Origin of the sequence: Cyanobium sp. Cruz CV13-4-11, assembly GCF_024346055.1 — a bacterium.
Lineage (GTDB): Bacteria > Cyanobacteriota > Cyanobacteriia > PCC-6307 > Cyanobiaceae > Cyanobium.
On record NZ_JAGQCH010000012.1, the window covers coordinates 1 to 100,628 of the forward strand.

Genomic DNA, 100,628 nt, shown 5'->3' on the forward strand with positions numbered 1-100,628 from the left:
CTGCGGCTCGATGGGTTCTGGTCGATCACCGAAGGCCTGGCCGCACTGGCCCATGACATCAGGGGTCTACTGGCATTGCTGGATTGGCGAGAACTTGCTCAGCCACAGGCTTCTGGGTAACTTCTAACCTGATTAGGTAGCAAGCTCCGTCCGCAGGCCTTTCCCACCTAAGCTGGTACGCCTGTACCAGAGGTGCCCGCCATGGCCATGAATCGAATCCAGTTTCAGGCAGGCCTGTCGCTTCCCGAATTCATCCAGCTCTACGGCACCGAGGAGAATTGCGAGGCCGCCCTTGAGCAGGCGCGCTGGCCTGAAAGTTTCCGTTGTCCCCGCTGTGAGTGCAAGGAATACGGGTTGATCCATGGCAGGCGCCACAAGCGCTATCAATGCCGGAGCTGCCGTCATCAGGCCACCCTCACGGCCGGCACCATCCTGGAGGCGACCAAGTTGCCGCTGACCACCTGGTTCCTCGCGTTCTACCTGGTGGGCCAGGCCCTAGCCGCAAGGCTTCCGCGCAGCGGTGGACGGGCATCTCCTCACTCGCTCTGCGGCGCCATCTGGGCGTGAACTACCGCACGGCATGGCTGGTTCACAACAAGATCATGCAGGCGATGAAGGAGCGGGATGGGGCCTATGTCCTGCGGGGAAAGGTCCAGGTGGATGATGCCTACCTTGGCGGAGAACGCTGTGGTGGAAAGCCTGGTCGTGGATCAGAGAACAAGGTACCGATCGTGGCGGCCATCTCTCTCGATGATGCGGGCCACCCTCGTTACGTGAAGCTTGCCACCGTGGCCACGTTCTCCTTTGCCGCCATCGCTGACTGGGCACAGGATTCACTGGCCATAGGATGTGAAGTGATCTCAGATGGGCTGGCCTGCTTTCGCGCCGTGACAGAAGTCGGTTGCCTGCATCAAGCTGTGGTCGTGAAAGGACGCCATCCCAATGAACTCCCGGTATTCCGCTGGATCAACACGGTGCTGGGCAACTTGAAAACGAGCTTCAGCGGCACCTTCCATGCCCTGAAATTCGATAAGTACGCTGATCGCTACCTGGGTGCCTTCAATTACCGCTTCAACCGGCGCTACAACTTGGCAACAATGACTGAGCGAGTGGTTCATGCCATCTGCAGCTGCGACGCTCGGCCGGAACGCATCTTGAGGCGTGCGGAGCTAGCTACCTAATCAGGACTTCTAATGAGCCCTGGGTTGCCCACGTCTCCCCCGAGCACCTGCCTGTAGAGAAAGAGCAGGGCGGATAACGCCTGGTTCTGCGTGGAGGCAGTCACCCTCCCCACCGTGGCCAGATGCGACAGGAAGGCATTGATCTCCCGCTCGCCCATTTCCCTGGGATGCCTCATCCCGTGAAAGCGCAGAAAGCGTCTCACCCACTGGGCATAGGTGCTGATGGTGCGGCGCGCGTAGTGCCGCACCATCAGTTCCTCCCGGTAACGATCCATCAGCCTCGGGCCGGGAGTCGGAGCCATGGGAACAAGGCGGAGCCTGCTTCAGAGTTCCCCGGCCAGTCCACCATCAGTCAGAGGGCCGGGAGGAGCGGCGACGACTCCCCCCTAGCCTGGCGTCGATGGCCCACACCCTGGTGCTGCTGGCGAGTGAGACGCGCCGCGAGGCGCTGATCGACTGGCTCGACCGACAGGCCCTGGCCGTCGCTGGTTTTCCGCTGCTCGCCACCGCCGAGCTGGCCGAGCGGCTCCGCAGCGACCCCCGCACCGCCCAGCTGCCGGTGATGGCGCTCGATGCACTCGCGGCAGGGGGAGACATCCAGGTGGCCGCCCGTCTGCTGGCCGGGGAGGTGGCGGCGGTGATCGCCTTCCTGGATCCAGAGGCAGCGGCGGGAGCGCCGCCCGACAGCCGGCTGCTGATCCGCGCCTGCGATCTGGCCGCCGTGCCCCTGGCCCTCAATGCCGCCACCGCCGAGCTGGCCCTGCGCGGCCTGGCCCATGGCCGCTCGTCCTACCTGCTGTTCAATCCCGTCGCCGGCCAGGGGGAGGCCAACGCCGATCTGGCCCTGATCCGCTCGATCCTCGAGCCCCAGCTCCTGGTGACGGTGCTGCTCACCAGTGCCGGGACCGATCCGGGCGACCAGTGCCGGGAACTGGTCGAGCTGCTGCAGGCCCGGCCGGCCGGTGAGGTGGGCAACGTGATGATCGTGGCCTGCGGCGGCGACGGCACCGTCTCGGCGGTGGCGGGGGCGGTGGCCGGCACGGGCATTCCCCTCGGCGTGATCCCCCGGGGCACCGCCAATGCCTTTGCCGCGGCGCTCGACATCCCCACCGACCTGGTGGCCGCCTGCGAGACGATCCTGGCTGGCCACACCCACGTGGTGGACGCCGCCCGCTGCAACGACGTGCCGATGACCCTGCTGGCCGGGGTCGGCTTTGAGGCCGGGATGGTGGATCGGGCCACCCGCGAACTGAAAACCATGCTCGGCCCGCTCGCCTACGTGCTCGCCGGCGCCCAGCAGCTGGCCTCCCAGCAGCCGTTCCGGGCCCGGGTCGAGATCGACGGCACCATCACAGAGGTGCAGGCCGCCGCCATCACCGTGGCCAACGTGGCCCCCGCCACCTCCGTGCTGGCCCAGGGCTTCGGGCGGGTGATTCCCGACGACGGCCTCCTCGAGGTCACGATCGCCTCACCCAGCACCCGCCTGCAGGGCCTCAATGCCCTCGCCTCCCTGCTCACCTCCGCCGTGGTGCAGTCGCCCGCCAACCACCCCGATCTGCTGTGTCTGCGGGCCAGCCACATCACCATCACCACCGACCCGCCCCAGCGGCTGGTGATCGACGGCGAAATGCTCGAGGCCGATCCGGTCACCTTCACCTGCCTGCCCGGCGCCCTCACCGTGTTCGCCCCCCTGCCGCCACCGTGAACTGGCCCCCATGAACCTCGCCTCCGAGGCGGGCGTCGCCACCAAGATCCGCCGCATGGCCGACCGGGTGCGCTGGGGCCATCCCGCCTTCGCCCGCCACGGCATCGATCCCTGCCGCCTGGCCATCGAGGGGGATCCGGAGTCGCCCGAGGCCTTCTCCTTCCTCGTGCTGGGGGACAGCGGCACCGGGCTGCATCGCCGCGACACCCCCCAGCGACGGGTGGCCGAGCAGCTGCTCGCCCATGGCACAGACGCCCGCTTCCTGCTCCACACCGGTGATGTCGTCTACCAGGTGGGCTCCAGTGAGCAGTACCCGGACAACTTCATCCGTCCCTACCGGGAGTGGCTCGTGGGCGGCGAGGACTGGCGCCGGCTGCGCTACGACCGCCTCGTCTTCCGGGTGCCGTTCCTGCCGGTGCTCGGCAACCACGACTACTACGACCTGCCGCTGCCGCTGGGGCTGCTGGCCGGCCTGACCGCGCCACCAAGGCGCCTGCTGCGGGCCTGGCTGGATCTGGATGTGGGCTGGCACGGCTCCTACGTGGGTCAGGCCTGGGCCCGCGCCTTCCTTGATGGGATTGGCGCCGTGCCGGAGGCCGACCTGGGCGAGCACCTTGAGAGCACCCGCACCGCCACGGTCGACGGGGCCCGCTGCCTGCTCTACCGACCCGGCCGCTTCACCCGCCTGCCCCACCGCCACTACACCTTCCGCTGGGCCGGCGTCGATGTGTTCGCCCTCGACTCCAACACCTTCAACCAACCCCTGCCAGCCGGCAGCGACGACAGGGAGTTGCGCGAGCGTCGTCAACGGCTCGACGCCGAGCGCGCCGCCATGCTCCTGTCCCTCGGCCCCCTCAGCGGCGACGAGGACGCCCGTGACGATCGGGCCACCAAGGCCGAGCAGCTCGACGAGCAGATCCGCGACATCGAAAAGCAGCTGAGCGGCGGGCCCATGGCCGTGGATGAGACCCAGCTCGACTGGTTCGCCGACGCCCTGATCGCCTCCTGGCACAACCCGGCCGTGCGGGGCCGGCTGCTGGTGCTGCATCATCCCCCCTACGTCACCGAGGTCAGCAAATGGGATCAGGGCCAGACCCTGGCGGTGCGCGCCCAGCTGCGCCGCGTGCTGGACCGGGTGGCGGCCGCCCTCGGCGATCTGCCGGCCGGCCGGCCCCTGCTCGATCTGGCCTTCAGCGGCCATGCCCACTGCCTGGAGCTGCTCGACACCGGTGACACCGGCCACGGCGACGCATGCATTCCCTGGGCGATCTGCGGCGGCAGCGGCTACAGCCTGCGCCGCCAGCGGCCGGAGGGGCCCGAGCTGCTGGAGGGTCCAGCCGGTGCCGAGCGGGTCGTGGCCCGCTCCCGCCTCTTCCTCGGCCGCAGCGGCCGGGGCTCCGCCCTGCGCCGCGCCTACTCCGCCCTGCGGGTGGAGGTGGCGGCCGGCACCCCCCTGAAACTCACGCTCGTACCGCTGGTGGCGGAGAAGGCCCAAGGGGAATGGCGGCCCTACCGCGGGGCCGGCATCACGCTTTAGAACGGCTGGCGCCTGCCCGACCCCCATGGACCCCAGCGCGGATCTCTCTGGCCACCTCCTGCAGCTCGCCTGCGGCAACTGGGTGACCCAGATGCTCAACGTGGCCGCCGAACTGGCGATCGCCGACCATCTGGCCGCCGCCGGCCCCGAAGGCCTGACGGCCGAGGAACTGGCCGGCCGCTGCGGCGCCGACGGCGAGTCCCTGTTCCGGCTGCTGCGGGGCCTGGCCAGCCTGGGCGTGTTCGCCGAGAGCGAGGGCCAGCCACGAGGCTTCGTGCTGACTCCCCTGGCCGAACTGCTGCGCAGCGACCACCCCGGCTCCCTGCGCCAGTTCGTGCGCATGCTCGGCGGCGAGCACTACGACGCCTGGGCCGACCTGCTCCACAGCGTCCGCAGCGGCCAGAGCGCCTTCCGCCACCACTACGGCGAACCCGTCTTTGACTGGTACGGCCACAACCCCGAGCGCGGCGCCATCTTCGACGGCGCCATGACCGACTTCTCACGCGTCGAGACCGAGGGCGGCCGGGAACGCACCCCCGCGGCCTACGCCGAACTGCTGGAGCGCACCGGCCTGCGGCTGGCGGGGATCCACCCGACTCCGTCACCGGTGGCGGTGGTGGAAGCGGTGGCGGCCTGAGCGGTCGTGGCGGGTGTAGAGCTGCAGCACCAGCACATGGCTGAGGCCGGTGCTGAGCAGGAAGCCCGCCAGGCCGAACAGCAGCCCCCGCCCCAGCCGTTTCCAGCGCATCTCCGGGCTCTCCGCTTGGCCTGCGTTCCTCGACAGGCCGTTTGCCTGAGGCGCTCCACGCCCTAGCGTCGGGGCCTGCCCAGCCCCAGGATCCGTGAGCCTTTCCATCGCCCTGCTCACGGTCTCCGACAGCCGCAGCCTCGCTGACGACGCCTCGGGCGACGCCCTGCAGCAGCGGCTGGAGGCGGCCGGCCACCGGCTGCTGGAACGCACCCTGGTGCCCGACGACCGCTACCGCATCCGCGCCGAGCTCAGCCGCTGGATCGCCGACCCCGCTGTGCAGGTGGTGATCAGCTGCGGCGGCACCGGCCTCACCGGCCGCGACGGCACCCCCGAGGCCGTCGCGCCCCTGTTCGACAAGACGATCGAGGGCTTCGGTGAGCTGTTCCGGGTGCTCTCCTTCGAGACGATCGGCACCAGCACGCTGCAGAGCCGCGCCCTGGCCGGGGTGGCCAACGGCACGGTGGTGTTCGTGCTGCCCGGCTCCCTCGATGCGGTGTCCACCGCCTGGGACCGGCTGATCCGCGCCCAGCTCGATGCCACCACCCGCCCCTGCAACCTGGTGCAGCTGCTGCCGCGGCTCACGGAAAGCTGATGCGGCCCTGTGTCCTGCGGCGGCGGACCCGCCCCTGGTGGCTGGGGGCCCTCGCCCTGCTGCTCACCATCGGCCTCTGGTGGCTGCCGCCGGCTGGGGCGATTGCCGCCACCACGGCCGATGGCAGCGGGGGCCGTGGGCCCGGGACCGGCCCGGCCGACCCCGGTGGCGTGGTGGCCGCCGGCAGTTTCGAGTTGGCCAAGGTGAGGATCCTCGGCGTCCCCGCCATCACCGTGGCCTCTCCGGTGGTGGGCCATCAGGACAATGCTCCCGACGCCCGGCGCCGCGCCGCGGTGATCGAAGGCAACCTGCGCCTGCTCTACGACCCCGAGCAGCTCTGCAGCGAGAGCGAACAGATCGCCGAGTGGGTCCTGATCCGGGTGCTGGGGGGGAGCGGGGGGGCCTGCGAGCCGTCGCCGCTGCAGGGGGTGAGCGGCAGCGCCCCCGGGCGACTGGTGGTGGAACGCCGGCAGCTGCCAGGTGGCGATGTGGTGCTGGAGGCGAAGGTGCCAGAACGCTCCGAACCCCTGCCCCTGCTCACGGTCACCCGGGCCGATGCCAGCCTCAACGGCGTCAGCGCGATGGCCCTGGGGGAACGCTGGCAGCAGCGGCTGCAGAGCCGTCTGCGCCATGCCCGCAAAGTGATGCAGCCGGCCGATCTGCGCCGCCGCTGGCAGTTCACCCTCACGGTGCAGCTGGCGCTGGCCCTGCTCACCGCCGCCACCCTCTGGCTGTGGCGCTGGAACCGGGTGCGCTGCGCCGGGCTCATCAGCCGCCGCAGCCCCACCCCGGATCGGGCCCTGGGGCAACGCCTGCAGCTCCACCAGGTCTTCGGGCTGGTGCTGCTGCTGCTGGTGCTGCTGCAGCTGATGGTCATCCTGGCCCTGGGGGTGATGGCCGTCCCGAGCAAGGTGCCCCTGGGGCTGCAGTTGCTGCTCCAGCCGGTTCATTCCCTGCTCAAGGTGCTGATGGTGGAGCTGGCCGCCCTGCTGGCGCGCTCCCTGGCCACCTTCCTGCTGCACCAGTGGGCCGACGGCGCCAGGGTGCCGGTGGAGGAGCAGGCCCGCCGGGAGCAGCGGCACCGCAGCCTGCTGCGGGTGAGCCACCGGCTGATCGACCTGGCCTGCATCCTGGTGGCGGCCGGCTGGATCCTGATCGACATTCCCGGCATCCGGGCCGCCTCCTCCTCCCTGCTGCTGGCCGGCGGCGCCCTGCTGGGCGGCCTGGCCCTGGTGTTCCAGGGGCTGCTGCGGGACTTCGTCGCCGGCCTCGCCGTGCTGATCGAAGACCGCTACGCCATCGGCGACTGGGTGGAAATCGATGGCCTCGAAGGGGACGTGGTGGATGTCGGTGTGCTGAGCACCCAGCTGCACTGCCTCGACCACCGGGTGGCGGTGGTCCAGAACAGCGCCTTCGACCGGGTGGTCAACCACACCAAGCTGCGCTCCGGCGAGGAGGTGAAACTGCTGATCTCCCACCGCTGCGCCGCCATCGGCCAGGCCCTGGCGGTGGTGGCCGAGGAGCTGGCCCTGTTCCACGCCGACCCCACCTGGGGCCCCCGCCTGCTCGCGCCACCCCTGTTGCGGGGCGTCAGCGCCACCGGCCCGCTGGGCATCACCGTCAGCGTCCTGCTCACCACGGTGACCGGCGAGCAGTGGGCCTGCGCCCGGGAGCTGCAGGGGCGCCTGGTGGCCCGCTTCCAGCGGGAGGGGATCCCCCTGGCCGATGGCCTGGAGCTGGTCGGGCGGGGCTGATCAGGGTGGGCCCGATCACCGCGGATCGCGCCACAGCAGCAGGCCCTCCTGGCGCAGCTCATGGAAATCGCCCACCCGGCCGTCCCCGCGGCCGGTGAGTCCCCCTCCGGGGCACCGATCACGGTGCCCCCGGCATCGAAGAGCGTGCTCATCTGGTCGCAGCACTGGGGCGGCAGGTCGTACACCACCTGGCCCCGGTAGCGATCACGCCACACCGTCAGGGGTGAGTTGCCCGGCGGCTGGGCCCGCAGCTGGCCGATCAGGCGCTGCAGCCAGGGCGGGGCGGGAAGCGTCGACGGCGGCGGGGCTGCGGGGGGTGATCTCGTAAGGGAGGCTGCCACGGCCGGCGCGGGTACGGTGGATCGTGCGCAGGGAGGTTCATGGCTGCAGCGACGCCGGACCACGAAACCTTCATCCGCCAGGCCATCGACCTGTCCCGGAAAGCGGCCCTGGAGTACGGCACCGGCGGGGCCTTCGGGGCCGTGATCGTCAGGGATGGCGTGGTCATCTCCCAGGGGATGAACCGTGTCGTGGCCAGCCACGATCCCACCTGGCACGGCGAGATGGAGGCGATCCGGCTGGCCTGCATCACCCTGCAGAGCTTCAAGCTGCCCGGCTGCATCCTCTACACCTCCGCCGAGCCCTGCCCGATGTGCATGGCCACCTGCTACTGGGCGGGCATCGAGGCGGTGTACTACGCCGCCACGGTGGAGGACGCCCTGGCCTACGGGGATTTCGATGACCGCCCGATCTACGAGCAGCTGGCCCTGCCCAAGGAGAAACGCTCGATCCGTCTGCACCAGATCCTGAGGGAGGAGGCGGTGGAGGTCTGGAAGGAGTACCAGGCCAAGCCCGACCGGGTTCGCTACTGAGGGGCGGCCCCGCCACGGGCCCTCAGGCCGCCCGCAACCAGCGGTGCCGGGCCCGGTCGCTGAGGTCCTCGCCGACCAGGGTGAGCAGGGCGTACACCGCCACCAACGCCAGCAGCTGGTCCCAGGCGAAGGAGCTGAGGCTCTCCAGCAGCTGGCTGCCCAGCCCGGTCGCCCCCACCAGACCCACCACCACCGATTCCCGCAGGATCACATCGGCCCGGTAGGCGCCGTAGGCCAGGTAGGGCCGGGCCAGGGCGCTGAAGCGGCCGTACAGCAGGGCCAGCCGAGGCCCACTGCCGCCGCAGGCCAGGGCCTCCTCGGCGGCCGGATCGGCGACGTCGGCACTCTCCAGCAGCAGCCGGCCCAGCACTCCCAGGTTGTGAAAGCCCAGGGCCAGGGCGGCGGTGATCACCCCCGGCTCCAGCACGAACAGCAGCAGCAGGGCCGTGAGGGGCGGCGGCCACAGCCGGCCCAGGGCCCACAGCAGCCGCAACCCCTGCCGGGCCCAGCCCACCGGCGCCACCACCACCAGCAGCAACGGCGCCAGCCCCACCGCCAGGCTGGCCGCCAGGGCGGTGAGCAGCAGGGTGCCGCCCACCAGCCGCGGCCAGGGCAGGGCCGCGGTGGCGGCCCAGTCGCCGCCGCCCAGGCCCGGCAGGGGCTGCCACTGGAGCAGGGCCGCTGGATCCACCCCCAGGCCGCGGCCCACCAGGACGCAGAGGGGCAGCAGGGCGGCCAGGGTCAGCAGCATCTCCCGGCTGCGCTCCCCCACCCCCCGCCGGGCCAGCACGAAACGACCGGGCACCAGCCAGCGCCGGCGCAGCAGGCTGATGCCCCCCTCCAGGGCCAGCATCACCGCCAGCAGCAGCCACAGGCCGCTCCAGAGTTCATGGAATTCCAGCGACTGGAGGCTGAGCTTGAGGTCGGTGCCCAGGCCCCCGAGGCCGAACACCCCCAGCAGGGTGGCGCTGCGCAGGGCGCACTCCAGCCGGTAGCCGCCGTAGCTGAGCACCCCCGGCAGCAGGGCCGGCCCCATGGCCGTGAGCAGGGCGGCCGGCGCCGGGGCTCCCGCCGCCCGCAGGGCCTCCAGTCCGGCGGTGGGCAGGGCATCGAGCAGATCGCTCAGCACCCGCGCCACCAGGGCGCCGAAGGGCAGGGCAATCGCCAGCACCGCCACCGCCGGCTGCAGCCCCACCAGCTGGAGCAGCAGCAGGCCCCAGATCAGCTCATGGATCGCCCGGGGGAGGGCCAGCAGCCGGCGGATCAGCTCCGCCGGCAGGGTGCTGCCGGTCAGGGTGCGCCACACGGTGCGGGAGCTGGCCGCCCCCAGCAGCAGGCCCAGCACCAGGCTGCCGGCCCAGCCCAGCAGGGCCATGCCGGCCGTCACCGCCACCCCCCGCAGCAGCGACGCGAGTACCACCGGATCCAGCGAGGGCGTCACCGCCGCCAGCGCGAAGCTGCCGATCAACTCCCAGCCGCCCCCGTGCACCAGCGGCGGCAGCAGGACGGCCAGGGGCACCAGCACCAGGGCCGGCAGCAGCAGCAGCAACGGCGCCGCCGGTTTCAAGGTGTCTCGCCTGGTGGGGTGCCCCCATAGAGGTCCGCCAGCAGGGCGGCGTTCACCTGCGCCACCGGCCCGTCGAACAGCACCCGTCCGTCCTTGAGGCCGACGGCCCGATCGAAGCCGTCCAGCAGGTCGGGGCGGTGCAGGCTCAGCAACAGCGCCCGGGGGGCCACCGCCTGGGCCAGCAGCAGGGCCAGCAGCTCGCCGGCCAGGCGCGGATCGAGGCTGGCCAGCGGTTCATCGGCCAGGAGCAGGGTGGGCTCCTGGCGCAGCAGCCGGGCCATGGCCACCCGCTGGCGCTGGCCGCCGGAGAGGGCCGTGACCGGTTGCTCCAGCAGGGCCGGATCCAGATCCATCGCCCGCAGGGCCGCCGCGCAGGCCTCGGTATCCAGCGGCAGCAGCAGGTTGAGCAGGGCCCGGGGCCAGCCCCAGCGGGCCAGGCGGGCGGCGTTGAGGTTCTGCTGCACGGTCAGCTCCTCAATCAGGCGCAGGTCCTGCCAGAGGGTGCCGATGCGGGCCTGCTGGCGCCGCCGGCCGCGGCGGGAGCGGGCGGGGGCCTGCCCCTCCCACAGCACCGTGCCCGCCACCGGCGCCAGCAGTCCATTGGCCACCGCCAGCAGGGTGCTCTTGCCGGCGCCGCTGGCCCCCAGCAACGCCACCCGCTCGCCGGGGGCCAGGCTCAGGTCGACGTCCTCCAGCCGCGGCCGGTCGCGGCCGCTGACGCGAATGCCCCGCAGCGCGAGCACGGCGGTGGGGGGACCGGCGGCCATCAAAGACAACAACAGCTCAGGCTCGATCCAGATTGCCAGTCGTCAGGCCACCGCCCCATGGCCCCTCAGCCCACGGGGAGTTCCAGCAGAATCACCCGATCCGCACCGGCGCGCTCCTGCTGCTGGTCAGCGAACGCTGCCCCAGCACGGGACGGACCGCGGCGCCGTGACCTGGCTGGGCGAGCATGGCGGGCGGCGTCCTCCCCCTGCCACCCGGTCGTCCCCCATGGCCTTCGCCTCCCCCCGCTCCTACATCCTTCTCTCGGTGGCGGCGGCGGTGGCCACCATCGTGCTCAAGACAGCGGCCTGGCGACTCACCGGCTCGGTGGGCCTGCTCTCGGATGCCATGGAATCCGGGGTGAACCTGGCGGCGGCCCTGGGGGCCTTCTGGGCCCTCAGCCTCGCTGCCAAGCCGGCCGACCGCACCCACCACTACGGCCACTTCAAGGCCGAGTACTTCTCCAGCGGTCTGGAGAGTGTGCTGATCGTGCTGGCCGCCCTGGCGATCATCTATTCGGCTGTGGGCCGCCTGCAGGCTCCCGAGCCCCTGGAACAACTGGGATTGGGCATGGCCCTGTCCCTGGTGGCCACGGCGCTCAACGGCCTGGTGGCCTGGGTGCTGCTGCGGGCCTCCCGCCACTTCCACTCCATCACCCTGCGGGCCGACGCCCACCACCTGTTCACCGACGTCTGGACCTCCTGCGGGGTGCTGGTGGGCATCGGCCTGGTGAAGCTCACCGGCCTGACGATCCTCGACCCGCTGATCGCCATCGCAGTGGCGCTCAACATCACCCTCACCGGCTGGAATCTGCTGCGGGAAACCGTCTCCGGCCTGCTCGACCGCTCCCTTCCCAGCGACGAGCAGGACCGGCTGGAGGCGCTGCTGGCCTCCCATGAAACCGAGGGCATCCGCTTCCACGCCCTGCGCACCCGGGTGGCCGGATCCCGCCGCTTCGTGGCCTTCCACGTGCTGGTGCCGGGGCAATGGACCGTGCAGGACGGCCATGACCTCTGCGAGCAGCTGGAGCAGGAGATCGCCATCGCCCTGCCCCGCAGCGATGTGCTGACCCACCTCGAGCCGATCGAGGATCCCAGGGCCTGGGATGACCAGGGATTCCGCTGGGAGGAGGGCTGAGCCCCATACGATCCAGCCAGCAGCAAGCGCGTCCCCGATGGCCACCGTTCTGATCACCGGCGCCAACCGCGGCATCGGCCTCGAATACTGCCGCCAGCTCCAGGCCAGGGGCGAGACGGTGGTGGCGGTCTGCCGCACGCCGTCACCGGAACTGGAAGCCCTTGGCGTGCGGATCGAGGCGGGGGTGGACATCACCTCCGATGCGGCCATTGCCGATCTGGTGGCACGGCTGGGTTCCCTGGCCATCGACGGCCTGATCCTCAACGCCGGCCTGCTCGAGCGCACCAGCCTGGACAACCTCGACCTCGAAAGCCTGCGGCGCCAGTTCGAGGTGAACGCCATTGCCCCCCTGCGGCTCACAAAGGCCCTGCTGGGCCATCTGCCATCCGGCGCCAAGGTGATCCTGATGACCAGCCGCATGGGCTCGATCGACGACAACGGCTCCGGCGGCGCCTACGGCTACCGGATGTCGAAGGTGGCGCTCAACATGGCCGGCAAGTCGCTGGCCATCGACCTGCGGCCCCGGGGCATCGCCGTGGCTCTGCTGCATCCGGGGATGGTGCGCACCCGCATGACGGGCTTCAGCGCGCAGGGCATCAGCACCGAGGAGTCCGTGCGCGGCCTGCTGGAGCGCATCGATGCCCTCAGCCTCGAGACCAGTGGCAGCTTCTGGCATGCCAATGGCCAGGAGCTGCCCTGGTAGGGCCTGGGGCGCGGAATCTCATTGGCCCGGCAGGGCCAGCTGCAGGGTCAGGGTGCGGCGGCCCCGCTGCACGGTCAGGCCGAGGGGCCGGCCCGCCGGGTGGGCGGCCACCCGCTCGATCACCTCGCGGGCGCTGCCGGCCGGCTGGCCGTCGATCACCGTGATCACATCGCCGACCCGCAGGCCGGAGCGCTCCGCCAGCGAACCGGGCGCCACCTGATGGATCTCCACCCGGCCGCCGTGGGTTTCCAGGTACACCCCCAGCTTGAGGCCCGCCGGCGGCGCTGACACCAGCCCGAAGACCGCCGTCGCCTGCCCCGGCTGGAGCATGGCGCAATCGAGCCCGTCCTCCCAGGGCAGCAGCCAGGCCGCCTCGCCCAGCCCAAGGGCCCGCAGCTGATGGGGCACGCCGTGGCCACCGGCCAGATGGCCGTTGCCGATCAGGGCCACCACCGGCGCCCCGGGGCGCCGACGGCGCTGGCCGGCGATGGCCTCGGCCATGGCCCGATCCCACAGCAGCTGGCTCTCCACAAAGCGGCCGAAGGAGGGATCCCCGAGGCCGGGCACCCCCTGGCCGCCGCTGGGCACGAAGGGATGGTGCTGCCAGAGCCGGTGCAGCTGGGCCCGGTAGGCCGCGCTGGCCGGCGCCGGTGGCCCCACCCCCTCCCGCTCACGGGCGGGCACCGCCGCGAACCCCTCGGCCCGCACCCGCCGCACCAACATCCGCTCCACGTTCAGGGCGAGCAGCGGCACGCGCCGGTCGCGGGCGAAACGAAGGATCGGCAGGTAGAGAGCGGCGTCGTAGCCCCAGATGGCCGGCCAGTCGAGGGCGTCCAGGAAGGCGCGCTCCTCAAGGGCCCCGGCCACCCAGCGGTCGAGCACCGGCTGCAGCCGGCGCGGCACCATCTCCAGGCCAAGGCTGAGGCCGGGGCTGCGCTCCTGCAGCGCCTGGAGCGTGGCCAGCTGCCAGAGGTGGTGGGCGGCGCTGTCGTGGCGCTCCCCCAGCAGCACCACCGGACGTTTGGCCAGGCGATCCAGCAGGTCGGCTGCCGCCACGGTCCGGAGGCCGGCGGCGCGGGGCTCCACCCAGGCGCCGGCGGGCACACAGGCGCTGGCGAGGCCCGGTCCCGGCGCCCCCAGCAGGGCGGCCAGGCCAAGGGCCAGCCCGGCGGAGCGGGTCCCGCGGCGGTGCCAGCGGCCGGGCGGGATCAGCGGATCTTGCCGATCTGGCGGCCCACCTGCTCGATCATGCTGTAGGCCCCGGGGCTGGCCTCAGTGAACCGCTGGGCCCCGAACAGGGCCAGGATCTGCTTCTGGGTGGGGTTGCTGGCGCGCCAGCTGAGGATCGCCTGCTGCACCTTCGTGGTGAAGCCCTTGCCGAAGCGCTTGTCCAGGTCCGGCTGGGCGATCCAGTGGTAGTCGGGGTAGCCCGTGGTCCTCCAGAGGACGAACACCTTGGCGGGGTTGGCCTTGCCGTCGCTGAGGTTGGCGTTCCACACCTGCTCGTTCACCGCGCCGGCGTCGTAGGCGCCGCTCTGCACCAGGGCGATGGTGGCATCGTGGCTGCCGCTGAAGCCGGGCGCACCGCCGGCGAAGTCGGACAGCTTCACCCCCGCCTTGCTGAGGAAGTACTGGGGCATGAGCCGGCCGGAGGTGGAGCTCTCGGAGCCGAAGGTGAAGCGCTTGCCCTTCAGTTCCGCCAGCCCCCTGGCGCTGGTGACGGGCTTGAGGCCGCTGCGGCTGTTGGCGATGAAGACGGTGCGGAAGGACACGTCGATGTCGCGCTGGGCGATCACCCGGGCGCCGGGCTTCTGCAGCCGGGCCTGCACGCCGGTGAGCCCGCCGAACCAGACCAGATCCAGGGCGCCGGTGCGGAAGGCGCTGACGGCGGCGGCGTAATCCACCACCGGCACGTAGACCACCTTCACCCCCAGCTGCCGACCCAGTTCATCGGCCACCAGCGGATAGAGGCGGTTGAGCTTCTCCGGCTTCTGGTCGGGGATGGCGCCGATGCGCAGCACCTTCTGGCTCTGCTGGGCCGCCGCCGGAGCCAGCAGGCCGCCCAGGGGCGTGGCGGGGGGCGCCACCAGCGGCAGGAGCGCCAGCGAGGCTCCCATCAGGGCGGCGGTGGCGGTGGCACGGATCCGGAACATGCTCATCGGGGCTGGGTAGCGCAGGTGGTCATTGATCCACTATGGCCATCAGGTGGGCGGCGGACGGCCCTCCCTTCCTTGGGTCAGCACCATGGCGGACAGCCTCCCCACCGATACCTTTCTGGGGAGCGGCGGCGCCCTGCTCGACGTGCGCACGCCGGCGGAATTCCGCCAGGGCCACATCCCCGGGGCCGCCAATCTGCCCCTGTTCAGTGATGGCGAGCGGGCCGAGGTGGGCACCCTCTACAAGCAGCAGGGCCGCCAGGCCGCCGTGCTGAAGGGTCTGGCCCTGCTGGGGCCGCGGATGGAAGCCCTGGCCGCCGAACTGGTGGCCTGGAGCGAACGCTCGGCCGGGGCGCCCCTGCGGCTGCACTGCTGGCGCGGCGGCATGCGTTCGGGCAGCGTCGCCTGGCTGGCCGAGCAGCTGGAGCTGCCGCTGCTGCTGCTGCAGGGGGGCTACAAGAGCTACCGGCGCTGGGTGCTGGAGCTGTTCGAGCGGCCCTGGCCCGTGCGGCTGCTGGGGGGCCGCACCGGCAGCGGCAAGACCGAGCTGCTGCTGGCCCTGCAGGGGCTGGGGGCGGCGGTAGTGGATCTGGAGGGGCTGGCCCACCACCGCGGCAGCAGCTTTGGGGGGCTGGGCCTGCCGGAGCAGCCGAGCAGCGAGCACTACGAGAACGAGCTGGCCGCCGCCCTGGCCCTCCTGGCTGGGGCGGAGCAGATCTGGCTGGAAGCCGAGAGCGCCATGGTGGGCCGCTGCCGCATTCCCGCCGGCCTGTGGCGCCAGATGAAGGCCGCGCCGGTGCTGGCGGTGGAGCGGCCCCTGGAGCAGCGGGTGGCCCACCTGGTGGCGATCTACGGCGCCCAGGATCCCCTGGCCCTGGCGGAGGCCACCCAACGCATCGCCAAGCGACTGGGGCCCCAGCGCACCGCCCTGGCCCTCGAGGCGATCGAGCAGGGCGACTGGGCCACCGCCTGCCGGCAGATGCTCGATTACTACGACCGCTGCTACGACCACGACCTCGACGGCCATGCCTGTTCGGCGGTGGATCTGGGCGATCTGGCGGCGCCGGAGGCCGCCCACCGGCTGCTGGCGGAGGGACTGGTGCAGCGGGCGGGGCCAGAACCGCAGGAATGGGCGTGAAGTGAACCGGCGTTCAGGCGAACCTTGGCCGGGAGAACCACCCAGTCACCCAGCCGAACAGGCCCCTGGCCACCTCCCCCGCTCCCCGGACCACGGAACGGGACGCCCGGACAGCCGTCGTGGCGATCTCAGCGCAGACAGCCATCACCTGACGGGAGCCCGCCGCCACGGTGGTGGCGACCCGTTTCACCACCCTGGTCGCGGCTTCCACCACGACATCGGCGACGCGCTCCACGATCCGGAACACCGTCGCCAGGAAGCGGCGGCAGGCCTCCTTCCAGCCCCCTTCCCGCCAACGGGGTGTACGGCCCCGGTTCTTCGAACAGTGCCATCGGCTCCCGGCCCATGACCCCGGCCGAGGTGGCCGAAGCTGATGCCTATACCCGCTTGGTGTCAGAAGAAGCCACCCCCGGTGTCACCGGAGACCTCGTCGAGGTGGTGGGAGACACCCTCGAGACCGGGGCCTACGGGGGCGCCATGGGCGGTGGGTTGGCCGTGGTGCATCGCATCGCCCAGGCCCAGGGGTACCGCGATGCGGGCCGCCACGATCTGGCCGCCGCTGCCGAGGAGATGCTGGCCGAGGATGCGGCCAAGGGGGCCATCAACGGCGTCGTGCGTGGCACTTCGGTCGCCGTGACCCAGGCCATTCTGAGCGCCAATCCCCTCACCGCCGGCATCGGCCTGGTGGCCCCGGATGTGGTGATGCTGCTCACCCAGCAGGACCAACTCAGCGAGGAGGCGTTCACCAACAAGGCCCTTGGTGTGGCCGGTAAAGGGGCGGTTGCCACGGCTCTGGCCTGCGCCGGCCCGATTGGCTGGATCGGTCTCGCGGGTTGGTCGATCGCCTGTGCCTACGGCAAGGCCAACGAGCAGGCCAGCTCCAGCCGGATGAGGGGGATCTGAGTGGGTGGGAGGCCTCAACGGCTCATGCCGCAGGACCCCTATCCAGATCGCAACCCTCCGCCTGTGCCGCCAGTTGTAAGAACCGGTCGAAGCTGGCCAATCGAGCTCCCTGGCGCAGGGCCAGTTCCAGATAACTGGCGTCGTAGGCACTGAGATTGTGCTGGCGCGCCAGCGCCAGCAAGCGGGGCTGGGAGAGATCGCCGGCGAAGGGATCCAGCGGGATGCGCAGGGCTGCCAACTTTCTCAGAAAGCTGTCGCTCTGCTCCGGCTGAATCACGGCGCGGCGTTCCGCCACCAGCAGGGCGTTGGCCACCTCAAGGGGCCAGAGCGTGGGCACGATCCACTGCTCCTGGTCCCGCCTCTGCAACACCCGATCCGCCAACTCCACCTGATCGGCCCGCTGACGTCGAAAAATCCAGGCCAGGCAGAACGAGGCATCAAGCACCAGGCTCACTCGCGACCCTCACCGATGAAGCGAGCGACGGCATCGTCAGCAACGCCCAGGACCTTGGGAAAGTGACGCATCTCCTCGACCGCCCTTTTGATGGCGTCGTTGGCAGAGGCCTCGCAGGGAACAAGGTCGGCCACCGGCCTGCCACGCACGGTGATGGTGAAGCGCTCGCCCCTTTCCACAGCCCTCAGAAGGCGCGACAACTGGGATTTGGCTTCGAAGGATCCGATCGGCTGGGCCATCGGCCTGTCACAAACTGGTTAGAAAACCAGTTTATTGACCCGCGGGGTCTGCGCACCCCCGCTCCCCCGTTCCTGCCGTCAGCCCACCACCCGCCCGATCACCGCCGCCGCCCCGAAGCCGGCGGCACGCAGGGCCGCCAGGGCGGCGGGTGCCTGCTCCGCCGGCAGCGCCGCCAGCAGCGGTCCGCAGGTCTGGGGATCGATCAGCAGCCCCGCCAGGGCGGCCGGTGCCGCGAGCCGCACCGGACCCTCCAGCAGCGCCAGGGCGGCGGCGTTGGCGGGGGCCAGGCTGCTGGCAAAGCCCCGCTCCAGCAGCTCCAGGGCGCCGGGATAGGCGGAAATGGCGGCGGCGTCGAGCTCCACGGCCAGCCCCGCGCCGCTGGCGGCCAGCATCTCGCCGAGGTGGCCCAGCAGGCCGAAGCCGGTGATGTCGGTGCAGGCGCGGCAGCCGTGGGCGGCGAGCAACGGCACCAGGGGCGCCTGGCTGCACTGCATCGCCTCCAGCAGCACCTCCATCCAGGCGGGGGCGGCGGCGCCGGCCATGGCGGCGGCGAACAGCACGCCGCTGCCCAGGGGGCGGGTCAGCAGCAGGGCCTCACCGGGCCGCAGCGGCCCCTTGCGCCAGTGGGCCGCCGGCGCCACCCGGCCATTCACCGTCAGGGCCAGGGCCAGTCCCGCCCCATCACGGCCCTCCAGGGTGTGGCCACCGACCAGGGCGGCCCCGAGGGGATCGAGCACCGAGCACACCCCGGCCAGGGTCTGCAGCAGCAGCTCCTCCTGCACGGACGCCGCCGCCTCCGGCACCGTCACCAGGGCCTGCACGCTGTTCAGGGCGGCGCCACTGGCCCAGAGGTCGCTGCAGGCATGCAGGGTGGTGAGTCGCCCGTTCAGCCAGGGGTCGTCCACCAGGGCCGGGAACCCATCGACGCTCTGCAGCAGCAGGCTGCCGTCGGCACAGGTGGCCACGAGGGCCGCGTCTTCCACTGGCCGCGGCGGTCCGCCGAGGTCGAGCCGGGCCAGGGCGGACGCCAGGGGGGCGGCCCCCAGCTTGGCGGCACAGCCGCGGCAGGCCATGGCGGCGGCGGCCATCGGCTGGAGCGCGGCGAAGCGGGCCATGAAAGCCCGATCAATGCGCTGCTTCCACTGCCAGATCCACACCGCTGGCCCCAGGGCCACAGGCCCAAGGAAGGCCAGGGCCCGGGGGCCATCGGCCTGCCAGCCGCCGTCGCCCAGCAGCTGCAGGGCCCGCGCCTGGGGCCGCCAGGGCCGCAGCGGTTCGGGGGGCTCGGCCAGGCTGCGGCGCAGGTTCTCCGCCAGTACCGGCGCCGCCCGCACCGCCCACACCCCCGAGGGGGGCCGGGGATCGGCGGCGATCAGGCCGCAGTCGCCGCTGGCGAACAGGGCCGGATGGCCGATCACCGCCAGGCTGGATTCGGTCAGCACCCGGCCGCTCGGCGGGTCCACCGGCAGGCCGGCGGACCCCAGCCAGGCGGGGGCGCGGCTGCCGGTGCAGGCCAGATCGGCCCGGGCTTCGGGCGGCGCCCGCCGCTGGATCGGGATGGCGGCCTGGGCCAGCAGCCGTTCACCGGCCCGGTTCGCCGCCGCCGAACCCAGGTGCAGGCACTCCCCCTGCAGCAGCAGCTCACAGGCCATGCCCCGGGCCCGGAAGGCCAGGGCCAGTTCCACGGCGGCGGCCCCGCCGCCGCGGATCACCAGGGGTTCGCCGTTGACACGCCGCTCCGCCCAGGCCAGGAAGGGCTCCAGCGGCTTGACGGCCATCGCCTGCCCCGCCGACCATCCCGAGGTGGCGGTCACGGCACCCAGATCGAGGCTGAGCCGGTCGAAGCGCAGGGGCGGACGGCCCGCCAACCGCAGCTCCCGGGCCGCCGGATCCAGCCCGGTGATCTCCGCCTGCACAAAGGTCACCCCCGCCAGGGTGCAGAGGCGGCGCAGGTCGATGGCGGCGGCCTCCATTGGTTCCAGCCCCGCCACCACGGCAGGCAGCAGGCCCGAATAGAGGGCGGTGCCGTGGCGACTCACCAGGGTGAGGCGGGTGCCCGGCGGCCGGGTGACAGGGCGCATCAGCCAGCGCCGCAGCACCAGCACGTGGCTGTGGCCGCCCCCCGCCAGGACCAGCAGATGGCGCTCGGGAGCGGCGTTCATGGGCCGGGCAGCGGCGCCCCGGTCGTCCGGGCCTGGAAGGCCGCGATCGCCGTGGGCAGGGTGGGGAAGAACAGGCGCGGCCCGATCCGCTCCACCAGACCGGCCCGCTCCAGCTGGGCGTAGAGGTCCTGCTTCACCCGCACCAGAGCGAAGGTGATGCCCCGGGCGGTCAGCTCCCGCTGCAGCTCCTCCAGCACATCGGCCGCGGTGATGTCGATCTCGACGATGGCCTCGGCATTGAGCACGAACCAGGCCACCGGCTGGGACTCGGCGGCGATCGTCTCCAGCACCCGCTGGCGGAAATGCTCCGCATTGGCGAAACAGAGGGGGGCATCGAAACGGAACAGCACCAGGCCCGGGATGGTGCGCGCCCCCTCCCAGTCGCGGACATCGTGCAGGCCCGCCAGCCGGGGCACGATCCCCATGACGGCGTCGTGGGGGCGCACCAGCCGGGCAAACAGATCGATCACCGACAGCCCCACCGCCAGCGCCACGCCAAGGAGCAGGTCGGTGGCCAGGACCCCCACCAGGGTGATCAGGGCCAGCCGGAATTCGCTGGGGCGGAAGCGGTGCAGCCGCAGGAACTCCCGGATGTCGATCAGCCGCAGGGCGGCATAGATGACGATCGCCCCCAGGGCCGCCGTGGGGAACAGGGCCAGCACCGGCCGCAGCCACAGCAGCACCGCCAGCACCACCGCCAGCGCCACCAGGGAGAACAGCTGGGAGCGGCTGCCGAGGGAATCGCCGATGGCGGTGCGGCTGCCGCTGCTGCTCACCGGAAAGCCCTGCATCAGCCCATTGCCCAGGTTCAGGGTGCCGAGGGCCAGCAGTTCCTGGTTGGCGTCGATGCGGTAGCCACCCCGGGCAGCGAAGGCCCGGGCCGTGAGCACGTTGTCGGAATAACCCACCAGGGCGATGCCCACCGCCGCCGTCAGCAGGTAGCGCAGCTGGTCCGGCGAGACCCCGGGCGGCAGCGACGGCCGGGGCAGGCCGGCCGGAATGGCGCCGATCACGGCCACACCGCGTTGATCGAGGTGTCCCACCGCCACCACCGCCATGGCCAGCAGCACCGCCAGCAGGGGGGCCGGCGCCCGGGGGAAGCGGCGCTGCACCAGCAGCAGGAACACGAGCACCCCCAAGGCCAGCAGCAGGGTGGGCCGGTGGATCTCCCCCAACCGGCCCAGCAGCTCCAGCAACTGGGCGGGGCTGGAGTCGGCCTGCAGCGTCAGGCCGCTGACCCGGCCCAGCTGGCCGCCGATCATGATCAGGGCCACACCGCCCAGGTAGCCCACCAGGATCGGCCGGGAAAGGAGATCGGCCAGGAACCCCAGCCGGGCCCAGGCGCCGGCGCAGCAGACCAGTCCCACCAGCAGGGCCAGCAGGCTGCAGAACCCGGCGTAGGCGAGCGGGTCCCCCGCCACCAGCGGCCCGACCGCCGCGGCCGTCATCACGGCGGTGGTGGACTCGGGCCCCACCGAGAGCTGGGGCGAAGAACCCAGCAGGGCATAGAGAAGAAGCGGCGGCAGAATCGCCCACAGGCCCGCCACCGGCGCCAGGCCGGCCACTTCGGCGTAGGCCATGCACTGGGGCACCAGGTAGGCGGCCACCGTGACACCCGCCAGCAGGTCCGGTCGCAGCCAGCTGCTCTGGTAGTCGAGCAACCGTGCGAGGCCCGGCAACACCCTGGCCAGGCGTTCGCGCGGCTCCATCAGCCTCCCCCTTGGCGGCTCATTGGCGGCGCAGTGGCAACACCTGGCTGGGGCAGAGGTCCTTGTCCTCCTCCATGCCCTTCATGCCGGCGAGCACCCCTTCCAGGTCGTCCTTGGTGGAGGGATCGCCGCTGATGATGTCCAGTTGGGCCTGGGCCAGCTTGGCGCGGGTGGCGGTGGAGATGAAGCCGTCCTTTTCCAGGTTGCAGAGGGCGCTCATGTACCCGGAGCCCACGCCCACCATCACCATGAACTCCTCTCTGGGGCTGAGTTCCCCACGTTGAGGTTGCGCCGCAGCCAGTCCCGGTGTGGCGTCCAGAAGCGCCAGGAGCAGCAGGGCGTAGGGGGTGGGCATGCCGAGGCCGGGGCGCTGAGATCAGGCTAGATGTGGACTGCGGCGAGGCCGGCTCAACGAGGAAACGAGGCTTCCAGAGCGTCCCCGGGGATGACCGTGGTGCTGAACAGGAAACCCTCGTTGGCCTTGTAGCGGGGGTCCTGCTTGACGAGGCGCATGAATTCACGATGGCCCTCCCGTGAGCGCCCCACCAGACAGCCTGCGCTGGCGCGGCCGATGTCGTTGCGGGGCAGGTCATAGCCCCAGTGCTGGTTGATGCCGAAGAGCCCGGTGTCTTCACTGTCGCCGGGCCGCTGGAAGTCCCGGTTGGCATCCCGGAAAACCGTCACCGGGGCCGCCTGCACCAGGGCCTCATGGGGATCATTCTCGCCATGCTGGCCGACCTGCCAGGCGCGGTACTGGCCGAACCTGATGCGGGCGGCGCCGCGCGCATTCATCGGAGTGTTCGTGTAGTGGCTCCCCGGCTCGGTGGTGGCCTCCCATTTGCCGATGATCTTCGGCCGGGCCTCGGCACAATCGATCACCAGCCGCAGGTCGTTGAACTGGTTGGGGGGGTCGTCGTTGAGGCTGCCATCGGGATTCATCCCCTCGACGTAGACGATGTTCCTCTCTCCTGGGCCCGCGAACACCTGGACCCCTTTCTGGCGCATGTATTGAATGATCCGCGCGGCCAGGTCGCCGCCGCTGAGGTCCAGAGTCGGCTGGGGCAACTCCTCGAGGGACGTTTCAATCAGCAGCTTCGCGGTGGCCGAGCCCAGCACATTCTCCTCACCGCTCTTCATCAAGGTCTGGAACCGCTTGAGGGCAGCGGTGGAAATCGGCCCGAAGACTCCGGTGGGGGGCTCCAGCAATTGGAGCGCGATCAGGCGTCGCTGAATCTGGTTAGCCAGGGCGGGATACCCTGGGATCTCCCCGTGGCCGATGACCAGATCCCGTTCCAGCAGGTCCTGAAGCTTCAGCTCGCTGGTGGAAGCAGACCCAGGGATGGACCTGGGCCTGGAGTCGGCCAGGGCCAAGGCCTGGGGACTGTTGCGCAGCGTCTGCTCCCAACGCCTGGCGTCCTCGGCGCTGTTGATCTCGCGCTCGGCCTGCCGGATGGCCTCCGCTGGGTCAGCGCCCATCCACACCAGACCCTCAGCACGCCGGCGCCGTCCCAGGCCGACAACGACCTGGTGGTTTCTGGGTTCGCGATACAGCATCAACGTGCCCGGAACCGCCGCCCAGTCACGCTCGCGCAGGTTGGCCGTGATCGTATCGAAGTCTTCACCTGCATAGAAGTCAGCACCGAGGTTGTAAGCGAAGCTGCAGAGAGCGGATCGCTGTCTGTCGTTCATCTCCTGCCAGAAGGGAATGCGCGCTTCCTGCTTCTTCCAGAACCGCTGATAGCAGATGAAGTCGTAGAGCTCATCGGCCTCCGCCTGGGAGAGGCGATCCCCCAGGCGGATCGGGGAACCATCCTTGTGAAAGGTGCTCCCCCAGCCGATCGTGATCGGTTCGGCCTTGGTCTTCGGATCGGGATAGGCCTCCAGCCGGCAGCCCTCGTAATGGTGCGTCAGTGCCGCCACCTCCGGTGGCAGCGGTCCCCTGGGTGGCCCGGAGGCGGAAGCGACGCTGCCCACAGAGCGCTCCGCCCCCCCCTGGCGTGGTTCCAAAGGCTGGGGCAGGGGCCGCTGCCAGGCTTCCGCGGGGATCTGAAACCGTGCCGGGTTCAGGTAGCGGACCGCCCCCTTCGCGAGGGGGGCGCTTGCACCCGGGCAGGTGTAGGGCCCGGCCAGGCACACCAGCGCCAGCGCGCCGTCATCACTGGGGCGAATCCAGTCGATGCCGAGCTGCTGGCCCACCGGAACATAGGAGTCAGCCGCGGCGGCGGTGGGGTCAGGGCTCAGGCCTGCATCTTCCAGGGCAGTGATGAACGGCATCAGAGAACTCCTGCGCGTTGGATCTTTAGCAATGGCGTCGGTTCTTCGCCCTCAAACAAGGCGGGCAGAAGGTCCCGCAGAAAGGCGACGAAATCCTCAGGCATTGACTTGAGGACGGCGTGCACGATCCCACGGCTCTTGTTGAGCCATTGCATCACGTCCGGCTGATTGATCTCGGCCTTGATCGGGTCGGTGTTGCCGAGCTTGAAGCGGGCGACCATGCGCTGCAGGCTGTAATGCCAGTACATCTGCCTGTCGGCGGCCCTGAGGTCGCGCAGATCGATCGCCTGCGTGAGGCTCTCTTCGGCCTCGCGCCAGTGCCGACTGGGATGGCCCCCCGGCCCACCCAGCCGTTCGCCGCCGGCGCCGAGTTGAAGGTGAACGAAGCCCCGGTGGGCAAGATAACGGTGCAGGAACGCATCGTCCCCAGCTCCAGTGCGCTTCTGCTCCTTGGCGGCGGCGATCAGGGCATCGAATCCTGCCAGCAGCCCCTGCTGCAGGGTCAGGCGGGTCTCGATTTCGGAACCACTCAGGCTGCCGGCATCACTGCCGGTGAGCAGATGGCTGTCATGGGCCTTCTGGAGCCGTTCGAACACCTTGTTGCGGATGTTCAGAGGCGCCTGCAGCACATGGGCATGGAGGGCTTCATTCTGGGAGTCACTGAGCGGTTGAAGGGAGGGATCAACCAGTGGGCTAAGCAGAAATTGAATGTCAGATTCCTGCTGGTCGTTCTTCTGCAGCTCCTGGATCTTGCCGTGATTGACGAGCACTTGCGTCTGGGTATCCTCCAACTGCCGACTGACGCGCTTGGCCGCTTCATCGAAGAGGCTGATGCCAGCGAATCCACCGATCAGCGACAGGGCAAGGATCTTCATGACCGTGCTCACCGCCGTCCCAAGGCTGACCGGCTGGTTCAGCAGGCTTTCGAACAGATCAGAGTCCCCACCCTGGGGAACCAGGTTGAAGATGATGATGCCACCACCGATTCCCACAACGATATCGGCAACCGTTCCGAGATCATATTTGGTGTAAGTTGATTTCTCAGAGGCCTTACTGCGTGGGGCTGGCCGCACCAATCCGTCGCCACTTTGAAGCTCCAGGTCTGCCTGGCCCTCCGCCTGCTGGGTCACCCAGTGGGGAATGATGAAGCCACGATGCCTGCTGACGCTATAGATGAACCCTCCCAGGGCACCACCGATCAGCACGGAGAGATAAATGACGTACCGCAAGATGTATTGGTCTCGCCCATCCAGAGTGATGGCCCTTGGAAGATCACCGGCAGGAACAGCCGCATCGACGGAGGCAACGCTCACCACCAAGGCCAAGGCGAAAACCAGCAGCAAGCCAGCCTTCAACCATCTCGAGCGGCGGGCAAGCATGTCCATGAATCGCCGACGGCTATCCGACAATCGATGGGTCATGCGATTTCAATTTCTATCTATTTGAACAGGGTAACCCTGGCTGAATGTGGCGCAGATTTACTGGATGTCATCTTAACATATCTTTTTTGGCCCACTGGATCTCTACATGCCGAGTCGGAATCGAGTCAGACGGGCGCCCATGTTGTGCACGATCTTGCTGGGGTTGCATGCTCGCAGCATCGGGGTGAACAGTGGAGCGGTCCCCCCATTCCGGATGGGGGCCAGCGTTCATCGCTGGGACCTCACCAGGAAAACAATCGGCAGCGGCTGACCGGCCCCCTGTTCCATTCCTACATTCGGCACAGACGCTGCCGCCGCAGATGGAAGGACTCTCCCCCGAGGCCGGTGCCAACTCCGGTGGCCAGTGCCCCTTCCTGCACGGCACCCTCCGGGGCAGCACGGCCGGGGCCCGCTCCAACCGCGACTGGTGGCCGCGGCAGCTGAACCTGGCGGTGCTGCATCAGCACGCGCCCCTGTCGGATCCGATGGGCGGCGGCTTCGACTACGCCGCGGCGTTCCGCACGATCGACCTGGAGGCCCTGCGCCAGGACCTGTTCACGCTGATGACCACCTCCCAGGACTGGTGGCCGGCCGACTACGGCCACTACGGGCCGTTCTTCGTGCGCATGGCCTGGCACAGCGCCGGCACGTACCGCATCCACGACGGCCGCGGCGGCGCCGGCTCCGGCACCCAGCGCTTCGCGCCCCTCAACAGCTGGCCCGACAACGGCAACCTGGACAAGGCCCGGCGCCTGCTCTGGCCGATCAAGCAGAAGTACGGCAGCGCCCTCTCGTGGGCCGACCTGATCATCTTCGCGGGCAACTGCGCCATCGAATCGATGGGCCTCCCCACCCTGGGCTTCGCCGGGGGCCGGCAGGACGTCTGGGAGCCGCCGATCGACATCGACTGGGGCCCGGAGACCGAATGGCTGGGGGACAAGCGCTACAGCGGCGACCGCGAGCTGGAGGACCCGCTCGGCGCCGTCCAGATGGGGCTGATCTACGTCAACCCCGAGGGACCCAACGGCCAGCCCGATCCCCTCGCCGCCGCCCGGGACATCCGCGAGACCTTCGCCCGCATGGCGATGGACGACGAGGAGACCGTCGCCCTGATCGCCGGGGGCCACACCTTCGGCAAGTGCCACGGCGCCGGCGATCCCGACCTGGTGGGGCCGGAGCCCGAGGCGGCCGGCCTGGAGGAGCAGGGCCTGGGCTGGCGCAACCGCTTCGGCAGCGGCAAAGGCGACGACACGACCACCAGCGGCCTGGAGGGCGCCTGGACCGCCAACCCCGTGCAGTGGGACAGCGGCTACTTCGACAACCTGTTCGGCTACGAGTGGGCGCTGGAGAAGAGTCCGGCCGGGGCCTGGCAGTGGCGACCCACCGATCCGGCGGCGGCGAGCACCGTGCCCGATGCCCACGATCCGTCGAAGCGGCACGCGCCGATGATGGCCACCACCGACCTCTCGCTTCGGGTCGATCCGGCCTACCTGGAGATCTCCCGGCGCTTCCATGCCCACCCCGAGCAGCTGGGGGAGGCCTTCCGCCGGGCCTGGTTCAAGCTCGTTCACCGCGACATGGGTCCCCGCTGCCGCTACCTGGGACCCCTGGTGCCGGCGGAGGTGATGCTCTGGCAAGACCCGATCCCGACCGTCGACCATCCGCTGGTCGACGCCCACGACATCGCCGCTCTCAAGGGCCGGATCCTGGAAGCGGGCCTACCCATCTCCCAGCTGGTGGCCACGGCCTGGGCGGCGGCCGCCAGCTTCCGCGGCTCCGACAAGCGCGGCGGTGCCAACGGTGGACGGCTGCGCCTCTCCCCCCAGAAGGACTGGGAGGTGAACCAGCCCGCCAAGCTGGCCCGGGCGCTGGAGGCCTTCGAGGCGATCCGCCAGGACTTCAACAGCTCCCAGCACGACGGCAAGCGGATCTCCCTGGCCGATCTGATCGTGCTGGGGGGAGCCGCCGCCGTGGAGGAGGCGGCCCGGCGGGGCGGCCATGCCCTGGCGGTGCCCTTCACCCCCGGGCGCATGGATGCCTCCCAGGAGCAGACGGATGGGGCCTCCTTCGCCGTGCTTGAGCCGAAGGCCGACGGCTTCCGCAACTACCTGCGGCCGGGCCTGCCGGCCTCCGCCGAGGAGCTGCTGGTGGATCGGGCCCAGCTGCTGACCCTCACCGCCCCCGAGATGACGGCGCTGGTGGGGGCCCTGCGGGTGCTGGAGGCCAACCACGGCAAGTCACGGCATGGGGTGTTCACCGATCGCCCCGAGACCCTCAGCAACGACTTCTTCGTCAACCTGCTCGACATGGGCACCACCTGGACGGCGACCAGCGAGGCCGAGGACAGCTTCGAGGGCCGCGACAGGGAAACGGGCGACCTCCGGTGGACCGCCACCCGCGTCGACCTGATCTTCGGCTCCAACGCCCAGCTGCGGGCGATCGCCGAGGTGTACGCCGCCGCCGACGGCGGGGCGCGTTTCGTGGCCGCCTTCGTGGCGGCCTGGAGCAAGGTGATGGACCTGGACCGGTTCGAGCTGGGGTGAACGACGCTCCGCCCGGTGGAACTCGACGTAAAACCGCAGCCCGGTGCAACTGGGTGGGCGCCACGATGCCGGGCCCATACACCGGCTTTGGTGCTGTGCTGCGCCCGCAGACCCGCCGGCACACTGTCGGCGTCGAAGGTGGGCGTGCGTTGGTGGGGCGTCAGGCCGCCGGGCAGATCAGCGTGCATGGGGTGGAATCTCTATCGGGCGAGAGGGCATGGGGGTCGTCAGAATCGAAGGCAACTGTCATCGCCCTCCCCTCCATGCCCAAGGTTGAGATCTACACCTGGCGCTTCTGCCCGTTCTGCATCCGGGCCAAGCAACTGCTCGACCGCAAGGGCGTAACCTACGAGGAATACGTCATCGATGGCGACGAGGACGCCCGCGACGCCATGGTGGCCCGGGGCAGCGATGGCCGCCGCTCGGTGCCCCAGGTCTTCATTGACGACGCCCATGTGGGGGGGTGCGACGACCTCCACACCCTGGAGCGCCAGGGACGGCTGGAGGCGCTGCTGGCCGGCGCCAGCTAGGAGGCGGCGCCGCCCTTCCATTCCGCCAGCTCCACGGTGATGCCCTCCGGACCGCGGAGAAACACCAGCTTGCGGTGATGAAAGTCCATGACCGCGTTGCGGAGCGCGCCACCCCCGGCCTGCAGCCGGGCAACTGTGGCCTCCAGGTCGTCAACGGCAAAGCAGATGTGGTTGAACCCCACCCGGGCCAGGTTCTCTATGGCCGGATCAGGGAGAGGTTCCGGGTGGCGGTAGTGCAGCAGCTGCACCTCCAGCCACGGACTGGCCACGGCCAGCACAAGCGTCAGGTGGTCCGCCACGTGGTCCCTCACCACGATTGTGACGTGGTCAGAAGCCGGATCATGGGCGCTGCTGGGATTCGATACAGAGAGAAGATCTATACAGCCACAGAAGCAGCCAAGATAGAGCAGAGTTTACTGGACTAAACTTGTCAAACTCAGAGGCATAGGCATGGGAGTGCGGAGACGCAGGATCTATTCATAAGTGAGACCAAAGACCGTATCCGCCATCCAGCGGCGGAACGACTCGTTGTCCATGAACTGCTTGAAGAGCTCCATGTCATCCTTGAGCACATCCGTCATCACGCGCATCAATGCCATGTCGTGTTCGATCCTTGCATTCTGTTTGTCGGAGTATTGGCGGGCATTCTGGTAGGCGGGGTCCGCGGAAACGCGCCTGGGGATGTCTTCGGTGATCAGGCGGTTGACTCGATCCTCGTCGGTCCACTCGATGTTGCCGAACTGATCATTGAACACCTTGAGGATGTTCGAGAGGCGATCCAACTCCGGCCCATGGTTACCGCCACCACCGCCAGGTGGCACTGGCTGAATTTCCGCGTCCTCATCGGCAAGCTGAATCCTGACGGCCGCCTGCTTCTCCACGCGGTAACTGTCCATATCGATCGCTTCCAGGATTCCTGCTGAGAGGTCTTCCTCAATCGGAGCCGGCAGCTTGGAGATGAGGAAGTTCAACAGGATCGAGAGCTTCTCCCAATCGGCGTTGGTGTAGGGGAGAATCGATGAGAGGAAGCCGTAGGTGCGAGTGAAGGCCTTGGCCTTGCCCTTGAAGGCCACCTGGCCATCTTCGTCAAGCTGCTCCCGGTAGACCGCCACGCAGGCATCGAGGATGGAATCGAGAGAATCGCGATCAGCGCCGCCCAGATACAGCTCCACCAGGTCGTCGACCTGCTGCAGATCGTAGACCTGATAACCATCGAGGGTGCCCTTAAGGTTGTGAAGCTTGTCGGGGTCAGTTTCGTCGGCGAGGATGGTGGTGCGATGGTAATCCGCGAAAGCCTGCTGAATGGTGTCGACGTCGTTCATGAAGTCGAGCACGAAGACGTCATGCTTTTTGGGGTGGGCGCGGTTCAGCCTTGACAGGGTTTGCACCGCCTTGATGCCCGACAGCACTTTGTCGACATACATCGTGTGCAGCAGGGGTTCGTCGTAGCCGGTCTGGAATTTGTCGGCACAGATCAGAAAGCGATAGGGATCTTCCTGGATCTTGTCGGCAATCTGGCTCGATGGAAACCCGTTGAGGGAGGCTTCGGTAACTTTGCTACCACCGTACTCGTGCTCCCCGGAGAAGGCGACGATGGGCAGGTATTGACTCTTGCGTTCGGACAGGTAGGAGCGGAAAGCATGGAAATACTGGATCGCCCGTTCGATGCCGCTGGTCACCAGCATGGATCGGGCCTCGCCGCCAATCTTTCTTAGGGAAAGCACCTGCTCGTGGAAGTGATCCACCATGATTTCCGCCTTGAGCTGGATCGCATGCTCATGGCTCTCCACGTAGCGGCGGAGCTTCTTCTTGGCGCGCTTGCTGTCGAACTCGGGATCACTCTCCACCTTTTTGATGAGCTTGTAGTAGCTCTCCACCGGTGTGTAGTGGCGCAGCACATCGAGGATGAAGCCCTCCTGAATGGCCTGCTTCATCGTGTAGCTGTGGAACGGAAGGTGCCGCACGGTTCCATCGGCCTGGGGGTCGGGAAGCCCGAAGATCTCCAGGGTCTTGTTCTTGGGTGTGGCCGTGAAGGCGAAGTAGCTGGCATTGGGCAGCAGCTGCTTGGCCTCCATCAGCCGGTTGATCTTGTCTTCCGTGGTTTCCTCCTCTTCTTCCACCCCTGTACTGGAGAGGGCCAGGGAGAGGGCCGCCGAAGTACGCCCGCCCTGGCTGGAATGGGCTTCGTCGATCACGATGGCAAAGCGGCGGCCGCGCTGCTCATTGCCGATTTCGTCAAGAATGAACGGAAACTTCTGAACCGTGGTGATGATGATTTTCTTGCCTTCGGCGATGAACTTGCGTAGGTCTTCTGAGCGTTCGGCATGGCCTACCGTGGCGCCCACCTGGGCGAACTGTTTGATGGTGCCCTTGATCTGCTGATCAAGGATGCGGCGGTCGGTGACCACCAGGATCGAATCGAACACGGCGGTGTTGTTGCGCTCAAGGCCGATCAGCTGGTGGGCCAACCAGGCGATCGAGTTGCTCTTGCCGCTACCGGCGGAGTGCTGGATCAGATAGCGGCGGCCGGCGCCGTTCTCAGCGGCATCAGCGAGCAGTCGACGCACCACCTCGAGCTGGTGGAAGCGGGGCCAGATCTGCACCGCCTTCTTCCTGCCGGTCTTCTCGTCGTTGGTCTCCACCACCTGGGCGTAGTTCTCAAGGATGTCGGTGAGCCCCTCGCGGGTGAGGATCTGCTTCCAGAGGTAGGCCGTCTTGAGGCCCTCCGGGTTCGGGGGGTTGCCGGCGCCGTCGTTCCAACCCTTGTTGAAGGGCAGGAACCAGGAGGCTTTGCCTTTGAGCTGGGTGCAGAAGCGCACCTCATGGTCGTCCACGGCGAAATGGGCCACGCAGCGGCCGAATTCGAACAGCTTCTCGCGCGGGTCGCGGTCGAGCTGATATTGCTTCACGGCGTCAGCAACCGTCTGCTTGGTGAGGCTGTTCTTGAGTTCAAAGGTGGCCACCGGTAAGCCATTGATGAACAGGCCCAGATCCAGAGCTCGCTGGGTTTCATCGCGGCTGTAGCGGAGCTGGCGGGACACGCTGAAGCGGTTGGCGGCGAAGCGCTCGATCGCTTTGGGGTTCCCTGGTGAAGGCGTGCCGCAGAAGAGATCGAGGTGATGGGGCCCGTGCTTGAGGCCGTGGCGGAGCACGTCGATGCTGCCGCGCCGGGAGATCTCCCCCTGCAGTCGCGCCAGGAACTTGCGGCGGGTGGGACCATCGACCTCCAGCGCCAGGGAATCGAGGGCATCGGGCTGGGTGGCCATCAGGAAGCCGCGCAGCTGAACGAGATCGATGCAGTAGTCGCGGTCGTAATGGGTGGGATCTCCCAGCAGCCAACCGGTGCCACCAGCCACCGGCACGCTGGTTTCGGTGGCCACGTGGGCGGGCACGAGCACATCGGTGCGTCCGGTCATCGCCCGCAGGATCAGGGCCTCCAGGCCCTTTTCGCTGGTGTCGGTGCTCATGAGGGCGCCTCGATCACGTACCCGTCACGTAGAGATGATGCGGCAAAAGGCTTGCAGCGCCGGGGATTCCGGACTGCGGAGGGGACCCGGGCACCTCTCCTGATCAAGTACCCATCAAGTGGCAGGGTCATGGCTGCCTGTTGGGGCAACACTCAGGCTTAACTGCCCATCAGGTGTAGCTGGCTCCTCCAGCGCTTGCACCCAGCCTGCCTGCGCCAGGACGCTGCTGGCGAGCTCAATCTGTCGTGGTGAAAACTGACGTTTGCGAGCATTCCAGGCATGGGTTTGATGCACGAGATCAGCCATCGTCTGAGGATTCTCACGGGTATGCAGCCAATGAACTGTGGCCAGAAGTTCTAGGCCAAAGGAGCTTTCGAAGCCCGCCACGAGATCAGCAACTCGTTGGAAGCGAGCCTGGGTGGCGGGATGATCCGCGAGGTAGTGCATCGCCTTCTCGCCAGCATCATCGAGGATGGTGAGAGGCTTCTCGGGAGTATCGCCCCCATCGCCATAGCCCTTGATGAAGTAGCCCTCGATGGCATTCAGGACATGCCGGAGGTTCTCGGCATAGGGGCCGTAAGGCGCTGCCTTGTAAATGAGCTTTAGTGGTTCTTCGGCTTCCTGGAGGAAATACATGAGCTTGTGCACTTCCAGCAAGGACACGAAAGGATCCAGCAGTCCGCAGAGATAACGGTGCATCAGGCCAACCAAAGCTGCACGGCCTGGCGTCATCTGAGGAGCCTTGTGGGCCTTCACGCTTGGCTGGCTGCTTGGTTCTGAAATCGGCTCGAAGAGATAGACCTTCACATGCCCTAGGCCCTGAAAAGCGTCCTGGATGCGAGCCTTGACCAACGACCAAGGGAGGCCGCCAAGACCACAGCCAAGCGGAGGAACGGCAATACTGGTGATCTTCAGATCCGCCACGACTCGAACCAGATCAACAAGGCCCGCATCGATGTCTTCCAACCGGCTTTTTCCTTTCCAGTGGCGTTTTGTTGGGAAGTTAATGATATATAGAGGGCCCTGAAGTTGATTAGTATTGGTGATGAACATTCTGCCAGGCCTGACTTCGTAGCGCTTGCAAGCCTTGGCATATTCCTTGTAGTTCTCCGGGTACCGATTCTTGAACTGCAGGGCAATGCCGCGGCCCATGACGCCGACGCAGTTCACCGTATTGACGAGGGCTTCAGCCGTCGACTCAAGAATGTCGCCACGGGCGGGCTGGATCATGGCTCGTGACCTCCCACTCAATAGTACCAAGAAGATTGTATTTCAACAGGGGGCCGATGTCCACTGGTGGAAAGGAAAGTCTCAACATGCTCTCGAGTGCGTTGATTCTGAACACCGATCCGTTCAACCAAGTGCCAGGCCACTTGCTCTTCCACAAGAAATTCAGATTGCTTGTGTTCTCTGATCGCAGGCTGGTTCCATTGCCTTGCCTGAATGGCTTGCCAATTCAACTCTCTCAGGTAATCCAGTGAACCAGAATCTTCGAAATAGCGCGAGCCGGCATTGCCGTTCGTGATGGCCCAACGCCTGTTCCGCCCATCTGCCCAGTTGGCGACCGTCTGCAGATCGAACTCGAGGTGAACGACGGGACCTTGCCCGCCGGCGTAAGAAAGATTGGGATGATTGCGCTTGTAAATCAGGAACAGCATGATGGAGCGCGAACAGTAATAGAAGGGAACACACTCTCCGACATGAAGACCTGGATGACTGGCGAGGGTGAGATCCTCTAGGCGCCGACGTTTGATATCGTCCATTCCGATCACCGTGCCGCCTGGATCGCGCCGGCTGATGATGGCATCCGAATACAGGAAGCCATCGATAATCACCGAGGGCAACCGATCCACGTGGAGGATGTGATAGATCTTGGGATCGGCTGGAGGGGGCATGGATGATCACACATCTGCATCATCGTTCAGATCGATCTCATCTTCTCCATTTTCCAGCTCTTCATTGGCATCATCAACTACAGGGTCTTCCACCATCACTTCCTCTGGTAACTGTGCTGCCGCCTCGCGGACATCAAGCTTGCCGGTAACCACATCGGCGATCAGGCGGGTTCGATATTCGCCCAGGAGGACGATTTCCCTATAGGTAACCTCTAGTGACATTGATACAGCATTGGTCTGCCGTGCAATGGCATCAATGATTGCCTGCTGTTCATTAAGTGGCGGCAGGAGAATCGGGAAGGTGCGCAACGTTGTGCTGTTTGTCGCCGCAAGGTTCGTAGTTTGCTTTGCAGTCAACTGGAAAAAAGTACGACCATGCTCTGATGCCATCAGGCCTTCGAGAAACTCAGGAAGCAGTAGAGACCTATTGCAGCGGACAGCAAACACATGGTTCTGGTGCAGGCAAACAGGAATCTCGGCGTGCCAAACGCAGCCTCGACCAAGTTTGTCGATATCCCCTCCCTCAGTCATAAGGACATCACCTGGACGAAGCATTGCCCCTGCGGCCTCGCGTTCCGGCACATCAATGTGCTTAACGTGCCTCAAGTCAACTCGTCCGACTTGGACGTTTGCGACTCGAAGGTAAGGATAGGAAATAGTTAGCGATCCAAGGTATACCTTGCCCAGGGTCAAGCCAGTCTGGACGCCGGCTACATCCTTAAGCTTCCTCACATCCCAATGCTCCGGCACATCCCCTAACCACTCAACGCCGGAGGGCTTTAGGCGCACGTTGGGATCAAGGCCGCGGGTGACGGTGCGATGAATGATGGCCTGCTTCTGCTCCTCCAGCAGATTGATCAGCTTCTGCTTGGCGCGTATGTAGCGGCGGATTTTGCGGTCGGCGTGGTCGAGGAACCGGACGATGGCGGCTTGTTCGGGGAGAGGGGGGCAGATGATTGGAATCCGAAGGAACTCGTCTGGTTACAATCGCAATCGGGAAGAGTTGATGCCTGTCGAGCGACACATGTACTCCGACTTGTAGACGTCAATTCGAAGAAGTCTGTCAAGATATTCGGGATTCAGCTCATCGGATCGTTGAGGCCGATAGATGCCGTAGGCAGGGCTGACGAGACCCACTTGTCGAGCTATGCCAAGAGCCCCCATGAATGCCCACATTGTATTGATGGCGATATCGCCTGGTCGGCAGATTTTGTAGCCAATGGTTGATTCCGCGAGGAACATCGTGACGTTCTGTTTGCGAGGCGTTACTCCAGTCTTGTGAGAGACAGAAAGCAGCTCCTCCTTGCCTGTTTCGGAACGATCATCCGCTTCACGATAGAAGTACTTGGCTCGCCTCTCAGTCCAATGCTCCGGCACCTCCCCCAAGCAAGGCACGCCAGTGTCCTTCATCGCGGGATAGGGCTTGAGACCGTCAATCACGGGCTCACCTCTACCGGTCCAAACTGCCAGCCACGGCGCAGGGCATGGTCCCGCAGCCGCTTGGCGATGGATTTACGCACCCCGTTGCTCTTGCCCGTGAAATCGATGGACACATGCTCAGGGTCTGGCACTCCATCAGGAATGACCCCGAGGCCTTCACCTTCACATTCACCGACCAGAACTCCAAGGACACCCACCGACTGCCGGACGCGTTCCACGGTGTAACGATGCCAGGCCAGTTCTGCGGCAATCCGGCTGCCATCATCGAAGGAAAGGAGGCCCTGATCCTTCGGCGTGGGTCGAAACGCTTGGCTACCTGGGTGGCCCCCCTCAACAAACGAGGGGTGGATCTGACGCCACAAGGGTGATTCTGGATTCACGGAGTCGGCTCTCCATCGCCATCCTCGGGTCTCGTACTTGTCTTGGAGATCACCCGCGCCATCATGCGCCCGAGAGCTTCGAGGGCCTCCGTGTCATCGAAATCGATGGTCTTCTCCTCAGTCTCCCCGGTATCCAGATCCATCGCGTGCCACTCGACATGCCCGGTGACTTCATCGAACTCGATTGACACATCAAGCCGCCCGATGAGCCATTCCGCTTCCACGCCACCCTCAGGTGTTGGATAAAGACGGGGAAGCTGTGCTTCGTCCTTCAGATGTTCGTTGAACCAGGTGCCTACCCGCGCGAGCAGATCCTGACTCAAAACAACCCCCTGACCATCAAGCCAGCCATCACGGAGTTTCTTAAAGTTCTCCAGCTGAACACTTGGGTCTAAGGGATCCAGCAGCTCAATGGCTGTGACCTCATCGACGCGCTGTAGTTGCTGAGAACGGTCGAAACTACCCACACCGCTTACGCGGAGCCAACTCACCCCGAACTCACCAACGCGCACTTCGCTCAGCTCTTCAAGCTGTTGATCCGTCACCGTTGCGGCAACCGACCGGCCGTCCACAAACTCGATCGTGATGCTGTGCTCCTTGGGGCGCACATCCCCGAGCTTCACAACAAGCTCTACTTCATCGGTAAGTATCTGAACACCCGGCCGAGTGAGCAACAGACGCCGCCGCAGCTCTTTTGTGAATTGGACGGTGGTGCCTTCGCGGCGAACGAGATCAATGGCTTCCCCATCGTGCAGACCACGACCAAACTTCTCAACGTATGGCCAGACTCCAGCCGGTAAAGGGGTCGATGATCCCTGAGAGGAATCCTGTGCATGGGCGATTGCATCGACGAATCGATCGCGTGCTGAACGAGCTGCTTGAGCACGAGAATTCAATCCAGGCAGAAGATCTTCCTCGATGACCATGCCGATCTGAGCAACGTAACTGCCCTCGCGCGAACCCAAAAGGTGCATTGTTAGGCCCTCGCTGAACCCGCGCGGTGTGCGCCTACGATTCGGATTGGACTGCCGAAACTCGTCCTTGGCAATCTCCAAGATGATTCCCTGAAGCGCCTCCAAGTCCTTCAACAGCGAGAGCGGCAGCGTGTTCGCACGGAAACGCTCCCCTGTGAAGCGAGGTTCGAGCAGGATCTCAGTGTTCATGCGGCCCCTCCGACAATCTCGCCCAGCAGCCCCTCCGTCTCCTTCTCCAGCGCCAGGATGTCTGCCCGTATCTCCTGCAGCGTCCTCAGCGGCTTGGGCTTGTAGAAGTAACGCGTGAAGCTCACCTCATAGCCTGTCTTCACGCTGCCAGGGTCATACCAGGCCTCGGGGGAATAGGGCAACACCTCGCGGGCAAGGAAGGCATCGATGCCGCCCTCCTCCAGCAGTGGCACCTGTTCGGTGTCCCGCAGTTCGGGGTCCGGCTCGTACTGCACCACCCGTTGGCCCTCCTCCAGCTCCACCGAGAAGAACCCCCTCTGGGGATCGGCCGCCTGCTTTCCCGGCTTGAACACCTTGGTGATCACAGGTGCCGCCGACTCCTCACGTTCCCCCAGATGGGACAGCAGCAGCTTGGCTTTCTTAGCCGTCCAGCGCAGACCCTGGCCTTTGGCCACCCGTTCCGTCAACTCCAGCCACTGGTTGGCATCCATGTGGGGGCCATCCCCCATCACCTCATCCACGGCCTCCACCACGTTCTCCAGACCACCCTCACCCGCTATCACGGCTTCCTCAGCCAGCGTCGCCAGATGCTCGGCATCGCTGTGGATGGCCAGCCGCAACGGCCGCTCCACCGTGACCTTCCAATAGCCGAAGGCTTGGTTTGGAAAGATCTTGCTCTCTTCCGTTTCCTCGAACGCCAGAAAGGTGTCAACGATGCGCTGGATGTCGGCTTCGGAGAGTTCGCAGTTCTTCTTGCCGAGATTTTTGCGCAGGGGCTTGAACCAGGCTGTGGCGTCAATCAACTGCACACGCCCCTGACGATGGGCGGGCTTACGGTTGCTGAGCACCCAGATGTAGGTGGCGATTCCTGTGTTGTAGAACATATTCAGCGGCAGGGCCACAATCGCCTCCAGCCAGTCGTTCTCGATGATCCAGCGACGGATGTTGCTCTCACCCTGCCCTGCATCCCCGGTGAACAGCGAGCTGCCGTTGTGAACCTCGGCGATGCGGCTGCCCAGAGCCGTGCCGCTCTTCATCTTGCTGATCAGGTTGGCGAGGAACAGCATCTGTCCGTCGCTGGAGCGCGTGATCAGCGAAAACTCCGGATCGCCGCCGTGCTCAATCAGAAAGCGGGCATCCTTGATGCCGCCCTTGCCGCCCATCCGCTCCAGATCCCCCTTCCAGCTCTTGCCGTAGGGCGGGTTGGAAAGCATGAAATCGAACTCCCGAGCTGGGAAGGCGTCGTTGGCGAGGGTCGAGTGCTCAGGCCCGCCCACGATGTTGTCGGCGCCGTCGCCCTCGCCCTTCAGCAGCAGATCGGCCTTGCAGATGGCGTAGGTTTCGGCGTTGATCTCCTGTCCGTAGAGGTGGCTGGCCACCTCCTTGCCCTGGTCGGCGGCCAGCTCCTTGAGTTCCTCTTCCGCCACGGTGAGCATGCCGCCGGTGCCGCAGGCGCCGTCGTAGAGCAGGTAGGTGCCGGATTCGATCTCAGAAGCGATCGGCACGAAGATCAGCTTGGCCATCAGCTTCACGGCATCACGCGGGGTCCAGTGCTCGCCGGCCTCCTCGTTGTTCTCCTCGTTGAAGCGGCGCACCAGCTCCTCAAACACCGTGCCCATGCCGTGGTTGTCGAGGCCGGTGGGGCTGAGGTTGATATCCGGCGAGAGGAACTTGCCGATCAGGGTGCCGAGGGCATCGGCCTTCGACAAGCGCGGGATCTGGTTGCGGAACTCGAAATTCTCCAGGATGTCCTGCACGTTGGGCGAGAAACCATCCAGATAGGCCTCAAAGTCGGCCTTGAGCTTCTGCTGGCCGGCGCGGGAAGTGAGATCGCGCAGGGTGAATTTGGAGGTGTTGTAGAAGGCCTGGCCGGCTGCCTGCCTCAGGGCCGGGTCCTGATGGACGATCTCGGCGGCATCGAGGGAAGCCTTCAGATCCAGCACCGCCTGCTTGGTGGGCTCCAGCACCGCATCCAACCGACGCAGCACCGTCATCGGCAGGATCACGTCGCGGTACTTGCCGCGCACGTACAGATCCCGGAGCACGTCGTCGGCAATGCCCCAGATGAAGTTGGCGATCCAGTTGAGCTGGCCCTGTTCCATGGCAGACCGTTGGAGCCAGTGGGCCGACGCGCTCGCCCAAGGATGCCTCAACGGCAGTGGGGTTAGGTGGCCTGGATGGCAAAAGTGCGCCCGAAGCCAGGGAAGCTGGCGCATTGGGTAAACCCCGCTACCTGCCCCCCACCCAGGGAGCCCAGCGGCCAGAGTGAGGGGCAACTCCGGCCGGCCCCATGAGCGACGACGCCAGCCCCGCCGATGCCGCCACACCCGGCCAGGGCGGCGGCTGGCCCCTGATCGACGGCTGGGCCAAGGCCACCCTCAGTCCCCGGGGCCCGAAGCTCTGGCAGACCCTCAACCACAAGAGCGCCTGCCTCTCCTGCGCCTGGGGCACCGGCGGCCAGCACGGCGGCTTCGTCGACGAGCTGGGGGAGCCGCTGCAGCGCTGCCTCAAGAGCGTCGAGGCGATCATGGCCGAGCTGCAGCCGGCGGTGAGCGAGGGGGTGTTCGGCACCCGCAGCCTGGCTGAACTCCAGCAGCTCTCCTCGATGGAGGCCGACCGCCTCGGCCGCCTCAGCCACCCCATGCTGCTGCGTGACGGCCGCAGCCACTACGAGCGCATCGGCTGGGACGACGTGTTCGCGATCGCCGAGGCCGCCTTCCGGCGCCCGCCGGAGCGGGTGGCCTCCTACAGCTCGGGCCGCTCCTCCAACGAGGCCGCCTACCTGCTGCAGCTGCTGCTGCGGGCCATGGGCTCCAACAACCTGGCCGACTGCTCCGACCTCTGCCATGCCCCCTCCACCGTGGGGCTCAATGCCGTCTTCGGCTCTGGCACCTCGATGGTGAGCCTGGAGAGCCTGCAGCAGGCCGACTGCGTGGTGCTGGTGGGCTCCAACGCCCCGGCCAACCATCCGCGGCTGATGAACGAGCTGATCAAGCTGCGCCAGCGGGGCGGCACGGTGCTCGTGATCAACCCGGTGATCGAGGTGGGGCTGCTGAAGTTCGGCTCGCCGGCCTTCCCGATCCGATCGATGCTGCAGGGTTCGGCGATCGCCTCCCTGTTCCTGCAGCCCATTCCGGGCAGCGACACGGCCGTGTTCCTGGGGCTGCAGAAAGCCCTGCTGGAGGCCGGCGCCGTGAAGCGCGACTTCCTGGCCGCCCATGCCGAAGGCTGGCAGGCGCTGCTGGAGCAGCTGCAGGCCACCGCCTGGGAGGCGATCACCGCCAGCTGCGGCCTGAGCCGCCAGGAGCTGGAGCACGCGGCCGCCGTGATCGCCGCGGCCCGCGGCGTGGTGTTCGCCTGGGCGATGGGGATCACCCACCATGCCAACGGCATCGACAACGTGCAGGCGATCGCCAACACCGCCCTGCTCAGCGGCAACGTCGGCCGCCCGGGGGCGGGAACCATGCCGATCCGGGGCCACTCCAACGTGCAGGGCTTCGGCTCGATGGGGGTCACCGTCAAGCTGCAGGCGGAGATGCAGGAGGCCCTGGAGCAGCTGCTGGGCCGGCCCCTGAGCCGGGTGCCCGGCTACGACACCCGCGCCCTGATCGCGGCCGCCGATGCCGGCCACGTCGACAGCCTGCTGTGCCTGGGGGGCAACCTCTGGGGCGCCAACCCCGACAGCGGCGAGGCGAAGCGGGCCTTGGGCCGCATCGACACGATCCTGTACCTGGCCACCAAGCCCAACCAGGGCCATTTCCACGGCCTGGCGGCCCGCCAGACCCTGGTGCTGCCGGTGTTCAACCGCTTCGAGACCCCCCACCGCACCACCACCGAATCGGGCAACAACTACGTGCGCCTCAACGAACCGGGCTCCACCCACCTGCGCCACGCCGACCTGATCAGTGAGGTGACGTTCCTGGCCGAACTGGCCCGGCGGCTGATGGGCACGGATCCGATCGACTGGGGGCAGCTGCAGGATCCGTCCTACGTGCGGGACCTGATCGGCCGCACCGTGCCCGGCTACGGCCCGATCGCCCGCATCGATGCCACCCGGCAGGAGTTCAACGTCGAAGGGCGTCTGTTCGACACCCCGCGTTTTCCCACCCCCAGCGGCCGGGCCCGGATGGCGCCCACCCCCCTGCCGGAGCTGTCGCTGCCGGAGGCGGAGCACTTCGGCGGCCTCGAGCCCGGGGAAACCGGCCTGGTGCTGGCCCTGATCACGGCCCGCAGCTACGGCCAGCACAACACCGTCGTCTACAAGGCCGGCGACAGCTACCGGGGCATGCCCCACCGCCACACGATCCTGATGAACCGGGCCGACCTGCGCCGCTGCGGCCTGGCGGCCCACCAGCGGGTGACGGTGCAGGGGGAGGCGGGCGCGCTGGACGGCGTCGAGATCATCCCCGGCGAGATCCGCGAGGGGGCGGCGCTGATGTTCTACCCGGAGGTGAACGTGATCATGAAGGCCGTCATCGATCCCGGCTGCGGCACGCCGGCCTTCAAGCGGGTGCCGGTGCTGGTGCGGGGGCCAATGCCGGTGGTCAGGGAGACGGGCTAAGGGCGGGGAACTCGCCGCCGGCCCTCAGCAGGACGTCGATTTCCTCACTGGGAACGGCGCGGGAGAACAGGAAGCCCTGGCCGTACTCGCAGCCCAGGCCGTTGAGAACTGCCAGCTCCCGCTCGGAACTGATGCCCTCGGCGATCACGGTCAGGCCCAGCCCCTTGCTGAGGCTAATGATCGTTTCAACAATTCTCAGATTGCGACTGGATTCCTCGAGCTGGCTCACGAAGGATCGATCGGTCTTGAGGTTGTCGAGCTCAAAACGGTGCAGGTAATAGAGGGAGGAGTACCCCGTACCGAAGTCGTCGATGCTGATCTGAACCTTCCGCTGACGAATCTGCTGCAACAACAGCGTGGCCGCCTCGGAATCATCCATCACGGTCGTTTCGGTGATTTCCAGCTTCAGAGTGGCGGGATCCACCCCCGTGTCCGCCAGCACAGCATCGATGTCATCGAGGAGCGTGGCGCTAGCGAACTGGCGAGACGAAAGATTCACACTCATCGTGAGCCCAGGCCAGCCGCGCTCTTGCCAGCGGCTCAGCTGCAGGCACGCCTGATGAAGAATCGCGCGTCCAACAGGCACCACCAGGCTGGAATCCTCCAGGCCAGGGAGGAAGGCATCGGGCATCACCAGGCCGCGCGAGGGATGCCGCCAGCGAACCAGCGCTTCGAATCCCACGATCCGCCGGGAGCACAGCTGCACAATCGGCTGGTAGTAATTGATGAATTCCCCACAATCCAGAGCCTTCTGCAGGTCATTCTCGAGGATCAGTCGATCACGGGTGGCGAAGTGGAGAGCACGGTCGAACGTCTCAGCGCCATTCTTACCTCGCCGTTTCGCCAGATACATGGCCGCGTCAGCCGCCTGGAGAATCGTTTCCGGCGACGAGATGGTCTGCATGCCCAGGGCGATGCCGATGGACATCGTCACAGGGATCTTGATCGTGCCGATACAGAAAGGAGCAAGGAGAGCTTCGCGGATCGATTCCACCCAGCTGGCGATTGCCGTCGCATCGGGGGCCTCGAAGAGCAGAAAACAGAATTCATCCTCTCCCATGCGGGCCAGCAGATCGCCGGGGCGGAGCTGGTCCTGAAGTCGCTGGGCGATCGCCTTGAGCAACTGGTCGCCGACGGCATGACCGAAGGCCCCATTCACCCGCTTGAAGTCGTCGCAGTCGAGGTAAGCGACGGTCAACTGGGGGTTGGCAGTCCGGCAGGCCGTCGCGAGCGACGCCGACAGAGAGGCTCTGCTGGGAAGGCCGGTGAGCTGGTCTTCGTACAGCAGGCGCTTCAGTTGCGCGGTGCGTTCGTCCACCAGAGCCTCAAGCCGGGTGTTGAACGCCTCAAGTTCCAGGTACTGCTGGCGGATGCGCAGCATCGACCGGGTGCGTGCCACCAGCTCCACCCGGTTGATCGGCTTGCTGATGAAGTCGTCGGCGCCGGCATCCAGACAACGGGCCAGATCCTGCTTCGTGGCCAGGGCGGTGACCATGATGATCGGCACGGCGGACCATTCCGGCATGGCCCTGAGACGGCGGCAGAGCTCCAGGCCATCGATGCCAGGCATCATGACGTCGAGAAAAATCAGATCAGGCCGGGTGAAGGCGAGACCGTCGATGGCGGTCTGGCCTCCATTGGCATAATGAAACTCGAAGGTATGACCAGATGCCAGTTCGCTGTGGGGGGAACTCAGCAAGGCTTCAATCACATCAAAATTAGAGGGCTGGTCGTCAACGACCAGAAGTGATTTGACGTTCATCAACATGCCGACTCGGATGACAGAAGTTCTTCGATCATCAGCACAAGCTTCCGTAGGACAACCGGCTTGCTGACATAGCGATCGGCCCCTGCCTCCAGGCAACGCTCGCAATCGTCATCCATGGCCAGGGCCGTAAGGGCGATGATCGGCAGGGAGGCCAGAATGGATGTGGCGCGGATGTTCCGCATGGCTTCCAATCCATCCATCACTGGCATCTGGATGTCCATGAGGATCATGTCAGGGGCCGCGCTCGTCGCCATGTCAACGGCCTCCACGCCGTTTCTGGCGATCACCACCCGATACCCCTTGGCCACCAGATAACTGGACACCGTTGTGATGTTCGCCTCATTGTCTTCCGCCAGCAGAATCAGGGGGGCGGAGCCCCTGGGGGGGCTCAGACCATCGCCCTCGCTCGACTCCGGGGTGTCGATGCTGCCGTTGGCGCTGGTGGTGACCAAGTGCGGCAAAGGCAGTTCGACATCGAACGTGCTGCCGGCTCCAAGGGCACTGGACATGGCGACGTGCCCCCCATGCAGCTCGACGATGCGCTTCACCAGCGCCAGTCCGAGACCTGTACCGACGCATTGACGGTTGTGGGCGCTGTCGATCTGAACGAAAGGCTGAAACAACTTGGGTTGGTCTTCAGGAGCGATGCCGATACCCGTGTCGACGACGGAAAGACGCAAAGTCCCATCAAGGGAGGAACGACCGGAAGCCCGTTGAGCGCCGCGCAGAAGGGAAGCCTCAAGACTCACCGTGCCACCGGAATGCGTGAACTTGACAGCATTGCTGAGCAAGTTGATCAGGACCTGGCGCATACGCCGCTCGTCGATCATGAGCTCGGGCAGCGCCTCTTCCATGCTGATCGACACCTGGATCCCCTTCTCGGAGGCTTGCTGCCTGATGAACGCCAAGCTCGACTGGCATAGTTGAGCAATACTGGTTGGAGCGTAGCTGAGCTCCAGACGACCAGCCTCATACTTGGAAAGGTCAAGGATATCGTTGATCAGCTCGAGCAGGTAGGTGGCACTGATATGTACATTTGAAAGGGCTTTGGCCTGGGGCTGATTGATCACACCAAACACGTCATCCTGCAATCCCTCCACCATCCCTAGGATCACGTTGAGAGGGGTTCGCAGCTCATGGCTCATATTGGCGAGAAACTCGTCCTTAAGCAACGTGGCCCGCTGCAACTCAGCATTGGTCAATGCCAGTTCGCTATTGCTCTCCGTCAGCTGTGCCTGGGCGATCTGCCTTTCCGTGAGCTCCTGCTGGAGTTGCGTGAACAGGTCGCTCTGGTTGATGGCCAGGGTGAGTTGATTGGCAATCTGTTGCAGCATCTGAGCCTCCGCTGGCTTCCAGGACCTCACGGATTTGCAGGCATGGGCAACGAGCACACCCCAAAGCTTCCGTTTACGATTCGGCGCAATCCAACGGCTATCAGCAGTGGAGCAAGTGTCAGCCAGAATGGGCGCCACGATCTTTGATTTGATCTGACCGGCAACGGAGTACTCCATCAGACACTCCGTCCAGCGATCATTCATCACATCGCCAACGATCCGAGGATCCCCTTTCAAGTAGTTGTCGAGAATCTCCTGATCCCATATCTCATCTTCCCAGCTCATGCCGATGAGGCTTGGAAGATCTTGATCCACTGATTCGCTGATAATCTGGCTGGAGCCATCGGGATGCAGCCGGAAGACGATGACACGTTCACACTGAAGAATCGCTCTTGCCTGGGAGGAAACGATGCCAAGGATGTCGTCGAGATTCAGGGTTTCGCGGATGCGGTTGGCGATCATGCCGAGCGCTTCCTGCTGGCGGAGCTGCTGGGCAAAGCGCTGCTCTGTCTGCTGCCGCACTTCCAACTCCTTCTGCACCTGCTCGTAGAGCAGGACCTGCTGGGTGGCGATGGCGAGTTGGCTGGCCATCTGCTGGGCCAGATCAATGTCACTGGGCAACCATTCACGGGCATGGCTGCACTGGTGGATGCAGAGCAATCCCCACAGCAGGTCGCCCGGCACCAACGGAATCACCAGATTGGCACGCACAAGAAACTGCGAAAGAATATCTCGGTGACAGTCTTCCAGGCGATCTTTCTGAATATCTGAAGAGACAAAGAAGCGGCCCTTGGCATAGAGGCTCGCAAAGTTTTCCCCAAAGCAATGGTCGTGAACGTTCGCCTTAAGTGCTGCCGGATAAGCCGGCAGGACAGACTCCGCAACGAAGCTCCCATCGTTGAAGCCTGAGCCGTCATGGAACTGGAAGACGCCCACACGATCGGCGCCCAGCATGCCTCTGATCTCATCGCAGGCGGTGTCGAAAATCGTCTGCAGGTCGAGGGACTGGCGGATTCGCTGGGTCCCCTCACGCAGCAGGCCGTCGCGCTGAGCCTGTTGCCGAACGATCGGCTCGGATTTGCGTCGTTCGCCGATATCCCTGAACAGGGCCTGGTTGATCACATGGTTACCCACCTGAAGCTGCGAACAGGTGATGTCAACCGGAATGATCTGGCCGCTGCTGTTCTGGATAGATGTATCGAGCAACTGGTAGGTTTGCCTATCGGCCAGGCTACTGAAGGCGGCTCTGGTCCGCTCCTGCTCTTCGCTGGGATGGAGTTGCGAGACATCCATCTGGATGAGCTGCTCCTTGCTGAGGCCCATCAGTTCCTCGGCGCGGCGGTTCACCTCCACCAGGTGGCCTTCGGTATCGGCCAGGAAAATCGCATCACTGGCCCCTTCCATCAGAGCGCGGTAGCGCGCCTCCCGCTCCAGAAGCATCCGTTCTGATCGTTTTCGATCCGTGATATCCCGGAAAATGCCCCAAGAGGCGACCGCCACGCCCCCTTCCTGCCGGCAGTTAACGCTGCCCTCCACGATCACCTCCTGCCTGTCCTTGGTAAGGAAGGTCAGCTCGATAGGGGCAAGATCGAGCACGGAGCCCGCTCGCATCGCTTCGATCAGCTGACGACAGTGAGGAACATTGTCGGGGTGAATCACGTCATAGAGCGTGAGGGCGCCCAGCTCCGCCTGTTCGTAGCCAAGCAACCGCAGCCAGGCCCGGTTCACAAACTCATAGTGCGCATCCTCGAGCCGCACACTCTGGATCAGATCATTGGTGTTGTTGAACAGATCCTGGAACCTGGCCTCCTCATTTTGTAACTGGAGCGTCCTTTCCCTTAGCAAATCCTCCAGTTCAGCGTTGAGATGCAGGGTTCTTTCGAGAATGTCATGGATGCCGATCGAGCCCCGGATCTGGCTGCTCAGCTCGACGAGAGCCCGGTGGGCCTGGAGCGCGCGAGGGGGCAGCGAGGCACCGTCCTGCTCGCCATCCCCAACCCCTGGCCCGGTTCCTGCCACGGTTGCTTCCAGGCTCCCGGCCCTGTCCGCCAGCGCCGTGGCGGGCGGCTGGCTGGCCCGCAACATCTTGTCGAGGTGAAGGAGGCCGAGCAACGCGCCCTCGTCATCCACCACGGGCAGATAGCGGGGCCCCCAGCGCCGCAGGTCCCGCAGGCGCTCCACCAGTCCAGGGCGTTCCCGCTCCGAGAGGCACAGCACCGGCTGGATCATCACCTCGGCCATGGTCTGGGCGTGCAGGGACGGGGCTGTGGCCGCCAGCGCCACCAGATCGATGCTGCTGAAACTGCCCAGCACCCGCTGCTTCTGGTCCATCACCACCACGCAGCTGGCCCGGGCGTGCTGATGCAGGCTGTCCTGGTCGGGGAAGTCGCTGGGCTGACCCCGAGGAGCGAGGGCTTCGGCCATCAGGCCCGCGGCCTCTGCCACCGAGGTGGTCGGCGCGACCACCAAGGGATTGACGACGATCGACGCCTTCAGAAAGAAGACAAATTGATCGGTTCCACCATCAGGGAACGGCGGGGTCAACTTCGTCACTTCTGAACAACGAACCTGCCAAGACAACCGCATGTCAACCCCCAAGGTAAGCCATTTCCGCCTGGGGCCGTAGAGGCGCTCCCACCCCCTCACCGGGGCGAATCATCTGCCGCTCCTCGCTGTAGCGGTCGCGGCGCTGCAGCCAGAGGCGGCGCAGCGCCTCCTCCAGGCCGGCGGCATCGGCGCAGGGCCGCAGCCAGGGCTTGAGGTCGGTGCCGTCGGCGGCGAACAAGCAGCTGTAGGCCACCCCGTCGGCGGTGATCCGCAGCCGGTTGCAGTCGCCGCAGAAAGGCGCCGTGATCGAGGCCACCACCGCCAGGTGGCCGCCCCCATCCCGGTAGCGCCAGCGGCCGGCGGTGCCGTGGGGCGCCCGTCCCACCGGCTCCAGCGGCCAGGCCGCCCCGATGCGGGCCACCATCTCGGCCGCCGGCAGCACCTGCTCCGGCACCCAGCCGTTGCGGTTGCCCACATCCATGAACTCGATCAGCCGCAACTCCAGCCCCTGCTCCCGGGCCAGCTCCGCCAGGGGCAGCAGCTGGTCGGCATTGCCCGAGCGGGTGACCACCGCGTTCAGCTTCAGGGCGCCGCGGGCCGGATCGAAGCCCGCCTCCCTGGCGTGGCCGATCGCCGCCAGCACCTTCTCCAGCACGGCCGCGCCGGCGGCCGCGCCCCCCAGGCCGGCCATGCGCGCCACGCTGGCCCCGTCGGTGCCATCGAGGCTGAGGGTGATCCGGTCGAGCCCCGCCGCCTTCAGCTGCCGGGCCCGCTCGGCCCCCAGCAGCACCCCGTTGCTGGTGAGGGCGATCTCCCGCAGGGCGCCGCGGGGATCGCCGGGATCGCGCCGCCGCAGCGGCTGCAGGGCGGCGATCAGCTCCTCCAGGCGCCGGTGCAGCAGCGGTTCGCCGCCGGTGAGGCGCAGGGTGTGCACCCCCAGGCCCGCGGTCGCCTCCACCAGCGCCAGCCGTTCCGGCAGGGTCAGCAAGTCGGGCGGGTCCTCCAGATCCGGGCAGCAGTAGGGACAGGCCAGGTTGCAGCGGGCCGTGAGCGACAGCCGCAGCACCCCCAGGGGCCGGCCATGCAGATCCAGGGGGCTCTCCGCCATGGCAGGCAAGCTAGGGCCACAGACCGGTGGCGTCGTCGGGCCGGTTGGCGTTGCGCAGGCCCGCGGCCGGCAAGGCCGCCGGCACCACCTCCTCTCCCGCCAGCCAGTCCTGCAGCCGCCGGCCACCACCCGCCGTGAAGGCGCGCAGCCGGCGGCGAAGGCCGGGATGGGCCGGATAGACCCCCAGCAGCGGCTGCAGCCGCCGGCCGTCGTAGGCCAGATGGATGGCGGCGGGACCAGTGGCGACCGGAGCGGCGGCGGCCCCCACCAGGGCCTCGAGGGTGGCGACCTCCAGCCAGGGCATGTCCACCGGGCAGAGCAGCAGATCCTCATCGGGGTAGCGATGCATCAACCGGTCGAGGGCCAGCAGCGGCCCCTCCCGGGGCGGCTGCTCCTCCAGGACCGTGATCGGCTGGCCCAGCCCGTCCCGCAGGGGCCGCGCCAGGGCGTGGTGGCTCCGGTGGTGGCTGAGCAGGGTGATCGGCAGCGGCAGCGCCGCCAGCTGGGCCAGGCTGAACTCCAGCCAGGTGCCCCCGGCGGGATGGGGCAGCAGGGCCTTGTCCGTGCCCATGCGGCGGCTGGCGCCGCCGCTGAGCAGGCAGGCCCGCAGGCCGTTCATGTCAGCAGGCCGAATTCCGCCAGGGCCCGCGGCAGGTTGCGGTGCTCGTGGCCAGAATGGCTGAGCTTCACCAGGGCAAAGCGCTGCAGCTCGTCAAGCTCCCCCCAGGCGTGGGGGGGCAGGGTCAGCCCCAGCTGGCGGCAGGAGGCGAGCAGCACCTGGGGGGGGGCGTCGTCCCGCTGCCAGGGCGCTCCGCAGGCAGGCTCCAGCCGACCGGCGACACCGGCGGCCATGGCGGCGGTGCGCTGGCCGAGCCAGTGGTCCAGTTCCGCCAGGGCAGCGGGGTCGTCCGGCCAGGCCAGCAGCTGCTGCCGTTCCGGATCACTGAGGTCGCTCCAGTGGCTCAGCTTCAACTTGACGCCCATCAGATCCAGCTTGCGCCGCACCGCCATCGGGATGCAGCGCAGGTCGCCGACGAAGTCGGCTTCGAAGCCGAAACAATGGTCGTGGCGGCCCATGGGCCCGGGGCGCAGGAGGCTCACCCTAGGCAGCACCACCACTGGAACTGGCCCAACGCCCGCGGGCTTTCGTAGCCGATCTCACCGTGGGACCCCACCAGGATTAGGTTCACTGAACAGACCGCAGAGGCTTCTGACGAAGTCGCTCCCATGACCGCCACCGTCCCGTCGAGAGACGAGCTGCAGGATCACCGGCCCTCGGGGGCCGGCCAGGGTCCCCGGCCCGCTCCGATGTTCGAGTTGATCCCCTACGAGAAGTTCCGCGACACCCCCTCGGTGCGGTTCTTCGACATCACCGTGCCCACCTCGAACAAGCGGGATCTGGTGGTCCACTCGGGCCCGGCGGTCAGTCCGCCGGATTGTCAGGAGTCCGGCAGCTGGCAGTTCTATCTCCATCCCCACCAGGAGGACAATCTGCTCGCCATGCATGGCGGCCGCACCTTCTTCCTGGTCAACCTGGGCTGGAACTATCCGTATCACATCGTCCGCCTCGACTGCGGCGGCGACATCCTGCGCATTCCCCCCGGCACGTTCCACCGCTCCGTCTCCGATCCCGACGGCTCCCTGGTGCTCAACCAGGCCGTGCGCGAGGAGGGCGCCAGCGTGGTGCGCGAGTTCCGGGTCTACAACAGCCACCGTATCCCCCGGCTGTTCGCCGTGACCTCCAAGACTGCCCCCCTGCCCAAGCTCCACGGGGTGAGCTGGTAGGGGAAGGACTTCAGAAGGCCTCAGGCCGCCGTGCTGGACAGCAGGCCTCCGAAGGCCTCGGCGGACATCGGCCGTCCCAGCAAGAACCCCTGGAACTGGTCGCAGCCGAGGTTCTGCAGCATGCGCAGCTGCTCGGGGGTCTCCACCCCTTCGGCCAGGGTCATCAGGCCCAGTTCCTTGGCCATCACGATCGTGGCCTTGACGATGGCCAGGTCGGCATCGGTCATTGCCGAGGCGATCGACGAAGAAGCGATCGATCTTGAGCTTGTCGAGGGGCAGCGAGTGGAGCATGGTCAGGGAGGAGTAGCCCGTGCCGAAGTCATCGATCGCCAGGCTGAAGCCGCTCTCGGCGAGCTGCCGCAGCTGCTCGCCGGCACGGCCCGGATCGTTCAGCAGGGCTGTTTCGGTGATCTCCAGCTCGAGGTTCTCCGGCACCAGGTCGTAGGTGTTCAGCGCCCCGGCCAGCAGCTCGGAAAGGGAGGGGTTCTCGGCCCCCAGTTGCAGGGCCGAGATGTTGCTCGCCACTTTCCCCGGCCGCAGCCCCTTGCTGTGCCAGACATGCAGTTGCCGGCAGGCCTCCTCGATCACCCAGAGGCCGATGCTGTGGATCTGGCCGGTCTTCTCCGCCAGCGGAATGAACACATTCGGGGAAACCATCCGGCCGCTCTGGTCACGCCAGCGCAACAGGGCCTCGGCCCCGGCGATCCGGCTGCCGCCCCGATCGATCTGCGGTTGGTAGAACAACCGCAACTGCTCCCGATCAATGGCCCGGGCCAGGCTCAGCTCCAGCTCCAGGCGCTCGCGCAACTGCTGGCTGATCTCCGGGCTGTAGAAGCGCAGCTGGTTCTTGCCGTGCTGCTTGGCCTCCATCAGGGCCGTGTTGGCACAGCGCAGCAGGGTGTCGGGTCCAGGCCGTGGTCCGGGGCCAGGGCCACCCCCAGCGACGCACTGGGCTGGACCGCAAAGCCGGTGCCCATCCCGGGGGTGTTGCCAAGGGTGCGACGGATCTCCTCCGCCCACGGCAGAACCTGGTCCCGGTCGGCCATGGCCAGGGGCCGCAGCAGGATGAATTCATCACTGCCCACCCGGGCCAGCCAGTCGTCCGGCCGCATCAGGTGGCGCAGGCAGGTGCCACTGGCCCTGAGCACCTGGTTGCCGATCTCGTGGCCCAGGCTGTTGTTGATCGACTGGAAGTTGTCGAGAGTGAGGTTGATCAGGGCGATGCACTGGTCCGTGCCGGCGGTGCGCAGCAGGCGGGCCAGCTGGCGGACGGCGGCGGCCTTGTTGGGCAGCCGGGTGAGGGGATCGACGAAGGCGATGCGTTCCAGCCGCTGCTGGATCTCGTGCTGTTCGCTGATGTCCTGAACCGTTCCCACCGTGGAGAGCGGCTGTCCGTCGTCGCCGAGGCTGGTGCGACCCCGCTCCAACACCACCTTGAGGTGGCCGTCGCCGAGCTCCAGCCGATGCTCGATCCGGTAGGGCCGGCCCGTGCGGAAGGACTCCTGGAAGGTGGCATCCACCAGGGCGCGGTCGTCCGGATGCACCGTGCTCAGAAAGGACGCATAGGAGGGGGCCGTCTGCTCCGGGGTGGTGTTAAAAAGGCTGTAGGCCTCGTTCGACCAGAGCAGTTCTCCGGTGCGATGGTTCAGCTCCCAGCTGCCCACGCGGGTGAGTCGCTCGGCCTCCTGCAGCAGTGTGCCCAGCCGGGAGCTTTCCCGCAGGGCCGTGTCCAGGTCGGTGCGGTCGCGGTGGCTCACCAGGGCCACCAGCCGGCCGCAGAGGTCGAGCGCCTGATAGCTCACGGACACATCCCGGCAGGCACCGGAGCAGGGCCGGTGGCGTGTGGCGAAGCTGCCCCTGGGCTGTTGCCGCATCGCATCGTCCGCAGCTGGTCGCGCATCAGGTCGTCGGCCAGCTCCCCATCCGCCTGAATCGCCGCCGGATTCAGGGTGAGGAAGTGCTCGCGGGCGTAGCCGAGCCGCTCATGGGCCGAACGGTTGCAGTCGATGAAATGGCCACTGGCCAGATCAAGCACAACCAGATCATCGCTGCCCAGGTCGGTAGCAAAACGCAGGGCATCGCCGACGCTCTCGACGCAAGGAATCAGACCCCTGTTCTTCCGGGATGCTGAACCAGAAAGACTGCACTGACGGTTCCATTCACGAAGGATCTTAGGCAGCGTTTTCATTGCTGACCAGGATGTGGAAGAAATCCCCCTGCCGGACTGAAGGGAGGCGGGATGACGGCCTTGCTCCTGAAGACTTCTCTGGAGGCCTGGGAAACCAGGGGCCTCAGAAGTGAGGGAAAGAGAAGAATTCAAAGCAGCTGATCCCGCGTCCGGACTGGGTTTTCGATGCTTGCTCGCCCCGGCGGGTCAGTCGATCCTTAGGTCGATGGTGAGATCCGTCGGGCGCTGGCGTCCCTGCCAGGGGGGAGCGCCAGGCACCGGCCCGGTCAGCGGCTCCGGAATGGGATCGAAGCGGTGCCCGTCCGGGTGCAGCTGGAAGGTGCGATCGCCGCCGAGGGTGCGCAGCAGGAGCTCCAGGGGCATGTGGGGGGCGATCGCCGGATGCAGGCACGGATAGAGCCGCTGGAAGCGGAAGCGCACCGCCAGCGCCGGGGCGGCCCCGTCAGCGGCGGGCTCCAGCGGCAGGGGCCGGCCGTTGATGAACAGACCGCAATCGCGGCGAAAGGCCGCATTCGCCACCACTTCGAAGCGGCGCAGGGAGCCGTCGATGAAGCGGCTGGTGAACCCGCCCTGCACCGGGGTGTCGCAGATCAGGGGCCAGGGCTCGGGGGCCGGCCGCAGCTCCAGGGCGGGCTCCGTGCCGGCGGCGCCGCCTTCCGCCTGCCAGCGCAGCAGGGGCGGGAAGCGCCACTCCCAGATGGCCCGGAAGGGCGCCGGATCCAGGGCCAGGTCGTCGGCCGCCAGGTCGGCCAGGATGGCCTCCAGGTCAGCCCACAGCTGGCCGGGCAGCAGCTGGCGGTCGTGCAGGGCCGATCCCCAGTCGTGCAATCGCTCGGGCCGGTGGCGGGGCTCCAGCAGGTGGGCGGCCAGGGCGCTCCACAGCAGAGCGATGGTGCTGCTCCACTCCATGCGGGGCAGGCTCTCCAGCGCCCGGAACTCCACCAGGCCCAGGCAGCCGGCCGGGGCTCCGGGGTTCCAGAACTTGTCGAAGCTGATCTCGCTGCGGTGGTTGTTGCCGCTGCGGTCGGCATGGAGATGGCGCAACGTTTCGCCGATCAGGCCCCGGACATCGCCAAAGGGTTCGGCCGAGGGCTGGCCCTCCGCCTGCTCGATGGCGCGGTAGGCCAGCTCCAGATCGAAGCACTCGCCGATCGCCTCGTCCGGCCGTGGCGACTGGGAGGCCGGGCCCACCCCGGGGCCGCAGAAGAGATACGCCAGCGACGGGTGCCGTTGCCAGTAACGCAGGATCCCCGTGAGCCAGGCCGGCCGGGAGAAGAAGGGATGGTGGGCCAGGTCAGGCCCGCCCCAGAGCAGGTGATTCCCGCCGCCGGTGCCCTCCTGGCGGCCGTCGCCCAGGTCCTTCCAGCTGCGCAGCCCCACCCGCTCGCCGACCTCCTCCAGCCGCTGCAGCCACTGGTGGTACTCCAGCCAGCTGTGGCAGACGGGCAGGTTGATCTCCAGCACGCCCGGATCGGCCGTCAGGCCCAGCACCTGCCAGCGCTCGCCGGCATCGAAGGGCAGCACGCCGCTGAGCCTGGGTGCGGCCAGGTCGCCGAGGCTGTCGGCCACCGCCTGCAGCAGCAGGCGCAGGGGTTCCCGCTCCAGGGGGGGCAGGAACAGCTCCCAGCCGTCGGGATCGACCTCCAGGGTGAGCACCTGGCGGGGAAGGCCCTCCGGCAGGTGCTCCAGGGGCAGGCGCAGGCCGGCCGGGCCGGGGGCACCGGTGAGCTCCCGCAGGCTGTCCGCCAGGGGCCAGGGCGCCACCGCCCAGGCCACCGCCGCCGCCGGGTCGTCCGCCTCGGGCGGCGCCACGCTCAGGGGGGCAGCCCAGACCCGGCGCTGGGGTTCGAAGGGGTCCCGCAGCAGCACAGGCTGCAGGCGGATGCCGAGCCGGGCGCCCAGCTGTTCCAGCCAGGCGGGGGAAGCCTCGGCCGTCAGCGATGCTCCCTCCAGGCCGGGCTGGCAGAGACCGGGCCAGCGCACCGGCACCGTGCCGTCGTCGCCCAGGAACAGGCGCAGGGCCCAGCGGGGATTGACCTCACCGTCGTAGCGCTTGCCGGGGCAGTAGAGGAGGGTGCTGCCGGGCCAGACCCGCTGCTGCAGGTCCCGGGCCATGGCCCGGGCGATGGGGAGTTTGGTGGGGCCATCGGCGATGACGCTCCACTCCGGCCCCTCCGGTACGAGGGGCACCAGGGTGGGCTCACCGCCGAGGGTGAGCTGGATGCCGGCGGCCCTCAGGCGGGACTCGGCCGCCTCGGCCACCCTGTCCATCCAGCTCATGCGGGCCAGCTCATGCGGGTTGCGGGAGGCTCATGGGGACGGCTGGGGAATCACGCTGCAGGAGTTGACGGGGACCGGGACCACCTTCCAGATGCGTTCGGCGTACTCCTGGATCGACCGGTCGCTGCTGAAGAAGCCGCAGCGGGCTGTATTCAGCACAGACATCATGCTCCACCGTCCTGCGTCGCACCAGGCGCCGTCGACCTCGTTCTGGGCGCGGCGGTAGTCGCCCAGGTCGGCCATCACCCGGAAGGGGTCGCTGCTGCAGAGGTTGGCCAGCAGCGGATGGAACAGGTCGCGGTCGCCTTCGCTGAAGTGGCCCGAACCGATCAGGTCGATGGCCTCCTTGGCCAGGGCGTCATTCTCCAGCCAGGGCATCGGGTGGTACCCGTTGCGGTTGATGGCGGCCAGCTGCTCGGCGGTATGGCCGAACAGGAAGAAGTTGTCATCGCCGACCCGGTCCCGGATTTCGATGTTGGCCCCATCCAGGGTGCCGATCGTGAGGGCGCCATTGAGGGACATCTTCATGTTGCCCGTGCCGGAGGCCTCCATGCCAGCGGTGGAGATCTGCTCGGAGAGATCCACCGCCGGATAGATCTTCTGGCCCAGCTTGACGCTGAAGTTGGGCAGGAAGACCACCCGCAGACGGCCGTCCATCGCCGGGTCGATGTTGATGATCTCCGCCATGCCCACGATCAGGCGGATGATCAGCTTGGCCATGGCATAGCCGGGGGCGGCTTTGCCACCGAAGATCACCGTGCGCGGCGGCAGATCCTCCCCGGCCCGCAGCCGCAGGTAGCGCTCCACCACCTGCAGCGCCGCCATGTGCTGGCGCTTGTACTCGTGGATGCGCTTCACCTGGACGTCGAACAGGGAGGCGGGATCCACCAGAACGCCGGTGTCCTGGCGGATCGTGGCAGCCAGGCGCTCCTTGGCCTGCTGGCGCACCCCCTGCCAGCGCTCCAGGAAGCCGGCATCGGTGGCCAGGGGCTCCAACTGCCGGAGCTGGTCGAGGTGCCGGCACCAGTCGGTGCCGATGGCGTCGTTGAGCAGGTCGGCCAGGGGCGGGTTGGCCACCGCCAGCCAGCGCCGCGGCGTGACGCCGTTGGTGATGTTGGTGAAGCGCTCCGGCCAGACCTGGGCGAATTCGGCGAACAGGTTCTCCTTGAGCAGGCGGCTGTGCAGCTCCGCCACGCCGTTGACCGTATGGCTGCCCACCACCGCCAGGTGGGCCATGCGCACCTTGCGGTGCGGCCCCTCTTCGATCAGCGACAGCCGCTCCAGCAGATCGGGCTGGCCGGGGAAGCGGATGCGCAGGGTGCGCAGGAAGCGGGCATTGATCTCGAAGATGATCTGCAGCTGGCGGGGCAGCAGCTGCTGGAACAGTTCCAGCCCCCAGGCCTCCAGGGCCTCGGGCAGCAGGGTGTGGTTCGTGTAGCTGATCGTGGCGGTGGTGATGCTCCAGGCGGTGTCCCAGTCGACCCCGTGGTCATCGATCAGCAGCCGCATCAGCTCGGCCACGGCGATCGCCGGGTGGGTGTCGTTGAGCTGCACCGCGAACTTGCGGTGGAACTCCGTGACCGGAATCCCCTGGCTGCCGAGGATGCGGAACATGTCCTGCAGGGAGCAGGAGACGAAGAAGATCTGCTGGCTGAGCCGCAGGCGCTTGCCCTGCTCCAGCTCATCGTTGGGATAGAGCACCTTGGAGAGGGTTTCCGACTGCACCTTGTGCAGCACGGCCCGGGTGTAATCGCCGGCATTGAAGGAGGCGAAATCGAAGGCGTCCGGCGCCTGGGCCGACCACAGCCGCAGGGTGTTGGCGGTGTGGACGCCGTAGCCCAGGATCGGGGTGTCATAGGCGACGCCGATCACGGTCTGGCCGCCGATCAGCACCGGGTAGCTCCATTCCGGCCGGATCACCTCCCAGGGGTTGCCGCGGGCCAGCCAGGGATCGGTGCTCTCCATCTGGCCGTTGGGGCCGATCTGCTGACGGAAGATGCCGAACTCGTAGCGGATGCCATAGCCGATGGCGGGCAGCTCGAGGGTGGCCATTGACTCCTGGAAGCAGGCCGCCAGCCGGCCCAGGCCACCGTTACCCAGGCCCGGCTCCGGCTCCTCCGCCAGCATCTCGTCAAGGGTGAGGCCGAGGGCCTCGCAGGCGGCCGCGGCTTCCTCCCGCAGCCCGAGGCTGACCAGGTTGTTCTCCAGGTGGGGCCCCAGCAGGAACTCCGCCGACATGTAGGTGGCGGTGCGGACGTGCTGGCTGGTGTAGGTGTCGGCGGTGTCGACCCAGCTGGTCAGCAGGATGTCCCGCACCGCCAGCGACAGGCAGACGTAGTGGTCGTGGGTGGTGGCGAGGGAGGCGGACTTGGCCTGGCTGGAGAACAGATGGCGCCGCATCGCCTCCAGGAGGGCCTGGCCCTTGGGCGGGCACGGGGCGGGTGTGGAGCTTGCCATGGGGGAAATGCCGTGGTTGGCGACGTGGGACCAGTCCTGGCCTGGGCAGTGCCGCAGCCGCTGCACCATCGGATACAGGTGGGCGCTCCTTAAGAGTGGCTTCCTTTCAGCGCTGCAGCGTCCCGTGCCAGGAAGCGCCCATGGGAGCGGGCTCCAGCAGTTCCGCCTCGATGGTCCAGTCCAGCTCGCTCTCCACCCCGGTTGGGCCCGAAAAACTGCCGTTCACCGCCGCGGTGAGGGTGGGTTTGGAGGAGGTGGCCAGGGTGATGTAGCGGTCGTCGATGCTGCCCTTGCCACTGGGGTCGAAGCCCCGCCAGCCCGCCCCCGGCAGGTAGACCTCGGCCCAGGCATGCAGGTCGTACTGCCTCGGCGCCGGCTCCACCAGGTGGTAGCCGCTCACGAACCGGGACGGCAGGCCGGCGCAGCGGCAGGTCTCGATCATCAGCATCGCCAGGTCGCGGCAGGAGCCGACCCGTTCCTTGAGGGTGCGGCCCGCCGGCCAGGCCGGCCCCGCGTGCCGCTGGGTGTACTTGACCCGATCCTTGATGATCTCCACGAGCTGTTCGAGAAACATCAGCCCGCGCTGGTCGCTGCCCATCAGCGCTTCCTGGGCCAGATCCACCGCGGCCGGGTCGTGCTGGCCGTTGGGCAGCCAGCCCTCGAGAGAGCCCAGCAGATCGCCATTGAGGTGGCCCACCGGGTAGGGCAGCAGCGGCTCCTGGTCCTCCAGGCAGCTGGCCAGGGCCGGGGGCTGCTGGGTCTCGACATCGCTGATCGCCTGCACCCGGAAGTGATCGGTACTTCCCTCGAAGCGGGCCCGCAGGATCTCATCGCCACTGGCCGCCACCAGCGGATAGAGCAGGGACGGTTCCGGGCTGATGGCCAGGTGGAAATGGAGCAGGCGCTGGAAGCCGTGGCCCCGGGGTTTCAGGCAGAAACGGTGCGGACCCAGGAACACCGGCGCGCTGTAGCGGTAGTTGAAGGTGTGGGTCAGGCGGGCGCGCATGCCGCCTCTTCACTGGAGGTGCTGCTCGGTGGAGCGATGAAATAGCGCGCTTCGATCAGCTCGTGCAGGCGATTGAGATCCGACTGGAAGTTGTCGATGGCTTCGTGCAGCCCGGTGGCAACGAGCTCATCGATCCTGGTGAAACTCCAGTGGGCCAGGGTGAGCCCGATCAGGCATTCCAGGTCGTCGGCGGGCAGCGGCACCGAGCTGCCGCGGATGATCCGCAGCGTGTCGCTGATCCGCTCCAGGCAGTAACGCACCGAGCGGGGGAAGATCGGATCCAGCAGCAGGAAGGCGGCCACGGCCTTGGGCTCGATCGCCTGCTGGCTCGACTGCCGGAACATCTGGTAGGCCCCCGCCGAACGCAGCAGGGAGATCCACTGCAGCTCATCGAGAACCCCACCCACGTCCTCGGGCGAAGGCAGCAGCAGGAAGTATTTGACGTCCAGGATCCGGGTGGTCTTGTCGGCCCGCTCAAGCAGCCTCCCAAGGCGGCTGAACTGCCAGGAGAGGTCGCGGCTGAGGGTGGCGTCGGTGATCCCGTAGAAGAGCTGGCAGGCGCGGCGGATCTCCCGCAGCTGTTCCTGGGGCGGCTGCAACCAGAAACTCTCTTCCTGCAACGTCCAGTAGATGTCGTTGATCTGCTCCCACATCTCCGTGGTGATCACTTCACGGATCTGTCGGGCGTTCTCCCGGGCACTGCCGATGCAGTTGAGAACGCTGCTGGGGTTGTCCGTCTCCCGGACCAGGAAATGGATCACGGCCTCGGGGGTGACCACCGGGCAGAGCTCATCGAACAGCTTGCGGTCGCCGCTGGCCTCGATCAGGGGGAGCCAGGGTTCGGCGCTGCCGGGGGGGCAGTCGAGGGCCATGGCCTCGCTCACCTCCACGAAACGGCAGATGTTCTCGGCCCGTTCGACGTTGCGATTGATCCAGTAGAGGGAATCGGCGACGCGGCTCAGCATGGGGCTTCATCCACGATCCAGGTGTCCTTGCAGCCTCCTCCCTGGGAGGAGTTGACCACCAGGGAACCGCGCCGCAGGGCCACGCGGGTGAGGCCGCCGGGGCTCACCCAGGCCTCCTTGCCGCGCAGCACGTAGGGACGCAGATCGACGTGACAGGGGTAGAGCTCGCCTTCGCTCAGGGAAGGCACGGTGGAGAGTTCCAGGGTGGGCTGGGCGATGTAGTTGCGGGGATCGGCCTGGATCTTGATGGCGAACTCGGCGATCTGCTCCTGGCTGGCATGGGGACCGATGAGCATGCCGTAGCCCCCGGCTTCCGCCACCGCCTTCACCACCAGCTCCCCGAGGTGCTCCAGCACGTAGGCCTGGTCGTCGGGCCTGGAGCAGATGTAGGTGGGAACGTTCTCGATGATGGGCTCCTCATCCAGGTAGTAGCGGATCATCTTGCCCACATAGGCGTAGATGAGCTTGTCGTCGGCGACGCCGGTGCCCGGGGCATTGGCGATGGCCACCCGCCCCGCCCCGTAGGCCCCCATCAGACCCCGCACCCCCAGCAGGGAATCGCTGCGGAACACGGCCGGGTCGAGGAAATCGTCGTCGATGCGGCGGTAGATCACATCGACCGCCTCGAGGCCGGCGGTGCTGCGCATCCACACCCGATCCCCTTCGCAGACCAGGTCGCGCCCCTCCACCAGCTGGATACCCATCTGCTGGGCGAGGTAGCTGTGCTCGAAATAGGCGCTGTTGAACACCCCGGGGGTGAGCAGCACCACCTTGGGGGTGTCGGTCCAGGGGGCCAGCTCCCGCAGGGTCTGCAGCAGGTGGGAGGGGTAGTCATCGATCGGCTGCACCGTGCGCCCGGCGAACAGGCTCGGGAACATGCGCTTCATCACGCGCCGGTTCTCAAGGAAGTAGGCCACCCCCGAGGGGCAGCGCAGGTTGTCCTCCAGCACCCGCCAGGTGCCGTCACCGTCGCGCACCAGATCCAGGCCCGAGATGTGGCACCAGCGGCCGAGGGGCGGCTGGAAGCCCTGCATCTGGGGCCGCCAACCCTGGGAGCTCTCCACGTCAGCCCTGGCCACCACGCCGTCGGCCAGGATTTTCTGGTCGCCATAGACGTCGGCCAGGAAGCGGTCGATCGCCTCCAGCCGCTGGATCAGGCCCTGCTCCAGGCGCTCCCAGTCCTGGGCCCCGATCAACCGGGGCAGCGGATCGAAGGGCAGGATCCGTTCCACGCCCTTGCTGCCGGAATCGTTAAGGCGGAAGGTGGCTCCGAGGCGCTTGAGCAGCATGCCGGCGGCCTCATGGTTCCGGTTCAACTGGTCGAGGCCCATCTGGCCGAGGGACGAAAGCAGCGGCCTGAGGGTGGCCCGGGGCTGGTCGGTGGAGGTGAAGTACTCGTCGTATCCCTGGTTCGGTTTGTACTCGCTAAACATTCCAGACCCTTCCACGCGATTGGATCCTGCAGTGCCGCCGGGGTGGTCACCCGTTGCCGTTGTTACGGAAACAAGGGGCGCTGTCCGCTGAGGGTCTCCTCAAACCACCGCTGTAAAGCCATTCTTACCATCCTGGCGCTTCCTAGTGCTATAAAAGCATGGGTTTTTCTAAGCATAGTTCTCTAGGCGACCCGGAAAGTTGAGGATCAAAACAGAGGGAGGAGCTCTGCCGATGCTGCCCAACAAGACCGGATCCCAGCCTTCGAGGAGCTCGGGCGCATCAGGGGACCTCCTGCGCGACCAGGCAAGGGCTGGCGCCCGCCAAGACAATCGGGGCAACCCCCGTCATCCGATCGAGAGCTGCCGCTCCATCTCCCTGCGGCGCCTGGATGACGCTCGCCAGCCCATGGGCCGCTGGTTCCTCGCCGACATCATCAACGTGGGCGAAGGCGGCATGTGCCTGATCGCCGACGAAGAGCAGTCCCTTGCGCCGGGGCAGTGGCTCCTGATGGATCTGCGCGCCCATCCCGGCTTCGGGCAGTTGCGGATGCAGGCCCAGCTGCGCTGGCTCACCCGAGCCCGCTTTGCCCTCACCTTTGGTGTGGCCTTCGAAACGCCCCTGAAAGCGGTGCCGGTGCTGTCGGTGGAGCGGCGGAACGAGCGCCGGGATCCCAACCTGGAGGACTGGGCCCTGGAGGAGGAGCAGACCATGGCCGCCACCTGAGTGGGATGGGTTCCACCCTGCTGACGCACCTGTTCAGGTTCTGCAGGTCGGTCCGCCGGCGCCGTTACAGCAGGAAGTAGCGCTGGGCCATCGGCAGCACCTCCGCCGGTTCGCAGGTGAGCAGTTCGCCGTCGGCGAAGACCTCGTAGGTCTGGGGGTCCACCTCCACCTTGGGCAGGGCGGTGTTGTTGCGCATCTGGGCCTTGCCGATGCCCCGGGTGTGGACCACCGGCACACAGGCCCGCTTCAGGCCAAGACGGCTGGGCAGGTCGTCCTCAAGGCAGGCCTGGCTGACGAAGTTGAGGCAGCTGGCCGCCAAGGATCCGCCGTAGGCGGCGAACATGGGCCGGCCGTGGACGGGGCCCGGGGTGGGGATCGAGGCGTTGGCATCGCCCATCTGGGCCCAGACGATCGAGCCCCCCTTGATCACCAGCTCCGGCTTGACGCCGAAGAAGCCCGGCTTCCACAGCACCAGATCGGCCAGCTTGCCCACCTCCACCGAGCCGATCTGGCTGTCGAGGCCATGGGCGATGGCGGGATTGATCGTGAGCTTGGCGATGTACCGCTTCAGGCGGGTGTTGTCGTTGCGGCCGCCGCGGGGACCGGCGGCGTCCTCGGGGAGGAAACCGCGCTGCACCTTCATCTTGTGGGCCGTCTGGAAGGTGCGGGTGATCACCTCACCGACACGGCCCATGGCCTGGGAATCGCTGGCGATGATGCTGAAGGCGCCTAGGTCGTGGAGGATGTCCTCGGCGGCGATCGTCTCGCGGCGGATGCGGGATTCGGCGAAGGCCACGTCCTCCGGGATGCGGGGATCGAGGTGGTGACACACCATCAGCATGTCGAGGTGCTCCTCGAGGGTGTTGACGGTGTAGGGCTTGGTGGGGTTGGTGGAGCTGGGCAGCACATTGGCCTCGCCGCAGATCCGGATGATGTCGGGGGCGTGGCCGCCGCCGGCCCCCTCGGTGTGGAAGGTGTGGATGGTGCGGCCGCCGATGGCCCGGATCGTGTCCTCCACGAAGCCCGCTTCGTTGAGGGTGTCGGAGTGGATGCAGACCTGCACGTCGTACTTGTCGGCCACCGTCAGGCAGCAGTCGATCGCCGCCGGTGTGGTGCCCCAGTCCTCGTGCAGCTTCAGACCGCAGGCGCCGGCGCGGATCTGCTCCTCGATCGCGGCGGGGGTGCTGGCGTTGCCCTTGCCGTAGAAGCCGATGTTGATCGGCAGGCCCTCGGCGGCCTGCAGCATGCGGGCCAGGTGGAAGGCGCCGGGGGTGCAGGTGGTGGCGTTGGTGCCGGTGGCCGGGCCGGTGCCACCGCCCAGCAGGGTGGTGACCCCGGAGGCCAGGGCGGTTTCGATCTGCTGGGGGCAGATGAAGTGGATGTGGGTGTCGATCGCACCGGCGGTGACGATGTGCCCCTCACCGGCGATCGCCTCGGTGCCGGGCCCGACCACGATCGTCACCCCATCGGTGATGTCGGGGTTGCCCGCCTTGCCGATGGCGCAGATGCGGCCGTCCTTCAGGCCGATGTCGGCCTTGACGATGCCCCACCAGTCGAGAATCAGGGCATTGGTGATCACCGTGTCGACGGCCCCTTCGGCGCGGGGGGTCTGGGCCTGGCCCATGCCGTCGCGGATCACTTTGCCGCCGCCGAACTTCACCTCATCGCCGTAGGTGGTGCAGTCGCTCTCCACCTCCAGGATCAGTTCGGTGTCGGCCAGCCGCAGCCGGTCACCGGTGGTGGGGCCGTAGGTCTCGGCGTAGGCGCGACGATCGATGCGGTAGGGCATGGGGGGGTCAGTCGAGGGGGCCGTTCACCAGACCGTTGAAGCCGAACACGCGGCGGTCGCCGACGTAGGGCACCAGATGCACGTCCCGCTGGTCGCCGGGCTCGAAGCGGATGGCGGTGCCGGCGGGGATGTCGAGCCGCAGGCCGCGGGCCGCCTCCCTGTCGAACGCGAGGGCGCCGTTGGCTTCATAGAAGTGGAAGTGGGAACCCACCTGCACGGGCCGTTCGCCGCGGTTCGCCACCGACAGGGTGGTGACGGGGCGGCCGGCATTGAGATCGATCGTGCCGGGCTCGGGGATCAGTTCGCCGGGGATCAGGGGGGGCATGGCGGGGTGGGGGGTCAGCGGATCGGTTCGTGGAGGGTGACGAGCTTGGTGCCATCGGGGAACATCGCCTCGATCTGCACCTCGGGGATCAGCTCGGGCACCCCCTCCATCACCTGATCCCGGCTCAGCCAGGTGGTGCCCTCCCGCATCAGCTCCGCCACGCTGCGGCCGTCGCGGGCCCCTTCGATCACCTGGAAGCTGAGCCAGGCCACCGCCTCGGGATGGTTGAGCTTCAGGCCCCGGCCGAGTCGCCGCTCCGCCAGCAGGGCGGCGGTGACGATCAACAGCTTGTCTTTCTCCTGGGGGGTGAGGTTCATGCAGGCGGCGCTGGCCGGCCCCACTCTCGCAGCGCTCCGGCACCGGGTCAGGTTCAGAAGGAACGTTCGGCGCTCCGATCAGCGCCGCTGGAGCACCCCCTGGCCCTCCAGGTTGAGGTTGTCGATCCGCACCGCCGTGGTCCGGCCATCGGCACCCACCGTGAAGCTGACGGCGCTGGGGCCGTCGGCGTTCTCGCCGCCGGGCTGGTAGCGGAAGGTGTCGCCGCTCACCGAGGTGAGGGGGAAGGCGGTGAGGCGGGGCAAGGCGGCGGCCAGGCTTTCCGCCGTCACCTGGGGCGGCGGGGGCGGGGGCCCCGAGGGGGCTTCGGCGCTGCGGGCGGCACCCGGGGGCTGGAGCGCCAGGGCCAGGCCCAGAACCAGGGCGGCTGCCCCCGGACGGCCCCGTGGCCGCTCAGGGAGGGTTGGTCCCATAGGGCTCCCCATCCGCCGGCAGGGTCACCCCCAGCCGCTGCCGCCACTCCGCCACCGGCAGCTCCCAGCCCTCCTCCCAGCGGACCGTGGCGAAGGGATGGGCGGTGAAGCCGATCGTGGTGCCGTGGCTGATGGAGCGGCTGAGGATTTCGTAGCTGTCGAGCTTGAAGCGGAAGCCGGCGATCTGGGCCGCGTGGATGAGGCTCACGTAGGCGGGGAAGCCGATCTGGGTGGCGGTGATGGCCAGCACGCCGTTCTCCCCCGCCGGCATCGTGCCGAAGCCGCTGACCACATGGTGGATGTCGTGGGTGGTGGCGATCCGCTGGGTGAGCCAGCGGCCCTCCGTGTCGATCGGGCGGGGGCGGAAGAACTCGGGGTCGTAGTTGAAGCGGCGGATCAGGGCGGCGTAGGTGCGGCCGAGGCTCCCCTCCGGCAGCGCTTCGAGCCGCTCCAGATCCGGCTGCAGGGGCGGATAGCGCTCGTCCATCATCGCTGCCCCGCCCGGCAGGGCCCGGAAGCGGGCGATGCAGGCTTCCATCTGGGGCGTGTCCAGGAAGCTGTCCACCAGATCGGCGATCCGGGCCAGATCCCCCTGGCTGCGGCCCACGGCGATCAGCTGGCGCGCCTGGCCCAGGGCCTGCAGGGAGAGCTGGAAGCGATGCATCGGGAGGGGGCTGCGCCTGGGGCGAACCTAGGCCCGCTGCGGCGTTCGCCCCGGGGTTCACCAGCTGCGGGCCGGGACCGGCAGCGGCGGTTCCTTGTTCAGGGGCTGCTCCTGAAACGGCCATACCCGCGGCAGCACCGGAGCCGCCAGCCCCCGCTCCGCCCGGATCCGGGCCCAGATGCGTGTGAACCAGAAGCGGGCCGCCTGGGTGGAGCGGCCCCGGTAGCGGGCCACCAGGCCCCGCTCCAGCCGGCCGCAGACCATCGTCCCCTCCAGTCCGTGCCGTTCGGCGCGGCAGGCCTCCAGCAGGGGCTCGCCCACCGGCGCGGGGGCGGCCCACACCAGGCTGGCGAACACCGGCTGTCCCCCCAGGCCATGGGGGCTCTCCAGGCTGGCGCCGCCCAGCTCGAGCCGGTCCACCAGCTCCCACTGCCCCTGCCGCCGGATCTCCAGCAACGAGCGCCAGCGGCCGGACCCGAGCGTCTCGCCATCGGCGCTGCGCCCCAGCCGCACCACCTCCGCCCCCAGCCAGCTGGCCCCTTCGGCCAGCTCCACCCGGCAGGTCTGCTGGAACAGGCCATCCCGGAAGACCACCAGCTCCTGGGGCAGCCACTCCAGGTCGGCCCCCGCGGCGAGATGGAAGTCGAGGGTCTGGAAGGTCCAGCTGCCGGCGGGGACCCGCCGGGAGCGGCCCACGGTTCCGTAGACCTTCTGGGCCGCCACGCTGGTGATCAGGGCCCGGCTGCCGGCGCCCAGCTCGGCCTCGATGGCCAGCTCATCCCCCCCCACCAGGCCGCCGCCGGTGTGCAGCAGGGGCAGTTGGCAACGGCCATCGGCGGCGGCAAAGGCCCGCTGGATCTTCAGCGGCGCCGTCGCTCCGCCCTGGTGCCGGGTGGCACCGTCCGCGCCGTTGATGGTCTGGAAACGAAGCCGGGCCTGGGCCCTCCACGGAGCGGGAGCAGGGAGCTGCATGGTGTTGATGCTGGGGCCCCGAGGGCCTGGATTCGGTAGTACCCGCTACAGGGTCGCCCCCCAACGGCTGGCCAGGGTGGAGCGACCACCATCGGCCGCTGGCCTGCTCCATGCCTTCCCCCACTCTTGCCGATGCCACGGTTTCCGATGCCCCCACTCCCCTGGTGCTGGTGCGGCACCTGCGGCACGGGGAGGCCCCGGGACCGGAGCCGGCGGCGGCCGATCCGCCGTTGCAGTTGCTGCTCCAGGCCGACGAGCGCACGAGCCTGCGGGGCCATCGCCGCAGCGCCTGTGGACGGGACCTCCTGTTGCAGCTGCCCCGCGGTGCGGCCCTGGAGCCCGGCGACCGGCTGGCCGCGGAGGCCGGTGGACCCGTGGTGGTGGTGGAGGCCGCCGATGAGCCCCTGATGGTGGTGCGGGCCGCCGATCCCCTGGCCCTGCTGCAGGCGGCCTATCACCTGGGCAACCGCCATGTGGCCATCGAACTGCGCCGTGACGAGCTGCGCCTGGGCGTCGACAGCGTGCTCGAGGATCTGCTGCGGCATCGGGGTCTGACCGTGGAGCGGTTGACGGGGCCCTTTCTGCCCGAACCCGGGGCCTACGAACCGTCCGGCCACGCCCACCAGCACGCCCATGGCCATTCCCAGCCATGAGCATCGCCCGGCTGCGGCTGTTCCAGCTGGTCAGTCCCGCCCTGCCGGTGGGGGCCTTCAGCTATTCCGAGGGCCTGGAGGTGCTGGTGCAGGCGGGCCAGCTGCCGGATGCCGCCAGCGTGCATCACTGGCTGGAGGCGGAGCTGGACCGCGGGGCCCTGACGATCGAGGCGGCCAGCCTGGGCCGGCTGATGGGCGCCCTGGCCCGTTGGCGTGAGGCACCGGGAGGGCACGCCTGGCAGGAGGTGCTGGACCTGGACGGCTGGCTGCTGGCCCAGCGGGAGGCCGCCGAGGTGCGGGCCCAGCAGCGCCAGATGGGCCGCTCCCTGCTGCAGCTGCTGGCGGATCTGGGCCTGCCCCTGCCCGGAGACCAGCCCCCGCGGCTGGCCTGGCCGGCCGCCTGGGCCTGGGCTGGGCTGGCCCTGGAGATCCCCCCCCAGGAGGTGGTGGAGGCCTACCTCTACGGCTGGATCGCCACCCAGCTCAGTGCCGCCGTGCGGCTCGTGCCCCTGGGCCCCACCGAAGCCCAGCGGCTGCAGCTGGCCCTGGCGCCCAGCATCGCCGTCCGGGCGGCGGAGCTGGTGGCGGCCAATCCCGAGGCTCTCTGGAACGGGGGGGTGGGGGCGGGCCTGGCCCAGCTGGGCCATGCTGAGCTCTACTCGCGGTTGTTCCGCAGCTGATGGCCATCGCGGGCAAGACCAGCCGGCGCCAAGCCATGCGCCTGCTGGGCGGCGCCGCCGCCGGCGGGGCCCTTCTGGCCGCCGGATGCACCCCCCGCTCCCGCCCTCCGGGCCCGCGCCGCCTCGGCCTGCTCCAGTACGTCCAGGGTGCGGCCCCCGATGCCGCCCGCCGCGGGTTCCTGCTGGCCCTGGCCAGGGGCGGCTTCCGGCCGCCAGCCACTCTCACCCTGCAGGAGCGCTTCGCCGAGGGGAGCATGGCCACCAGCCGTGCCCAGGTGATCGAGCTGCTGGAGACCGGGGTCGACATGCTGGTGGCCATCGGCACCCCGCCCCTGGCGGCGATCCTGGCCGTCGCCCCCGCCCGGGTGCCGGTGGTGTTCGCCTACTGCTCCAACCCCTGGGGAGCCGGGGCCGGCACCAGCCACACCAACCACCGGCCCAACGTGGTGGGCACGGTGAGCACCAGTCCCCTCGCCGAACAGCTTAACCTGGCCCGCCGGATCACCCCCGCCCTGTCCAGCGTCGGGCTCGTCTTCAACCCCTCCGAGGCCAATGCCAGCTTCGAGGCGGAGCTGCTGCGCCGGGAGGCGACCCAGCGCTCCCTCACGGTCGTGATCGAGCCAGTGGCCGGGCCGGGGGAGGTGGCCCGGGCCGCCGACGCGCTGGCCTCCCACCGGGTGGGAGCCCTGGTGCGGGTGGGCGATTACGCCACCAGCGTGGGCTTTCCCGCCCTGGCGGCGGCGGGCCTGCGCCTTCGCCTGCCGCTCTATTCCGTCGATCCCTCCGACATCAACACACCGGGGTGCCTGGCGGTGGTGGGCTGGGATCCGGAGGCCGATGGGGCCCTGGCCGGGGATCTGGCGGTCAAGGTGCTGCGGGGCCGCTCACCCGCCGACCTGCTCTTCGAGCCGGTGACCCGCAAGCTCGTGCTGCTGAATCGCCGCACGGCCCGGGCCATCGGGGTGACGTTCCCACCCGAGCTGCTGCGCCAGGCCGACCGATTGGTGGGCTGAGCCGTCCCGCGGCCGGCCGGGCGATCAGGGCCTGCGGTCCTTCAGGTGCGCCCCGGGCCGGTCGATCAGCTCGAACAGCCAGCTCTCGTTGAGGGTCGTCACCAGGCGGTTGGTGGTGGCGGCCATGGTGGTCAGCTCCCGCAAGGTCTGGAGCAGCAGCGGCCGTGTCTGGGTTTCGGTGCTCTCCAGCCGCCGGATCAGGGCCGAGAGGTCGGCGGCGGTGCCGTCGGCGCGGCCCTCCAGGCGCTGCGCCAGTTGGCGGGTGGCCGCCAGGGTGCGGTTCAGCTCACTGCTGCTGCGCTGGGCGTCGCTCTCCAGGCGGGTCGCCAGGCGACGGCTGGCGGTCAGGGTACGGTCCAGCTGGTCGAGGCTGCGGGGCAGGCGGGTCTCGGCCAGGCTGAGGCCACTGCTGACGGCCCGCTGCAGGGGGATGCGACTGCTGGCCACCTCGGCGAGCAGGTCGTCGAGATCGGGACGGCTGGTGAACACGAGCGTCTCGCCATCCCCGATCGGCGGTTGGCCCACCGCCGCCGGATCGGGAGTAATGGCGATGTAGCTGTCCCCCAGGAGTCCGGTCTGGGCCAGCTCCGCCCGGCTGCGGCGGCCCACCATGGAGCGGTAGGGGTCCCGCAGCTCCAGTTCCACCAGCACCTGGGCGTCGGGTTGGAGCAGGATCCGGCGCACCTGGCCAACGGCGAACCCCGAGATCCGCACCGCCATGCCCGTCTGCAAGCCGGCGGCATCCAGGGTGCGGAACTGCAGGCGCACGCTGGGGGTGAGCCAGTTGCCGGCGCGGGCGATCCCCACCACGAACAGCCCCAGCAGCCCCACGCCCCCCGCCAGGAAGACCAGGCTCTGGGGGCCGGGGCGACGCGGCGATGCGGTGGGTGTCACGCTCAACTCCCTCCGATCCGCAGGGGATCGACCGCGATCGTCCAGAGCAGGTCGAGACAGACCAGCAACCCGAGGCCCAGCAGGAACGATCGGGACATGCGGGAGGCCATCGCCATGGCGCCGGAGGAGGAGCGCCGGGCCTGCTGCAGACAGATGGCGGCGGTGATCGCGCCATACAGGGCCGCCCTGGCCAGGGCGGCGGCAAAGCGGGCCGGCTCGAGCTGGCCGATCAGGAAGCCCACCTCCGCCACCAGGTCGCCCTGGTTGAGGGTGAGGCTGGCGGTGATGATCACAGCCGCCATGTAATAGAGCAGCAGCACAACGCTGAGCAGACCACTGGCCAGCAGCTCGGGCCCCCAGGAGCCGGGGGAACGGCGTTCACCCAGCAGCAGCGGGCCATCCCGCAACAACAGCAGCAGGCTGACCAGCAGCGGCCCCAAGAACAGCAGGGCGCGCACCGCGAGCAGTTCGATCGTGACTCTGGAGAGTTGCTGCAGGGGACTGCGCAGCAACTCGATGAAGCCGAGGCAGACCACCACCCCCGTCCCGGAGACGGTCGCGACCAGCCGGCCATCCAGACGCTCGAAGCGGCGGATCAACCTGGGGATCGGTTCATCGCTCACCGCAGCCATCGGCGCTGGCGTCAGGATGGCACCCATCCTGAAATCGGGCGATGGGCAGCAAATTGAGGGTCGGGGTGGCGGGCCCGGTGGGCTCTGGCAAAACGGCCCTCGTCGATGCGCTCTGCCGCCGCCTGCGGGAACGGTTGCAACTGGCGGTGGTCACCAACGACATCTACACACAGGAGGATGCCCAGTTCCTCACCAGAGCCGGGTCCCTGGCCCCCGAGCGGATCCGCGGGGTCGAGACCGGTGGCTGCCCCCACACCGCCATCCGTGAGGACTGCTCGATCAACCGGGCCGCGGTTCAGGAGCTGGAGGAGGCCTTCCCGGACCTGGATCTGGTGCTGGTGGAAAGCGGTGGCGACAACCTGGCGGCCAGCTTCAGCCCGGAGCTGGTGGATCTCTGCATCTACGTGATCGACGTGGCCGCCGGCGACAAGATCCCCCGCAAGGGCGGGCCGGGCATCACCCGCTCCGATCTGCTGGTGATCAACAAGATCGACCTGGCGCCGATGGTGGGGGCCAGCCTCACGGTGATGGAAGCCGACACCGAACGCATGCGCGGTGGGCGCCCCTGGTGCTTCACGAATCTGCGCAGCGGTGAAGGCCTGGATCGGGTCGAGAGTTTCCTGCTGCGCCAGCTGCCGGAGCCCGCCACCGCCTGAACCGTGGGGCTGACTGATATTCGCCTTTCAGCTGTTCACGAGCGAAACCGTAGGTAATGCAACATATCGACAGAACAGTCGCGTGCAAATCCTCACTCCGGCAAGCCCTCGGTCGCTTTCTGTCTCATTGGATACCGGGACTAACCACGTCCTTCCTTACCTTTCCTTTTGCCGTCGGTTACGGCGACTACAATTCATCTTGAACAGGCTTCAATGTCTCTGCATCTTTCAAGGCGACTGACAGCTGCTCTCGCCGTAACTGCTGTGAGCGTCACCCTCGTCTCCTGTGGTGGCGAGTCAGGATCAGGCGGTAATTTCGACGGTGAAGTGAAGGTTGGCATCCTTCATTCACTCAGCGGCACCATGGCCATTTCCGAAACGACTTTGAAAGAAGTCGAGGAAATGGCGATCAAGGAAATCAATGACGCCGGCGGCGTCAAAGTTGGCGGCAAGTCTTACAAGATCGTCGCCGTTTCCGAAGATGGCGCCTCCGACTGGCCCACCTTCGCCGAGAAAGCCCAGAAGCTGATCGACTCCGACAAGGTCGCTGTCGTCTTCGGCGGCTGGACCTCGGCCAGCCGCAAGGCGATGCTGCCGGTCTTCGAGTCGAAGAACCACATGCTCTTCTACCCGATCCAGTACGAGGGTCAGGAGTGCTCCAGGAACATCTTCTACACCGGCGCCGTTCCGAACCAGCAGGCCGAGCCTGCGGTCCAGTGGCTGATGGACAAGTTCTCCGGAAAGCTCGGCAAGAAGGTTTACCTGGTTGGCTCTGATTACGTGTACCCACGTACGGCCAACACGATCATCAAGGAGCAGATGAAGGCTCTGGGTGGCGAAACGGTCGGCGAGGACTACATCCCCCTCGGCAACACCGAGGTGGCTCCGATCATCGCCAAGATCAAGAAAGCCTTCCCCGATGGCGGGATCATCATCAACACCTTGAACGGTGACTCCAACGTCGCCCTCTTCAAGCAGTTCAAGGCTTCGGGTATCGACCCGGCCAAGTACCCGATCATGTCCTTCTCCATCGCGGAAGAGGAGATTCGCCAGATCGGTCCTGAGTACACCACCGGCACCTACGCCGCCTGGAACTTCTTCATGAGCCTGGACACCCCGGCCTCCAAGAAGTTCACCGCCGACTTCCAGGCCATGTACGGCGCCGACCGGGTCACGGGTGACCCGGCGGAATCCGCTTACAACATGGTGTACCTGTGGAAGAACGCCGTCGAGAAGGCGGGAACCTTCGAAGATCTCGACAAGGTCCGCACCGACATGATCGGGATCACCTTCGCCGCACCCCAGGGCGAAATCAAGATGTTCCCCAACCACCACACCTCCGAGCGGGTGCTCATCGGCGAGGCGGAGGCCACCGGCCAGTTCAAGATCCTCTACGACAGCGTCAAGGCCATCTCGCCGCTGCCCTGGAACCAGTTCGTTCCTGAGACCAAGGGCTACACCTGCGACTGGACCCAGGACCGTCCTGACGCCGGCAAGTTCAGGATGTGATCACGGCCCAGTCCGTGACTCCATAAAAGACAGGTGGTTCCTTCGGGAGCCACCACTTTCCGGCTCAGCACACCACCACGTTCGACCCGATCCAGCGATGCCTTCGCACCGCTGGATCTAACTTTCAACAATCATTCCGTTGGAACTTTTCTTTTCTCAGATCCTCGATGGCCTGAGCATCGGATCCGTGCTGCTGCTTGCAGCCACGGGCTTGGCGATCGTTTTCGGGTTGATGGGCGTCATCAATCTCGCCCACGGCGAGTTCATGATGCTGGGGGCCTATGTCACCTACGTGGTGCAGTCGGCCTTCAAGCCCATGGGTGGTGTGATCTTCGAACTGTATTTCCCGATCTCATTGGTTCTCGCCTTCATCGTGACGGCGCTCATTGGAGTGCTGTTAGAGAGAACATTGATCCGGCAGCTCTATGGACGACCACTGGAAACCTTGCTCGCCACCTGGGGTGTCAGCCTGATTCTCATCCAGCTGATTCGCAGTGTGTCCACCGCCATGATGCTGGGCATCATTGTTGGTGTTGTGGTTGGATTCCTTCTCTCAAAGCTACTCGGTGCCAAGTTCTCAGATAAGCCTTTCTTCACCTATCTCAACGGACTCGGCTGGGCGATCGCCATCGGCATTGGCCTGATCGCCGTCAACCTGTTTGACCAGATCCGGCCCCTGGCCAAACCCTGGTTCGGCCCCCGCAACATCGACGTCACAGCTCCAAAGTGGCTGCAGGGAAGCTGGGGAATGATCGGCACCATTGAGCTGCCGGGTCTGCGCATCTTCATCATCCTGCTGTCGGCCCTGCTGCTCCTGGCCACCTACTGGTTCCTCAACAAGAGTGTCTGGGGTCTGCGCATCCGGGCCGTCACCCAGAACCGCCAGATGAGCAACTGCCTCGGCATTCCCACCGATCGTGTCGACAGCATCACCTTCGGCATCGGATCAGGGCTGGCCGGGGTGGCGGGTTGTGCCATCACCCTGCTCGGATCGGTGGGCCCGAACCTCGGTGCCGCCTACATCGTGTCCTGCTTCATGGTGATCGTCCTCGGGGGTGTGGGCAATCTGCTGGGCACCGTGCTGGCCTCGCTGCTGCTGGGCATCATCCAGTCGGTGATCGGTTCGGGCACCCTGCTGACCATCTTCCCGGACATGCCCTTGGCGGCGAAGGGTGTGATCGAGTTCTTCGCCACCACCAGTATGTCGCTGGTGCTGGTGTTCATCTTCATCATTGTCTTCCTCCAGTTCCGCCCCAACGGCATGTTCCCCCAGAAGGGTCGCTCGGTCGATGCCTGACCCGAACACTCCCACACGCTGCAGATTCCCGTTCCATCTCCCCACCAGGAGGCCCTACCTGTGAAAATCTTCCAACGACTCGTCCCCTGGATTCTCCTGGCGATCGCCCTGTTCATCCTGCCGGCAGCACTGGATGATTTCCGCCTCAATCTGTTCGGCCGCTATTTCTCGCTGGCGATCACGGCTCTGGCGATCGACCTGATCTGGGGCTACACCGGTCTGTTGAGCCTGGGCCAGGGCATCTTCTTTGCCCTCGGCGGCTACGCCGTGGCCATGTACCTGATGCTCAACACCAAGAGCCTGGCGGGTGGCAACGGGATTCCCAAGTTCTTCGAGAACTACGGCGTCGATCAGCTCCCCTTCTTCTGGCAACCCTTCTGGTCACCGGTGTTCACCCTGATCGCCCTCTGGGTGATTCCAGCCGTGGTGGCGGGTTTGGTGGGCTGGCTGATCTTCCGGAACCGCATCAAGGGGGTGTACTTCTCGATCATCACCCAGGCGGCTCTGATGGTCTTCTTCCACTTCTTCAACGGCCAGCAGAAACTCTTCGACGGCACCAACGGCCTCAAGACCAGCACCAGCGAACTGTTTGGCCAGTTGGTGGGTTCCCCCGACATGCAGGTGTGGTTCTATCGCCTCACGGTGCTGCTTCTGCCCCTGGCCTTCCTCGTCTGCCGGTACTTCACCAGCGGTCGCTTCGGTGATGCCCTGATCGCCATCCGAGACGACGAAAGCCGGCTGCGCTTCGCCGGCTTCAACCCTGTCCCCTTCAAGACGATCGTCTTTCTGGTGGCTGGGGCCCTCTGCGGCATCTCCGGGGCCCTCTACACGGTCCAATCCGGCATCGTGTCGCCCCAGTACATGTCGATCTCCTTCTCGATCGAAATGGTGATCTGGGTGGCCGTGGGTGGTCGGGGAACCCTGGTGGGTCCGATCATCGGCGCCACCGTGGTGAACTACCTGCGCAGCCTGGTGAGCGAAGCCCTGCCGGAGGCGTGGTTGTTCGTGCAGGGGGCCCTGTTCATCTTCGTGGTGGTTCTGATGCCCGACGGCATCTACGGCTGGATCACCAAAGGCGGCTTCCGCACCTTTCTGGCAGCCTTCGGCATCGCCAAGAAGGCCAAGACCTACCCCCAGATCGATAAGGAGGCCATTCCCGTGGATTAGTCCTCCAGGGGACCCGTCCTGGCTTGTCTGCTGTGACCGCTTATTTGATCTCGCACCCTTCCGATGTCCATGTCAGAACCTCTACTCGAGCTCAATGACGTCAGCGTGAGTTTCGATGGCTTCTATGCCCTCACCGACCTCAGCCTGAAGCTCTACAAGGGTGAGTTGAAGTCCATCATCGGCCCCAACGGTGCTGGCAAGACCACCTTTCTGGATGTGATCACAGGCAAGGTGAGGCCCACGAAGGGGACGGTGTCCTTCAAAGGCAAGTCACTGCTCGGTGTGTCCGAGCAGCAGATCTCCCGTAATGGCATCGGCCGCAAGTTTCAGACCCCGCGGGTGTTTGAGAATCTCACGGTGCTGCGCAACCTGGAGCTGTCCGCCTCGCCCGAGAAAAACGCCTTGAGCCTGCTGGGCTCCGGCCTGCCCCAATCCTCGAAGGATGAGGTGCATCGGATCATGAATTACGTCGGCCTCACGCCGTTTGCCACCGTCAAGGCTGGCTCGCTCTCCCACGGGCAAAAGCAGTGGTTGGCGATCGCCTCCCTCGTGGCCCAGGCCCCCGAAGTGCTGCTGCTGGATGAACCCGTCGCCGGCCTCACAGACGAGGAAACCCTGCGCACCGCCGAGCTGATCAAGTCCCTGGCCGGCGACCACACCGTCGTGGTGATTGAGCACGACATGGAGTTCATCCGCGACCTGGGGTTTGACGTCACCGTGTTGCACCAGGGACAGGTGCTGACCCAAGGGCCTCTGGAGAAGGTCAAAGCCGACCCGCGGGTGATCGAGGTCTACCTGGGGCCGCCCGAACAGTAATCGCTTCCCGACCATCACCCACCGACCCCATGTCCCCCACCAGCGCCCAACCCCTGCTCCAGGTCTCCGACCTGAATGTCTATTTCGGAGAAAGCCACATTCTCCGCAACGTTGACCTGACCATCCATGAAGGCAAGATGGTTTGCCTGATCGGCCGTAACGGCGTCGGCAAGACCACCTTCCTCAAGACGGTCATCGGCCTGTTGCAGCAGCGATCGGGGACCATCAATTACCAGGATGGCCAGCTCACCACCCAACCGCCCTACAAGCGGGCCCGGGCCGGGATCGGCTACGTATCCCAGGGCAGGGACATCATTCCCCAGGTGACGGTCAAGGAAAATCTGCTGCTCGGCATGGAGGCCCTGCCCGGGGGCCTGGAAAAGAACCGCCACATCGATCCGCTGATCTTCGATCTGTTCCCGATCCTCGAAAAGTTCCTCAAGCGCAAAGGCGGCGACCTTAGTGGCGGTCAGCAACAACAGCTGGCCATCGCCCGCGCCCTGCTTGGCAAGCCCAAGCTGCTGCTCCTGGATGAACCCACCGAAGGCATTCAGCCCTCAATCATCCTGGACATTGAGCATGCGGTGCAGCGCATCATGAAAGAAACCGGCATCAGCGTGTTGCTGGTGGAGCAGCACCTGCACTTCGTGCGCCAGTCCGATTACTACTACGCCATGCAGCGCGGCGGCATCGTCTCCAGCGGCCAGACCGATCAGCTTTCCGATGACGTGATCAAGGAATTCCTCACGGTCTGAGGCACTCTTTTCTCCCAGTCCGCTAGCCAAAGGTGATGCGGACTGGGATAGTTTTCTTTACCAGCATCACCTGCGGCCCTCTGGTCTCAACAGCCGCGATTCAGCATCCAAGGACGGGTGCCGCTCTCTTTGAGACGCTGCTTACCAGCCGGCTCCTTGGTTTCCTTACGCACCAGCCGCGGGCCGGACTGTTCCTGCTTCAGCCTGAGCGGACCGCTGAGCGACATCACAGGGGTGAACACGCGGACGCCTTCCGCCGTGCAGGTCGGGCAGTTGGTTTCTTTCTGGCGCTCATCAATGCTGCGCCAGACTTCATAGTTGTCGCAGCCATTGCTGCAGCTGTATTCGTAGACAGGCATGGTGCAAACGGTGAGAGAAACAAACGCAGAACGGCAATACAAAAGAAAAGGGGCCTGACACTCAGGCCCCCCCGTTTCCCTTGGCTGGTCAGCAGGGAAGAATGTCCTGATCGAAGATCGAGGTGGGGATAGCCAGGGTGCAACAGGCGTTGGGGATGTCAACGATGCCGCTGATCCTGCCTTCCACCGGCGCACAGCTCAGCAGCAGGTAGGCCTGCTCACCGGTGTAGCCGAACTTCTTGAGGTACTCAATGGCATTGAGACAGGCACGCCGGTAGGCAATGTGCACGTCCATGTAGTACTGCTTGCCTTCGAATTCATCGACGGAGATGCCTTCGAACACCAGGTAGTCGGAGTAGTGGGGTTCCACCGGGCTGGTCTTGAACATGGGGTTGACCATCCCATACTTCGCCATGCCACCTTTGATGATCTCCACATGGAGATCGAGGTAACCGGACATCTCGATGGCACCGCAGAAGGAGATCTCCCCATCCCCCTGGGAGAAGTGGATGTCACCCATCGAGAGCTTGGCGCCTTCGACATAGACGGGGAAGTAGATCCGCGTGCCCTTGGTGAGGTTCTTGATGTCACAGTTGCCGCCATGCTCCCGGGGCGGAACGGTGCGGGCGGCTTCGTTGGCCACCCGCGCGAACTCGCTGGATGGGAGGGTGCCGAGGATGGCGCTGTTGGGGTTGGGCAGGGCCGCCAGCACCGGCTCGCTGCCGGAGAGGCCGGCGCCATAGGTGCGGCGGTCGGGGGCGGTCTTCACCAGTTCCGTCTCGCGACGGTTCCACTCATTCAGCAGCTCCTGGGAAGGGGCGCAGCCGATCAGGCCCGGGTGGGTGATGCCGGCGAAACGCACACCGGGAATGTGGCGGGAGGAGGTGTAGATGCCCTCCAGATCCCAGATGGCTTTGGCGGCCTTGGGGTAGTGATCGGTGAGGAAGCCACCGCCGTTCTCCTTGGCGAAGATGCCCGTGAATCCCCATTCATCGCCTTGCAGGGCGCCGACATCAAGAATGTCGACCACCAGGATGTCGCCGGGCTGGGCCCCATTGACCCAGATCGGTCCACTCAGGACGTGAACAACCTCCAGATTGACATCTTCGATGTCTTTGGGGTCGTCGTTGTTCTTGATCTGGCCATCGGTCCAGTCCTTGCATTCGATCCGGAACACATCACCAGGATTCACCGAGGCCACGGCCGGAATCTCGGGATGCCAGCGGTTATGCCCGGGCATGTCCTGCTGATCCATCGGCTTGGTGAGATCGACGGAGAAGAGGGTTTTTGGCATCGAGAGACCGAGGCGCAGTTTCCTCACCATCCAAAAGGATGATCTGCGGCTCGAAAGTGTCTATTGCTACAGGATGCTGGCACCTTGACGTTCACTACATCAGATTGAAACAGGAATCATTATCACGCTGATGCTGGCGCAGCCACCGCCCCGATCGGGGGAAGGATCAGGTGTCGTCGAAATCGCCCTTTCGGCACAGATTGTCCTTCAGTCGTGAGACCCAGCCACTGGGTTCAAGACGTCCGGTCTTTTCCGTCCGACCGTCAAAATGGAACAGGAACTGCCAGCGATCCTTGACTGGGAATGCTCTCTTGGCGTTGAGATCGCTGATCGGATCGCCGAAGATGTTGTCATAGGTGGGCCAATTCGGTTCTCCTTTGACGCTGCAGATAGCCGTGACTTCGTACATCTGCCCCTTGGCATCTCCAGCCTCTGTTGTGATCTTCACGACACCCTTGTGAAGGCCATTGGCAACGCCCGGCGTGAAGGCTCTGACGAGCTCCACCCGGCTGCCGTCGGCCTCCACCAGCAGATCACCCGGCTTGGCCTTCTGGTTGGCCACCTCCCTGGAGGTGGCGCCGCAACCGGCCACGGCCAGCCCCAGGCAGACCAGCAGACCTGCTGCCAGAGGCTTCCGGGACCCCAGGCCCCCCACAGCGTCGGACAAGGTGTTGGAGCGATTCTGGGGCCAACCTAAGCCGACGCCAGCAGCCGCTCCCACAGGCCCTCAGCCCCGCTCGGCAGGGGCAGATCACTGTCCCCGCAGCGGTGGATCGGCCGGTGCCCCAGGCTGTTGATCAGCAGGGCCCCCTCGCTGGCCAGCAGGTCCGCGACGCCGAGGCGGCCCTCCCGCACCAGCCCCCGGGCCAGCCCTCGGCCCCGCATCACCCCCGGCAGGCAGCCGCTGGCCAGGGGCGGCGTGATCCACGCGCCCTTGAGGCGCACGAGCAGGTTGGCGCTGGTGCCGCAGCAGAGGTCGCCGCCACCTCCCAGCAGCAGGGCATCGTCGGCGCCGGCGGCCCGGGCCTCCCGCAGGGCCTGGATGGCGCCGGCATAGGCGAAGGTCTTGCAGCGGCCCACCAGGCTGTCGGGGTTACGGCGCTCCAGGCGGCTGACGATCACCGCCACCGGCGCGCTGGGTCGCGTCCAGGGGCTCAGCTGCAACCAGAAGCGCGGCCGCCCCTGGGGTTCGCCCGGCGCCGGCAGGGCCAGGCCCCGGCCGCCGCCGCTCCCCCGGCTCCAGTTGAGCCGCAGGGCGCCATCGCCGCGGAGGCCGCTGCGGGCCACGGCCTCCGCCAGCAGCGGCAGCACCCGATCGGCGCCGGGGGGGGGGTCCATCCCCAGGCTGGCGGCCGAGGCCTGCCAGCGCTCCAGGTGCTCCGCCAGCAGCCGGGGGCGCCCCGCCTGGACCAGCACCGTCTCGAACAAGCCATCGGCCAGCAGCAGGCCCCGGTCGCTCAGGGGCAGGCTGAGGTGGTCCGGGTCGCCCCAGGTTCCTTCCGGCGCTGGCGCATCGATCCAGGCGATGGCCGTGGGGCCTGGACCAGTGGGGTCGCCGCCGCTCATGCCAGGGCCTCCAGCAGGGGTTCGATCTTCCAGCCCATCTCCCGGGCCTCCCCCGCCGGGTCGGAGTCGGCGACGATGCCGCCACCGGCGTGCAGGCGCAGGCGGCGGCCCCTCTGCAGCAGGGTGCGGATGAGGATGCTGCTGTCGAAACCACCATCGGCCCCGAGGTGGAACAGGGAGCCGCAGTAGGGCCCCCGCGGCACCGGCTCGAGCTGGTTGAGGCGCCGGCAGGCGCGCACCTTGGGGGCACCCGTGATCGAGCCCCCCGGCCAGCAGGCGCGCAGCAGGTCCACCAGGCCACGGCCGTCGGCGAGCTGGCCCATCACCACCGAGGTGAGGTGGTGCACGTGGGCGTAGCTCTCCAGCCCCAGCAGCTGGGGCACATGCACCGACCCCGGCACGCAGACCCGGCCCAGGTCGTTGCGCAGCAGGTCGACGATCATCACGTTCTCGGCCCGGTCCTTGGGGTCGCAGATCAGGGCGGCGGCACTGGCGGCATCGGCGTCGGGGTCGCCGTGGCGTGGCCGGGTGCCCTTGATCGGCCGCGTCTCCACCCGCCCATCGGGGTGCAGGCGCAGGAAACGCTCGGGCGAGGCGGAGATCACCGCCTCCTCGCCGGCGATCGCCAGGCCCGCGAACGGGGCCGGTCCGTGGCCCACGAGGCGGCGGTACAGCGCCAGCGGGTCGGGCGGCTCCGGCCGCAGGCTCTCGCAGCAGGCGGTGAGGTTGGCCTGGAACAGATCACCGGCGGCGATCCACTCCCGCAGGATCCCCACCTGGGCGGCGTAGGTATCCGGGGGGGTGTGCCACTTCCAGGCATCCCGGGCGATGCCGGGCCCATCGGCGGCCACCTCTGCGGCCACTGCCGCGGCCGTACCCGGGTCCCGCAGCAGCCGGACCATGGCCGCCATCCGGGCGGGGTCATGGCCCTCGAGCCAGAGCCGCTGCTCGCCCCGATCGAAGTGGATCAGGGGATCGTGGCGGGCCGCCCACAGGGTGGCCATGTCGGAGCCCTGCCAGTGCTCGCCGGGCTCCACCCAGGCCCCGGCCTCGTAGCCGAGCCAGCCCAGCCACGGCCCCCCCTGGCGCTCCAGGTCCGCCAGGACGGCGAAGGGATCCTCCGCGCCTGGGGTGCCCGGCAGGCCCCGGCTGTCCACCGTGGCCAGCGGCTCCACCCCGAGCACGCCGCGGCGGCCGAGGGGGCTGCCGTCGCCATCGAGCAGCACCAGGCCGTCCTGGCCGAAACGGTCCGCCAGGACCCGGGCCAGGGACCGGGGCTCCAGCCAGGGGAGCGGCTCGCGCTTCAACCGTCGGCTCCGGCGCGGAGGGCAGCTCCGGCGCGGATCGCGGCGCTGGCCAGATCGGCCCGGCCGGCGGCGACCAGGGCGGCATCACGGATGCGGCAGCTGTCGCAGCGGCCGCAGGGGAGATCCTCGCCGCTGTAGCAGCTCCAGGTCTCCGCGATCGGCACCCCCAGCCGCAGGGCCTCGCGCACGATGGTGGCCTTGTCCCAGGCCACCAGGGGGGCCCAGAGGCGGGCGCCATGCCCCTCCCGCCCCGCCTTGGTGGCCAGGTCGGCCAGGCTCTGGAAGGCGGCCAGGTAGTCGGGGCGGCAATCGGGGTAGCCGGAGTAGTCCACCGCGTTGACCCCCAGCACCAGGCTGCCGGCCCCGCGGGCTTCGGCCAGGCTCAGTCCCAGGGCGATGAAGACCGTGTTGCGTCCGGGCACGTAGGTGGTGGGAATCACCCCCTCGCGCACCCCTTCGTCCGGGACGGGGATGGCCGGATCGGTGAGGGCCGAGCCACCCCAGGCCGCCAGGTTCACGGCGATCACGTGGTGCTCCTCCAGCGCCAGGGCTCCGGCCACGGTGGCGGCGGCGGCCAGCTCGCGCCGGTGGCGCTGGCCGTAATCAAAGGACAGGCCGATCACCCGGTGGCCCGCCTCGATCGCCAGGGCGGCGGCGGTGGCCGAATCCAGCCCGCCCGAGAGCAGGGCGATGGCCAGCGGCGTGGCGGGGGGGGGCGTGGCGGGGAAGCGCGTGATGGGGCTGGTGGGAACAGGGTGTCCCCATTGTGGAAGCGGCCGCAGGGGCCGGAGGATGCCATCGTGATCGAATGAGGATCCCCATGGCCCACGCCCTGCGCCGCGCCAGCCTGGCGGCGGCCACCGCCAGCTTCATCGTCACCCTGCCGTCCCTGCTCGCGGCATGGGGGGCTCCGGCCCTGGCCGTCCCCCGGCTGGATCTGACGCCTTACCCCAAACCCACCGCCGCCCAGACCCGCTGGGTGATCCAGCTGCCCGGCGTGCTGCCCGGCGGCGCCGATCCGCGCCTCTCCCCCCACCCAAGCGACTGGCGGGTGCAGCTGATCCCCGGCCGCCAGGTGGAGGCCGACTGCAACCAGCAGGCCTTCCGCGGCCGCTTCCGCGCCAGCAAGCTGAAGGGCCTGGGCGTCAGCGTCTACACGGTGAGCGATGTGGGCCCGATGGTGACGACCCGGATGGCCTGCCCCCCCGGCCAGGCGAAGCGCAAGGTGTTCGTGCCCATGGGCAGCAAGCCCTTCGTGGTGCCCTACGACGCCAGCCGGCCGATTGTGGTGTTCACCCCCAAGGATCTGGAGCTGCGCTGGCGGCTCTGGAAGGCGGAGAAGGTGCAGCAGCCGGCCCAGGCCCTCTGAGTCTTCAGCGCACCCCCAGCCACTTGTGGCTCTGCAGGCTGAGCCGCCAAGCCGGATGAGACCGCACATGATCAATCGCCAGACTCTGGCCCTCGGCGCTCTGCCAACCGGGTTGCAGCAGGAGCACAGGCGCTTCCGAGCCGCTCCCCGCGCGGGTCGTGCTGGCGGCGCGGGCCATGGCGTCAGCAAAGCCAAGGTCTGCTGGCTCGTGCACCACCACCTTGAGTTCGTGGCAGCGGGCCAGGACGTCGGCGCTCGGGGGGCGGTGGGGCTTGGGCGAGAGGGTGACCCAGTCGAAGCCGCCGCTGAAGGGCCCCACGCCGCTGGTTTCCAGGTGCAATGGCAGGCCCACCGCAGCCAGGGCGGCGCAGAGGGCGTCGAGGGGTTGCTGCAGGGGCTCGCCGCCGGTGATCACCACGAAGGCAGCCCCGGCGGCGGCGGCAGCGGTGGCCTCGGCCGCCAGGTCGGCCAGGGGGCGCCGCGGATGGGCCGCCTCCGGCCAGGAGTGCTTGGTGTCGCACCAGGGGCAACCAACATCGCAGCCCGCCAGGCGGATGAAGAAGGCGCTGCGGCCGGCATGGACACCCTCCCCCTGCAGGGAGTGAAAGGTTTCCACCACGGCCATCGCGGGCAGGTCGGGGGCAGGCATCTCAACCTCCACCATCGGAATCAGCCTGCAGGAGTTCCAGGTCAAGCCCCGCCCCGAGGAACTGGCGAAAATCCTGATCCAACGTGCTGGGACAGGGCCTGAAAGGCCTCCGATGCAGCCAGCGCATTCTGATTCGTGATCGACGCCGCTTGGTAGGCCGTGCAGAGCGCCGGAGTGGAGACCAGGCGCAGAAAGCTCTGCTGGGTGGCTCGGCAGAACAGGGCCGGAGCCGCGGGCGTGGCCTGAAGCAGCACCGCCTGGGCGGAGTGATGGGCTGGATGGGCCACGAAGACTGCCGCCACCCACACGTTGACATCAAGCAGGTGGGCCGGCACGGCGGAGGTCCTCCAGCTCCAGGCCTTGTTGCTCCAGCTGCAAGGCCGTGGCCAGATCGATTCCCGGCCGGTCGCTTGTTGTCTCACACCGGAACACCGGCAGCCCGGCTGAATCCACCATCACCCCATCGCTCGCGATGGGCACAGACGCCGTCGTGCTGCCATGGAGGCCCTGACGGATGGACTCAGCCACGAGTTCCTTGAGAGTGCGGCCCTGCTGGAGGGCCCGCTGCTTGGCTTGGCGCAAGAGGTGGTCCGGCAGGTCCAAGGTCGTTTTCATCAACCCATGGCTGCTGGAAACCCATTTTACGGGCGAACCAGCAAGCTGGGTTGCCCGTTGTTGGCGAGCCGATCCCCTGACGGCGTCAGGCCTGCACAGGCATCGCCTGGGGAGCGGACGTCGCCTGGGCCTGCTGGACGTTGCGGGCCACCTCACCGCGCCGCTGCTGGGCCGCCTCGATCAGGCCGCGGAACAGGGGGTGGGGCTTGCCGGGCCGGGACAGGAACTCCGGGTGGTACTGGCAGGCGGTGAAGAAGGGGTGGTCCTTGAGCTCGATCAGTTCCACCAGGCGGCCGTCCGGGGAGGTGCCGCTGATCTCGTAGCCCGATTCCAGGAACAGGGAGCGGTAGGCGTTGTTGAACTCGTAGCGGTGGCGGTGGCGCTCGTAGACCACCTCCTCGCCATAGAGGCGCTGGGCCATGGTGCCCGCCGTCAGCCGGCAGGGGTAGACGCCCAGCCGCATGGTGCCCCCCAGATCCACCACGTCCTGCTGTTCGGGTAGCAAGTGGATCACGGGGTGGGGGGTGGCGCGGTCGAGTTCGGCGCTGGTGGCACCCTCCAGGCCGGCCTGGTTGCGGGCCCACTCGATCACGGCGCACTGCATCCCCAGGCAGAGCCCCAGGAACGGCACCCGCTGCTCCCGGGCCCAGCGGATCGCGGCCACCTTGCCGTCGACACCGCGATGGCCGAAGCCGCCGGGCACCACCACCGCATCCATGCCCCGCAGCAGGGCATCGGCACCCTGGCTTTCGATCTGCTCGGCGCAGACCCAGTGGAGATCAAGGGAGGCGTCCCGCTCCAGGCAGGCATGGCGCAACGCTTCTACCACCGAGAGGTAGGCGTCGTTGAGCCGCACGTACTTGCCCACCAGGGCCACCTTCACGGCGGGCCCGGGGTGGCGCAGCTTCTCCACCAGATCGGCCCAGCGCGCCATGTCGCTGTCGTGGTCGACCAGGGAGAGGACGTCGAGCACCTGGCGGCAGAGGCCCTCGCTCTCCATGGCCAGGGGCACCGCATAGATGCTGTCGGCATCGAGGGCCTGGATCACGGCACTGGCCGGCACGCCGCAGAAGCCGCCGATCTTGGCCTTGAGGTCGGTGCTGATCGGCCGGTCGCTGCGGCAGACGAGGACGTCGGGCTGGATGCCGATCGAGCGCAGCTCCTTCACCGAGTGCTGGGTGGGCTTGGTCTTGAGTTCGCCGGAGGTGCCGATGAACGGCAACAGGGTGACGTGCACATAGGCGATGTCGTGACGGCCCACATCGCCCCGGAACTCGCGGATCGCCTCCAGGAACGGCAACGATTCGATGTCGCCCACCGTGCCGCCGATCTCGGTGATCACCACATCGGCGCCGCTGTTGGCCGCCACCCGGTGGATGCGCTCGCGGATCTCGCCGGTGATGTGGGGGATCACCTGCACGGTGCCGCCGTTGTAGTCGCCGCGGCGCTCCTTGTTGATCACCGCCTGGTAGATCGAGCCGGTGGTCACGCTGTTGAGGCGCGACATGGCCGTGTCGGTGAAGCGCTCGTAGTGGCCCAGATCCAGGTCGGTCTCGGCGCCGTCCTCGGTGACGAACACCTCACCGTGCTGGTAGGGGCTCATCGTGCCCGGATCCACGTTGAGATAGGGATCCAGCTTCAGGATCGAGACGCTGTAGCCCCGCGATTTGAGCAGCCGCCCGAGGCTGGCCGCCACGATGCCCTTACCGATGCTGGACACCACCCCGCCGGTGACGAAGACGAACTTCGCGGCATGGCCCCGCGGGGCGGACGGTGCGGACATCGGGCGCTGCGCTGATCCCCCAATCTACCGACCCCTTCCAGTCCGACCGCCCCCAGGATCTCCCCGCCCAGCACCCCCTCCCTCCCTTCCCCAGCCTCCTTGGGGAGGCCTGAGGGGGCTGGCCGTAGCCGGGCGTTGCCCGCAGCGCGGGCGCGCCCCGGCGCAGGCCAGAGCCCTCAGGCTCACCCCTCCAGGAGGCTCCGGAGCATCCACGCCGTCTTCTCGTGGATCTGCAGCCGCTGGGTGAGCAGGTCGGCGGTGGGCTGGTCGTTGGCTTCATCGGCGATGGTGAACACCGTGCGGATCGTGCGGGCCACCGCCTCGTGGCCCTCCACCAGTTCCCGCACCATGGCCAGGGCGGCGGGCACCCCGTCGGCCTCGGGGACCTAGGAGAGACCGGCGTAGATCGAGCCGCCGTAGGGGGCCGGGAAACCGAGGGCCCGGATGCGCTCGGCGATCAGGTCGAGGGCGGTCCAGAGCTCCGTGTACTGGCCCATGAACATCAGGTGGAGCGTGTTGAACATCGGCCCGGTGACGTTCCAGTGGAAGCCGTGGGTCTTGGAGTAGAGCACGGTGCTGTCGGCCAGCACGCGGCCGAGGCCCTCGGCGATCTGCTGGCGCTGATCCGCCGGAATGCCGATGTCGATGGGGGGAGCGGTGACGGTGGGGGGCATGGCGGGAAGGTGAGGGCGAAGGAAAGCGGTACAGCGAAGCTACTGAGAGATCGGCCGTTCGTTCCGTCTTCCAGGGATCGCCTCGACCCGGGCTGGGGGCGCCTAAGCCTCCTCGTCCGTCCAGGTGCTGGCCACGTGCAGCTCCTCCAGCTGCTTGGGCGCCACATCGGCCGGGGCCTGGGTCATCAGGCAGCGGGCCTGCTGGGTTTTCGGGAAGGCGATCGTGTCGCGGATCGATTCCTCGCCCGCCAGCAGCATCACCAGCCGGTCCATGCCGAAGGCGATGCCGCCGTGGGGCGGAGCGCCCATGTCGAGGGCCTCCATCAGGAAGCCGAACTGGCGCTCGGCCTCCTCCAGGGGCAGGCCGATGGTCTGGAGCACCTGGCGCTGCAGGGCCGAATCGTGGATGCGCAGGGAGCCGCCGCCCAGCTCCAGGCCGTTGAGCACCAGGTCGTAGGCCTGGGCGCGGGCCGTGGGGAGGGTGGTGGCCCACTGGTCGGGATCGCTGCCCAGGTCGCCCGGGTTGGGGGCACAGAAGGGATGGTGCAGGGCTTCGAGGCGGTTTTCGCCGGCGTTGAACTCGAACATCGGGAAATCCACGACCCAGAGGAAGTTCCACTGGTCGTTGTCCCGCTCGGCCGGCACCAGGCCCAGTTCGCGGGCCAGGTACTGGCGCACCCTGTCCAGGGCCTTGTTGACGGTGGCGGTGTCACCGGCGCCGAACAGCAGCAGGGTGCCTTCGCTGGCGCCGGTGCGCTGCAGCAGTTCCGCCTTCGTTGCGGCGGTGAGGTTGTCCTTGATGGCGCCGATCGTGTCGATCTCGCCGCCGGCCCGCACCCGGATGAAGGCCAGGCCGCCGGCTCCCGCCTTCTGGGCCTCGCTGAACACATCGCCGCCCGGCTTGATGCGCACGTTGCTGACGGCCTCGTTGCCGCCGGCCACGGCGATGCACTTCACCGAGCCCCCGGCCGCCACGGCGCCGGAGAACACCTTGAAGCCCATGCTGGCCACCAGGTCGCTCACGTCGGTGAGCTCCATGCCATAGCGGGTGTCGGGACGGTCGGTGCCGTAGCGGGCCATCGCCTCGTGCCAGGTGAGGCGAGGGAAGGGGCGGGGCAGCTCGATGCCCTTCACCGCCTTCCAGATGGCGGCGATCAGGCCCTCGTTAAGCGCCAGGATCTGCTCCTGGTCCATGAAGCTCATCTCCATGTCCAGCTGGGTGAACTCCGGCTGGCGGTCGGCCCGCAGGTCCTCGTCGCGGAAGCAGCGGGCCACCTGGTAGTACCGCTCCAGGCCTCCCACCATCAGCAACTGCTTGAACAGCTGGGGCGACTGGGGCAGGGCGAACCATTCCCCACCGCAGACCCGGCTGGGCACCAGGTAGTCGCGGGCGCCCTCGGGGGTGGAGCGGGTGAGCACCGGGGTCTCCACCTCGATGAAGCCTTCCCCCTCCAGATAGCCGCGAGCAGCCTTGACGGTGGCGTGGCGCAGCCGCAGGTTGCGGGCCATGCGCTCGCGGCGCAGGTCGAGGTAGCGGTGGCGCAGCCGCAGTTCCTCGCGGGTGTTCTCCTCGTCGTGCACCGACACCGGGAAGGGCAGGTTGCCGCGCACCTCATTGAGCACCGTGATGCCACTCGCCAGCACCTCGATGGCGCCGGTGGCGAGGCGTTCGTTGAGGGACTCGGCCGGCCGGGCCCGCACCTTGCCCTCCACCCGCAGCACGGTCTCGTTGCGCAGCCGCTCGGCCACGGCGAAGGCGGCGGGGGCCAGATCGGGATCCACCGTGATCTGCACGGTGCCCGTGCGGTCGCGCAGGTCGATGAAGATCACCCCGCCGTGGTCACGGCGCCGGTCGACCCAGCCGCACAGCTGGGCCTGCTGGCCGATGGCGTCGTTGCGCAGATCGCCGCACCCGTGGCTGCGCATGGGGAAGAACACATCAATCCGCGAGTTTCCCACAGGGCGCCCGCGGCCCTGGCGTCCTCAGCCGCGCCGGTAGAACGGCCGCCTGACCACCACGGCCGGCTCGGCCCGGCCGCGGATCTCCACCGCCAGCTCCGTGCCGGGCTTGGCCGCCACCGCCGGCACATAGGCCAGGGCCACCGCTTCCCCCAGGGTGGGGGACCAGGTGCCGCTGGTGACCTCACCCACCGCCACGCCGTCCTGCAGGACCGGGTAGCCGTGGCGGGCGATGGCACGGCCCTGCAGCTTCAGCCCCACCAGCTTGCGGCCCACCCCCTCAGCGGTCTGGCGCTCCAGGGCGGCCCGGCCGATGAAGTCGGCGGGCATCTCCAGGTGCACCAGCCAACCCAGACCCGCCTCCAGGGGGGTGGTGGCCGCATCCATCTCGTTGCCGTAGAGGTGCATCGCCGCCTCCAGCCGCAGGGTGTCGCGGGCGCCGAGACCGCAGGGGATGACGCCCTCGGCCAGCAGCCGCTGCCACAGCGCCACGCCGGCCTCGCGGCCCAGCAGCAGCTCGAAGCCGTCCTCACCGGTGTAGCCCGTGCGGCCCACGAACACCGGCGCGCCGTCGATGGCCAGCTCCCGGTGGCCGAAGCGGGGCAGTCCCGCCAGGCTCGTGCCCACCAGGGCCTCCAGGCGGGCGGGGGCCTCCGGGCCCTGCAGGGCCAGCAGCACCCCGTCGCCCTTGCGGTCGGTGATGGTGATCCCCTCGGGTTCCAGCTGGCTGGCGATCCAGGCGGTGTCGGCCTCGGCGCAGGCGGCGTTGATCACCAGCACCAGTTCATCGCGCTCGCCCTCGGGGCCGTCCACCCGACCCCGGTCGTAGACAATCAGATCGTCGCGGATGCCGCCGGCTTCGTTGAGCAGGACGGTGTAGCTGGCCTCGCCGGGGCCGATGCGGAACAGGTCGGTGGGCACCAGCCGCTGCAGGGCATCCTTGGTGCCCTGCCCCCGCAGGGTGAGCACGCCCATGTGGGAGATGTCGAAGACGCCGCAGTGCTGGCGCACGGCGTTGTGCTCCTGCACCAGGCCGGAGAACTGGATCGCCATCCGCCAGCCGGCGAACGGCACCATGCGGGCGCCCGCTGCATCGGCGGCGGCGTCCAGGGGTGTGCGGCGCAGGGAGGTGGTATCCATCGAGGCGGCCGGCCGGCCATGGGGACGCCGGTGCCCGGTGGCGCAATCCTATGGAGCGGTCGACCTCGGCCTGGGGAAGCGCTGTCGCCTCCAATACGGAAGAAAGCCTGTGATTCGGCTTTCACCCCTATCACACTGGCGAAGAACTGCGTACTTTGGTTAGCCCACCAGGTCAACCGGATGGGCAACCGTCCCAACTGTCGCAGCTGTCGCCACTGCACCCCCCCTGCCGGGGTGGAGATGGGATGGTGCCAGCTGCGTCAGCTGCCCATCCATCCCGATCTGGTGGCCGACCTTTGGTGCCATCACTGGACGGCACGACCCCCCCGGCTGCCGGTGGTGTCCCCCGACGGCCTGCTGAAGCCGGGGCACGTTCCGGTGGGCAGCCAGCAGCTCAGCCTGGCCACCGGCCTCTCCTGACGGCGCCGGAAGGGTCAAATGTGTGACGAGTCATACATTTCTGGCTTTTTTTCCCGTTTCTCCCCTCCTTCTCCTAGCAAAGCGCCCTGTTTGGCCCTAGGAAAGATCTACTTGTTCACCCCCACCTCGGAGGTCCCCTGAATTGATCAGAACCGCCACTTCCCCATCACCCATCGACCTGATGGCCGTTCATGTGGATTGTGAAACCTTCACCCTCCCCACAGGAGCCCACGTCTTCTCCCGCGGCGCCAGCGCCAACGCCATCTACGCCGTGCGTCGCGGCATCGTCGAGCTGGTGGGCGAGCAGGGTGAGAAAACCTGCTTCCGCCCGGGAGAACTGTTCAGCTACCAAGACATCACCTGGCGCGAGCTGAGCCACCGCAGCGACGCCTTCGCCCGAACGCCGGTGGAGGTGCTGCGCCTCGATCGGCTCCGCTTCCTCAACCTGCTGCACAACCACCCCACCCTGGCCGTGCAGCTGATCGGCCAGCAGCACACCCGCCTGCGCGAGCAGCGCGCCAGCGGCACCTGCTGTTACTGAGCACCAAGCAGCAGCAGCAGGCTGCGGGTCACCTTGGCGGCCAGCACGGCGCTGACGCCGCTGGGGTCGAGCTGGGGCGCCAGCTCCACCACATCGGCGGCCACCAGCTGGTGATGGCGCAGTTCCTCCACCAGCTCGGCGAACTGGGGCCAGTGGAAGCCACCGGGCTCCGGGGTGCCCGTGCCCGGCAGCACGGCGGGATCGAACCAGTCGAGGTCGACGGTTAGATAGAGAGGCCGGCCCCGCAGTGGGGCGAGCGCCTCGGCCATCGCGGCGATCGGCACCAGCCGGCCGCTGCTGCGCAGCTCCTGGAACTCCTCGCGGGTGCCGCTGCGGATGGCGATCTGGCGCAACTCCCCGCTGGGCAGCACCTCCAGGCAGCGACGCATGGCGCAGGCATGGCTGTGGCGGGCCCCGAGCCAGCTCTGGCGCAGGTCGGCGTGGGCATCGAGCTGCACCAGCACCAGATCGGGGTGGCGCTGCGCCACCGCCGCCACGGCCCCACTGCTGATGGAGTGCTCACCGCCCAGCATCAGGGGCGCCAGACCCAACGCCAGCACCGCTTCGGTGGCCTGGTGCACCGCCGCCACGACCGGCTCGGGGGCGCCGAAGGGGATCGCCACGGCCCCGAGGTCGGCGAAGGCCAGGTCCTCGAGATCCAGCTCGAGCTGGGGGTCGTAGCTCTCCAGGCCGCTGCTCACGTCCCGGATCGCCGCCGGACCGAAGCGGGCGCCGGGGCGGAAGGAGGTGGTGCCGTCGTAGGGAACGCCGAACAGGCCCACGGCACAGCCCGCCGGCTCGCGGCGGGCCCCCATGTAGATCGCCCCTTCGGTGTCGAACAGCTCCGGGTTCATGGCTGGCTCGCCACATCGGCCAGCTGGCGCTCCACGAAGGCCGGCACCGCCTCGAAGGCCCCCCGCTGCCAGCGCGGCGACCAGATGCTGCAGCCCGGCGCCACCGCCGCGGCGCGCTCCGCCAGGGGCTCCCGGTAGCGGGGGCCTTCGGGGCAGGCGAAGGTCCAGCTCCACCAGCCGCTGGGGTACATGGGCACCCAGCCGTACATCGGATCGGCATGGCCGAACACCTCGCGCAGCAGCCGCACGGTGTCGATGTGGACCTGGCGGAAGGCCTCGGGGGATTCGCTCTGGGTGGCGAACACACCGCCTGGGCGCAGCAGGCGGCGGCAGTGCTGGAAGAAGCTGCGGTTGAACAGGCCCTCGGCAGGTCCGGCCGGATCGGAGCCATCCACCAGCACCACGTCGTAGCTGGCGTCGGGGGCTTCGGCCGCCCAGGCGATGCCGTCACCGACGGTGAGGTGGAAGCGGGGGTCGCTCCAGGCGGCGCCGCCGAGGCTGGGCAGGTGCTTGCGGGAGAGCTCCACCACCAGCCCGTCGATCTCCACCATGTCGAGGTGGGCGACGCCGGGGTGGCGCAGGCACTCGCGGGCGGTGCCGCCGTCACCGCCGCCGATCACCAGCACCCGTTCGATCGACGCGGCGGCGCAGAGGGCCGGATGCACCAGGGGTTCGTGGTAGTGCCGCTCCTGCTTCTCCGCCGTCATCCAGCAGCCGTCGAGCAGCAGCCCCTTGCCGTAGGTCTGGCTGTCGATGATCGTGATCCGCTGGTAGGGGCTGGTGTGCTCCTCCACCACGGTGGCGGCCAGCCCGTAGCGCACCCCGCCCAGCTCCTCGTCCACCCAGGCGCCCGGTTGCTCTTGCGGTCCCATGCGGTTGGCTCGTGGCTTTCCAGCTAAACCTTCGGCAGGACCCCTTGTCACGGCGCCATGGCACATTCCAGACGCCAACTCCTTGGGCTCCTCGCCCTGACGGGCGCCGGCGTGGCCCTGGAGACCCTGGGGCCCCGGCCGGCAGCGGCCGCCGCCGCCGATGACACCCTGACGGAGCGGCTCTCGGTGTGCCGTCCCGATGGCGACCCTCTGCAGGAGCTGCTGCGCCGCAACCGCGACTTCTCCCGCACCTGGCAGGCGGCCGAGCGCAGCGACGATCCCCAGGGCCGGGCCACCCTGCTGCACGAGACCTGGCCGCTCCACTGCCAGGTGCGCCCCGATGCCCTGGCCGCCGGCCAGCGGCCCTGGGCGTCGGTGCTCTGCTGCGCCGATTCGCGGGTGGCGCCGGAGTGGATCTTCGCCTGCGGCGCCGGGGAACTGTTCGAGGTGCGCAGCGCCGGCAACACGGCCTTCGACGCGGGTGTCGCCTCCCTGGAGTACGCCGTGGCGGAGCTGGCGGTGCCCCTGATCCTGGTGATGGGCCACAGCGGCTGCGGCGCGGTGACCGCCGCCATGGCCAGCAACCCGCTCACACCCCTGCTGGAGGAGCTGGTGGCGCCGATCCGGGCCAGCCTCGAGCCCGGTGCCGACCTGGCCCAGGCGGTGCGCCGCAACGCCGCCGCCGCCGCCGCCGCGCTGCCGCAACGCAGTGCCCTGCTGCGCCAGGCCGTGGCGGACGGGCGCCTGCGCATCCAGGCCGCCTACTTCGACATCGGCAGCGGCGACGTGAGCCTGGTGTGAGAGGCGATCTGCCCCTGGGGAACGGCCTGGTGATCCCGGCGGCCGAGCTGGGCTGGCGGTTTTCGCGCGCCTCCGGCCCCGGGGGCCAGGGGGTGAACACCACCGACTCCCGGGTGGAGCTGGTGTTCGACCTGGCCGCCAGCGGCGCCCTCCCCCCGACCCTGCGGGAGCGGGCCCTGCGGCGGCTGGCGGCCAGGCTCACCCCGGCCGGCCTGGTGATCGTGGCGGCGGAGCAGCGCTCCCAGTGGCAGAACCGTCAGGCGGCGCAGAAGCGCCTGGTGGAGCTGATCCAGGCGGCGATCGCGCCGCCGCCGCCACCCCGCCGGCCGACCAAGCCCAGCCGCGGCTCGGTGGAGCGCCGGCTGAAGGCCAAGCGGCAGCGGGGATCGATCAAGAACCACCGGCGGCAGGGTCCGCCTGAGGATGGGTAGGCCCAGGGCCGCTCTCGGAGCGGATCTGGGCTTTGGCCGCCTGCCAGTGGCCCTCCAGTTCGGCGAGTCCGCGGCCGCCGAGGTCGCCGCCCAGGGCGGCCTCCACCCGGGAAAAGCGATCGAGGAAGCGGCGGTTGGTGCCGGCCAGGCCCTCCTCGGGGTCGAGATCGCACCAGCGGGCCACGTTCACCAGGGTGAACAGCACGTCGCCCAGTTCCTCCTGGGCATGGGCCCGGTCGCCGCTGGCCACGGCCTCCCGCAGCTCGTCCATCTCCTCCTGCACCTTGGCCCACACCCCCTCGATGGCGTCCCACTCGAAGCCGGCGGCGGCGGCCTTGCGCGAGATGGTCATGGCGCCGGCCAGGGCCGGCTGGCCGCGCACCTTCTGGGCCAGCCGGTCGCTGAGGGGGCTGGCGCTTGCTGGCTGTTGGCGCTCGGCGGCCTTGATCGCCTCCCAGCTGCGGCGCACGGCCTCGGGGTCATCGGCCCGCTCCGCCGCCGGATCGAACACGTGCGGGTGGCGGCGCACCAGCTTGGCGGCGATGGAGCGGGCGACGGCGGCCAGATCGAAGCCCCCCGCTTCGCTGGCGATGCGGGCGTGGAGGACCACCTGCAGCAGCAGGTCGCCCAGCTCTTCGGCCAGGTGATCGTCGTCGCCCTGGCGGATCGCATCGGCCACCTCATGGGCCTCCTCCAGCACGTAGGGAATCAGGGAACTGTGGGTCTGGGCCAGGTCCCAGGGGCAGCCGCCATCCGGGTCCCGCAGACGGTCCACGATCGTCACCAGTTCCGCCAGGGCCTCCTGCGCGGCCCCCCCATCGGCTTCAGATGTAAAAAGCGGCCGGAAACCGGACATCACAGGGAGGCGTAAACCACGGGGACCATCCTTGGCGATCGCGACGCAGACGTTGACGTCAGTGGCCAGGTGGACCCTGGCGGTGGCTGCGAATACCCATGGCGGTTGCTGTGACTACCCCGTGGATGGGATCAGCGAGGGGCCGATGCTTACTCCCGCCCCGGCCTGAGAACAACACCGACCCCATCCCACCACCGCCGAATGCCGTTGAGGGGTGCCGCCGAGCCCATTGGTGGTCAGCGACACCAGGGCAGGCATCGGCGACCACAGGGCTAGGCCCCGGGGCGATCGATCGCGTCGTGAAGCGATGATCCACCGGGCGGCGGCGGGCCCGGCCACGATCACCCCAGCCGGCGCCATCCGATCTCCTTGCCATCATCCGGATGCCGGTGGAGAGCCTGCAGGGCAATGGTTGTGAGCAGCAGAACCTCCCGAGAACCGACCAGGTGAGCTCCATTCGCCAGCACAAACATGTTCTGGCTCCAGACACAGAACAGCATCGCAGATGGAATCACGAAAAGCCTGCTGATTTAAGACCACTGAATGGCAGTGAAGGCACAGAGATCACCGAGCCTGAGCTCCATCAACGGCCGCCATCTTTGCAAAAGGCAGATATCCAGGGACGGGCCTGGACCGCCCGGAAACAGGGGCGCTTTACGTTTCGTTACGCTCGACGGGCGAGCTGTGACGGCTGCTACCTTTCACGGCCACTCAACCGAAGCGAACCCCAACACCACGTGGCATTCATCTCCGACTTCCTCCCGCTCTTCCTGGAGCAGGTTCAGTCCCCGACCCTGGGATTCCTGATCGGCGGGATCATCGTGGCCGCCCTTGGCAGCCAGCTGGCCATCCCCGATTCGATCTACAAGTTCATCAGCTTCTTCCTGCTGATGAAGATCGGCCTGACGGGCGGGATCGCGATTCGCAATTCCAACCCCACCGAGATCTTTCTGCCAGCTCTTGCGGCGGTCCTGGTTGGCATCGTGATCGTTTTCATCGCCCGCTGGACCCTGGGCAAACTTCCCGGCATCAGCGTCCCTGACGCCGTGGCCACCGGCGGACTGTTCGGAGCGGTGAGTGGCTCCACCCTGGCGGCCGTGCTGCCGCAGCTGGATTCCGCCAAGATCCCCTATGAGGCCTGGACGGCGGCCCTCTATCCCTTCATGGACATTCCGGCGCTGGTGACGGCCATCGTGGTCGCCAGCGTCTACCTCTCCAAGAAGAGCGGCAACACCGCCGAGAAAATCGAAATCTGGCCGATCATCAAGGAAAGCATCCAGAGTTCGGCCGTCACGTCGCTGCTGCTGGGCGTGGCCCTCGGCATCCTCACCAAGCCCGAGCCCGTCTACGAGAGCTTCTTCAACCCCCTGTTCCGCGGCTTCCTCGCGATTCTGATGATCATCATGGGGATGGAAGCGGCCCAGCGGATGAACGAGCTTCGCAAGGTGGCCCAATGGTTTGCCATCTACGCCTTCATTTCCCCCATCGTCCATGGCTTCCTGGCCTTCGGCGTCGGCCTGATCATCCACAAGATCACCGGCTTCAGCATCGGTGGCGCCGTCGTGCTGGCGGTGATCGCCGCCTCCAGCTCGGATATCTCGGGTCCGCCCACCCTGCGTGCCGGCATCCCCTCGGCGAATCCCTCGGCCTACATCGGTGCTTCCACGGCCATCGGCACGCCCGTGGCGATCGCCATCTGCATCCCGCTGTTCATCGGGATTGCAGAGGTGATGCTTGGCCGTTAAAGTCCATAACTGAATATTCACTCACCATCGTCACTGACAAGAGGTCAAACCCATGAGTCAACAGGTCTGGAAACTGGTGATCGTTGGAGAGGAAATCCTTTCCAAGAAACTCATCAAGCTCATCAAGGCTGCTGGGGCCACCGGTTATACGGTCAACTCCGCAGGAGGAGAAGGTAGCCGTAATGTGCGCTCCACCGGAGAGCCCAGCGTGTCGCACACCCTCTCCAATGTGAAGATCGAAGTGCTCACCGGCACCCGCGAACTGGCCGACACCATCACCCGTCAGATCGAAGCCAAGTTCTACGCGGACTACTCCATCATCACTTACATCTACCAGGTGGAAGCCCTGCGCGATCACAAGTTCTGAACCACCGGGTCCCCTGGCCCCCACCCGTTCCTGCCCGGAGGGGGGGGTGCTCTCGGCCGCCGGCTGGAGTGGATGACCGGCATCAATCACCAGCACTGATCGGATCCATCACAGGATCCATTCGTTTCTGGTGTCGTCCAGACAACAGTTCGAGCCTCCTTCCTTCTACAACTGCACCCACCCGTACCCCACCTGATGGATCTGCTGCCCACCTTGCTGATGGAAGTCGGCAGCCACCAGGTTGAAGTGACGGAAACCCTGATCGGGGTTGGCCGTTTTCTCGTCATTTTCGTGGCGGCCCGTTTCATGGCGGAGCTGATGGTGCGCCTGCAGCTGCCCACCATCCTCGGTGAACTGGTCGCCGGGGTGATCATCGGTGCCTCCGGTCTGCATCTGGTGGTGCCCCCTGAGGCCCAGGCCCAGCTGAGCGGCGCCCTGCTCGGGCTGCTGAGCTCCCTGGGCGGGATGACCCCGGAGTCCGTCAGTTCGCTCTACAGCGAGACGTTCTCCAGCCTGAAGGTGGTGGCCGAGCTCGGCCTGTTTTCGCTGCTGTTCCTGACGGGCCTCGAGAGCGAGCTGGATGAACTCGTGGCCGTTGGGATCCAGGCCGGAACCGTGGCCTTCACCGGGGTGGTGCTGCCCTTCGCCGCCGGCACCGCCGGTCTCTACTACCTCTTCCACGTGCCGTTCATCCCGGCCGTCTTCGCCGGCGCCGCCATGACGGCCACCTCGATCGGCATCACCGCGAGTGTGTTCGGTGAACTGCAGTGGCTGAAGCGCAAGGAGGGCCAGATCGTCATCGGTGCCGCCGTGCTGGACGACATTCTGGGCATCGTGATCCTGGCGGTGGTGGTCTCCCTGGCCGGGGGAGGTTCGTTCACCCTCGGGCCGGTGCTGAAGCTGTGCACCGCTGCGGTGATCTTCGTGGCTGTGGCGCTGTTGCTGAGCCGCTATGCCGCTCCCGGCTTCGACTGGGTGGTGGACCGTCTCAAGGCCCCTGGGGATGTGGCGGTAGCCAGCTTCGTGGTGCTCACCCTCTGTTGCTTCGCCGCCCAGGCCATCGGCCTCGAGGCCGCCCTGGGGGCCTTCGCCGCCGGCCTGATCCTCAGCGCCTCCAAGCACACCCATGCGATCGACACCGCGGTCAAACCCCTGGTGGCCCTGTTCGCCACGGTGTTCTTCGTGCTGATCGGCACCGGCATGGACCTCTCGGTGCTGAACCCCTTCGATCCCGCCAACCGCGAGGGTCTGGTAGTGGCCCTGTTCCTGCTGGTGGTGGCCGTGGCGGGCAAGGTGGCGGCGGGCTGGACCTACACCAGCAAGGACCCCACCAACCGGCTGGTGGTGGGTCTGGGGATGATGCCCCGTGGGGAGGTGGGTCTGATCTTCCTGGGTCTGGGAACCCAGGCCGGCATCCTCACCCCTGCCCTCGAAGCCGCCATCCTGTTGATGGTGATCGGCACCACCTTCCTGGCCCCGATTCTGCTGCGGCTCGTGATCGGGGGTCTGCCGGAGGCCGCCGCTGAGAGCACCTGAGGCGCCTGGCGTCCCTGCCCATCCGATTCTTCGCCCGGCCGGTACCCCCCGGACTCCACCCCCTCCATCCATGGGCGTTACCAACCTGAACGGCCCCACCAGCACCCTGGCCCCGCCATTCCCGGCCCTGCGCCGCGGTCGGCTCGACACCCTGCAGGTGAACCTGGGCTACCGCTGCAACCAGAGCTGCAGCCACTGCCATGTGGGCGCCGGCCCCAGCCGCACCGAAATGATGGGGGCCGACACCATGGCCCTGGTGCCGGCGGTGCTGCGGGCGCGGGACATCACGTGCCTCGATCTCACCGGCGGTGCCCCGGAGCTGCACCCTGGCTTCCGCGACCTGGTGCGTCAGGCCCGGGGGCTGGGGGTGGCGGTGATCGACCGCTGCAACCTCACCATCCTCAGTGAGCCTGGCCAGGAGGACCTGGCCGCCTTCCTGGCCCGGCAGGGGGTGAAGGTGGTGGCCTCCCTGCCCTGCTACCTCGCCGACAACGTCGACCGGCAGAGGGGTGATGGGGTGTTCGCGCGCAGCCTCGCGGGCCTGCGCCAGCTCAACGACCTCGGCTACGGCGATCCCGACGCCGGCCTGGAGCTGGATCTGGTGTACAACCCCCAGGGCCCCAGCCTGCCGCCGCCCCAGAAGGCCCTCGAGGCCGACTACCGACGGGAACTGGCCGATCGCTTCGGGCTGCGCTTCAACCGCCTGTTCACGATCACCAACATGCCCATCCAGCGCTTCGCGGCGGTGCTGCGCCAGCAGGGGGAGCTGGAGGCCTACATGGCCCTGCTGCGCCAGCACCACAACCCGGCCAATCTGGAGCAGGTGATGTGCCGCTCCACCCTCAGCGTCGACTGGCAGGGCTATCTCTACGACTGTGACTTCAACCAGATGCTCGACCTGCCGGCCGGCACCGCCCACCCCCGGACCCACCTGCGCCAGCTGCTGGAGCAGGACCCTGACGGCGAGCCGATCGCCGTGGCCGAGCACTGTTTCGGCTGCTCCGCCGGCGCCGGCTCCAGCTGCGGGGGCGCCCTGAGCTGAAGCCCCGCCCGTCCCAGCCACCCGCCGCCCAAGCCCCAGGCCCACCAGCCCCCGCAACCTTCCCCCGATGACCAGCGCCACCGATCTGCACCGCAGCGTGCAGGAGTACTACGGCTCCACCCTCAGCAGCAGCGCCGACCTGCGCACCAGCGCCTGCTGCGATGCCACCAGCATGCCGCCGCCGCTGCGGCCCCTGCTGGGCCGGATCCACCCCGAGGTGCTGAGCCGCTACTACGGCTGCGGCCTGGTGGCGCCGCCGCTGCTGGAGGGCCTGCGGGTGCTCGACCTGGGCTGCGGCAGCGGCCGCGATGTGTACCTGCTGGCCCAGCTGGTAGGGGCCGGCGGCGAGGTGGTGGGCATTGACATGACGCCGGAGCAGCTGGCGGTGGCCCGGCGCCATGCCGACCACCACGCCGGGGTGTTCGGCTACGCCAACGTGCGGTTCCTGGAGGGCCGCATTGAGCAGCTGGAGGCCCTGCCCCTGGAGCCAGGCAGCTTCGATCTGGTGATCTCCAACTGCGTCGTCAACCTGTCGGCCGACAAGCTGGCGGTGCTGGGCGGGGTGCGGCGGCTGCTGAAGCCCGGCGGGGAGTTCTTCTTTGCGGATGTGTATGCCGACCGGCGCGTACCCGAGACCCTGCGCCACGATCCGGTGCTGCACGGTGAATGCCTCAGCGGCGCCCTCTACTGGAACGACTTCCTGCGGCTGGCGCGCCAGGCCGGCTTCGCCGATCCGCGCCTGGTGGACGACCGGCCCCTGGAGATCACCGACCCGGAGCTGGCCGCCCGCACCGGCGCGATCCGCTTCTTCTCCGCCACCTACCGGCTGTTCCAGATCGAGGCCCTGGAGGACGCCTGCGAGGACCACGGCCAGGCGGTGATCTACCGGGGCAGCATCGCCGGCCACCCCGACGCCCTGCCCTTCGACAAGCACCACCACATCGAGACGGGCCGGGTGTTTCCGGTCTGCGGCAACACCTTCCGCATGCTCGCGGAGAGCCGGCTGGCGCCCCATTTCGACTTCATCGGTGATTTCAGCCGCCACTACGGCCTGTTCGAGGGTTGCGGCAGCGCCCTCCCCTTCGATGCGGCCGGCGCCCCTACCGCCCCTGGCGGCGCCTGCTGCTGAGGCGACGGCCCAGGGCGCGCAGGGGCCGCGGCAGCCGCGGGATCGGATCGCCGTCCTGGAGCAGGTGCAGCCAGCTGCTGACCTCCAGGCCCACGAAGGCGGCCAGCAACAGGGGCCGCTGGGAGCCCCAGAGCTCCCGGCCCCGCTGCAGCAGCTCGCCGGGCGGCGGGGCGCCCAGGGGCCCAAGGGCGGCGCAGACGAGCAGCACCAGCACCGCCAGCCAGAGGAGCCGCAGGCTGGTGCCCAGCAAGGGGCTGTGGGAGAACAGGGAGCGGTGGCTGAGCAGGCGCCGATAGGGCCACCAGAGCAGCCGCAGGGGGCCCCAGCGGCGGGTGGCGTTGGAGTGGGTGTCGAGGTCGGGGGAGAGCCAGAGGCCGCCGAGCAGAAAGGCGCCGCTGGCGACGGCGACTCCCACTGGCCCCAGGGCCGGCCACCAGAGCAGCCCGAAGGGCAGGGCCAGCCAGCGGGTGGCGCGATCGTGGCGGCGGCCGCTGGCCATGGCCGGGCTCCGGACGCTGCCGGCAACGTACCGGCCAGAGGCGCCGGGCGCCCGGCCCGGTGCGGCCCTTCCGCCAGAATGGCGCTATCGCCCGATTAGCTCAGCGGTAGAGCGCCTGCCTTACAAGCAGGATGTCGCTGGTTCGAAACCGGCATCGGGCATCAGCAAAACCATTGCTACAGCAGGGGTCTTCACTTCCTTGCCTCTGGCCTCATGCACCATGCTCCAGCTCGCTAGCGCAGTTTTGCGCTAATTTCTGCGCTAACAGCTGACCCCCTGCTCAGCTGGCGTTGGATCGATGTCCCCCGTTGCTGCCAAGGGCCGTTCTGGCACTCCCGCCTGGGAACGGGACCTCCGCTCCCTCGTCAAGCGCGAGCACGGCTTCGGCTGGAGCCTGAGTGAACAGAGCGGCAAGGCCAAACTCACCCACCGCTACCCCGACGGCCTGCGCAGCAGCGTCACGCTGAACCTTCCCTGGCGCAGCAGCAGCGCGACGTCTGTTCTGGCTCAAATCAAGGCCATCCGTGAACGGATGGAAGAGTCCCAGCTGGGGCTGCAGGAAGCCGCCGTGTTCACAGAAGAGCCATCGCTGGAGCCCAGCAACCAGTCATGCTCCATCGACTGGCCGTCCATCGTCCGGGCGTTTCAGAAGCACAAGACGTCGGACACCGGCGCGCTGAAACCAGGGACCTGGGAGGAGATGTATGCCCCCGTCATGCGCCAGGTCGACGAGGTTCTCAACCAGCGGCCGTTGCCCAGGGATGGTCCAGCCCTTCTGGCGAAGCTGCGAGATGCTTTCGGTGGCGAACCAGGCAGCAGTGGAAGGCGCCACCGGATTCAGTACGCCGCCCAGCTGCTCGTCTTTGCCGTGTCGCGAGCAGGTGCGGACAGACGCTGGGCCCCACCACAGGACCTATCGGCGCTGATCGGCAAACGGCTCCAGCAGAAGCGGGACTCGACCCCGATCACGGACCCTCAGTTGATTCGGTTGCTGGCCGGCATCCCAGACGAGCGATGGCGACTGCTGGTCGAATTGCTGGCCTGCTTCGGGCTCAGGCCCGTTGAGGCGAAGCACTGCCGACCGACCGTTGACGGCAAGTTGAACGTGACGTACGTCAAGCGCACGAGTCGAGGCAGTACCAAGCCCCGCAAGGTGTCCGGGCTCGACCCCATCGGCTTGCCCAACCTCTCCGCCAGCGTGCTGGAGCGCCTTGCTTGTGGCAGGCCCGAGCTTCCTCCAATGGGCAACTCCGACGGGGTGAGCGCGAATGCCCTGACGACCTATTTGAACCGTCGAGCGATCTGGCACCAGCTGCGGGAAGAGGCTGAGGCGGCGGGGGAACACCTGACGACCTACTCCTTCAGGCATGGCTTTGCGTTGCGGGCGCATCAAGCGGCCGGTCTCAGTCCAAGAACCACAGCCGCGCTCATGGGCCACAGCCTTCAGACCCACAGCACCACCTATGGGCAGTGGACAGACGAACAGACCCTCGACTTGGCGGTCAACCAGGCCAGGCAACGCCTGGATGTTCGGCGACGATTAGGTAGGCGGGTCCGCGCAACTACATAGGCGGGTCTCAAGACGCGACAACAGGGTTCCGATTCCGGTCTGGAGCCCTGCGATGCCCGCCCCTCTGTCGTTGCGGATCAAGGA

General features: G+C 67.7%; 94 protein-coding genes, 1 tRNA gene and 5 pseudogenes. 39 read left to right on the forward strand and 61 right to left on the reverse strand.

Annotation, left to right across the window (positions count from 1 at the left end):
• Nucleotides 1-201 precede the first annotated feature (201 nt).
• Nucleotides 202-1,181 (forward strand): annotated as a pseudogene (locus KBZ12_RS10190) (IS1595 family transposase).
• On the opposite strand, the gene KBZ12_RS10195 reads toward KBZ12_RS10190, so the two are convergent.
• Nucleotides 1,178-1,483: a site-specific integrase gene (locus tag KBZ12_RS10195; protein WP_254957836.1), complete on the reverse strand. Its 306-nt coding sequence runs from the start codon at nucleotides 1,481-1,483 to the stop codon at nucleotides 1,178-1,180. The pseudogene KBZ12_RS10190 and the gene KBZ12_RS10195 overlap by 4 nt on opposite strands.
• Nucleotides 1,484-1,581: 98 nt before the next feature.
• On the opposite strand from KBZ12_RS10195, the gene KBZ12_RS10200 reads away from it, so the two are divergent.
• The 3 genes from KBZ12_RS10200 to KBZ12_RS10210 are packed head-to-tail and all read left to right on the forward strand — an operon-like array spanning nucleotide 1,582 to nucleotide 5,060.
• Entirely contained in the window at nucleotides 1,582-2,886 is a 1,305-nt protein-coding gene (locus KBZ12_RS10200) for a diacylglycerol kinase family protein (RefSeq protein WP_254957837.1), read from the forward strand.
• Between the two features lie 10 nt (nucleotides 2,887-2,896).
• Nucleotides 2,897-4,423: a metallophosphoesterase gene (locus KBZ12_RS10205; RefSeq protein WP_254957838.1), complete on the forward strand. Its 1,527-nt coding sequence runs from the start codon at nucleotides 2,897-2,899 to the stop codon at nucleotides 4,421-4,423.
• A 25-nt stretch (nucleotides 4,424-4,448) separates the two neighbouring features.
• The gene (locus KBZ12_RS10210) at nucleotides 4,449-5,060 is read left to right on the forward strand and encodes a methyltransferase dimerization domain-containing protein (RefSeq protein ID WP_254957839.1); all 612 of its coding nucleotides are present in this window, start codon (nucleotides 4,449-4,451) and stop codon (nucleotides 5,058-5,060) included.
• On the opposite strand, the gene KBZ12_RS10215 is transcribed toward KBZ12_RS10210, so the two are convergent.
• Nucleotides 5,025-5,171 carry a hypothetical protein gene (locus KBZ12_RS10215; RefSeq protein ID WP_254957840.1) on the reverse strand — a complete coding sequence of 49 codons (147 nt, stop codon included), beginning with the start codon at nucleotides 5,169-5,171 and terminating at the stop codon, nucleotides 5,025-5,027. The two genes, KBZ12_RS10210 and KBZ12_RS10215, sit on opposite strands and share 36 nt — an antisense overlap.
• 94 nt (nucleotides 5,172-5,265) lie before the next feature.
• Between KBZ12_RS10215 and moaB the strand changes: the two genes are divergently transcribed.
• On the forward strand, nucleotides 5,266-5,766 hold the full coding sequence (gene moaB, locus KBZ12_RS10220; protein ID WP_254957842.1) for a molybdenum cofactor biosynthesis protein B: 501 nt from the start codon (nucleotides 5,266-5,268) through the stop codon (nucleotides 5,764-5,766).
• Nucleotides 5,766-7,520, forward strand: coding sequence for a mechanosensitive ion channel family protein (locus KBZ12_RS10225; protein ID WP_254957844.1), 1,755 nt, complete (start codon nucleotides 5,766-5,768; stop codon nucleotides 7,518-7,520). Before moaB ends, KBZ12_RS10225 begins: the two co-directional genes overlap by 1 nt.
• A gap of 113 nt (nucleotides 7,521-7,633) precedes the next feature.
• On the opposite strand, the pseudogene KBZ12_RS18665 reads toward KBZ12_RS10225, so the two are convergent.
• Nucleotides 7,634-7,924: pseudogene (locus tag KBZ12_RS18665) on the reverse strand (DUF6970 domain-containing protein); the annotation flags it as partial.
• On the opposite strand from KBZ12_RS18665, the gene KBZ12_RS10230 reads away from it, so the two are divergent.
• On the forward strand, nucleotides 7,901-8,392 hold the full coding sequence (locus tag KBZ12_RS10230; protein WP_254957845.1) for a nucleoside deaminase: 492 nt from the start codon (nucleotides 7,901-7,903) through the stop codon (nucleotides 8,390-8,392). The pseudogene KBZ12_RS18665 and the gene KBZ12_RS10230 overlap by 24 nt on opposite strands.
• Before the next feature lie 22 nt (nucleotides 8,393-8,414).
• On the opposite strand, the gene KBZ12_RS10235 is transcribed toward KBZ12_RS10230, so the two are convergent.
• Both KBZ12_RS10235 and KBZ12_RS10240 read right to left on the reverse strand, forming a co-directional pair.
• Nucleotides 8,415-9,959 (reverse strand): phosphonate ABC transporter, encoded by a 1,545-nt coding sequence (locus KBZ12_RS10235; RefSeq protein WP_254957847.1) that lies wholly within the window; start codon nucleotides 9,957-9,959, stop codon nucleotides 8,415-8,417.
• Complete coding sequence (locus KBZ12_RS10240; protein ID WP_254957848.1) at nucleotides 9,956-10,726, reverse strand: ATP-binding cassette domain-containing protein; 771 nt, start codon at nucleotides 10,724-10,726, stop codon at nucleotides 9,956-9,958. Before KBZ12_RS10240 ends, KBZ12_RS10235 begins: the two co-directional genes overlap by 4 nt.
• 226 nt (nucleotides 10,727-10,952) lie before the next feature.
• On the opposite strand from KBZ12_RS10240, the gene KBZ12_RS10245 reads away from it, so the two are divergent.
• Together KBZ12_RS10245 and KBZ12_RS10250 are read left to right on the forward strand one after the other, a co-directional pair.
• Nucleotides 10,953-11,861: a cation diffusion facilitator family transporter gene (locus tag KBZ12_RS10245; RefSeq protein ID WP_254957849.1), complete on the forward strand. Its 909-nt coding sequence runs from the start codon at nucleotides 10,953-10,955 to the stop codon at nucleotides 11,859-11,861.
• Nucleotides 11,862-11,898: 37 nt separating this feature from the next.
• A complete protein-coding gene (locus KBZ12_RS10250; RefSeq protein ID WP_254957850.1) occupies nucleotides 11,899-12,564 on the forward strand; it encodes an SDR family oxidoreductase in 666 nt (221 codons plus the stop codon).
• An 18-nt stretch (nucleotides 12,565-12,582) separates the two neighbouring features.
• On the opposite strand, the gene KBZ12_RS10255 is transcribed toward KBZ12_RS10250, so the two are convergent.
• Nucleotides 12,583-13,668, reverse strand: coding sequence for a ChaN family lipoprotein (locus KBZ12_RS10255; protein ID WP_254957851.1), 1,086 nt, complete (start codon nucleotides 13,666-13,668; stop codon nucleotides 12,583-12,585).
• A 104-nt stretch (nucleotides 13,669-13,772) separates the two neighbouring features.
• The gene (locus KBZ12_RS10260; protein WP_396101005.1) at nucleotides 13,773-14,723 is read right to left on the reverse strand and encodes a putative selenate ABC transporter substrate-binding protein; all 951 of its coding nucleotides are present in this window, start codon (nucleotides 14,721-14,723) and stop codon (nucleotides 13,773-13,775) included.
• Nucleotides 14,724-14,808: 85 nt separating this feature from the next.
• Between KBZ12_RS10260 and mnmH the strand changes: the two genes are divergently transcribed.
• Nucleotides 14,809-15,858 (forward strand): tRNA 2-selenouridine(34) synthase MnmH, encoded by a 1,050-nt coding sequence (mnmH, locus tag KBZ12_RS10265; protein ID WP_254957852.1) that lies wholly within the window; start codon nucleotides 14,809-14,811, stop codon nucleotides 15,856-15,858.
• 13 nt (nucleotides 15,859-15,871) lie between these two features.
• On the opposite strand, the gene KBZ12_RS10270 is transcribed toward mnmH, so the two are convergent.
• Nucleotides 15,872-16,105, reverse strand: coding sequence for a hypothetical protein (locus KBZ12_RS10270; protein ID WP_254957853.1), 234 nt, complete (start codon nucleotides 16,103-16,105; stop codon nucleotides 15,872-15,874).
• A 98-nt stretch (nucleotides 16,106-16,203) separates the two neighbouring features.
• Between KBZ12_RS10270 and KBZ12_RS10275 the strand changes: the two genes are divergently transcribed.
• Entirely contained in the window at nucleotides 16,204-16,761 is a 558-nt protein-coding gene (locus KBZ12_RS10275; protein WP_254957854.1) for a hypothetical protein, read from the forward strand.
• 22 nt (nucleotides 16,762-16,783) lie between these two features.
• Here KBZ12_RS10275 and KBZ12_RS10280 read toward each other — a convergent pair whose 3' ends face one another.
• The 7 genes from KBZ12_RS10280 to KBZ12_RS10310 all read right to left on the reverse strand — a co-directional run bounded on the left by KBZ12_RS10280 (nucleotide 16,784) and on the right by KBZ12_RS10310 (nucleotide 24,985).
• Nucleotides 16,784-17,215: a type II toxin-antitoxin system VapC family toxin gene (locus KBZ12_RS10280; protein WP_254957855.1), complete on the reverse strand. Its 432-nt coding sequence runs from the start codon at nucleotides 17,213-17,215 to the stop codon at nucleotides 16,784-16,786.
• The gene (locus tag KBZ12_RS10285; protein ID WP_254957856.1) at nucleotides 17,212-17,454 is read right to left on the reverse strand and encodes a type II toxin-antitoxin system Phd/YefM family antitoxin; all 243 of its coding nucleotides are present in this window, start codon (nucleotides 17,452-17,454) and stop codon (nucleotides 17,212-17,214) included. Before KBZ12_RS10285 ends, KBZ12_RS10280 begins: the two co-directional genes overlap by 4 nt.
• Nucleotides 17,455-17,532: 78 nt before the next feature.
• The gene (gene selD, locus KBZ12_RS10290; protein WP_254957858.1) at nucleotides 17,533-19,617 is read right to left on the reverse strand and encodes a selenide, water dikinase SelD; all 2,085 of its coding nucleotides are present in this window, start codon (nucleotides 19,615-19,617) and stop codon (nucleotides 17,533-17,535) included.
• A complete protein-coding gene (gene sulP, locus KBZ12_RS10295) occupies nucleotides 19,614-21,326 on the reverse strand; it encodes a sulfate permease (RefSeq protein ID WP_254957859.1) in 1,713 nt (570 codons plus the stop codon). Before sulP ends, selD begins: the two co-directional genes overlap by 4 nt.
• A gap of 19 nt (nucleotides 21,327-21,345) precedes the next feature.
• Entirely contained in the window at nucleotides 21,346-21,681 is a 336-nt protein-coding gene (locus tag KBZ12_RS10300; protein ID WP_254957861.1) for a hypothetical protein, read from the reverse strand.
• Nucleotides 21,682-21,734: 53 nt separating this feature from the next.
• Nucleotides 21,735-23,600: a glycoside hydrolase family protein gene (locus tag KBZ12_RS10305; RefSeq protein ID WP_254957862.1), complete on the reverse strand. Its 1,866-nt coding sequence runs from the start codon at nucleotides 23,598-23,600 to the stop codon at nucleotides 21,735-21,737.
• The gene (locus KBZ12_RS10310; RefSeq protein ID WP_254957863.1) at nucleotides 23,600-24,985 is read right to left on the reverse strand and encodes a hypothetical protein; all 1,386 of its coding nucleotides are present in this window, start codon (nucleotides 24,983-24,985) and stop codon (nucleotides 23,600-23,602) included. The genes KBZ12_RS10305 and KBZ12_RS10310 overlap by 1 nt, the downstream gene beginning before the upstream one ends.
• A gap of 356 nt (nucleotides 24,986-25,341) precedes the next feature.
• Between KBZ12_RS10310 and katG the strand changes: the two genes are divergently transcribed.
• A complete protein-coding gene (gene katG / locus KBZ12_RS10315; RefSeq protein WP_254957864.1) occupies nucleotides 25,342-27,564 on the forward strand; it encodes a catalase/peroxidase HPI in 2,223 nt (740 codons plus the stop codon).
• Between the two features lie 104 nt (nucleotides 27,565-27,668).
• Here katG and KBZ12_RS18670 read toward each other — a convergent pair.
• Nucleotides 27,669-27,752: pseudogene (locus tag KBZ12_RS18670) on the reverse strand (hypothetical protein); the annotation flags it as partial.
• Between the two features lie 75 nt (nucleotides 27,753-27,827).
• Between KBZ12_RS18670 and grxC the strand changes: the two are divergent.
• Nucleotides 27,828-28,094 carry a glutaredoxin 3 gene (gene grxC, locus KBZ12_RS10320; protein WP_254957866.1) on the forward strand — a complete coding sequence of 89 codons (267 nt, stop codon included), beginning with the start codon at nucleotides 27,828-27,830 and terminating at the stop codon, nucleotides 28,092-28,094.
• Here the strand turns inward: grxC and KBZ12_RS10325 are convergent.
• The 5 genes from KBZ12_RS10325 to KBZ12_RS10345 all read right to left on the reverse strand — a co-directional run bounded on the left by KBZ12_RS10325 (nucleotide 28,091) and on the right by KBZ12_RS10345 (nucleotide 34,149).
• The gene (locus KBZ12_RS10325; protein WP_261359983.1) at nucleotides 28,091-28,504 is read right to left on the reverse strand and encodes a VOC family protein; all 414 of its coding nucleotides are present in this window, start codon (nucleotides 28,502-28,504) and stop codon (nucleotides 28,091-28,093) included. The two genes, grxC and KBZ12_RS10325, sit on opposite strands and share 4 nt — an antisense overlap.
• Before the next feature lie 63 nt (nucleotides 28,505-28,567).
• Entirely contained in the window at nucleotides 28,568-31,561 is a 2,994-nt protein-coding gene (locus KBZ12_RS10330) for a type I restriction endonuclease subunit R (RefSeq protein WP_254957867.1), read from the reverse strand.
• A gap of 114 nt (nucleotides 31,562-31,675) precedes the next feature.
• A complete protein-coding gene (locus tag KBZ12_RS10335; RefSeq protein ID WP_254957868.1) occupies nucleotides 31,676-32,791 on the reverse strand; it encodes a macro domain-containing protein in 1,116 nt (371 codons plus the stop codon).
• A gap of 17 nt (nucleotides 32,792-32,808) precedes the next feature.
• On the reverse strand, nucleotides 32,809-33,456 hold the full coding sequence (locus KBZ12_RS10340) for a DUF4433 domain-containing protein (RefSeq protein ID WP_254957869.1): 648 nt from the start codon (nucleotides 33,454-33,456) through the stop codon (nucleotides 32,809-32,811).
• A 6-nt stretch (nucleotides 33,457-33,462) separates the two neighbouring features.
• Nucleotides 33,463-34,149 carry a hypothetical protein gene (locus KBZ12_RS10345; protein WP_396101014.1) on the reverse strand — a complete coding sequence of 229 codons (687 nt, stop codon included), beginning with the start codon at nucleotides 34,147-34,149 and terminating at the stop codon, nucleotides 33,463-33,465.
• 126 nt (nucleotides 34,150-34,275) lie between these two features.
• Here KBZ12_RS10345 and KBZ12_RS10350 point away from each other — a divergent pair, with 126 nt between their 5' ends.
• Together KBZ12_RS10350 and KBZ12_RS10355 are read left to right on the forward strand one after the other, a co-directional pair.
• Nucleotides 34,276-34,683, forward strand: coding sequence for a hypothetical protein (locus KBZ12_RS10350; protein WP_254957870.1), 408 nt, complete (start codon nucleotides 34,276-34,278; stop codon nucleotides 34,681-34,683).
• Between the two features lie 257 nt (nucleotides 34,684-34,940).
• On the forward strand, nucleotides 34,941-35,264 hold the full coding sequence (locus tag KBZ12_RS10355) for a hypothetical protein (RefSeq protein WP_254957871.1): 324 nt from the start codon (nucleotides 34,941-34,943) through the stop codon (nucleotides 35,262-35,264).
• 8 nt (nucleotides 35,265-35,272) lie between these two features.
• Here KBZ12_RS10355 and KBZ12_RS10360 read toward each other — a convergent pair whose 3' ends face one another.
• Together KBZ12_RS10360 and KBZ12_RS10365 are read right to left on the reverse strand one after the other, a co-directional pair.
• Nucleotides 35,273-36,439 (reverse strand): hypothetical protein, encoded by a 1,167-nt coding sequence (locus KBZ12_RS10360; RefSeq protein ID WP_254957872.1) that lies wholly within the window; start codon nucleotides 36,437-36,439, stop codon nucleotides 35,273-35,275.
• Complete coding sequence (locus KBZ12_RS10365; protein ID WP_254957873.1) at nucleotides 36,436-38,541, reverse strand: class I SAM-dependent DNA methyltransferase; 2,106 nt, start codon at nucleotides 38,539-38,541, stop codon at nucleotides 36,436-36,438. Before KBZ12_RS10365 ends, KBZ12_RS10360 begins: the two co-directional genes overlap by 4 nt.
• A 188-nt stretch (nucleotides 38,542-38,729) precedes the next feature.
• On the opposite strand from KBZ12_RS10365, the gene KBZ12_RS10370 reads away from it, so the two are divergent.
• Nucleotides 38,730-41,000, forward strand: coding sequence for an FdhF/YdeP family oxidoreductase (locus KBZ12_RS10370; protein WP_254957874.1), 2,271 nt, complete (start codon nucleotides 38,730-38,732; stop codon nucleotides 40,998-41,000).
• Here the strand turns inward: KBZ12_RS10370 and KBZ12_RS10375 are convergent.
• From KBZ12_RS10375 to KBZ12_RS10395, 5 genes are read right to left on the reverse strand one after another with little or no spacing between them, the layout of a single operon-like run.
• Nucleotides 40,984-42,762 carry an EAL domain-containing protein gene (locus KBZ12_RS10375; protein ID WP_254957875.1) on the reverse strand — a complete coding sequence of 593 codons (1,779 nt, stop codon included), beginning with the start codon at nucleotides 42,760-42,762 and terminating at the stop codon, nucleotides 40,984-40,986. The genes KBZ12_RS10370 and KBZ12_RS10375 overlap by 17 nt on opposite strands.
• Nucleotides 42,762-46,646: a PAS domain S-box protein gene (locus KBZ12_RS10380; protein WP_254957876.1), complete on the reverse strand. Its 3,885-nt coding sequence runs from the start codon at nucleotides 46,644-46,646 to the stop codon at nucleotides 42,762-42,764. The genes KBZ12_RS10375 and KBZ12_RS10380 overlap by 1 nt, the downstream gene beginning before the upstream one ends.
• A gap of 43 nt (nucleotides 46,647-46,689) precedes the next feature.
• The gene (locus KBZ12_RS10385; RefSeq protein ID WP_254957877.1) at nucleotides 46,690-47,757 is read right to left on the reverse strand and encodes a GTP 3',8-cyclase MoaA; all 1,068 of its coding nucleotides are present in this window, start codon (nucleotides 47,755-47,757) and stop codon (nucleotides 46,690-46,692) included.
• Between the two features lie 10 nt (nucleotides 47,758-47,767).
• Nucleotides 47,768-48,376, reverse strand: coding sequence for a molybdenum cofactor guanylyltransferase (locus KBZ12_RS10390; RefSeq protein ID WP_254957878.1), 609 nt, complete (start codon nucleotides 48,374-48,376; stop codon nucleotides 47,768-47,770).
• A complete protein-coding gene (locus KBZ12_RS10395; RefSeq protein WP_254957879.1) occupies nucleotides 48,373-48,834 on the reverse strand; it encodes a nitrate reductase associated protein in 462 nt (153 codons plus the stop codon). The genes KBZ12_RS10390 and KBZ12_RS10395 overlap by 4 nt, the downstream gene beginning before the upstream one ends.
• A gap of 231 nt (nucleotides 48,835-49,065) precedes the next feature.
• On the opposite strand from KBZ12_RS10395, the gene KBZ12_RS10400 reads away from it, so the two are divergent.
• Entirely contained in the window at nucleotides 49,066-49,542 is a 477-nt protein-coding gene (locus KBZ12_RS10400) for a redox protein (protein ID WP_254957943.1), read from the forward strand.
• A gap of 20 nt (nucleotides 49,543-49,562) precedes the next feature.
• Here the strand turns inward: KBZ12_RS10400 and KBZ12_RS10405 are convergent, their stop codons facing one another.
• The 9 genes and pseudogenes from KBZ12_RS10405 to KBZ12_RS10440 form a co-directional block, all read right to left on the reverse strand.
• Nucleotides 49,563-49,769 (reverse strand): EAL domain-containing protein, encoded by a 207-nt coding sequence (locus KBZ12_RS10405; RefSeq protein ID WP_254957880.1) that lies wholly within the window; start codon nucleotides 49,767-49,769, stop codon nucleotides 49,563-49,565.
• A 55-nt stretch (nucleotides 49,770-49,824) separates the two neighbouring features.
• Nucleotides 49,825-50,412, reverse strand: a pseudogene (locus KBZ12_RS18675) (EAL domain-containing protein); the annotation flags it as partial.
• A complete protein-coding gene (locus KBZ12_RS10410; protein WP_254957886.1) occupies nucleotides 50,412-51,344 on the reverse strand; it encodes a sensor domain-containing diguanylate cyclase in 933 nt (310 codons plus the stop codon). The gene KBZ12_RS10410 and the pseudogene KBZ12_RS18675, both read right to left, overlap by 1 nt.
• The gene (locus KBZ12_RS10415; protein ID WP_254957888.1) at nucleotides 51,341-51,730 is read right to left on the reverse strand and encodes a PAS domain-containing protein; all 390 of its coding nucleotides are present in this window, start codon (nucleotides 51,728-51,730) and stop codon (nucleotides 51,341-51,343) included. Before KBZ12_RS10415 ends, KBZ12_RS10410 begins: the two co-directional genes overlap by 4 nt.
• Before the next feature lie 186 nt (nucleotides 51,731-51,916).
• Nucleotides 51,917-54,010, reverse strand: a complete 2,094-nt coding sequence (locus tag KBZ12_RS10420; RefSeq protein WP_254957890.1) for a transglutaminase family protein — start codon at nucleotides 54,008-54,010, stop codon at nucleotides 51,917-51,919.
• Between the two features lie 30 nt (nucleotides 54,011-54,040).
• Nucleotides 54,041-56,467, reverse strand: a complete 2,427-nt coding sequence (locus KBZ12_RS10425; protein ID WP_254957891.1) for a glycogen/starch/alpha-glucan phosphorylase — start codon at nucleotides 56,465-56,467, stop codon at nucleotides 54,041-54,043.
• 106 nt (nucleotides 56,468-56,573) lie between these two features.
• On the reverse strand, nucleotides 56,574-57,473 hold the full coding sequence (locus KBZ12_RS10430) for a transglutaminase family protein (protein WP_254957892.1): 900 nt from the start codon (nucleotides 57,471-57,473) through the stop codon (nucleotides 56,574-56,576).
• A complete protein-coding gene (locus tag KBZ12_RS10435; RefSeq protein ID WP_254957893.1) occupies nucleotides 57,458-58,438 on the reverse strand; it encodes an alpha-E domain-containing protein in 981 nt (326 codons plus the stop codon). Before KBZ12_RS10435 ends, KBZ12_RS10430 begins: the two co-directional genes overlap by 16 nt.
• On the reverse strand, nucleotides 58,432-59,871 hold the full coding sequence (locus tag KBZ12_RS10440; protein ID WP_254957894.1) for a circularly permuted type 2 ATP-grasp protein: 1,440 nt from the start codon (nucleotides 59,869-59,871) through the stop codon (nucleotides 58,432-58,434). Before KBZ12_RS10440 ends, KBZ12_RS10435 begins: the two co-directional genes overlap by 7 nt.
• A gap of 406 nt (nucleotides 59,872-60,277) precedes the next feature.
• Here KBZ12_RS10440 and KBZ12_RS10445 point away from each other — a divergent pair, with 406 nt between their 5' ends.
• Entirely contained in the window at nucleotides 60,278-60,595 is a 318-nt protein-coding gene (locus KBZ12_RS10445; RefSeq protein WP_254957895.1) for a PilZ domain-containing protein, read from the forward strand.
• 64 nt (nucleotides 60,596-60,659) lie between these two features.
• On the opposite strand, the gene ureC is transcribed toward KBZ12_RS10445, so the two are convergent.
• The 6 genes from ureC to KBZ12_RS10475 all read right to left on the reverse strand — a co-directional run bounded on the left by ureC (nucleotide 60,660) and on the right by KBZ12_RS10475 (nucleotide 65,094).
• The gene (gene ureC, locus KBZ12_RS10450) at nucleotides 60,660-62,384 is read right to left on the reverse strand and encodes an urease subunit alpha (RefSeq protein ID WP_254957896.1); all 1,725 of its coding nucleotides are present in this window, start codon (nucleotides 62,382-62,384) and stop codon (nucleotides 60,660-60,662) included.
• A 7-nt stretch (nucleotides 62,385-62,391) separates the two neighbouring features.
• The gene (locus tag KBZ12_RS10455; RefSeq protein WP_254957897.1) at nucleotides 62,392-62,709 is read right to left on the reverse strand and encodes an urease subunit beta; all 318 of its coding nucleotides are present in this window, start codon (nucleotides 62,707-62,709) and stop codon (nucleotides 62,392-62,394) included.
• A 14-nt stretch (nucleotides 62,710-62,723) separates the two neighbouring features.
• The gene (locus KBZ12_RS10460) at nucleotides 62,724-63,026 is read right to left on the reverse strand and encodes an urease subunit gamma (RefSeq protein ID WP_015110097.1); all 303 of its coding nucleotides are present in this window, start codon (nucleotides 63,024-63,026) and stop codon (nucleotides 62,724-62,726) included.
• A gap of 78 nt (nucleotides 63,027-63,104) precedes the next feature.
• Nucleotides 63,105-63,458 carry a hypothetical protein gene (locus KBZ12_RS10465; protein WP_254957899.1) on the reverse strand — a complete coding sequence of 118 codons (354 nt, stop codon included), beginning with the start codon at nucleotides 63,456-63,458 and terminating at the stop codon, nucleotides 63,105-63,107.
• A complete protein-coding gene (locus KBZ12_RS10470) occupies nucleotides 63,439-64,122 on the reverse strand; it encodes a Coq4 family protein (protein WP_254957900.1) in 684 nt (227 codons plus the stop codon). Before KBZ12_RS10470 ends, KBZ12_RS10465 begins: the two co-directional genes overlap by 20 nt.
• Before the next feature lie 57 nt (nucleotides 64,123-64,179).
• Nucleotides 64,180-65,094: an urease accessory protein UreD gene (locus KBZ12_RS10475; RefSeq protein WP_254957901.1), complete on the reverse strand. Its 915-nt coding sequence runs from the start codon at nucleotides 65,092-65,094 to the stop codon at nucleotides 64,180-64,182.
• 110 nt (nucleotides 65,095-65,204) lie between these two features.
• On the opposite strand from KBZ12_RS10475, the gene ureE reads away from it, so the two are divergent.
• Genes ureE through KBZ12_RS10490 form a run of 3 tightly spaced genes read left to right on the forward strand, consistent with a single transcriptional unit; the run spans nucleotide 65,205 to nucleotide 67,440 of the window.
• A complete protein-coding gene (gene ureE, locus KBZ12_RS10480) occupies nucleotides 65,205-65,747 on the forward strand; it encodes an urease accessory protein UreE (RefSeq protein WP_254957902.1) in 543 nt (180 codons plus the stop codon).
• On the forward strand, nucleotides 65,744-66,427 hold the full coding sequence (locus KBZ12_RS10485) for an urease accessory protein UreF (RefSeq protein ID WP_254957904.1): 684 nt from the start codon (nucleotides 65,744-65,746) through the stop codon (nucleotides 66,425-66,427). The genes ureE and KBZ12_RS10485 overlap by 4 nt, the downstream gene beginning before the upstream one ends.
• The gene (locus KBZ12_RS10490; protein ID WP_254957905.1) at nucleotides 66,427-67,440 is read left to right on the forward strand and encodes an ABC transporter substrate-binding protein; all 1,014 of its coding nucleotides are present in this window, start codon (nucleotides 66,427-66,429) and stop codon (nucleotides 67,438-67,440) included. Before KBZ12_RS10485 ends, KBZ12_RS10490 begins: the two co-directional genes overlap by 1 nt.
• A 24-nt stretch (nucleotides 67,441-67,464) precedes the next feature.
• On the opposite strand, the gene KBZ12_RS10495 is transcribed toward KBZ12_RS10490, so the two are convergent.
• Nucleotides 67,465-68,334, reverse strand: coding sequence for an MlaD family protein (locus KBZ12_RS10495; protein WP_254957906.1), 870 nt, complete (start codon nucleotides 68,332-68,334; stop codon nucleotides 67,465-67,467).
• Between the two features lie 2 nt (nucleotides 68,335-68,336).
• Complete coding sequence (locus KBZ12_RS10500) at nucleotides 68,337-68,993, reverse strand: hypothetical protein (protein ID WP_254957908.1); 657 nt, start codon at nucleotides 68,991-68,993, stop codon at nucleotides 68,337-68,339.
• 14 nt (nucleotides 68,994-69,007) lie between these two features.
• Here KBZ12_RS10500 and ureG point away from each other — a divergent pair, with 14 nt between their 5' ends.
• The 6 genes from ureG (at nucleotide 69,008) to urtE (ending at nucleotide 75,166) form a co-directional block, all read left to right on the forward strand.
• Nucleotides 69,008-69,622, forward strand: a complete 615-nt coding sequence (gene ureG / locus KBZ12_RS10505) for an urease accessory protein UreG (RefSeq protein WP_254957909.1) — start codon at nucleotides 69,008-69,010, stop codon at nucleotides 69,620-69,622.
• Nucleotides 69,623-69,835: 213 nt separating this feature from the next.
• Complete coding sequence (gene urtA / locus KBZ12_RS10510) at nucleotides 69,836-71,131, forward strand: urea ABC transporter substrate-binding protein (protein ID WP_254957910.1); 1,296 nt, start codon at nucleotides 69,836-69,838, stop codon at nucleotides 71,129-71,131.
• A 139-nt stretch (nucleotides 71,132-71,270) separates the two neighbouring features.
• Entirely contained in the window at nucleotides 71,271-72,428 is a 1,158-nt protein-coding gene (locus tag KBZ12_RS10515) for an urea ABC transporter permease subunit UrtB (protein WP_254957911.1), read from the forward strand.
• A 60-nt stretch (nucleotides 72,429-72,488) separates the two neighbouring features.
• Entirely contained in the window at nucleotides 72,489-73,595 is a 1,107-nt protein-coding gene (urtC, locus tag KBZ12_RS10520) for an urea ABC transporter permease subunit UrtC (RefSeq protein WP_254957912.1), read from the forward strand.
• A 69-nt stretch (nucleotides 73,596-73,664) separates the two neighbouring features.
• Nucleotides 73,665-74,411 carry an urea ABC transporter ATP-binding protein UrtD gene (gene urtD / locus KBZ12_RS10525; protein ID WP_254957913.1) on the forward strand — a complete coding sequence of 249 codons (747 nt, stop codon included), beginning with the start codon at nucleotides 73,665-73,667 and terminating at the stop codon, nucleotides 74,409-74,411.
• Between the two features lie 29 nt (nucleotides 74,412-74,440).
• Nucleotides 74,441-75,166, forward strand: coding sequence for an urea ABC transporter ATP-binding subunit UrtE (urtE, locus tag KBZ12_RS10530; protein ID WP_254957914.1), 726 nt, complete (start codon nucleotides 74,441-74,443; stop codon nucleotides 75,164-75,166).
• A gap of 86 nt (nucleotides 75,167-75,252) precedes the next feature.
• On the opposite strand, the gene KBZ12_RS10535 is transcribed toward urtE, so the two are convergent.
• From KBZ12_RS10535 to queC, 6 genes are all read right to left on the reverse strand, one after another.
• Nucleotides 75,253-75,525, reverse strand: coding sequence for an FmdB family zinc ribbon protein (locus tag KBZ12_RS10535; RefSeq protein WP_216906351.1), 273 nt, complete (start codon nucleotides 75,523-75,525; stop codon nucleotides 75,253-75,255).
• A gap of 88 nt (nucleotides 75,526-75,613) precedes the next feature.
• Complete coding sequence (gene fmdA, locus KBZ12_RS10540; protein WP_254957915.1) at nucleotides 75,614-76,819, reverse strand: formamidase; 1,206 nt, start codon at nucleotides 76,817-76,819, stop codon at nucleotides 75,614-75,616.
• Nucleotides 76,820-76,985: 166 nt separating this feature from the next.
• Entirely contained in the window at nucleotides 76,986-77,486 is a 501-nt protein-coding gene (locus tag KBZ12_RS10545) for a hypothetical protein (protein WP_254957916.1), read from the reverse strand.
• Between the two features lie 26 nt (nucleotides 77,487-77,512).
• The gene (locus KBZ12_RS10550; RefSeq protein WP_254957917.1) at nucleotides 77,513-78,385 is read right to left on the reverse strand and encodes an aminotransferase class IV; all 873 of its coding nucleotides are present in this window, start codon (nucleotides 78,383-78,385) and stop codon (nucleotides 77,513-77,515) included.
• On the reverse strand, nucleotides 78,382-79,692 hold the full coding sequence (locus tag KBZ12_RS10555; RefSeq protein ID WP_254957918.1) for an anthranilate synthase component I family protein: 1,311 nt from the start codon (nucleotides 79,690-79,692) through the stop codon (nucleotides 78,382-78,384). The genes KBZ12_RS10550 and KBZ12_RS10555 overlap by 4 nt, the downstream gene beginning before the upstream one ends.
• On the reverse strand, nucleotides 79,689-80,390 hold the full coding sequence (queC, locus tag KBZ12_RS10560) for a 7-cyano-7-deazaguanine synthase QueC (protein ID WP_254957944.1): 702 nt from the start codon (nucleotides 80,388-80,390) through the stop codon (nucleotides 79,689-79,691). Before queC ends, KBZ12_RS10555 begins: the two co-directional genes overlap by 4 nt.
• Before the next feature lie 122 nt (nucleotides 80,391-80,512).
• Between queC and KBZ12_RS10565 the strand changes: the two genes are divergently transcribed.
• The gene (locus KBZ12_RS10565) at nucleotides 80,513-81,061 is read left to right on the forward strand and encodes an ecotin family protein (RefSeq protein WP_254957919.1); all 549 of its coding nucleotides are present in this window, start codon (nucleotides 80,513-80,515) and stop codon (nucleotides 81,059-81,061) included.
• Between the two features lie 4 nt (nucleotides 81,062-81,065).
• Here the strand turns inward: KBZ12_RS10565 and KBZ12_RS10570 are convergent, their stop codons facing one another.
• From KBZ12_RS10570 to gcvT, 6 genes and pseudogenes are all read right to left on the reverse strand, one after another.
• Entirely contained in the window at nucleotides 81,066-81,710 is a 645-nt protein-coding gene (locus KBZ12_RS10570; RefSeq protein WP_254957920.1) for a 7-carboxy-7-deazaguanine synthase QueE, read from the reverse strand.
• Nucleotides 81,711-82,025: 315 nt separating this feature from the next.
• Nucleotides 82,026-82,325, reverse strand: coding sequence for a hypothetical protein (locus tag KBZ12_RS10575; RefSeq protein ID WP_254957921.1), 300 nt, complete (start codon nucleotides 82,323-82,325; stop codon nucleotides 82,026-82,028).
• A gap of 85 nt (nucleotides 82,326-82,410) precedes the next feature.
• Nucleotides 82,411-84,108, reverse strand: a complete 1,698-nt coding sequence (locus KBZ12_RS10580) for a CTP synthase (protein ID WP_254957922.1) — start codon at nucleotides 84,106-84,108, stop codon at nucleotides 82,411-82,413.
• Between the two features lie 182 nt (nucleotides 84,109-84,290).
• A pseudogene (locus KBZ12_RS10585) lies at nucleotides 84,291-84,782 on the reverse strand (Dps family protein).
• Between the two features lie 102 nt (nucleotides 84,783-84,884).
• Nucleotides 84,885-86,708: an aspartate--tRNA ligase gene (aspS, locus tag KBZ12_RS10590; protein ID WP_254957923.1), complete on the reverse strand. Its 1,824-nt coding sequence runs from the start codon at nucleotides 86,706-86,708 to the stop codon at nucleotides 84,885-84,887.
• A gap of 57 nt (nucleotides 86,709-86,765) precedes the next feature.
• Entirely contained in the window at nucleotides 86,766-87,881 is a 1,116-nt protein-coding gene (gene gcvT / locus KBZ12_RS10595) for a glycine cleavage system aminomethyltransferase GcvT (RefSeq protein WP_254957924.1), read from the reverse strand.
• Between the two features lie 180 nt (nucleotides 87,882-88,061).
• Here gcvT and KBZ12_RS10600 point away from each other — a divergent pair, with 180 nt between their 5' ends.
• Entirely contained in the window at nucleotides 88,062-88,301 is a 240-nt protein-coding gene (locus tag KBZ12_RS10600; protein WP_254957925.1) for a hypothetical protein, read from the forward strand.
• Nucleotides 88,302-88,482: 181 nt separating this feature from the next.
• On the forward strand, nucleotides 88,483-88,842 hold the full coding sequence (locus tag KBZ12_RS10605; protein ID WP_254957926.1) for a cyclic nucleotide-binding domain-containing protein: 360 nt from the start codon (nucleotides 88,483-88,485) through the stop codon (nucleotides 88,840-88,842).
• On the opposite strand, the gene speB is transcribed toward KBZ12_RS10605, so the two are convergent.
• Nucleotides 88,836-89,696 (reverse strand): agmatinase, encoded by an 861-nt coding sequence (speB, locus tag KBZ12_RS10610; RefSeq protein WP_254957927.1) that lies wholly within the window; start codon nucleotides 89,694-89,696, stop codon nucleotides 88,836-88,838. The genes KBZ12_RS10605 and speB overlap by 7 nt on opposite strands.
• Entirely contained in the window at nucleotides 89,693-90,568 is an 876-nt protein-coding gene (speE, locus tag KBZ12_RS10615; protein ID WP_254957928.1) for a polyamine aminopropyltransferase, read from the reverse strand. Before speE ends, speB begins: the two co-directional genes overlap by 4 nt.
• A gap of 57 nt (nucleotides 90,569-90,625) precedes the next feature.
• On the opposite strand from speE, the gene KBZ12_RS10620 reads away from it, so the two are divergent.
• Nucleotides 90,626-91,369, forward strand: a complete 744-nt coding sequence (locus KBZ12_RS10620; RefSeq protein WP_254957929.1) for a carbonic anhydrase — start codon at nucleotides 90,626-90,628, stop codon at nucleotides 91,367-91,369.
• Nucleotides 91,366-91,800 (forward strand): alternative ribosome rescue aminoacyl-tRNA hydrolase ArfB, encoded by a 435-nt coding sequence (gene arfB / locus KBZ12_RS10625; protein ID WP_254957930.1) that lies wholly within the window; start codon nucleotides 91,366-91,368, stop codon nucleotides 91,798-91,800. The genes KBZ12_RS10620 and arfB overlap by 4 nt, the downstream gene beginning before the upstream one ends.
• On the opposite strand, the gene mazG is transcribed toward arfB, so the two are convergent.
• Complete coding sequence (gene mazG, locus KBZ12_RS10630; RefSeq protein WP_254957931.1) at nucleotides 91,760-92,656, reverse strand: nucleoside triphosphate pyrophosphohydrolase; 897 nt, start codon at nucleotides 92,654-92,656, stop codon at nucleotides 91,760-91,762. The two genes, arfB and mazG, sit on opposite strands and share 41 nt — an antisense overlap.
• Nucleotides 92,657-93,393: 737 nt before the next feature.
• On the opposite strand from mazG, the gene KBZ12_RS10635 reads away from it, so the two are divergent.
• The 5 genes from KBZ12_RS10635 to KBZ12_RS10655 all read left to right on the forward strand — a co-directional run bounded on the left by KBZ12_RS10635 (nucleotide 93,394) and on the right by KBZ12_RS10655 (nucleotide 98,475).
• Nucleotides 93,394-94,401, forward strand: a complete 1,008-nt coding sequence (locus tag KBZ12_RS10635; protein ID WP_254957932.1) for a sodium-dependent bicarbonate transport family permease — start codon at nucleotides 93,394-93,396, stop codon at nucleotides 94,399-94,401.
• 52 nt (nucleotides 94,402-94,453) lie between these two features.
• Nucleotides 94,454-94,768, forward strand: coding sequence for a P-II family nitrogen regulator (locus KBZ12_RS10640; RefSeq protein WP_254957933.1), 315 nt, complete (start codon nucleotides 94,454-94,456; stop codon nucleotides 94,766-94,768).
• Between the two features lie 195 nt (nucleotides 94,769-94,963).
• Nucleotides 94,964-96,304, forward strand: coding sequence for a cation:proton antiporter (locus KBZ12_RS10645; protein ID WP_254957934.1), 1,341 nt, complete (start codon nucleotides 94,964-94,966; stop codon nucleotides 96,302-96,304).
• A gap of 70 nt (nucleotides 96,305-96,374) precedes the next feature.
• Complete coding sequence (gene arsS, locus KBZ12_RS10650) at nucleotides 96,375-97,346, forward strand: arsenosugar biosynthesis radical SAM (seleno)protein ArsS (protein ID WP_254957936.1); 972 nt, start codon at nucleotides 96,375-96,377, stop codon at nucleotides 97,344-97,346.
• A 67-nt stretch (nucleotides 97,347-97,413) separates the two neighbouring features.
• Nucleotides 97,414-98,475, forward strand: a complete 1,062-nt coding sequence (locus tag KBZ12_RS10655; RefSeq protein WP_254957937.1) for a methyltransferase domain-containing protein — start codon at nucleotides 97,414-97,416, stop codon at nucleotides 98,473-98,475.
• Here KBZ12_RS10655 and KBZ12_RS10660 read toward each other — a convergent pair.
• The gene (locus tag KBZ12_RS10660) at nucleotides 98,447-98,974 is read right to left on the reverse strand and encodes a metal-binding protein (protein WP_254957938.1); all 528 of its coding nucleotides are present in this window, start codon (nucleotides 98,972-98,974) and stop codon (nucleotides 98,447-98,449) included. The genes KBZ12_RS10655 and KBZ12_RS10660 overlap by 29 nt on opposite strands.
• An 89-nt stretch (nucleotides 98,975-99,063) precedes the next feature.
• Between KBZ12_RS10660 and KBZ12_RS10665 the strand changes: the two genes are divergently transcribed.
• Nucleotides 99,064-99,135, forward strand: a tRNA-Val gene (locus KBZ12_RS10665).
• Between the two features lie 137 nt (nucleotides 99,136-99,272).
• On the forward strand, nucleotides 99,273-100,544 hold the full coding sequence (locus KBZ12_RS10670; RefSeq protein ID WP_254957939.1) for a site-specific integrase: 1,272 nt from the start codon (nucleotides 99,273-99,275) through the stop codon (nucleotides 100,542-100,544).
• The last annotated feature ends 84 nt before the right edge of the window (nucleotides 100,545-100,628 follow it).

Bases quoted from the DNA above. Each gene is read 5' to 3' on its own strand.
- KBZ12_RS10195 (WP_254957836.1), bottom strand. From the start codon at position 1,483: ATGGCTCCGACTCCCGGCCCGAGGCTGATGGATCGTTACCGGGAGGAA.
- KBZ12_RS10200 (WP_254957837.1), top strand. From the start codon at position 1,582: ATGGCCCACACCCTGGTGCTGCTGGCGAGTGAGACGCGCCGCGAGGCG.
- KBZ12_RS10205 (WP_254957838.1), top strand. From the start codon at position 2,897: ATGAACCTCGCCTCCGAGGCGGGCGTCGCCACCAAGATCCGCCGCATG.
- KBZ12_RS10210 (WP_254957839.1), top strand. From the start codon at position 4,449: ATGGACCCCAGCGCGGATCTCTCTGGCCACCTCCTGCAGCTCGCCTGC.
- KBZ12_RS10215 (WP_254957840.1), bottom strand. From the start codon at position 5,171: ATGCGCTGGAAACGGCTGGGGCGGGGGCTGCTGTTCGGCCTGGCGGGC.
- KBZ12_RS10225 (WP_254957844.1), top strand. From the start codon at position 5,766: ATGCGGCCCTGTGTCCTGCGGCGGCGGACCCGCCCCTGGTGGCTGGGG.
- KBZ12_RS10230 (WP_254957845.1), top strand. From the start codon at position 7,901: ATGGCTGCAGCGACGCCGGACCACGAAACCTTCATCCGCCAGGCCATC.
- KBZ12_RS10240 (WP_254957848.1), bottom strand. From the start codon at position 10,726: ATGGCCGCCGGTCCCCCCACCGCCGTGCTCGCGCTGCGGGGCATTCGC.
- KBZ12_RS10245 (WP_254957849.1), top strand. From the start codon at position 10,953: ATGGCCTTCGCCTCCCCCCGCTCCTACATCCTTCTCTCGGTGGCGGCG.
- KBZ12_RS10250 (WP_254957850.1), top strand. From the start codon at position 11,899: ATGGCCACCGTTCTGATCACCGGCGCCAACCGCGGCATCGGCCTCGAA.
- KBZ12_RS10260 (WP_396101005.1), bottom strand. From the start codon at position 14,723: ATGAGCATGTTCCGGATCCGTGCCACCGCCACCGCCGCCCTGATGGGA.
- mnmH (WP_254957852.1), top strand. From the start codon at position 14,809: ATGGCGGACAGCCTCCCCACCGATACCTTTCTGGGGAGCGGCGGCGCC.
- KBZ12_RS10275 (WP_254957854.1), top strand. From the start codon at position 16,204: ATGACCCCGGCCGAGGTGGCCGAAGCTGATGCCTATACCCGCTTGGTG.
- KBZ12_RS10285 (WP_254957856.1), bottom strand. From the start codon at position 17,454: ATGGCCCAGCCGATCGGATCCTTCGAAGCCAAATCCCAGTTGTCGCGC.
- selD (WP_254957858.1), bottom strand. From the start codon at position 19,617: ATGAACGCCGCTCCCGAGCGCCATCTGCTGGTCCTGGCGGGGGGCGGC.
- sulP (WP_254957859.1), bottom strand. From the start codon at position 21,326: ATGGAGCCGCGCGAACGCCTGGCCAGGGTGTTGCCGGGCCTCGCACGG.
- KBZ12_RS10300 (WP_254957861.1), bottom strand. From the start codon at position 21,681: ATGCCCACCCCCTACGCCCTGCTGCTCCTGGCGCTTCTGGACGCCACA.
- KBZ12_RS10305 (WP_254957862.1), bottom strand. From the start codon at position 23,600: ATGCCGTTCATCACTGCCCTGGAAGATGCAGGCCTGAGCCCTGACCCC.
- KBZ12_RS10310 (WP_254957863.1), bottom strand. From the start codon at position 24,985: ATGGACATGCTTGCCCGCCGCTCGAGATGGTTGAAGGCTGGCTTGCTG.
- katG (WP_254957864.1), top strand. From the start codon at position 25,342: ATGGAAGGACTCTCCCCCGAGGCCGGTGCCAACTCCGGTGGCCAGTGC.
- grxC (WP_254957866.1), top strand. From the start codon at position 27,828: ATGCCCAAGGTTGAGATCTACACCTGGCGCTTCTGCCCGTTCTGCATC.
- KBZ12_RS10330 (WP_254957867.1), bottom strand. From the start codon at position 31,561: ATGAGCACCGACACCAGCGAAAAGGGCCTGGAGGCCCTGATCCTGCGG.
- KBZ12_RS10335 (WP_254957868.1), bottom strand. From the start codon at position 32,791: ATGATCCAGCCCGCCCGTGGCGACATTCTTGAGTCGACGGCTGAAGCC.
- KBZ12_RS10340 (WP_254957869.1), bottom strand. From the start codon at position 33,456: ATGCCCCCTCCAGCCGATCCCAAGATCTATCACATCCTCCACGTGGAT.
- KBZ12_RS10350 (WP_254957870.1), top strand. From the start codon at position 34,276: ATGAATGATGGCCTGCTTCTGCTCCTCCAGCAGATTGATCAGCTTCTG.
- KBZ12_RS10355 (WP_254957871.1), top strand. From the start codon at position 34,941: ATGGTCCCGCAGCCGCTTGGCGATGGATTTACGCACCCCGTTGCTCTT.
- KBZ12_RS10360 (WP_254957872.1), bottom strand. From the start codon at position 36,439: ATGAACACTGAGATCCTGCTCGAACCTCGCTTCACAGGGGAGCGTTTC.
- KBZ12_RS10365 (WP_254957873.1), bottom strand. From the start codon at position 38,541: ATGGAACAGGGCCAGCTCAACTGGATCGCCAACTTCATCTGGGGCATT.
- KBZ12_RS10370 (WP_254957874.1), top strand. From the start codon at position 38,730: ATGAGCGACGACGCCAGCCCCGCCGATGCCGCCACACCCGGCCAGGGC.
- KBZ12_RS10375 (WP_254957875.1), bottom strand. From the start codon at position 42,762: ATGAACGTCAAATCACTTCTGGTCGTTGACGACCAGCCCTCTAATTTT.
- KBZ12_RS10385 (WP_254957877.1), bottom strand. From the start codon at position 47,757: ATGGCGGAGAGCCCCCTGGATCTGCATGGCCGGCCCCTGGGGGTGCTG.
- KBZ12_RS10390 (WP_254957878.1), bottom strand. From the start codon at position 48,376: ATGAACGGCCTGCGGGCCTGCCTGCTCAGCGGCGGCGCCAGCCGCCGC.
- KBZ12_RS10395 (WP_254957879.1), bottom strand. From the start codon at position 48,834: ATGGGCCGCCACGACCATTGTTTCGGCTTCGAAGCCGACTTCGTCGGC.
- KBZ12_RS10400 (WP_254957943.1), top strand. From the start codon at position 49,066: ATGTTCGAGTTGATCCCCTACGAGAAGTTCCGCGACACCCCCTCGGTG.
- KBZ12_RS10405 (WP_254957880.1), bottom strand. From the start codon at position 49,769: ATGACCGATGCCGACCTGGCCATCGTCAAGGCCACGATCGTGATGGCC.
- KBZ12_RS10415 (WP_254957888.1), bottom strand. From the start codon at position 51,730: ATGAAAACGCTGCCTAAGATCCTTCGTGAATGGAACCGTCAGTGCAGT.
- KBZ12_RS10420 (WP_254957890.1), bottom strand. From the start codon at position 54,010: ATGAGCTGGATGGACAGGGTGGCCGAGGCGGCCGAGTCCCGCCTGAGG.
- KBZ12_RS10425 (WP_254957891.1), bottom strand. From the start codon at position 56,467: ATGGCAAGCTCCACACCCGCCCCGTGCCCGCCCAAGGGCCAGGCCCTC.
- KBZ12_RS10430 (WP_254957892.1), bottom strand. From the start codon at position 57,473: ATGCGCGCCCGCCTGACCCACACCTTCAACTACCGCTACAGCGCGCCG.
- KBZ12_RS10435 (WP_254957893.1), bottom strand. From the start codon at position 58,438: ATGCTGAGCCGCGTCGCCGATTCCCTCTACTGGATCAATCGCAACGTC.
- KBZ12_RS10440 (WP_254957894.1), bottom strand. From the start codon at position 59,871: ATGTTTAGCGAGTACAAACCGAACCAGGGATACGACGAGTACTTCACC.
- KBZ12_RS10445 (WP_254957895.1), top strand. From the start codon at position 60,278: ATGGGCCGCTGGTTCCTCGCCGACATCATCAACGTGGGCGAAGGCGGC.
- ureC (WP_254957896.1), bottom strand. From the start codon at position 62,384: ATGCCCTACCGCATCGATCGTCGCGCCTACGCCGAGACCTACGGCCCC.
- KBZ12_RS10455 (WP_254957897.1), bottom strand. From the start codon at position 62,709: ATGCCCCCCCTGATCCCCGGCGAACTGATCCCCGAGCCCGGCACGATC.
- KBZ12_RS10460 (WP_015110097.1), bottom strand. From the start codon at position 63,026: ATGAACCTCACCCCCCAGGAGAAAGACAAGCTGTTGATCGTCACCGCC.
- KBZ12_RS10465 (WP_254957899.1), bottom strand. From the start codon at position 63,458: ATGGGACCAACCCTCCCTGAGCGGCCACGGGGCCGTCCGGGGGCAGCC.
- KBZ12_RS10470 (WP_254957900.1), bottom strand. From the start codon at position 64,122: ATGCATCGCTTCCAGCTCTCCCTGCAGGCCCTGGGCCAGGCGCGCCAG.
- KBZ12_RS10475 (WP_254957901.1), bottom strand. From the start codon at position 65,094: ATGCAGCTCCCTGCTCCCGCTCCGTGGAGGGCCCAGGCCCGGCTTCGT.
- ureE (WP_254957902.1), top strand. From the start codon at position 65,205: ATGCCTTCCCCCACTCTTGCCGATGCCACGGTTTCCGATGCCCCCACT.
- KBZ12_RS10485 (WP_254957904.1), top strand. From the start codon at position 65,744: ATGAGCATCGCCCGGCTGCGGCTGTTCCAGCTGGTCAGTCCCGCCCTG.
- KBZ12_RS10490 (WP_254957905.1), top strand. From the start codon at position 66,427: ATGGCCATCGCGGGCAAGACCAGCCGGCGCCAAGCCATGCGCCTGCTG.
- KBZ12_RS10500 (WP_254957908.1), bottom strand. From the start codon at position 68,993: ATGGGTGCCATCCTGACGCCAGCGCCGATGGCTGCGGTGAGCGATGAA.
- ureG (WP_254957909.1), top strand. From the start codon at position 69,008: ATGGGCAGCAAATTGAGGGTCGGGGTGGCGGGCCCGGTGGGCTCTGGC.
- urtA (WP_254957910.1), top strand. From the start codon at position 69,836: ATGTCTCTGCATCTTTCAAGGCGACTGACAGCTGCTCTCGCCGTAACT.
- urtD (WP_254957913.1), top strand. From the start codon at position 73,665: ATGTCAGAACCTCTACTCGAGCTCAATGACGTCAGCGTGAGTTTCGAT.
- urtE (WP_254957914.1), top strand. From the start codon at position 74,441: ATGTCCCCCACCAGCGCCCAACCCCTGCTCCAGGTCTCCGACCTGAAT.
- KBZ12_RS10535 (WP_216906351.1), bottom strand. From the start codon at position 75,525: ATGCCTGTCTACGAATACAGCTGCAGCAATGGCTGCGACAACTATGAA.
- fmdA (WP_254957915.1), bottom strand. From the start codon at position 76,819: ATGCCAAAAACCCTCTTCTCCGTCGATCTCACCAAGCCGATGGATCAG.
- KBZ12_RS10550 (WP_254957917.1), bottom strand. From the start codon at position 78,385: ATGAGCGGCGGCGACCCCACTGGTCCAGGCCCCACGGCCATCGCCTGG.
- KBZ12_RS10565 (WP_254957919.1), top strand. From the start codon at position 80,513: ATGGCCCACGCCCTGCGCCGCGCCAGCCTGGCGGCGGCCACCGCCAGC.
- KBZ12_RS10570 (WP_254957920.1), bottom strand. From the start codon at position 81,710: ATGCCTGCCCCCGACCTGCCCGCGATGGCCGTGGTGGAAACCTTTCAC.
- KBZ12_RS10575 (WP_254957921.1), bottom strand. From the start codon at position 82,325: ATGAAAACGACCTTGGACCTGCCGGACCACCTCTTGCGCCAAGCCAAG.
- KBZ12_RS10580 (WP_254957922.1), bottom strand. From the start codon at position 84,108: ATGTCCGCACCGTCCGCCCCGCGGGGCCATGCCGCGAAGTTCGTCTTC.
- aspS (WP_254957923.1), bottom strand. From the start codon at position 86,708: ATGCGCAGCCACGGGTGCGGCGATCTGCGCAACGACGCCATCGGCCAG.
- gcvT (WP_254957924.1), bottom strand. From the start codon at position 87,881: ATGGATACCACCTCCCTGCGCCGCACACCCCTGGACGCCGCCGCCGAT.
- KBZ12_RS10600 (WP_254957925.1), top strand. From the start codon at position 88,062: ATGGGCAACCGTCCCAACTGTCGCAGCTGTCGCCACTGCACCCCCCCT.
- KBZ12_RS10605 (WP_254957926.1), top strand. From the start codon at position 88,483: ATGGCCGTTCATGTGGATTGTGAAACCTTCACCCTCCCCACAGGAGCC.
- speB (WP_254957927.1), bottom strand. From the start codon at position 89,696: ATGAACCCGGAGCTGTTCGACACCGAAGGGGCGATCTACATGGGGGCC.
- speE (WP_254957928.1), bottom strand. From the start codon at position 90,568: ATGGGACCGCAAGAGCAACCGGGCGCCTGGGTGGACGAGGAGCTGGGC.
- KBZ12_RS10620 (WP_254957929.1), top strand. From the start codon at position 90,626: ATGGCACATTCCAGACGCCAACTCCTTGGGCTCCTCGCCCTGACGGGC.
- mazG (WP_254957931.1), bottom strand. From the start codon at position 92,656: ATGTCCGGTTTCCGGCCGCTTTTTACATCTGAAGCCGATGGGGGGGCC.
- KBZ12_RS10640 (WP_254957933.1), top strand. From the start codon at position 94,454: ATGAGTCAACAGGTCTGGAAACTGGTGATCGTTGGAGAGGAAATCCTT.
- KBZ12_RS10645 (WP_254957934.1), top strand. From the start codon at position 94,964: ATGGATCTGCTGCCCACCTTGCTGATGGAAGTCGGCAGCCACCAGGTT.
- arsS (WP_254957936.1), top strand. From the start codon at position 96,375: ATGGGCGTTACCAACCTGAACGGCCCCACCAGCACCCTGGCCCCGCCA.
- KBZ12_RS10655 (WP_254957937.1), top strand. From the start codon at position 97,414: ATGACCAGCGCCACCGATCTGCACCGCAGCGTGCAGGAGTACTACGGC.
- KBZ12_RS10660 (WP_254957938.1), bottom strand. From the start codon at position 98,974: ATGGCCAGCGGCCGCCGCCACGATCGCGCCACCCGCTGGCTGGCCCTG.
- KBZ12_RS10670 (WP_254957939.1), top strand. From the start codon at position 99,273: ATGTCCCCCGTTGCTGCCAAGGGCCGTTCTGGCACTCCCGCCTGGGAA.